Origin of the sequence: Enterobacter sp. GD03975 (genome assembly GCF_029838645.1) — a bacterium.
Lineage (GTDB): Bacteria > Pseudomonadota > Gammaproteobacteria > Enterobacterales > Enterobacteriaceae > Enterobacter > Enterobacter quasihormaechei.
In genome coordinates this window covers 230,686-345,394 of sequence record NZ_JAOBZC010000004.1, presented here as the reverse complement: position 1 = coordinate 345,394, position 114,709 = coordinate 230,686, and the positions used below count along the sequence as shown (strand labels likewise).

Annotated in this window: 107 protein-coding genes and 7 tRNA genes (1 of these 114 cut by a window edge); 69 read left to right on the top strand and 45 right to left on the bottom strand. The window is 55.9% G+C overall.

Annotation, left to right across the window (positions count from 1 at the left end; translation table 11 throughout):
* The 3 genes in view from N5C09_RS10295 to N5C09_RS10285 are tightly spaced (at most 24 nt apart) and all read right to left on the bottom strand, a layout consistent with a single transcriptional unit that may run on beyond the window.
* A protein-coding gene (locus N5C09_RS10295) for a YpfN family protein (RefSeq protein ID WP_000383991.1) crosses the window boundary here: on the bottom strand, positions 1-116 show its 5' portion. 82 nt of this gene lie to the left of the window's left edge; the window shows 116 of its 198 coding nt (coding positions 1-116); the start codon lies at positions 114-116; its stop codon lies off the left edge, out of view.
* A 24-nt stretch (positions 117-140) separates the two neighbouring features.
* Positions 141-1,268, bottom strand: coding sequence for a succinyl-diaminopimelate desuccinylase (dapE, locus tag N5C09_RS10290; protein WP_063450476.1), 1,128 nt, complete (start codon positions 1,266-1,268; stop codon positions 141-143).
* Between the two features lie 3 nt (positions 1,269-1,271).
* On the bottom strand, positions 1,272-1,628 hold the full coding sequence (locus tag N5C09_RS10285) for an ArsC family reductase (protein WP_063868068.1): 357 nt from the start codon (positions 1,626-1,628) through the stop codon (positions 1,272-1,274).
* A gap of 387 nt (positions 1,629-2,015) precedes the next feature.
* Between N5C09_RS10285 and ypfM the strand changes: the two genes are divergently transcribed.
* On the top strand, positions 2,016-2,075 hold the full coding sequence (gene ypfM / locus N5C09_RS10280; protein ID WP_102751470.1) for a protein YpfM: 60 nt from the start codon (positions 2,016-2,018) through the stop codon (positions 2,073-2,075).
* 108 nt (positions 2,076-2,183) lie between these two features.
* Here the strand turns inward: ypfM and acrD are convergent, their stop codons facing one another.
* A complete protein-coding gene (gene acrD, locus N5C09_RS10275) occupies positions 2,184-5,297 on the bottom strand; it encodes a multidrug efflux RND transporter permease AcrD (RefSeq protein ID WP_063868071.1) in 3,114 nt (1,037 codons plus the stop codon).
* A 141-nt stretch (positions 5,298-5,438) separates the two neighbouring features.
* Positions 5,439-7,133 carry a nitrate/nitrite two-component system sensor histidine kinase NarQ gene (gene narQ / locus N5C09_RS10270; protein WP_279748986.1) on the bottom strand — a complete coding sequence of 565 codons (1,695 nt, stop codon included), beginning with the start codon at positions 7,131-7,133 and terminating at the stop codon, positions 5,439-5,441.
* Positions 7,134-7,285: 152 nt separating this feature from the next.
* Between narQ and aegA the strand changes: the two genes are divergently transcribed.
* The 3 genes from aegA (at position 7,286) to N5C09_RS10255 (ending at position 11,074) form a co-directional block, all read left to right on the top strand.
* On the top strand, positions 7,286-9,262 hold the full coding sequence (aegA, locus tag N5C09_RS10265) for a formate-dependent uric acid utilization protein AegA (protein ID WP_279748985.1): 1,977 nt from the start codon (positions 7,286-7,288) through the stop codon (positions 9,260-9,262).
* A gap of 67 nt (positions 9,263-9,329) precedes the next feature.
* Positions 9,330-9,920, top strand: coding sequence for a GDP-mannose pyrophosphatase NudK (gene nudK / locus N5C09_RS10260; RefSeq protein WP_107533464.1), 591 nt, complete (start codon positions 9,330-9,332; stop codon positions 9,918-9,920).
* Between the two features lie 110 nt (positions 9,921-10,030).
* Positions 10,031-11,074 (top strand): DUF1176 domain-containing protein, encoded by a 1,044-nt coding sequence (locus tag N5C09_RS10255; RefSeq protein WP_279748984.1) that lies wholly within the window; start codon positions 10,031-10,033, stop codon positions 11,072-11,074.
* 94 nt (positions 11,075-11,168) lie between these two features.
* On the opposite strand, the gene tkt is transcribed toward N5C09_RS10255, so the two are convergent.
* Complete coding sequence (tkt, locus tag N5C09_RS10250) at positions 11,169-13,157, bottom strand: transketolase (RefSeq protein ID WP_063868084.1); 1,989 nt, start codon at positions 13,155-13,157, stop codon at positions 11,169-11,171.
* A gap of 19 nt (positions 13,158-13,176) precedes the next feature.
* On the bottom strand, positions 13,177-14,127 hold the full coding sequence (tal, locus tag N5C09_RS10245) for a transaldolase (RefSeq protein WP_279748983.1): 951 nt from the start codon (positions 14,125-14,127) through the stop codon (positions 13,177-13,179).
* A gap of 286 nt (positions 14,128-14,413) precedes the next feature.
* Between tal and maeB the strand changes: the two genes are divergently transcribed.
* Entirely contained in the window at positions 14,414-16,693 is a 2,280-nt protein-coding gene (maeB, locus tag N5C09_RS10240) for an NADP-dependent oxaloacetate-decarboxylating malate dehydrogenase (protein ID WP_102751463.1), read from the top strand.
* Positions 16,694-16,757: 64 nt separating this feature from the next.
* Here the strand turns inward: maeB and hemF are convergent, their stop codons facing one another.
* Positions 16,758-17,657: an oxygen-dependent coproporphyrinogen oxidase gene (gene hemF / locus N5C09_RS10235; protein ID WP_063868087.1), complete on the bottom strand. Its 900-nt coding sequence runs from the start codon at positions 17,655-17,657 to the stop codon at positions 16,758-16,760.
* The gene (amiA, locus tag N5C09_RS10230; RefSeq protein ID WP_023314619.1) at positions 17,657-18,532 is read right to left on the bottom strand and encodes an N-acetylmuramoyl-L-alanine amidase AmiA; all 876 of its coding nucleotides are present in this window, start codon (positions 18,530-18,532) and stop codon (positions 17,657-17,659) included. The genes hemF and amiA overlap by 1 nt, the downstream gene beginning before the upstream one ends.
* 212 nt (positions 18,533-18,744) lie before the next feature.
* Between amiA and N5C09_RS10225 the strand changes: the two genes are divergently transcribed.
* From N5C09_RS10225 to pdxK, 10 genes are all read left to right on the top strand, one after another.
* Positions 18,745-19,170 (top strand): GNAT family acetyltransferase, encoded by a 426-nt coding sequence (locus N5C09_RS10225; protein ID WP_003861292.1) that lies wholly within the window; start codon positions 18,745-18,747, stop codon positions 19,168-19,170.
* Positions 19,157-19,606, top strand: a complete 450-nt coding sequence (locus N5C09_RS10220; protein WP_107533460.1) for a DUF2919 domain-containing protein — start codon at positions 19,157-19,159, stop codon at positions 19,604-19,606. Before N5C09_RS10225 ends, N5C09_RS10220 begins: the two co-directional genes overlap by 14 nt.
* Before the next feature lie 63 nt (positions 19,607-19,669).
* Complete coding sequence (locus N5C09_RS10215) at positions 19,670-20,245, top strand: RpoE-regulated lipoprotein (protein WP_063868091.1); 576 nt, start codon at positions 19,670-19,672, stop codon at positions 20,243-20,245.
* 92 nt (positions 20,246-20,337) lie between these two features.
* Positions 20,338-21,237 carry a Dyp-type peroxidase gene (locus tag N5C09_RS10210; RefSeq protein ID WP_279748982.1) on the top strand — a complete coding sequence of 300 codons (900 nt, stop codon included), beginning with the start codon at positions 20,338-20,340 and terminating at the stop codon, positions 21,235-21,237.
* Between the two features lie 176 nt (positions 21,238-21,413).
* A complete protein-coding gene (locus N5C09_RS10205; RefSeq protein WP_279748981.1) occupies positions 21,414-22,427 on the top strand; it encodes a sulfate ABC transporter substrate-binding protein in 1,014 nt (337 codons plus the stop codon).
* Positions 22,427-23,260, top strand: a complete 834-nt coding sequence (gene cysT, locus N5C09_RS10200) for a sulfate/thiosulfate ABC transporter permease CysT (protein WP_107533459.1) — start codon at positions 22,427-22,429, stop codon at positions 23,258-23,260. Before N5C09_RS10205 ends, cysT begins: the two co-directional genes overlap by 1 nt.
* On the top strand, positions 23,260-24,135 hold the full coding sequence (gene cysW / locus N5C09_RS10195; RefSeq protein WP_063868095.1) for a sulfate/thiosulfate ABC transporter permease CysW: 876 nt from the start codon (positions 23,260-23,262) through the stop codon (positions 24,133-24,135). Before cysT ends, cysW begins: the two co-directional genes overlap by 1 nt.
* Entirely contained in the window at positions 24,125-25,219 is a 1,095-nt protein-coding gene (gene cysA, locus N5C09_RS10190) for a sulfate/thiosulfate ABC transporter ATP-binding protein CysA (protein ID WP_063868097.1), read from the top strand. The genes cysW and cysA overlap by 11 nt, the downstream gene beginning before the upstream one ends.
* 113 nt (positions 25,220-25,332) lie before the next feature.
* A complete protein-coding gene (cysM, locus tag N5C09_RS10185) occupies positions 25,333-26,244 on the top strand; it encodes a cysteine synthase CysM (protein ID WP_279748980.1) in 912 nt (303 codons plus the stop codon).
* A gap of 5 nt (positions 26,245-26,249) precedes the next feature.
* Positions 26,250-27,086 (top strand): pyridoxine/pyridoxal/pyridoxamine kinase, encoded by an 837-nt coding sequence (pdxK, locus tag N5C09_RS10180; RefSeq protein ID WP_063868102.1) that lies wholly within the window; start codon positions 26,250-26,252, stop codon positions 27,084-27,086.
* Positions 27,087-27,130: 44 nt separating this feature from the next.
* Here the strand turns inward: pdxK and crr are convergent, their stop codons facing one another.
* The 5 genes from crr to cysZ form a co-directional block, all read right to left on the bottom strand.
* Positions 27,131-27,634, bottom strand: coding sequence for a PTS glucose transporter subunit IIA (gene crr / locus N5C09_RS10175; protein WP_022648946.1), 504 nt, complete (start codon positions 27,632-27,634; stop codon positions 27,131-27,133).
* 43 nt (positions 27,635-27,677) lie between these two features.
* A complete protein-coding gene (gene ptsI, locus N5C09_RS10170) occupies positions 27,678-29,405 on the bottom strand; it encodes a phosphoenolpyruvate-protein phosphotransferase PtsI (protein ID WP_006811455.1) in 1,728 nt (575 codons plus the stop codon).
* Positions 29,406-29,450: 45 nt separating this feature from the next.
* Positions 29,451-29,708 carry a phosphocarrier protein Hpr gene (ptsH, locus tag N5C09_RS10165; RefSeq protein WP_000487600.1) on the bottom strand — a complete coding sequence of 86 codons (258 nt, stop codon included), beginning with the start codon at positions 29,706-29,708 and terminating at the stop codon, positions 29,451-29,453.
* 317 nt (positions 29,709-30,025) lie between these two features.
* Positions 30,026-30,997, bottom strand: coding sequence for a cysteine synthase A (cysK, locus tag N5C09_RS10160; protein ID WP_006811453.1), 972 nt, complete (start codon positions 30,995-30,997; stop codon positions 30,026-30,028).
* A gap of 163 nt (positions 30,998-31,160) precedes the next feature.
* On the bottom strand, positions 31,161-31,922 hold the full coding sequence (cysZ, locus tag N5C09_RS10155) for a sulfate transporter CysZ (protein ID WP_063868105.1): 762 nt from the start codon (positions 31,920-31,922) through the stop codon (positions 31,161-31,163).
* Positions 31,923-32,151: 229 nt separating this feature from the next.
* On the opposite strand from cysZ, the gene zipA reads away from it, so the two are divergent.
* From zipA to N5C09_RS10140, 3 genes are all read left to right on the top strand, one after another.
* Positions 32,152-33,165 (top strand): cell division protein ZipA, encoded by a 1,014-nt coding sequence (gene zipA / locus N5C09_RS10150; protein ID WP_279748979.1) that lies wholly within the window; start codon positions 32,152-32,154, stop codon positions 33,163-33,165.
* Positions 33,166-33,233: 68 nt separating this feature from the next.
* Positions 33,234-35,249 carry an NAD-dependent DNA ligase LigA gene (ligA, locus tag N5C09_RS10145; protein ID WP_107533453.1) on the top strand — a complete coding sequence of 672 codons (2,016 nt, stop codon included), beginning with the start codon at positions 33,234-33,236 and terminating at the stop codon, positions 35,247-35,249.
* A 1-nt stretch (position 35,250) separates the two neighbouring features.
* Positions 35,251-35,466 (top strand): DUF3820 family protein, encoded by a 216-nt coding sequence (locus N5C09_RS10140; protein WP_063868110.1) that lies wholly within the window; start codon positions 35,251-35,253, stop codon positions 35,464-35,466.
* Here the strand turns inward: N5C09_RS10140 and N5C09_RS10135 are convergent.
* On the bottom strand, positions 35,463-36,458 hold the full coding sequence (locus N5C09_RS10135) for a bile acid:sodium symporter (protein ID WP_279748978.1): 996 nt from the start codon (positions 36,456-36,458) through the stop codon (positions 35,463-35,465). The two genes, N5C09_RS10140 and N5C09_RS10135, sit on opposite strands and share 4 nt — an antisense overlap.
* Positions 36,459-36,547: 89 nt before the next feature.
* On the opposite strand from N5C09_RS10135, the gene N5C09_RS10130 reads away from it, so the two are divergent.
* On the top strand, positions 36,548-37,489 hold the full coding sequence (locus tag N5C09_RS10130) for a LysR family transcriptional regulator (protein WP_279748977.1): 942 nt from the start codon (positions 36,548-36,550) through the stop codon (positions 37,487-37,489).
* Here N5C09_RS10130 and N5C09_RS10125 read toward each other — a convergent pair.
* From N5C09_RS10125 to N5C09_RS10105, 5 genes are all read right to left on the bottom strand, one after another.
* Entirely contained in the window at positions 37,480-37,821 is a 342-nt protein-coding gene (locus N5C09_RS10125; protein WP_193033413.1) for a FlxA-like family protein, read from the bottom strand. The genes N5C09_RS10130 and N5C09_RS10125 overlap by 10 nt on opposite strands.
* A 137-nt stretch (positions 37,822-37,958) precedes the next feature.
* Positions 37,959-38,034 (bottom strand) — tRNA-Lys (locus tag N5C09_RS10120).
* Between the two features lie 4 nt (positions 38,035-38,038).
* A tRNA-Val gene (locus N5C09_RS10115) sits at positions 38,039-38,114 on the bottom strand.
* A 29-nt stretch (positions 38,115-38,143) separates the two neighbouring features.
* Positions 38,144-38,219, bottom strand: a tRNA-Val gene (locus N5C09_RS10110).
* Between the two features lie 41 nt (positions 38,220-38,260).
* Positions 38,261-38,336 (bottom strand) — tRNA-Val (locus N5C09_RS10105).
* Positions 38,337-38,594: 258 nt separating this feature from the next.
* Between N5C09_RS10105 and gltX the strand changes: the two genes are divergently transcribed.
* On the top strand, positions 38,595-40,010 hold the full coding sequence (gltX, locus tag N5C09_RS10100) for a glutamate--tRNA ligase (RefSeq protein WP_063868117.1): 1,416 nt from the start codon (positions 38,595-38,597) through the stop codon (positions 40,008-40,010).
* A gap of 51 nt (positions 40,011-40,061) precedes the next feature.
* On the opposite strand, the gene N5C09_RS10095 is transcribed toward gltX, so the two are convergent.
* Both N5C09_RS10095 and N5C09_RS10090 read right to left on the bottom strand, forming a co-directional pair.
* A complete protein-coding gene (locus tag N5C09_RS10095; protein ID WP_279748976.1) occupies positions 40,062-40,448 on the bottom strand; it encodes a YfeC-like transcriptional regulator in 387 nt (128 codons plus the stop codon).
* A 1-nt stretch (position 40,449) separates the two neighbouring features.
* A complete protein-coding gene (locus tag N5C09_RS10090; protein ID WP_063868121.1) occupies positions 40,450-40,812 on the bottom strand; it encodes a YfeC-like transcriptional regulator in 363 nt (120 codons plus the stop codon).
* A 217-nt stretch (positions 40,813-41,029) separates the two neighbouring features.
* Here N5C09_RS10090 and N5C09_RS10085 point away from each other — a divergent pair.
* The 3 genes from N5C09_RS10085 (at position 41,030) to N5C09_RS10075 (ending at position 43,623) form a co-directional block, all read left to right on the top strand.
* Positions 41,030-41,105 (top strand) — tRNA-Ala (locus N5C09_RS10085).
* Positions 41,106-41,146: 41 nt separating this feature from the next.
* Positions 41,147-41,222 (top strand) — tRNA-Ala (locus tag N5C09_RS10080).
* Positions 41,223-41,433: 211 nt separating this feature from the next.
* On the top strand, positions 41,434-43,623 hold the full coding sequence (locus tag N5C09_RS10075) for an EAL domain-containing protein (RefSeq protein ID WP_279748975.1): 2,190 nt from the start codon (positions 41,434-41,436) through the stop codon (positions 43,621-43,623).
* A gap of 45 nt (positions 43,624-43,668) precedes the next feature.
* Here the strand turns inward: N5C09_RS10075 and nupC are convergent, their stop codons facing one another.
* Complete coding sequence (gene nupC, locus N5C09_RS10070; RefSeq protein WP_063450445.1) at positions 43,669-44,856, bottom strand: nucleoside permease NupC; 1,188 nt, start codon at positions 44,854-44,856, stop codon at positions 43,669-43,671.
* Positions 44,857-45,201: 345 nt separating this feature from the next.
* Between nupC and N5C09_RS10065 the strand changes: the two genes are divergently transcribed.
* Positions 45,202-46,440: an Nramp family divalent metal transporter gene (locus tag N5C09_RS10065; RefSeq protein WP_064910292.1), complete on the top strand. Its 1,239-nt coding sequence runs from the start codon at positions 45,202-45,204 to the stop codon at positions 46,438-46,440.
* Between the two features lie 33 nt (positions 46,441-46,473).
* Here the strand turns inward: N5C09_RS10065 and ypeC are convergent, their stop codons facing one another.
* Positions 46,474-46,821 carry a DUF2502 domain-containing protein YpeC gene (gene ypeC / locus N5C09_RS10060; RefSeq protein ID WP_063450443.1) on the bottom strand — a complete coding sequence of 116 codons (348 nt, stop codon included), beginning with the start codon at positions 46,819-46,821 and terminating at the stop codon, positions 46,474-46,476.
* A 126-nt stretch (positions 46,822-46,947) separates the two neighbouring features.
* A complete protein-coding gene (mgrA, locus tag N5C09_RS10055) occupies positions 46,948-47,946 on the bottom strand; it encodes an L-glyceraldehyde 3-phosphate reductase (RefSeq protein ID WP_107533449.1) in 999 nt (332 codons plus the stop codon).
* Positions 47,947-48,132: 186 nt separating this feature from the next.
* Here mgrA and ipdC point away from each other — a divergent pair, with 186 nt between their 5' ends.
* The gene (gene ipdC, locus N5C09_RS10050; protein ID WP_279748974.1) at positions 48,133-49,791 is read left to right on the top strand and encodes an indolepyruvate decarboxylase; all 1,659 of its coding nucleotides are present in this window, start codon (positions 48,133-48,135) and stop codon (positions 49,789-49,791) included.
* Here ipdC and N5C09_RS10045 read toward each other — a convergent pair whose 3' ends face one another.
* Positions 49,792-51,027, bottom strand: a complete 1,236-nt coding sequence (locus tag N5C09_RS10045; RefSeq protein ID WP_279748973.1) for an ion channel protein — start codon at positions 51,025-51,027, stop codon at positions 49,792-49,794.
* A 205-nt stretch (positions 51,028-51,232) separates the two neighbouring features.
* Between N5C09_RS10045 and glk the strand changes: the two genes are divergently transcribed.
* Positions 51,233-52,198 (top strand): glucokinase, encoded by a 966-nt coding sequence (gene glk, locus N5C09_RS10040; protein WP_063868132.1) that lies wholly within the window; start codon positions 51,233-51,235, stop codon positions 52,196-52,198.
* A 35-nt stretch (positions 52,199-52,233) separates the two neighbouring features.
* Here the strand turns inward: glk and N5C09_RS10035 are convergent, their stop codons facing one another.
* A complete protein-coding gene (locus N5C09_RS10035) occupies positions 52,234-52,965 on the bottom strand; it encodes a LytTR family DNA-binding domain-containing protein (RefSeq protein ID WP_063450438.1) in 732 nt (243 codons plus the stop codon).
* A 13-nt stretch (positions 52,966-52,978) separates the two neighbouring features.
* A complete protein-coding gene (locus N5C09_RS10030; RefSeq protein WP_107533445.1) occupies positions 52,979-54,676 on the bottom strand; it encodes a sensor histidine kinase in 1,698 nt (565 codons plus the stop codon).
* 386 nt (positions 54,677-55,062) lie between these two features.
* Here N5C09_RS10030 and alaC point away from each other — a divergent pair, with 386 nt between their 5' ends.
* Entirely contained in the window at positions 55,063-56,298 is a 1,236-nt protein-coding gene (alaC, locus tag N5C09_RS10025; RefSeq protein WP_107533444.1) for an alanine transaminase, read from the top strand.
* 58 nt (positions 56,299-56,356) lie between these two features.
* Here the strand turns inward: alaC and ypdK are convergent, their stop codons facing one another.
* Together ypdK and lpxP are read right to left on the bottom strand one after the other, a co-directional pair.
* Positions 56,357-56,428 (bottom strand): membrane protein YpdK, encoded by a 72-nt coding sequence (gene ypdK, locus N5C09_RS10020; RefSeq protein ID WP_099458937.1) that lies wholly within the window; start codon positions 56,426-56,428, stop codon positions 56,357-56,359.
* Positions 56,429-56,787: 359 nt separating this feature from the next.
* A complete protein-coding gene (lpxP, locus tag N5C09_RS10015; RefSeq protein WP_167349523.1) occupies positions 56,788-57,708 on the bottom strand; it encodes a kdo(2)-lipid IV(A) palmitoleoyltransferase in 921 nt (306 codons plus the stop codon).
* Positions 57,709-57,976: 268 nt separating this feature from the next.
* Between lpxP and N5C09_RS10010 the strand changes: the two genes are divergently transcribed.
* The gene (locus N5C09_RS10010; protein ID WP_107533443.1) at positions 57,977-59,356 is read left to right on the top strand and encodes a diguanylate cyclase; all 1,380 of its coding nucleotides are present in this window, start codon (positions 57,977-57,979) and stop codon (positions 59,354-59,356) included.
* Positions 59,357-59,369: 13 nt separating this feature from the next.
* Here the strand turns inward: N5C09_RS10010 and N5C09_RS10005 are convergent.
* Together N5C09_RS10005 and N5C09_RS10000 are read right to left on the bottom strand one after the other, a co-directional pair.
* Positions 59,370-59,441 (bottom strand) — tRNA-Arg (locus N5C09_RS10005).
* Positions 59,442-59,516: 75 nt separating this feature from the next.
* The gene (locus tag N5C09_RS10000; RefSeq protein ID WP_063868143.1) at positions 59,517-60,446 is read right to left on the bottom strand and encodes a formate/nitrite transporter family protein; all 930 of its coding nucleotides are present in this window, start codon (positions 60,444-60,446) and stop codon (positions 59,517-59,519) included.
* A gap of 314 nt (positions 60,447-60,760) precedes the next feature.
* On the opposite strand from N5C09_RS10000, the gene mlaA reads away from it, so the two are divergent.
* The gene (mlaA, locus tag N5C09_RS09995; RefSeq protein ID WP_003861365.1) at positions 60,761-61,513 is read left to right on the top strand and encodes a phospholipid-binding lipoprotein MlaA; all 753 of its coding nucleotides are present in this window, start codon (positions 60,761-60,763) and stop codon (positions 61,511-61,513) included.
* A gap of 44 nt (positions 61,514-61,557) precedes the next feature.
* Here mlaA and fadL read toward each other — a convergent pair whose 3' ends face one another.
* Positions 61,558-62,841, bottom strand: coding sequence for a long-chain fatty acid transporter FadL (gene fadL / locus N5C09_RS09990; protein ID WP_063868145.1), 1,284 nt, complete (start codon positions 62,839-62,841; stop codon positions 61,558-61,560).
* 372 nt (positions 62,842-63,213) lie between these two features.
* Between fadL and N5C09_RS09985 the strand changes: the two genes are divergently transcribed.
* From N5C09_RS09985 to sixA, 4 genes are all read left to right on the top strand, one after another.
* Positions 63,214-63,498 (top strand): YfcZ/YiiS family protein, encoded by a 285-nt coding sequence (locus tag N5C09_RS09985; protein WP_063868147.1) that lies wholly within the window; start codon positions 63,214-63,216, stop codon positions 63,496-63,498.
* Between the two features lie 238 nt (positions 63,499-63,736).
* A complete protein-coding gene (gene fadI / locus N5C09_RS09980) occupies positions 63,737-65,047 on the top strand; it encodes an acetyl-CoA C-acyltransferase FadI (protein WP_279748972.1) in 1,311 nt (436 codons plus the stop codon).
* Positions 65,047-67,194 (top strand): fatty acid oxidation complex subunit alpha FadJ, encoded by a 2,148-nt coding sequence (fadJ, locus tag N5C09_RS09975; protein WP_279748971.1) that lies wholly within the window; start codon positions 65,047-65,049, stop codon positions 67,192-67,194. Before fadI ends, fadJ begins: the two co-directional genes overlap by 1 nt.
* 209 nt (positions 67,195-67,403) lie before the next feature.
* Positions 67,404-67,889: a phosphohistidine phosphatase SixA gene (gene sixA, locus N5C09_RS09970; RefSeq protein WP_063868153.1), complete on the top strand. Its 486-nt coding sequence runs from the start codon at positions 67,404-67,406 to the stop codon at positions 67,887-67,889.
* Between the two features lie 45 nt (positions 67,890-67,934).
* Here sixA and smrB read toward each other — a convergent pair whose 3' ends face one another.
* Entirely contained in the window at positions 67,935-68,486 is a 552-nt protein-coding gene (smrB, locus tag N5C09_RS09965; RefSeq protein WP_279748970.1) for an endonuclease SmrB, read from the bottom strand.
* 145 nt (positions 68,487-68,631) lie between these two features.
* Here smrB and prmB point away from each other — a divergent pair, with 145 nt between their 5' ends.
* Genes prmB through N5C09_RS09935 form a run of 6 tightly spaced genes read left to right on the top strand, consistent with a single transcriptional unit; the run spans position 68,632 to position 73,180 of the window.
* On the top strand, positions 68,632-69,564 hold the full coding sequence (prmB, locus tag N5C09_RS09960) for a 50S ribosomal protein L3 N(5)-glutamine methyltransferase (protein ID WP_063450426.1): 933 nt from the start codon (positions 68,632-68,634) through the stop codon (positions 69,562-69,564).
* Between the two features lie 60 nt (positions 69,565-69,624).
* Positions 69,625-70,710, top strand: coding sequence for a chorismate synthase (gene aroC / locus N5C09_RS09955; RefSeq protein WP_063450425.1), 1,086 nt, complete (start codon positions 69,625-69,627; stop codon positions 70,708-70,710).
* Between the two features lie 2 nt (positions 70,711-70,712).
* Positions 70,713-71,537 carry a penicillin-insensitive murein endopeptidase gene (mepA, locus tag N5C09_RS09950; protein ID WP_003861385.1) on the top strand — a complete coding sequence of 275 codons (825 nt, stop codon included), beginning with the start codon at positions 70,713-70,715 and terminating at the stop codon, positions 71,535-71,537.
* A complete protein-coding gene (locus N5C09_RS09945) occupies positions 71,537-72,346 on the top strand; it encodes a sulfite exporter TauE/SafE family protein (RefSeq protein ID WP_022648863.1) in 810 nt (269 codons plus the stop codon). Before mepA ends, N5C09_RS09945 begins: the two co-directional genes overlap by 1 nt.
* Positions 72,346-72,891 carry an elongation factor P hydroxylase gene (locus N5C09_RS09940; RefSeq protein ID WP_203464988.1) on the top strand — a complete coding sequence of 182 codons (546 nt, stop codon included), beginning with the start codon at positions 72,346-72,348 and terminating at the stop codon, positions 72,889-72,891. The genes N5C09_RS09945 and N5C09_RS09940 overlap by 1 nt, the downstream gene beginning before the upstream one ends.
* 13 nt (positions 72,892-72,904) lie before the next feature.
* Positions 72,905-73,180, top strand: a complete 276-nt coding sequence (locus N5C09_RS09935) for a YfcL family protein (protein WP_028013966.1) — start codon at positions 72,905-72,907, stop codon at positions 73,178-73,180.
* A gap of 62 nt (positions 73,181-73,242) precedes the next feature.
* Here N5C09_RS09935 and mnmC read toward each other — a convergent pair whose 3' ends face one another.
* On the bottom strand, positions 73,243-75,240 hold the full coding sequence (gene mnmC / locus N5C09_RS09930) for a bifunctional tRNA (5-methylaminomethyl-2-thiouridine)(34)-methyltransferase MnmD/FAD-dependent 5-carboxymethylaminomethyl-2-thiouridine(34) oxidoreductase MnmC (RefSeq protein ID WP_279748969.1): 1,998 nt from the start codon (positions 75,238-75,240) through the stop codon (positions 73,243-73,245).
* A 158-nt stretch (positions 75,241-75,398) separates the two neighbouring features.
* Between mnmC and fabB the strand changes: the two genes are divergently transcribed.
* Together fabB and N5C09_RS09920 are read left to right on the top strand one after the other, a co-directional pair.
* A complete protein-coding gene (fabB, locus tag N5C09_RS09925) occupies positions 75,399-76,616 on the top strand; it encodes a beta-ketoacyl-ACP synthase I (protein ID WP_022648859.1) in 1,218 nt (405 codons plus the stop codon).
* 67 nt (positions 76,617-76,683) lie between these two features.
* Complete coding sequence (locus tag N5C09_RS09920) at positions 76,684-77,862, top strand: MFS transporter (RefSeq protein WP_279748968.1); 1,179 nt, start codon at positions 76,684-76,686, stop codon at positions 77,860-77,862.
* A gap of 87 nt (positions 77,863-77,949) precedes the next feature.
* Here N5C09_RS09920 and flk read toward each other — a convergent pair whose 3' ends face one another.
* Positions 77,950-78,954, bottom strand: a complete 1,005-nt coding sequence (gene flk, locus N5C09_RS09915) for a flagella biosynthesis regulator Flk (RefSeq protein ID WP_279748967.1) — start codon at positions 78,952-78,954, stop codon at positions 77,950-77,952.
* A gap of 111 nt (positions 78,955-79,065) precedes the next feature.
* Here flk and pdxB point away from each other — a divergent pair, with 111 nt between their 5' ends.
* The 15 genes from pdxB (at position 79,066) to hisP (ending at position 93,132) form a co-directional block, all read left to right on the top strand.
* A complete protein-coding gene (pdxB, locus tag N5C09_RS09910) occupies positions 79,066-80,202 on the top strand; it encodes a 4-phosphoerythronate dehydrogenase PdxB (protein WP_279748966.1) in 1,137 nt (378 codons plus the stop codon).
* 64 nt (positions 80,203-80,266) lie between these two features.
* A complete protein-coding gene (locus N5C09_RS09905; protein ID WP_063450416.1) occupies positions 80,267-81,280 on the top strand; it encodes an aspartate-semialdehyde dehydrogenase in 1,014 nt (337 codons plus the stop codon).
* The gene (gene truA / locus N5C09_RS09900) at positions 81,280-82,092 is read left to right on the top strand and encodes a tRNA pseudouridine(38-40) synthase TruA (RefSeq protein ID WP_063450415.1); all 813 of its coding nucleotides are present in this window, start codon (positions 81,280-81,282) and stop codon (positions 82,090-82,092) included. Before N5C09_RS09905 ends, truA begins: the two co-directional genes overlap by 1 nt.
* A gap of 28 nt (positions 82,093-82,120) precedes the next feature.
* Entirely contained in the window at positions 82,121-82,780 is a 660-nt protein-coding gene (locus N5C09_RS09895; protein ID WP_063450414.1) for a DedA family protein, read from the top strand.
* Positions 82,781-82,934: 154 nt separating this feature from the next.
* On the top strand, positions 82,935-83,840 hold the full coding sequence (gene accD / locus N5C09_RS09890; RefSeq protein WP_003861408.1) for an acetyl-CoA carboxylase, carboxyltransferase subunit beta: 906 nt from the start codon (positions 82,935-82,937) through the stop codon (positions 83,838-83,840).
* Between the two features lie 70 nt (positions 83,841-83,910).
* Positions 83,911-85,179: a bifunctional tetrahydrofolate synthase/dihydrofolate synthase gene (gene folC, locus N5C09_RS09885; RefSeq protein WP_279748965.1), complete on the top strand. Its 1,269-nt coding sequence runs from the start codon at positions 83,911-83,913 to the stop codon at positions 85,177-85,179.
* The gene (gene dedD, locus N5C09_RS09880; protein WP_063868170.1) at positions 85,169-85,864 is read left to right on the top strand and encodes a cell division protein DedD; all 696 of its coding nucleotides are present in this window, start codon (positions 85,169-85,171) and stop codon (positions 85,862-85,864) included. The genes folC and dedD overlap by 11 nt, the downstream gene beginning before the upstream one ends.
* A gap of 221 nt (positions 85,865-86,085) precedes the next feature.
* Complete coding sequence (cvpA, locus tag N5C09_RS09875) at positions 86,086-86,574, top strand: colicin V production protein (protein WP_063868171.1); 489 nt, start codon at positions 86,086-86,088, stop codon at positions 86,572-86,574.
* A gap of 33 nt (positions 86,575-86,607) precedes the next feature.
* Positions 86,608-88,125, top strand: coding sequence for an amidophosphoribosyltransferase (purF, locus tag N5C09_RS09870; RefSeq protein WP_008502595.1), 1,518 nt, complete (start codon positions 86,608-86,610; stop codon positions 88,123-88,125).
* Positions 88,126-88,214: 89 nt separating this feature from the next.
* Positions 88,215-88,784, top strand: a complete 570-nt coding sequence (locus N5C09_RS09865; RefSeq protein ID WP_063450410.1) for a UbiX family flavin prenyltransferase — start codon at positions 88,215-88,217, stop codon at positions 88,782-88,784.
* Positions 88,785-89,074: 290 nt separating this feature from the next.
* Positions 89,075-89,857 carry a lysine/arginine/ornithine ABC transporter substrate-binding protein ArgT gene (gene argT / locus N5C09_RS09860; protein ID WP_279748964.1) on the top strand — a complete coding sequence of 261 codons (783 nt, stop codon included), beginning with the start codon at positions 89,075-89,077 and terminating at the stop codon, positions 89,855-89,857.
* A 224-nt stretch (positions 89,858-90,081) separates the two neighbouring features.
* Positions 90,082-90,864, top strand: coding sequence for a histidine ABC transporter substrate-binding protein HisJ (gene hisJ, locus N5C09_RS09855; RefSeq protein WP_003861421.1), 783 nt, complete (start codon positions 90,082-90,084; stop codon positions 90,862-90,864).
* Positions 90,865-90,952: 88 nt separating this feature from the next.
* Positions 90,953-91,639, top strand: a complete 687-nt coding sequence (locus N5C09_RS09850) for a histidine ABC transporter permease HisQ (protein WP_006811404.1) — start codon at positions 90,953-90,955, stop codon at positions 91,637-91,639.
* Positions 91,636-92,349, top strand: coding sequence for an ABC transporter permease (locus N5C09_RS09845; RefSeq protein WP_003861424.1), 714 nt, complete (start codon positions 91,636-91,638; stop codon positions 92,347-92,349). The genes N5C09_RS09850 and N5C09_RS09845 overlap by 4 nt, the downstream gene beginning before the upstream one ends.
* A 9-nt stretch (positions 92,350-92,358) precedes the next feature.
* Entirely contained in the window at positions 92,359-93,132 is a 774-nt protein-coding gene (gene hisP / locus N5C09_RS09840; RefSeq protein ID WP_003861426.1) for a histidine ABC transporter ATP-binding protein HisP, read from the top strand.
* Between the two features lie 87 nt (positions 93,133-93,219).
* Here the strand turns inward: hisP and N5C09_RS09835 are convergent, their stop codons facing one another.
* The 4 genes from N5C09_RS09835 to yfcG form a co-directional block, all read right to left on the bottom strand.
* Positions 93,220-93,729 carry a GNAT family N-acetyltransferase gene (locus N5C09_RS09835; RefSeq protein WP_279748963.1) on the bottom strand — a complete coding sequence of 170 codons (510 nt, stop codon included), beginning with the start codon at positions 93,727-93,729 and terminating at the stop codon, positions 93,220-93,222.
* A gap of 44 nt (positions 93,730-93,773) precedes the next feature.
* Entirely contained in the window at positions 93,774-94,667 is an 894-nt protein-coding gene (locus N5C09_RS09830) for a TIGR01777 family oxidoreductase (RefSeq protein WP_107533430.1), read from the bottom strand.
* A gap of 13 nt (positions 94,668-94,680) precedes the next feature.
* Entirely contained in the window at positions 94,681-95,049 is a 369-nt protein-coding gene (gene folX / locus N5C09_RS09825) for a dihydroneopterin triphosphate 2'-epimerase (protein WP_279748961.1), read from the bottom strand.
* A 75-nt stretch (positions 95,050-95,124) separates the two neighbouring features.
* Positions 95,125-95,754: a GSH-dependent disulfide bond oxidoreductase gene (gene yfcG / locus N5C09_RS09820; protein WP_063450405.1), complete on the bottom strand. Its 630-nt coding sequence runs from the start codon at positions 95,752-95,754 to the stop codon at positions 95,125-95,127.
* A 140-nt stretch (positions 95,755-95,894) separates the two neighbouring features.
* Between yfcG and yfcF the strand changes: the two genes are divergently transcribed.
* From yfcF to yfcD, 3 genes are read left to right on the top strand one after another with little or no spacing between them, the layout of a single operon-like run.
* Positions 95,895-96,539 carry a glutathione transferase gene (gene yfcF, locus N5C09_RS09815; protein ID WP_279748960.1) on the top strand — a complete coding sequence of 215 codons (645 nt, stop codon included), beginning with the start codon at positions 95,895-95,897 and terminating at the stop codon, positions 96,537-96,539.
* A gap of 56 nt (positions 96,540-96,595) precedes the next feature.
* The gene (gene yfcE, locus N5C09_RS09810) at positions 96,596-97,147 is read left to right on the top strand and encodes a phosphodiesterase (protein ID WP_279748959.1); all 552 of its coding nucleotides are present in this window, start codon (positions 96,596-96,598) and stop codon (positions 97,145-97,147) included.
* 55 nt (positions 97,148-97,202) lie between these two features.
* Positions 97,203-97,769: an NUDIX hydrolase YfcD gene (yfcD, locus tag N5C09_RS09805; protein ID WP_063450402.1), complete on the top strand. Its 567-nt coding sequence runs from the start codon at positions 97,203-97,205 to the stop codon at positions 97,767-97,769.
* A 3-nt stretch (positions 97,770-97,772) separates the two neighbouring features.
* Here the strand turns inward: yfcD and N5C09_RS09800 are convergent, their stop codons facing one another.
* On the bottom strand, positions 97,773-98,792 hold the full coding sequence (locus tag N5C09_RS09800) for a LacI family DNA-binding transcriptional regulator (RefSeq protein ID WP_063450401.1): 1,020 nt from the start codon (positions 98,790-98,792) through the stop codon (positions 97,773-97,775).
* A gap of 235 nt (positions 98,793-99,027) precedes the next feature.
* Between N5C09_RS09800 and N5C09_RS09795 the strand changes: the two genes are divergently transcribed.
* From N5C09_RS09795 to N5C09_RS09775, 5 genes are all read left to right on the top strand, one after another.
* Complete coding sequence (locus N5C09_RS09795; protein ID WP_279748958.1) at positions 99,028-99,471, top strand: PTS sugar transporter subunit IIA; 444 nt, start codon at positions 99,028-99,030, stop codon at positions 99,469-99,471.
* 79 nt (positions 99,472-99,550) lie between these two features.
* On the top strand, positions 99,551-99,823 hold the full coding sequence (locus N5C09_RS09790) for a PTS sugar transporter subunit IIB (protein WP_003861447.1): 273 nt from the start codon (positions 99,551-99,553) through the stop codon (positions 99,821-99,823).
* 21 nt (positions 99,824-99,844) lie between these two features.
* Positions 99,845-101,236 (top strand): PTS ascorbate transporter subunit IIC, encoded by a 1,392-nt coding sequence (locus tag N5C09_RS09785; protein WP_063450398.1) that lies wholly within the window; start codon positions 99,845-99,847, stop codon positions 101,234-101,236.
* Positions 101,233-102,063, top strand: coding sequence for a transketolase (locus N5C09_RS09780; RefSeq protein WP_279748957.1), 831 nt, complete (start codon positions 101,233-101,235; stop codon positions 102,061-102,063). The genes N5C09_RS09785 and N5C09_RS09780 overlap by 4 nt, the downstream gene beginning before the upstream one ends.
* Complete coding sequence (locus tag N5C09_RS09775) at positions 102,056-103,009, top strand: transketolase family protein (RefSeq protein ID WP_279748956.1); 954 nt, start codon at positions 102,056-102,058, stop codon at positions 103,007-103,009. Before N5C09_RS09780 ends, N5C09_RS09775 begins: the two co-directional genes overlap by 8 nt.
* A 111-nt stretch (positions 103,010-103,120) precedes the next feature.
* Here N5C09_RS09775 and pta read toward each other — a convergent pair whose 3' ends face one another.
* Together pta and ackA are read right to left on the bottom strand one after the other, a co-directional pair.
* Positions 103,121-105,265 (bottom strand): phosphate acetyltransferase, encoded by a 2,145-nt coding sequence (gene pta, locus N5C09_RS09770; protein ID WP_102750750.1) that lies wholly within the window; start codon positions 105,263-105,265, stop codon positions 103,121-103,123.
* Between the two features lie 75 nt (positions 105,266-105,340).
* Complete coding sequence (gene ackA / locus N5C09_RS09765) at positions 105,341-106,543, bottom strand: acetate kinase (protein ID WP_041908924.1); 1,203 nt, start codon at positions 106,541-106,543, stop codon at positions 105,341-105,343.
* 337 nt (positions 106,544-106,880) lie between these two features.
* Here ackA and yfbV point away from each other — a divergent pair, with 337 nt between their 5' ends.
* From yfbV to N5C09_RS09745, 4 genes are all read left to right on the top strand, one after another.
* On the top strand, positions 106,881-107,336 hold the full coding sequence (gene yfbV / locus N5C09_RS09760; protein WP_059312846.1) for a terminus macrodomain insulation protein YfbV: 456 nt from the start codon (positions 106,881-106,883) through the stop codon (positions 107,334-107,336).
* Between the two features lie 92 nt (positions 107,337-107,428).
* Positions 107,429-107,923 (top strand): YfbU family protein, encoded by a 495-nt coding sequence (locus N5C09_RS09755; RefSeq protein ID WP_023617380.1) that lies wholly within the window; start codon positions 107,429-107,431, stop codon positions 107,921-107,923.
* An 11-nt stretch (positions 107,924-107,934) separates the two neighbouring features.
* Positions 107,935-108,594, top strand: a complete 660-nt coding sequence (locus N5C09_RS09750; protein ID WP_279748955.1) for a sugar phosphatase — start codon at positions 107,935-107,937, stop codon at positions 108,592-108,594.
* Positions 108,595-108,670: 76 nt separating this feature from the next.
* Positions 108,671-110,503: an SLC13 family permease gene (locus N5C09_RS09745; RefSeq protein ID WP_063868193.1), complete on the top strand. Its 1,833-nt coding sequence runs from the start codon at positions 108,671-108,673 to the stop codon at positions 110,501-110,503.
* Positions 110,504-110,575: 72 nt separating this feature from the next.
* On the opposite strand, the gene yfbR is transcribed toward N5C09_RS09745, so the two are convergent.
* Positions 110,576-111,175, bottom strand: a complete 600-nt coding sequence (gene yfbR, locus N5C09_RS09740) for a 5'-deoxynucleotidase (protein ID WP_279748954.1) — start codon at positions 111,173-111,175, stop codon at positions 110,576-110,578.
* A gap of 116 nt (positions 111,176-111,291) precedes the next feature.
* Entirely contained in the window at positions 111,292-112,506 is a 1,215-nt protein-coding gene (alaA, locus tag N5C09_RS09735) for an alanine transaminase AlaA (RefSeq protein ID WP_003861471.1), read from the bottom strand.
* A gap of 936 nt (positions 112,507-113,442) precedes the next feature.
* Here alaA and lrhA point away from each other — a divergent pair.
* Positions 113,443-114,381 carry a transcriptional regulator LrhA gene (lrhA, locus tag N5C09_RS09730; protein ID WP_102750747.1) on the top strand — a complete coding sequence of 313 codons (939 nt, stop codon included), beginning with the start codon at positions 113,443-113,445 and terminating at the stop codon, positions 114,379-114,381.
* Positions 114,382-114,709 lie beyond the last annotated feature (328 nt).

The window sequence follows — 114,709 nt, the reverse complement described above, 5'->3', positions numbered from 1 at the left end:
TTGTTGGCAAGGAACTTTTTATGGTCAACGCGCTTAAGATCTTTAATCACGTTAAGCAGCACGCCTACCAGAAACACCAACACCAGAATCCACCAGTACTTTGAAAGCCAGTCCATTCGCTAATCCTCTGTAAGCACCCGTCAGGCGACGAGCTGCTCCATAATACGTTGATACATGCGGGCCAGCAGTTGTAAATCCGCTGCGTTCACACACTCGTTGATTTTGTGAATCGTCGCGTTAACCGGACCCAGTTCGACAACCTGTGCGCCCATGCGGGCGATAAAGCGTCCGTCAGACGTGCCGCCCGTTGTCAGCAGCTGTGGCTTAATCTCATTATAGTGCGCAATGGCGTTCACCACCGCATCCACCAGTTTACCGCGCTGCGTCAGGAACGGCTGCCCGGAAAGCCACCAGTCAATGGTATAGCGCAGCTGATATTTCTCCAGCAGCGCAACCACGCGTGCTTTGATCGTTTCGTCGGTCAGCTCGGTGCTGAAGCGGAAGTTAAACTGAACGAAGAGATCGCCGGGAATGACGTTGTTGCTGCCGGTGCCGGCCTTGATGTTGGCAATCTGCATGCTGGTGGGCGGGAAGAATTCGTTACCTTTGTCCCACTCAATGCCCACCAGCTCGTTCAGCATCGGCGCTGCGCGGTGTACCGGGTTATCCGCCAGGTGAGGATAGGCAACGTGGCCCTGCACGCCATGTAGGGTCAAATTACAGGTCAGGGAGCCACGGCGGCCATTTTTCACTACGTCGCCCACCACTTCGGTGCTGGATGGTTCGCCCACCAGGCAGTAGTCCAGGCGTTCGTTGCGCGCCATCAGCGCCTCAACGACCTTCACGGTGCCGTTGTGGGCGCTGGCTTCTTCATCAGAGGTGATGAGAAACGCAAGACGGTTTTTATGATTTGGATGCTGGGCAACGAAGCGCTCTGCCGCCACAACCATCGCGGCCAGGGAACCTTTCATGTCCGCCGCGCCGCGTCCAAACAGCATACCGTCGCGGATGGTCGGCTCAAAAGGCGGGTTGATCCAGCGGTCTGCGTCACCCGCAGGAACCACGTCGGTATGTCCGGCAAACGCCAGCGTCTCCCCCTGACCGCGCCAGGCCCAGAAGTTCTGCGTATCGCCAAAATCCATGGGTTCCACGGTAAAACCGATGGCACGCAGGCGCTCAATCATTAGTGCCTGACAACCTGCGTCGTCCGGGCTAAGGGAAGGACGGCGAATAAGCTGCTGAGTCAGCTCAATGACCGGGCATGACATAGACTACACCTCAACGAAAAAATCTGAATAAAGGGTTTCACTGAAACCCAGCAGCATAGGCTGACCTGGCTTGCAGAGCAATGGGCGTTTGATGATTGCCGGCATTTCAAGCATCAGTTTGGCAGCGCTGTCGGCGTTGTCGATCGTGGCCCGGAGAGATTCATCCAGCTTACGCCAGGTGGTTCCGCGCGTATTCAGCAGCGCTTCCCAACCCAGCTCGTTGATGGCGGAATGGAGAAACGCCGGGTCAAGCCCGTCGGCACGGTAATCGTGGAAGCGATAGTCAATGCTGTGGGCTTCCAGCCAGCGGCGGGCTTTTTTGATCGTGTCGCAATTCTTAATGCCGTACATCACAACCATGGTGAATCCTTTTGTTCTTTTGTGGATTAAATGTTCAATATTTTCGAAGATATATCCTTAAGTGGAATATACCACATTCGGAATTTTTCGTGATTTACAATTCTCCATAATTCAACGAACAGCTGTAAGCTGAATAGTCTTTCATCTTTTAAGCATAGTTGTCCATCCTGTTTAAATAACCAATAAACTCAGAGGGAAATTTAAAATGCTGTCATTTTTCTGACTATTTCAAAATATTGCTGTAGGTCACATAAAATTTATCCGGCAACGCTCATAGTGATCTTAAACCCACCCACATAGCGGGGCGCAATCACAGCAATCGGATAAAGTGGCTTCACAATGATGATACGTTTTCGTAGAATGCGCATAATAATAAGAGAGGTTGTTATGATTGAACGTGAAATGGGGAACTGGAAAGATTTTATCGAAGGCATGCTTCGTAAATAAATTCCGGTCAGAATTGCAAGAGCACTTAATTAACTAAAATAACCATAGTGTGAAAACATCACACAATAAAAAGGCGGCCGATAAAGCCGCCTTTTTTATTTCAACGGATTATTCCGGCTTATCCTTCAGCGGGAAACGACGGCGTACCAGCACGAAGAACAGCGGGACGAAATAGATCGCCAGAATCGTCGCGGAAATCATTCCCCCCATGACGCCCGTTCCCACCGCGTGCTGGCTGCTGGAGCCTGCGCCGGAGCTGGTGGCCATCGGCAGGACGCCGAACACAAACGCCAGAGACGTCATCAGGATCGGGCGCAGGCGCTGGCGGCAGGCGTGCAGCGTGGCGGCCATCAGCTCGTGGCCTTTGGCGTTCATCTCGTTGGCAAATTCGACGATCAGAATGGCGTTTTTCGCCGACAATCCGATAACGGTGAGGAGCCCGACCTGGAAATAGACATCGTTTTCCAGGCCGCGCATCCAGGTGGCCAGCAGCGCGCCGATAACCCCGAGCGGCACCACCAGCATCACCGAGAACGGCACTGACCAGCTCTCATACAGTGCCGCCAGGCAGAGGAAGACCACCAGCAGCGAAAGAGCATAGAGGGCAGGCGCCTGCGCACCGGAAAGCCGTTCCTGGTAGGACATCGCCGTCCACTCCAGGCCAAAGCCGGTCGGCAATTGCTGGACCAGCTTTTCCATAATGTCCATTGCAGTACCGGTACTGACGCCCGGCGCGGCTTCCCCGACAATCTCCAGCGCCGAATAGCCGTTATAGCGCTCCAGACGCGGCGATCCGGTCTCCCAGCGCGACGTTGCGAACGCCGAGAACGGCACCATACCGCCGGTGTTATTGCGCACATACCAGCGGTTAATATCGTCCGGCAGCATGCGGTATTTGGCGGCGGACTGAACGTAGACCTTCTTCACGCGGCCACGATCCATAAAGTCATTTACGTAGCTTGAGCCCCATGCCGTTTGCAGGGTGTCGTTAATGTCGTCGATGGAAACGCCCAGCGCCTGCGCTTTACGCTGGTCAATATCCACCTGTAGCTGAGGGCTGTCATCCAGACCGTTATGACGAACGCGCGTAAGCTGCGGATCGTTCCCGGCCAGCTCCAGCAGTTTATCGCGAGCCGCCATTAACGCATCGTGCCCGGCTCCCGCGTGGTCCTGAAGCTCCATATCAAACCCGGCTGAACTGCCCAGACCGCTGATGGCGGGCGGGCTGCTGGCGAAAACGCGCGCTTCCTTGATTTTGTTGAACGCTTTGGTGGCGCGCTCAATGATGGCAAAGGAGGAGCCGGTTTCGCTGTCGCGCTGATCCCAGTCTTTTAGGCGCACAAACATGCGCGCCACGTTTTGCCCGTTACCGCCAGGGCCAGAGCCGACGGTAGAGAAAACGGAGACCACGTTATCTTTTTCCTGGGTATGGAAGTAGTTCTCAACCTTTTCCACCACCTTCAGGGTTTGCTGTTGGGTCGAGCCGCTCGGTAACTGCACGGAGGTGATAAACATGCCGCGATCTTCCAGCGGCAGGAAGGAGGTGGGCAGCCGCAGGAATAAGAAGACCATGCCGCCAAGCAGCAGGACATAAACCACCATCCAGCGCATGCTGCGGTGCAGCACCTTGCCCACGCCCGCTTCATAGCGCGCCGCATTACGGTTGAACATGCGGTTAAACCAGCCGAAAAAGCCTTTTTGACCGTGATGCTCACCCTTGTGCAGCGGCTTGAGCAGCGTCGCGCAAAGGGCAGGGGTGAGGATCATCGCCACCAGCACCGAGAGCACCATCGCGGAGACGATGGTGATCGAGAACTGGCGATAAATCGCGCCCGTGGTGCCGCCAAAAAAAGCCATCGGGATAAATACCGCCGACAGCACCATGGCGATACCGACCAGCGCACCCTGAATTTGCCCCATCGACTTGCGCGTGGCCTCGCGGGGCGAAAGCCCTTCCTCGCTCATAATGCGCTCGACGTTTTCCACCACCACGATGGCATCATCCACCAGCAGGCCGATGGCCAGCACCATGGCGAACATGGTCAGGGTGTTGATGCTGTAGCCAAAGGCATACAGCACCGCAAAGGTTCCCAGCAGCACCACCGGCACCGCAATGGTGGGGATCAGCGTGGCGCGGAAGTTTTGCAGGAACAGGTACATCACGAGGAACACCAGCGCGATGGCTTCGAGCAGGGTTTTCACCACGTCTTCGATAGAGGCCTTAACGAACGAGGTGGTTTCGTAGGCGACTTTATACTCCAGGCCGTGCGGGAAATAGTGCGATAGCTCGTCCAGACGATCTAATACCAGCTGCGCGGTCGCCATTTCGTTGGCACCGGAGGCCAGCTTCACCCCTAGTCCGGACGCGGCATTGCCGTTAAAGCGGCTCAGGTAATCATATTTTTCCGCCCCCATTTCCACGGTGGCGACATCCCCCAGACGCACTTCCGACCCGTCCTGATTCACGCGCAGCGTGATATTGCGGAACTGTTCGGGCGTCTGGAGCAGCGACTGGGAGTTGATGGTGGCGTTAAGCGCCTGGTTATCCACGGACGGCGTACCGCCCAGCTGCCCCACGGCAATCTGTGCGTTCTGCGATTCGATAGCGTCGGTGACATCCTTGGCGGTCATCTGCACGCTGTTCAGCTTGTTGGGATCCAGCCAGATGCGCATGGAATACTGCGAGCCGTAGGCGTCGATATCGCCCACGCCGTTGATGCGGCTGAGCGGATCCTGGATATTACTGGCGACGTAGTCCGCGATGTCCTGTTTATCCATCGAGCCGTCGGTTGAGACGAACGCGATGGTCAAAATATTGGTGTCACCGGTTTTACGCACGGTAACCCCCTGGTTCTGCACCGCCTGAGGCAGTTTGCGCAGGGCGGATTGCAGCTGGTTTTGCACCTGCTGCACCGCTTCATCCGGATCCGTGCCCGCCGTAAAGCTCAGGGTGACCGTCGCCTGGCCCGTGGCGCTGCTCTGCGAGGACATGTACATCAGGTTATCGAGACCCGTCATGTTCTGCTCGATAACCTGCGTGACGGTATTTTCCAGCGTCTGCGCCGAGGCGCCAGGGTAGTTCGCCGTGATACGCACGTTGGGGGGCGCGAGGTCGGGGTATTGCTCAACGGGAAGTGATGTAATCGCCAGGACACCCGTCAGACACAACAGGATTGCAAGCACCCAGGCAAAAATGGGGCGATCGATGAAAAAATTCGCCATGAAAAAGTGACCTCGTTATGCAGCACGTCATTATTGTATATTGCCCGCAACACTGTAGCGGGAAGGCGCAGGCCAAACGTGGAGAAATAAAGGAGATAATGTAAATTATCATGCGCTTTTTTCAGCGCGCCTGCTTTCTCGCTATTTTTCAGCCCGATCCGCAGGCGTCCGGAACGTTACGCTGACCTGCGTACCGCCCTGCGGCGGCTGGGAAAAGCCTAGCGTCCCGCCGAGCCGTCCCGCGCGTTCGCGCATGATGTTCAGCCCGTAGTGCCCCGGCGGTTCACTGGCATCACCGATGCCAATACCGTTGTCGCGGATAGTGACCGTGTGCGTGCCGTCCGCAGCGGTGATGCAGCTGACGACGATCTCGCTCGCGTCGGCATGTTTAATTGCATTCAGCACCGCCTCACGCACAATCTGTAAGAGGTGCACCTGTTTTTGCGCGTCCAGCGCCAGGGACGAGAGGCGGCAGTCAAGCACCAGCTTCGCCCTGGTCTGGCTTTGCAGCCCGTCAAGAGACTCCTGTAGCGCGGCAGGAAGATTGGCGTGATTGAGCGTCAGACGGAAGGTGGTGAGCAGTTCGCGTAGCTGATGCCAGGCGTTATTCAGCTCGCGGGAGAAATCCGTAATGATGGTCTGTGCGGGGGCATTGTCGCCCGGCACGGCATGCTTCAGCAGCGTAAGCTGAATACGCAAATAAGAGAGCACCTGCGCCAGCGAATCGTGCAGCTCGCGGGCGATGGTGGCGCGCTCCTCCATCAGCAGCAGTTGCTGATAGTGCTTCTGCGCCTGATTGAAATAGAGCCCCCGACCCAGCATCGTCGCCACGCTTTCCATTAGCGGCAGGGGCACATCGCCCGTCGTGCTTTGCCAGCGCAGTTCGCCATACAGAGTATCCTGCATTAACACTGGTAACGTGTGCATCTTCTCGCCCGGTGTTTCCTGCCCTTCGCACAGCCGCCAGTCGTCGCTGGTGCGCAATTGCAGATAATTCATCTGCGTATATTCATGCACAATCTGCAACATATGCCGGAAGCAGTGGCTGTCTATCTGCCCGGTATTCAGCGCCTGCGAGCATTTGAACAGCATGTCGAGTTGCTGATGCGCTTCATTCAGATGGCGGGTTTTCTCGGCAACGGACTGCTCAAGGGAACGATACAGGGTGTGCAGTTCCGCCGACATATGGTTAAAGGCGCGGGAAAGCTGGCCCAGTTCGTTGGGCAGCGCGGTATCCGGCGCGGGGGTATCGAATTGCCCCTGTTCGATACGCTCGCTCGCCGCCACCAGATTATTCAGCGGCAGCACCACCTGACGCCGGATCCGCCGCAGGGTTAATAGCGCCAGCAGCAAAATGCCCAGCCCGCCGGTCAGCGACATGAAAATGACCAGCTGAATTTTATGTTCGGTGTAGTGCTGAAGCGCCAGCACAAAGGCATCTATCCGGCCAACGAAATCCTCAATGTGGTTCTGATACCACCCGGTGTCGCCGCTGGCGATGCGCTTATCCATCTCCTGCCAGGCAAGGTGGAGCTGCCGGTAACGCTGCTTGACGTCCTCCGGCACATACCAGCGGTTTAACTTCTGCAACGCAGGTGCGCTCAGGGTTTTCTGCCAGACCGCACGGTGTTCTGCCAGCGACGGGCTGGCGCGCTGCATCTCGTAACCCAGGCGGTAGCTCTGCATGCGCAGCGATCCGGCGATGTTAATCGCCTCGGCGTCGCGCTGGCTGCTGGCGAGCGTGACCAGCGCAATGGCGCTGATTAACACGGACAATACAATCATCGAAAAGAAAGCCCGAGCCAGGCTTCCCGAAACGGGGCGTTTAACGGTCACTCATCAGCTTCCTGAATAAAATTGATCTGCCACAGGTTCACTGGAAATAGTTCGGCTTCCTGGGCATTTGAACATTGCGTCGCCATGCCGCTGTGGGTAAATACGATAACAATAGAAAGAATAAGGTTATTGAACCAAAAACAGGTGTAGTTATGAATCGTTTTATTATGGCCAACGGTCAGGAGTGTATCGGTTGTCGCGCCTGCGAAGTCGCCTGTGTGATGGCGCACAACGGGGAACAGCACGTACTGGGCGAGCGCCATTTTCATCCCCGCATTACGGTCCTTACCTCCGCTACCCGCAATAGCCCCGTCACCTGCCACCACTGCGAAAACGCGCCTTGCACGCAAAGCTGCCCGAACGGCGCCATCACGCAACACAGCGACAGCGTACAGGTGAATCAACAAAAATGCATTGGCTGTAAAGCCTGCGTGGTGGCCTGTCCGTTTGGCACGATGGACTTGCTGGTCACCCCGCTGGAGAACGACCGCGTGAAGGCCTCGGCGCATAAATGCGACCTCTGCCTGGAAAGGCCGCAGGGTCCGGCCTGCGTCGAAAACTGCCCGGCAAACGTGCTCACGCTGGCTACCCCGGCGGTGCTGGAGAACCTGGCGAAGTCGCGGCGCGAGCGCAGTGCAAGGCTGGACGCGCAGCCGTGGCACAGCGAAGCGGTTCATGCAGAACGCCCGCAAACCAAACGGCAGCAGAGGCAAAATACCCCGGCGCGCGGTGAACCGGACAAGCTCAGCCCCGACGCGCGCGCCCGCCATTTTAACGAGATCTCCCTGCCGTTTCGCCCGGAACAGGCGCACCGCGAGGCATCCCGGTGCCTGAAATGCGGCGAGCACAGCATTTGTGAGTGGACCTGCCCGCTGCATAACCACATTCCGCAGTGGATTGAACGGGTCAGGGCGGGGGACATCGTCGGCGCGGCCGAGCTTTCTCATCAGACCAACTGTTTACCGGAAATTACCGGGCGCGTCTGTCCCCAGGATCGATTATGTGAAGGCGCCTGCACCCTGCGGGATGCGTCGGGTGCGGTGACCATTGGCAATATCGAACGGTATATCTCGGATCGGGCGCTGGCGACGGGCTGGATGCCGGACGTCAGTCACGTTATGCCGGTCGGTCAGCGCGTCGCCATCATCGGTGCCGGTCCGGCAGGGCTGGCCTGCGCCGACGTACTGGTGCGCAGCGGCGTTGAGGTCACGGTCTACGATCGTCATCCGGAAATCGGCGGCTTACTCACCTTCGGTATTCCGGCCTTCAAGCTGGATAAATCCCTGTTAGCGCGGCGCAGAGAGATATTCAGCGCGATGGGTATCCGCTTCGAGCTGAACTGCGAAGTGGGGAAAGACGTGTCGATGGCACAGCTGCAAAACGACTACGATGCCATTTTCCTCGGCGTCGGCACCTACCGCTCCATGAAAGCCGGTATTCCCCATGAGGACGCGCCGGGCGTGTATGACGCGCTGCCGTTTTTAGTGGCGAACACGCGGAACGTAATGGGTCTTGAGCCCGTCGCTGACGCGCCGTTTATCGACACCCAGGGATTGAACGTGGTGGTGCTGGGCGGGGGCGATACGGCGATGGACTGCGTGCGTACCGCGCTTCGACACGGCGCGGCGAAGGTGACTTGCGCCTATCGGCGGGACGAGGCCAACATGCCGGGCTCCAAAAAAGAGGTCAAAAACGCGAAAGAAGAGGGCGCGGCGTTTGAATTTAACGTTCAGCCGGTTGAGCTTACGCTGGATGCCGACGGCAAGGTCAACGGCGTTCGAATGCTGCGCACCGCGCTGGGCGAGCCGGACGCGCAGGGGCGGCGGCGGCCTGTCCCGGTGGCGGGCAGCGAGTTTGTGATGCCCGCTGATGCGGTGATCATGGCGTTCGGGTTTACTCCGCACGCCATGCCATGGCTTCAGGCACAGGGCGTCGACACCGACGATCGGGGGCGTATCAGGGCGTCCGTTGAGAGCCGTTATCGCTACCAGACCTCGAATCCGCAGATTTTTGCCGGCGGCGATGCGGTGCGCGGTGCGGATCTGGTGGTCACCGCGATGGCGGAAGGGCGCCACGCCGCGCAGGGGATCATGGACTGGCTTGGCGTGCCGCCGCGCAGCATGCATTAACGCCGACGGGCGACAAAGCGGGCTTCACGGCGTAGTATAAACAGACTCATTTTGCCGTGGAGCCCGTATGTCCCTGAACATTAGCGTTATTAAAGACAAAATCCTTTCTGAAAATTACTTTGTCCTGCGTAACATCACTTACGATCTGACCCGCAAGAACGGGGACGTTATTCGCCACAAACGCGAAGTCTACGACCGGGGCAACGGGGCAACCATTCTGCTGTATAACCGTGAAAAGCAGAGCGTGGTGCTGATCCGCCAGTTTCGCATCGCCACGTGGGTCAATGGCAACGCGGACGGACGTCTGATTGAAACCTGCGCAGGCCTGCTTGATGACGATGAGCCGGAAGTGTGTATCCGCAAAGAGGCTATCGAGGAGACGGGTTTTGAAGTGGGTGCGGTGCAAAAAGTCTTTGAGCTTTTTATGTCCCCTGGCGGCGTCACCGAGCTGGTCCACTTCTTCATTGCGGAATACACCGATGCCCAGCGTACTCATCGGGGCGGCGGGGTGGATGACGAAGACATTGAAGTCCTGGAGATGCCTTTTGCTCAGGCTGTCGACATGGTGAAACGCGGCGAGATCCGCGACGGTAAAGCGGTGATCCTGTTGCAGTATCTGCAAACCAGCGGGCTGATGAGCGCTGCGCCGCAAGCGTGATAAGTTGTATTTCAGATAAATCTATCCGATAAATCCGATTGAGCCAGCCCGTCCAGGGCACGAAGATACGCCCCAGATTGACCTTTTCGTTTTCCGGGGCTGTGCCATTCATGCGCTACTGCGTTTTTCTTCTCTTCTTCATTTGCGTGCTTCCTGCGTCTCTGGCGTGGGCTGCACCTGCGCAGCAGTCTTTTTCTGACTGGCAGGTTACCTGCAACAACCAGAATTTCTGCGTGGCGCGAAACACCGGCGAGCATCGCGGTCTGGTCATGACGCTGAGCCGCAGCGCGGGAGCCAAAACGGACGCCAGCCTGCGCATCGATCTCGGCGGGCTTTCTGCGCCTCCGGTGAAAGAGCCTGACATCGCCCCGCGCCTGCTGCTCGACAATGTTCCGCTTATGTTCACGTCGAAGCACTGGCAGTTAACCTCCTGGCACCTTAAAACAGACGATACGGGTACCATCACCACGTTTCTGAAAACCATTCAGGAAGGACAGGCGCTGACCCTGCGCGGCGGGAAGCAGACGATCTCCCTGGCCGGTCTGAAAGCGGCGCTCCTCTTTATCGACGCCCAGCAAAAACGCGTCGGCAGCGAAACGGCATGGATTAAAAAAGGGGACAGTCCACCGCTGAGCGTGCCGCCTGCACCCGCCTTAAAAAAGGTGGCCGTGGTGAACCCGACGCCAACGCCGCTGACCCATCGCGAACTGAACGATCTGCTGGATTACGGTACCTGGCGCATGAACCACAGCCAGTGCTCCCTCGATCCGAACCGACGCGAAGTGCGCGTTACCGCGTTGACCGATGACAAAGCGCTGATGATCATCAGCTGTGAGGCGGGGGCGTACAATACCGTCGATCTGGCGTGGCTGGTGTCGCGTAAAAAACCCTTTGCGGCCAGGAGCGTGAAATTGCGCCTGCCGTTTACCCCGTCCAGCCAGAGTAGCGACATGGAGCTGATGAATGCCAGCTTCGATGAAAAAACGCGCGAGCTGACGACGCTGGCGCTGGGACGCGGGATTGGCGACTGTGGGATCCAGACCCGCTGGCGTTTTAACGGCCAGCGTTTCCGCCTGGTGCGCTACGCGGAAGAGCCAAGCTGTGATAACTGGAATGGGCCAGATGCCTGGCCCACGCTGTGGATCACGAGGTAGTTTTGCCGGGTGGCGGCTGCGCCTGACCCGGCCTATAAAATCGCCAAAACGTAGGCCGGGTAAGCGACAGCGCCACCCGGCAACGCAGATCGCACTACAGCACGCTCAGCGCTTTCTCCACTACGTTCTCAACGGTAAAGCCGAAGTACGGGAACAGCTTATCGGCAGGGGCGGACTCGCCGTAGCCCCGCATGCCCACAATCGCCCCTTTCAGCCCCACGTACTTATACCAGTAGTCGGCAATACCCGCCTCCACCGCCACGCGCGCTGCAACGTTCGAAGGCAGCACCGATTCCCGGTACGCCTCATCCTGCGCATCAAAGATATCCGTTGAAGGCAGAGAAACGACGCGCACCGCGTGACCTTCGGCGGTCAGCTTCTCCGCCGCTTTCACGGTGATTTCCACTTCGGAACCGGTGGCAATCAGGATCACGTCCGGCTTGCCGCCGCTGTCTTTCAGAATGTATCCACCGCGGGCGATATTTTTCACCTGCTCTGGCGTGCGCTCAATCTGCGCCAGGTTCTGGCGCGACAGGATCAGCGCCGTAGGGCCGTTATGGCGCTCAACGGCCAGCTTCCAGCCCACTGCCGCCTCAACCTGATCGCACGGACGCCAGGTGCTGAAGTTTGGCGTTAACCGCAGGCTCGCCAGCTGCTCTACCGCCTGGTGCGTCGGGCCATCTTCACCCAGTCCGATGGAGTCGTGGGTATACACCATGATCTGCCGTGCTTTCATCAGTGCCGCCATACGCGCCGCGTTACGGGCATATTCGACAAACATCAGGAAGGTGGCGGTGTACGGCACGAAGCCGCCATGGTGGGCGATGCCGTTGGCAATGGCGGTCATCCCGAACTCGCGCACGCCATAGTGGATGTAGTTCCCGGCAATGTCTTCCTTCAGAGATTTAGAGCCGGACCAGATGGTGAGGTTGCTTGGCGCCAGGTCCGCCGAGCCGCCCAGCAGTTCGGGCAGGATCGGGCCAATGGCGTTCAGGGTATTCTGCGACGCCTTACGGGTGGCGATTTTCGCCGGGTTGGATTGCAGGTTCTCAATCAGGGCCTGGGTTTTTTCTTCCCAGTCCTCCGGCAGGCCGCCGCTCATGCGGCGGGTAAACTCGGCGGCCAGCTCCGGGTGTGCTTTTTTGTAGGCGGCAAATTTTTCATTCCACGCGTGCTGCGCTTTCTCACCGTCCTCGCGCGCATCCCAGGCTCTGTAGATCTCTTTTGGGATCTCAAAGGCCGGGTGTTTCCAGCCGAGTTTCTGACGGGTCAGCGCCACTTCCTCTTCACCCAGCGCCGCGCCGTGCGCCTCTTCTTTGCCCGCCTTGTTCGGCGAGCCGAAGCCGATGGTGGTGCGGCAAATAATCAGGGACGGTTTATCCTTGACGCTCTGCGCTTCCTGAATCGCTTTTTTCACCGCTTCCGGATCGTGGCCGTCGATCTCGTGCACCACGTGCCAGTGATAGGCCTCGAAGCGCTTCGCCGTATCGTCGGTAAACCAGCCCTCGGTTTCTCCGTCAATGGAGATGCCGTTGTGATCGTAGAAGCCAATCAGCTTGCCCAGCCCCAGCGTGCCCGCCAGAGAGCAGACCTCGTGGGAGATCCCCTCCATCAGACAGCCGTCGCCCATAAAGACGTAGGTGTAGTGATCGACAATCTCATGGTCGGGCTGGTTGAACTGCGCGGCCAGCGTACGCTCGGCAATTGCCAGGCCGACGGCGTTCGCCAGCCCCTGGCCCAGCGGGCCGGTGGTCGTTTCAACGCCCGGCGTGTAGCCAATTTCCGGGTGGCCCGGCGTTTTGGAGTGCAGCTGGCGGAAGTTTTTTAACTCCTCAAGCGGCAGGTCGTAGCCGGAAAGGTGCAGCAGGCTGTAGAGCAGCATTGAGGCGTGACCGTTGGAGAGAATAAAACGGTCCCGGTCATACCAGGTCGGGTCAGTGGGGTTGTGCTTCAGAAAGTCGTTCCACAGCACTTCAGCGATATCAGCCATCCCCATGGGGGCGCCAGGGTGGCCGGAATTGGCTTTTTGTACGGCATCCATGCTGAGGGCGCGAATGGCGTTGGCGAGCTCTTTACGGGACATAGTTCACTCCGTGGCAAGGTTAAAGTTTGGCGGCAAGAAGATCTTCGAGTTTGCGCTGGTCGACGGCGAACTGACGGATGCCGTCCGCCAGTTTTTCCACGGCCATTGGATCCTGATTGTGCTCCCAGCGGAATTCCGCTTCGGTCATGGCTTTCGGTTTTGGCAGCACGGTAGAGGTCGGCACCAGCTTGCGGATCACCGTTTCATCGCTCTCCTGTAGCTTTTTCAGCAGGTCAGGGGAGATGGTCAGGCGGTCGCAGCCCGCGAGCGCGAGGATCTGCTCGGTGCGGCGGAAGCTGGCCCCCATCACGATGGTTTCATAGCGGTGCTGCTTGTAATAGTCGTAGATATTACGCACCGATTTCACGCCCGGATCTTCGTCCACCACGTACGGATCCATCGGCTGTTTCGCCTGATACCAGTCGTAGATACGTCCGACAAACGGGGAGATCAGGAACACGCCCGCTTCGGCACAGGCACGCGCCTGGGCAAACGAGAACAGCAGCGTCAGGTTGCAGTGGATCCCCTCTTTTTCCAGCACTTCTGCCGCGCGGATACCTTCCCAGGTGGACGCGAGCTTAATCAGAATGCGCGACTTATCGATTCCCTGCTCATGGTAGAGCTCCACCAGGCGGCGAGCCTTGTTAATGCTCTTTTCCTGGTCGAATGAGAGCCGGGCGTCCACTTCGGTGGAGACGCGTCCCGGAATGCTTTTAAGAATTTCCGCACCGATATTGACCGCCAGCTTGTCGCTGGCTTCGGCGACCTGCTGCTCCTGCGTTTTCCCGCGCTGTTTGCCGTAGGCAAGGGCGTCATCAATCAGATGACTAAAGTGCGCAAGCCCCGCCGCCTTGAGCAGCAGCGAGGGGTTGGTGGTCGCGTCTTCCGGCTGATAGTGACGAATCGACTCGATGTCGCCGCTGTCTGCAACCACGGTGGTAAATTGTTTGATGCCGTCTAGCTGGTTCATAATTACTCCTTGGAAATAAAAGAGTTAGTCGAGTGCGTTAGTTCACACTTCTGAGAAAATCATGATGGACTTAACAAAAAAGCATAGCAGACGGGGGAGGCATTGCCCTCTGAGACGGGTAACATGGCTGTTATAAATTGATAACAATTTTTATTCTGCAATGGTGAGAGTTTGGCAGCCTTCAAAGTTTAGGAGCCTGCCTGCGGCGATACTATGCGGCACACCAGGGTGTGCACAGGACCGTCGACATCACCCTTTTTGACCGAAACGTGAAAGGAATAACAAGATGGATGATCAGTTAAAACAAAGCGCTCTCGATTTTCACGAGTTTCCTGTTCCGGGTAAAATCCAGGTTTCCCCTACCAAACCGCTGGCGACCCAGCGCGATCTGGCGCTGGCCTACTCGCCGGGCGTGGCTGCCCCGTGCCTGGAAATCGAAAAAGATCCGCTGGCAGCCTACAAATACACCGCGCGCGGCAACCTGGTGGCGGTGATCTCTAACGGTACGGCGGTGCTGGGGTTAGGGAATATCGGCGCGCTGGCCGGTAAGCCGGTGATGGAAGGCAAGGGCGTGCTGTTTAAGAAATTTGCCGGTATTGACGTATTCGATATTGAAGTTGACGAGCTGGATCCGGATAAATTTATCAACGTGGTGGCGGCGCTGGAGCCGACCTTCGGCGGCATCAACCTGGAAGATATCAAAGCGCCGGAATGTTTCTATATCGAGCAGAAGCTGCGCGAGCGTATGAACATTCCCGTGTTCCATGACGACCAACACGGCACGGCGATTATCAGTACCGCCGCCATTCTCAACGGCCTGCGCGTGGTGGAGAAAAATCTCTCCGACGTGCGCATGGTGGTCTCCGGCGCGGGCGCCGCGGCTATCGCCTGTATGAACCTGCTGGTGGCGCTGGGGATGCAGAAACACAATATCGTGGTCTGCGACTCCAAGGGCGTGATCTACAAAGACCGCGAGCCGAACATGGCGGAAACCAAGGCGGCGTACGCGGTTGAAGACGACGGCAAGCGCACGCTTGAGGAGGTGATTGACGGCGCGGATATTTTCCTCGGCTGTTCAGGCCCGAAAGTGCTGACCCAGGAGATGGTGCAGAAGATGGCGCGTGCGCCAATGATCCTGGCGCTGGCGAACCCGGAACCGGAAATTCTGCCGCCGCTGGCGAAGGCGGTGCGTGAAGACGCCATCATCTGCACCGGCCGTTCGGACTATCCGAACCAGGTGAACAACGTGCTCTGCTTCCCGTTCATCTTCCGCGGCGCGCTGGACGTGGGCGCCACGGCAATCAACGAAGAGATGAAGCTGGCCGCCGTTCACGCCATCGCGGAGCTGGCGCACGCCGAACAGAGCGAAGTGGTCGCCTCCGCCTATGGCGATCAGGATCTGAGCTTCGGCCCGGACTACATCATTCCAAAACCGTTTGACCCGCGTCTGATCGTGAAGATTGCGCCAGCGGTGGCCAAAGCGGCGATGGACTCCGGCGTAGCGACGCGTCCTATTGACGATTTCGATGCCTACGTCGATAAGCTCACCGAGTTCGTCTACAAAACCAACCTGTTTATGAAGCCGATCTTCTCCCAGGCGCGCGCCGACGCGAAGCGCGTGGTGCTGGCGGAAGGGGAGGAGGCGCGCGTGCTGCACGCCACGCAGGAGCTCATCACCTTAGGGCTGGCGAAGCCAATCCTGATTGGTCGTCCGAGCGTGATCGAGATGCGTATTCAGAAGCTGGGCCTGCAAATTAAACCGGGCGTGGACTTTGAGATCGTTAACAACGAATCCGATCCGCGCTTCAAAGAGTACTGGAACGAATACTATTCGATCATGAAGCGTCGTGGGATCACCCAGGAGCAGGCGCAGCGGGCGGTGATCAGCAATACCACGGTGATCGGCGCGATCATGGTTCACCGCGGTGAGGCGGATGCGCTGATCTGCGGTACCATCGGTGAATATCACGAGCATTTCAGCGTGGTGCAGGAGATCTTCGGCTATCGCGAGGGCGTCCATACTGCCGGAGCTATGAACGCGCTGCTGCTGCCGAGCGGTAACACCTTTATCGCCGATACCTACGTTAACGACGATCCAACCCCGGACGAACTGGCGGAGATCACCGTGATGGCGGCGGAAACCGTGCGCCGCTTTGGTATCGAACCAAAAGTGGCGCTGCTGTCGCACTCTAACTTCGGATCATCCAAATCCGCTGCGGCGTGCAAGATGCGCCAGACGCTGGAGCTGGTGCGCGAACGCGCGCCGGAGCTGATGATTGACGGCGAGATGCACGGCGATGCCGCGCTGGTGGAGAGCATTCGTAACGAGCGCATGCCGGACAGCCCGCTGAAAGGCTCGGCGAACGTGCTGATCATGCCGAACGTGGAAGCGGCGCGTATCAGCTACAACCTGCTGCGCGTATCGAGTTCTGAAGGGGTGACCGTAGGGCCGGTACTGATGGGGGTGTCAAAACCGGTGCATGTGTTAACGCCGATTGCCTCCGTGCGTCGTATCGTGAACATGGTGGCGCTGGCGGTGGTTGAGGCGCAGACGCAGCCGCTGTAAGGGCGCGTTTGCTTACCCGACCTACGGTTTGTGTAGGCCGGATAAGCGCAGCGCCATCCGGCAGTTAAATCCAGTCGCGTACTTTAAGGAACTCACTCAAGGCAGCCTCCGGGCTGCCTTCTTTTGGCGCGTAGCTGTATTCCCAGCGTACCAGCGGCGGCATCGACATCAGAATGGACTCCGTGCGTCCACCGGTTTGCAGGCCAAACAGCGTCCCGCGATCCCACACCAGGTTGAACTCTACGTAGCGCCCGCGGCGGTAAAGCTGGAACTCTCGTTCGCGCACCCCGTAATCGGTATTTTTTCGGCGTTCGACAATCGGCAGATAGGCGTCGGTAAAGCCTTCACCTACCGCGCGCATAAAGCTGAACGCGGTATCAAAATCCGGGGTATTCAGATCGTCAAAGAACAGCCCGCCGATGCCGCGCTGCTCGTCGCGGTGCTTCAGATAGAAATAGTCATCGCACCACTTTTTGTATTTCGGGTAAACGTCTTCGCCAAACGGCAGGCAGAGGTCGCGCGCGGTGGTGTGCCAGTGCACGGCATCCTCTTCAAAGCCGTAATAGGGAGTCATGTCAAAACCCCCGCCAAACCACCAGACCGGATCGGCTCCCGGTTTTTCCGCGATGAAAAAACGCACGTTGGCGTGACTGGTCGGCACAAACGGGTTATGCGGATGCACCACCAGCGAGACGCCCATCGCCTCGAAGCTGCGCCCCGCCAGCTCGGGCCGATGCGCCGTAGCGGATGCCGGCATTGCCTCGCCATGTACATGGGAGAAGTTGACGCCGGCCTGTTCAAAAATGCCGCCGTTACGCAGCACGCGGCTGCGCCCGCCGCCGCCCGCGTCGCGCTGCCAGGCGTCTTCCTGAAATTCACCGCCGTCTGCGGCGGTCAGTTTCTGGCAAATTTCATCCTGCAACTGCATCAGGAAGGTTTTGACCAGCTGTGCATTGGGTTTCATCAACGTTTCCTGGAGTGCGCTTTTTGGTTATCGAACCAGTTGAAATAACTGATCACCCCGGAGGCGATGGCGTTCGCGATCTTCTGACGAAACGCCTTAGTGCCGAGCAGGCGCTCTTCTTCCGGGTTGGTAATGAACGAGGTCTCAACCAGCACGGACGGAATGGACGGGGATTTCAGCACCACAAACGCGGCCTGCTCGGTGCTTTTACTGTGCAGACGGTGCACGGGCTTGATCCGCTTGAGGATATGCGAGCCGAGCGTCAGGCTGTTTTTGATGGTGTCCGTCTGCACAAGGTCGAACAGCACCTGCTGCAACAGATGATCTTTGTCGGTCGCTTTTTTCCCGGCCACTTCATCCGCGCGGTTTTCGCGGTCGGAAAGGTATTTCGCCATGGCGCTACTGGCGCCGCGGTTGGAGAGCGCAAACACCGACGCGCCGGCAGCGGAAGGGTTTGTGAAGCCATCCGCGTGAATGGACATAAACAGGTCGGCGCCGTGCTTGTGGGCGATTTCCACGCGGTCGTACAGCGGAATAAACGTGTCGCCCGTGCGCGTCAGGCGGGCGTCAATACCGTTGCTGCGTAAAATTGCGCGCACATTTTTTGCAATTGCCAGCACGACGTGTTTTTCTTTCGAACCGTTTCGGCCAATGGCGCCGGTGTCGATCCCGCCGTGGCCCGGATCGAGCATGACCAGACGCTTTGCGCCGGCTTTTTTGGTTTTCGGCTTGCTGTGTCCGTTACTGGTTTTAAGCGTGCTCTCTTCTTTTGCCTGAGCCTGCTTTGCGATGCCCGTTAACGTTAAGGCCGCCAGCCCCGCTTTGAGAACCTGACGACGCGATGTGAGTGCTTTTAATGGTTTGAATGTGCTCATGCGGCCTGAATACTAAAAAATGAGGTCCTGGTGTTATATCGTATCGTGTTTACCGTTACGACAGTCCTTATTGAGAATTGTTTTACTTTTCATTTCAATACGTGACAAAGTGACATTATGCCAAATTTTTAGACGATTTTCGCTGGTTATTGGCTAAACGCGGCGTTCACGCCATAATCACTGTTTTTAAACCCGAAAAGGCGGTTAATACCATGGAGATACGCGTTTTTCGCCAGGAAGATTTCGAAGAGGTGATCACCCTTTGGGAGCGCTGCGATTTGCTGCGTCCGTGGAACGATCCGGAAATGGATATCGAACGTAAGGTGAATCACGACGTTAGCCTGTTTCTGGTCGCGGAGGTCAACGGCGAGGTGGTCGGGACGGTGATGGGCGGATATGACGGCCACCGCGGGTCGGCCTACTATCTGGGCGTACACCCGGAATATCGCGCGCGCGGCATCGCCAACGCGCTGCTTAACCGTCTGGAAAAGAAGCTGATCGCCCGTGGCTGCCCGAAAATCCAGATTATGGTCCGGGAAGATAACGACGTGGTGCTGGGCATGTATGAACGTCTGGGCTACGAGCACGCGGACGTGCTGACGCTGGGTAAGCGCCTGATCGAAGATGAAGAGTACTGAGTTCCACCCCGGCGACTATGATGTTCACGGTCGTCTGCGTCTGCCTTTTTTGTTCTGGTGCGTTCTGCTGTTGCAGGCCAGAACCTGGGTGCTGTTCGTGATGGCTGGCGCGTCGCGCGGGCAGGGCGATACGTTACTGAATCTCTTTTATCCCGATCACGATGCGTTCTGGCTGGGGTTGCTGCCCGGCGTACCGGCGGTCCTGGCATTTCTGTGCAGCGGACGGCGGCAGGCCATTCCTCGGGTCTGGCGCGCGCTTCGCTGGCTGCTGATCCTGGCGCAGGTTGTGCTCCTGGTCTGGCAACCCGTGCTCTGGCTGTACGGCGAGCCGCTTTCCGGTATCGGAATTGCGCTGGTGGTAGCGGATATTGTCGCGCTGCTGTGGTTACTCACTAACCCCCGTTTACGCGCCTGTTTTACGCAAGAGTCAGATTAACACGGCACTTTTTGCCGATACCGCACTCCAACAAGCGTTGATTTACTACGTAAGGACGTCTCAATGAAATCGCTGCGTTTACTTTTATGCGCTCTCCCGCTGGCGTTAACCGGCTGTTCCACGCTCTCCTCCATCAACTGGTCTGCGGCCTATCCGTGGAACTGGTTTGGCTCCTCAATGGAAGTGACCGAGCAGGGCGTGGGCAACATCACCGCCTCGACGGCACTGGATCAGGACGCCATTCAGGATGCCATCGGCGGTGATTATCGCCTGCGCAGCGGCATGAAAACCGAGAACGGCAACATCGTGCGTTATTTCGAAGCGTTGAAAGACGACAAGGTGGCGATGGTCATTAACGGCGATAAAGGCACGGTAAACCGCATCGCGGTGATGGATGAAGCTATTCCAGCCTCGGGTGGCGTGAAGGTGGGAACGCCGTTTGGCGAACTCTATCAGAAAGCGTTTGGCCACTGCGCCAGCGCGCCGTCGGACGACAGCGTCGCGGTTGAGTGTAAGGCCGAAGGCAGCCAGCACATCAGCTACGTTTTCAGCGGCACCTGGAACGGTCCGGAAGGGTTAATGCCGTCTGACGACACCCTGAAAAAGTGGAAAGTGAGCAAAATTATCTGGAAGCAGTAATTTGCGCCTGAGCAAACCGCCTCGCTGAAATCCGGGTATAATAGCCGCCATCAATGCCACGCTGTCGTGGCATCTTTTTTTCAGGAGGAGCGATGTCTCAGGTTCAGAGTGGCATTTTGCCAGAACATTGCCGCGCGGCGATTTGGATTGAAGCCAACGTCAACGGGGACGTGGATGCCCTGCGCGGGGCCAGCAAAATTTTCGTTGATAAACTGGCCACCTTCCAGGCCAAATTCCAGGAAGCCCATCTGGGCGCGGTAGTGGCCTTTGGCAACACCGTCTGGCGTCAGCTGAGCGGCGGCGAAGGCGCGGAAGAGCTGAAGGACTTCATGCCTTATGGTAAAGGTCTCGCGCCAGCCACCCAGTACGACGTGCTGATCCACATTCTCTCCCTGCGCCACGACGTGAACTTCTCCGTCGCTCAGGCAGCAATTGAGGCTTTTGGTGACAGCATTAACGTGCAGGAAGAAATCCACGGTTTCCGCTGGGTGGAAGAGCGCGATTTAAGCGGCTTCGTCGACGGTACCGAAAACCCGGCCGGGGAAGAGACGCGTCGTGACGTGGCTGTTATCAAGGACGGCGTGGACGCGGGCGGCAGCTATGTGTTTGTCCAGCGCTGGGAGCACAACCTCAAGCAGCTTAACCGCATGAGCGTGCATGACCAGGAGATGATGATTGGCCGCACCAAAGATGCCAATGAAGAGATTGATGGCGATGCGCGTCCGGTGACGTCCCACCTGACCCGCGTTGATCTTAAAGAAGACGGTAAGGGGCTGAAGATTGTTCGCCAGAGCCTGCCGTACGGCACCGCAAGCGGTACGCATGGCCTGTACTTCTGCGCCTACTGCGCGCGCCTCTATAACATTGAACAGCAGCTGCTGAGCATGTTTGGCGATACCGACGGCAAGCGCGACGCCATGCTGCGCTTCACCCGCCCGGTCACCGGCGGCTACTACTTTGCGCCGTCCGTGGAGCGCCTGCTGGCGCTGTAAAACGCACTCCACATAGAGGCCGGGTAAGCGTTAGCGCCACCCGGCAATTTCTCCCGCACCCCTTATTCCCTTTTCTGCTTCCAAATCACCAAACGGTATATAAAACCGTTACTCCTTTAGACTCCGTTATAAATATTATGACTATAAGATAGTCATCACATTTATAAGGGCGCGCAATGGCCGTTACTGTACTGAAAAAAGGATCGCTGGCACTGGCAGGCTTACTGCTGGTGGCGCAGGCGCAGGCAACTGAGTTACTGAACAGTTCTTATGATGTTTCGCGCGAGCTGTTTGCCGCCCTTAATCCCGCCTTCGAACAGCAGTGGGCGAAAGAGAACAACGGCGACAAGCTGACCATCAAACAGTCTCACGCCGGCTCGTCCAAGCAGGCGCTGGCCATTTTGCAGGGGCTGAAGGCGGATGTGGTGACCTATAACCAGGTGACGGACGTGCAGATCCTGCACGACAGAGGCAAGCTGATCCCGGCGGACTGGCAAAGCCGCCTGCCGAACAACAGCTCACCGTTCTACTCCACCATGGGCTTCCTGGTGCGCAAGGGCAACCCGAAAAACATTCACGACTGGAACGACCTGGTGCGTTCTGACGTAAAGCTGATCTTCCCGAACCCGAAAACTTCCGGCAACGCGCGTTATACCTACCTGGCGGCGTGGGGGGCGGCGGACAAAGCTGACGGTAACGATAAAGCGAAAACCGAACAGTTTATGACCCAGTTCCTGAAAAACGTCGAGGTGTTTGATACCGGCGGCCGTGGCGCAACCACCACCTTCGCCGAGCGCGGGCTGGGCGACGTGCTGATCAGCTTCGAATCCGAAGTGAACAACATCCGCAAGCAGTATGAAGCGCAGGGGTTTGAGGTCATTATCCCAAAAACTAATATTCTGGCCGAGTTCCCGGTGGCGTGGGTAGATAAAAACGTTAAGGCTAACGGCACCGAAAAGGCCGCAAAAGCCTATCTCAACTATCTGTACAGCCCGCAGGCGCAGACGGTGATTACTGACTATTACTACCGCGTCAACAATCCGGACGTAACGAACAAGCTGAAGGATAAATTCCCGCAGACCGCGCTGTTCCGCGTGGAAGACCATTTCGGCGCCTGGCCTGAGGTGATGAAAACCCATTTTGCCAGCGGCGGTGAGTTAGACAAACTGCTGGCGGCGGGGCGTAAGTAATGTTTGCAGTCTCCTCCAGACGCGTGCTGCCGGGCTTTACCTTAAGCCTCGGGACCAGCCTGCTGTTCGTCTGTCTGATTTTGCTGTTGCCGCTCAGCGCGCTGGTGGTGCAGCTCTCTGAGATGAGCTGGTCCCAGTACTGGGAAGTGGTCACTAACCCGCAGGTGGTGGCGGCCTACAAGGTCACGCTGCTGTCGGCGTTCGTGGCCTCGATTTTCAACGGCGTGTTTGGCCTGCTGATGGCGTGGATCTTAACCCGCTATCGCTTCCCGGGCCGTACGCTGCTCGACGCGCTGATGGATCTGCCCTTTGCGCTGCCGACGGCGGTGGCCGGCTTGACGCTGGCGTCGCTGTTCTCCGTAAACGGCTTCTACGGCGAATGGCTGGCGAAGTTTGATATCAAAGTGACCTATACCTGGCTCGGTATCGCGGTGGCGATGGCCTTTACCAGCATCCCATTTGTGGTGCGTACCGTGCAGCCGGTGCTGGAAGAATTAGGCCCTGAATATGAAGAGGCCGCGGAAACGCTGGGGGCCACGCGCTGGCAGAGTTTCCGTAAGGTTGTGCTGCCAGAACTTTCTCCGGCCCTGCTGGCGGGTGTTGCGCTCTCGTTTACCCGCAGCCTCGGTGAATTTGGCGCGGTCATTTTTATCGCCGGGAACATCGCGTGGAAAACCGAAGTGACCTCGCTGATGATTTTTGTCCGTTTGCAGGAGTTTGATTATCCGGCCGCGAGCGCGATTGCCTCGGTGATCCTTGCCGCGTCGCTGCTGCTGCTGTTCTCGATTAACACTCTGCAAAGTCGCTTTGGTCGACGTGTGGTAGGTCACTGATGGCGGAAGTTACGCAATTGAAGCGCTATGACGCGCCCCGCATCAACTGGGGCAAATGGTTTCTGATTGGTACGGGTGTGCTGGTCTCTGCCTTCATTCTCGTTGTGCCGATGGTGTACATCTTCGTTCAGGCCTTCAGCAAAGGGATTATGCCCGCGCTGCAAAACCTGGCCGATCCGGACATGCTCAACGCCATCTGGCTGACGGTGATGATTGCCCTGATCACCGTTCCGGTGAATCTGGTGTTTGGCGTATTGCTGGCCTGGCTGGTGACCCGCTTTAACTTCCCGGGGCGTCAGCTGCTGCTGACCCTGCTGGATATCCCGTTTGCGGTGTCGCCGGTGGTGGCCGGTCTGGTCTATCTGCTGTTTTACGGCTCTAACGGCCCACTGGGCGGCTGGCTGGATGAACACGACCTGCAAATTATGTTCGCCTGGCCGGGCATGGTGCTGGTGACGGTCTTTGTGACCTGTCCGTTCGTGGTGCGCGAGCTGGTGCCGGTGATGTTAAGCCAGGGCAGCCATGAAGATGAAGCGGCCGTGCTGCTGGGCGCCTCCGGCTGGCAGATGTTCCGCCGCGTGACGCTGCCGAATATCCGCTGGGCGCTGCTTTACGGCGTGGTGCTGACCAACGCCCGTGCGATTGGAGAGTTTGGCGCGGTGTCGGTGGTATCCGGCTCGATTCGCGGCGAAACCCTGTCGCTGCCGCTACAGATTGAATTACTGGAACAGGACTACAACACCGTCGGTTCCTTTACTGCCGCAGCGTTGCTGACGCTGATGGCGATTTTGACCCTGTTTTTGAAGAGTGTGGTGCAGTGGCGTTTAGAGAATCAGGAAAAACGTCAGCATCAGGAGGGAAATCATGAGCATTGAGATTGCCAATATTAAGAAGTCTTTTGGTCGCACCCAGGTGCTGAATGATATCTCGCTGGATATCCCTTCCGGACAAATGGTGGCGCTGCTGGGGCCGTCTGGCTCCGGTAAAACCACGCTGCTGCGTATTATCGCCGGGCTTGAACATCAGACCAGCGGACATATCCGCTTCCACGGTACGGACGTTAGCCGCCTGCATGCCCGCGACCGTAAGGTGGGCTTTGTGTTCCAGCATTACGCCCTGTTCCGCCACATGACGGTATTCGACAACATCGCGTTTGGCCTGACCGTACTGCCGCGTCGTGAGCGTCCGAATGCGGCCACCATCAAAGCGAAAGTGACCAAACTGCTGGAGATGGTGCAGCTGGCTCACCTGGCGGACCGTTTCCCGGCCCAGCTTTCAGGTGGACAGAAGCAGCGCGTGGCGCTGGCGCGCGCGTTGGCCGTTGAGCCGCAAATTTTGCTGCTGGATGAACCGTTCGGCGCGCTGGATGCGCAGGTGCGAAAAGAGCTGCGCCGCTGGCTGCGTCAGCTGCATGAAGAGCTCCAGTTCACCAGCGTTTTCGTGACCCACGATCAGGAAGAGGCGATGGAAGTGGCCGACCGCGTGGTGGTGATGAGTCAGGGCAACATTGAGCAGGTTGACGAGCCAGAGCAGCTCTGGCGTGAACCGGCGACCCGCTTCGTGCTGGAGTTTATGGGCGAGGTGAACCGTCTTCAGGGCACCATACGCGGCGGTCAGTTCCACGTTGGCGCGCACCGCTGGCCGCTGGGCTACACCCCGGCGCATCAGGGGCCGGTCGATCTGTTCCTGCGTCCGTGGGAAGTGGACGTCAGCCGCCGTACCAGCCTGGATTCACCGCTCCCGGTGCAGGTGCTGGAAGCGAGCCCTAAAGGTCACTACACCCAGTTGGTCGTTCAGCCGCTGGGCTGGTATACCGAGCCGCTGACCGTGGTTATGCGTGACGACGAGCCGCCACACCGGGGGGAACGCCTGTTTGTGGGGCTGCAACACGCGCGCATTTATCACGGCAACGAGCGCATCGAGACGCGCGAGGATATTGCTCTGGCGGAGTCAGCCTGATAGGTTAGGATTACGTAGTTTTGCCGGGTGGCGCTGCGCTTACCCGGCCTACAATATGACGTCTGTAGGCCCGGATCGCTGCGCGCCACCGGGCTTTTTATTGGACAGCGATCATGAATACATTAGAAAACACCATCGGCAACACCCCTCTGGTCAAACTTCAGCGCATGGTGCCGGACAACGGCAGCGAAATCTGGGTCAAACTCGAAGGCAATAACCCGGCAGGCTCGGTAAAAGACCGGGCGGCGCTGTCGATGATTGTCCAGGCCGAAAAGCGCGGCGAGATAATGCCCGGAGACGTGTTAATTGAAGCCACCAGCGGTAATACCGGTATCGCACTGGCGATGATTGCCGCGCTGAAGGGCTATCGCATGAAGCTGCTGATGCCGGACAACATGAGCCAGGAGCGCCGGGCCGCCATGCGCGCCTACGGGGCCGAGCTGATTCTGGTGAGCAAAGAGCAGGGGATGGAAGGGGCGCGCGACCTGGCGCTGGCGATGGCCGGGCGCGGGGAAGGCAAGCTGCTCGACCAGTTCAATAACCCGGACAACCCGTACGCGCACTACACCACCACCGGCCCGGAAATCTGGCAGCAAACCGACGGGCGTATCACCCACTTTGTCTCCAGCATGGGCACCACGGGCACGATCACCGGTGTGTCACGCTTTCTGCGCGAGCAGGCAAGCCCGGTGACGATTGTCGGCCTGCAACCGGAAGAGGGAAGCAGTATTCCGGGCATTCGCCGCTGGCCCGCGGAGTATATGCCGGGCATCTTTAATGCGCAGCTTGTGGACCAGGTGCTGGATATTCATCAGCGCGAGGCGGAAAATACCATGCGTGAGCTGGCCGTGTGTGAAGGCATCTTCTGCGGCGTCAGCTCTGGCGGTGCCGTAGCGGGTGCGATCCGGGTGGCCAATTCCACGCCGGGAGCGGTGGTGGTTGCGATTATTTGCGATCGCGGCGATCGTTACCTGTCTACCGGCGTCTTTGGTGAAGAGAGTTATTCGCAGGGGGCGGGGATCTAAGCGTCATGGAGATGATTTTATTCCGGGATAATACCCGGGCGCAGCAAACCGATATTGTCGCCGTACAGTCGCAGGTGGTGTACGGCAGCGTAGGCAACAGCATCGCGGTGCCGAATATTCGCACCCACCGGCTGAACGTTACCGCCGTGCCAACGGTGCTGTTCAGCAATACGCCGCACTACGATACCTTCTACGGCGGTGTCATCCCGGATGAGTGGTTTAGCGGCTACCTTAAGGCGCTGGAAGAGCGCGAGATCCTGCGCGAACTAAAAGCGGTCACGACCGGCTATATGGGCAGCGCCAGCCAGATCGTGCTGTTGGCGCAGTGGCTAAAGGCGATAAAGGTACAGCATCCCGATCTGCTGGTGCTGGTTGACCCGGTAATCGGGGACGTCGACAGCGGGATGTACGTGAAACCTGAAATTCCTGAAGCCTACCGTGAGCACCTGCTGCCGCTGGCCCAGGGCATTACGCCCAACGTGTTTGAACTGGAAGTGTTGAGCGGTAAATCGTGCCGTACGCCAGAGAGCGCCATCGCCGCCGCGCAGGGGCTGCTCTCCGACACGCTGAAGTGGGTGGCCATTACCAGCGCGCCAGTGGCTGACGATCCGCAGAATATCCACGTGGTGCTGGTCAGCGAAGAGGGCGTTACCGTAAGCGCGCACCCGCGCGTAGAGACGGACCTGAAAGGGACGGGCGATCTGTTTTGTTCGGAGCTGGTGAGCGGTATCGTCGGGGGGAAAACCGTGGCTGACGCCATTCGCATGGCGGGTGACAGAGTGACTGACGTGATGATCTACACGCAGTCGAAAGGCTACGACGAGCTTATTCTGCCTGCATAAACAAAAATGGCGCCCGAAGGCGCCATTTTACCGTGCGGCAAGAATTACTTCTTGATGCGGATAACCGGGGTTTCACCCACGGTAACGCTGCCAGACAGTTTGATCAGCTCTTTGATTTCGTCCATGTTGGAGATAACAACCGGAGTCAGGGTAGACTTCGCTTTTTCTTCCAGCAGTGGCAGATCGAATTCAATCACCGGGTCGCCAACTTTCACACGCTGGCCTTCTTCCGCGATACGTTTGAAGCCTTCGCCTTTCAGTTCAACGGTGTCGATACCGAAGTGAACAAACAGTTCGATACCGCTATCAGATTCGATAGAGAACGCATGGTTGGTTTCAAAAATCTTACCAATGGTACCGTCAACTGGAGCAACCATTTTGTTGCCAGTTGGTTTGATAGCAATGCCATCACCAACGATTTTCTCAGCAAACACTACATCCGGCACGTCTTCGATGTTGACGATCTCGCCGGAGAGCGGAGCAACAATCTCAATAGTTCCGGAGTCGCTATTGCTTTTGTCACCGAACAGTTTACTAAATAAACCCATTAGACTTATCTCCTAAGCAGTAATTTGGGCCGCATCTCGTGGATTAGCAGATTGTTTTTTCTTCAATGAACTTGTTAACCAGCGTCATTAACTCGTCCGTTGTCGGTTGAGCAAGAGCCTGCTCTGCTAATACCTTCGCATCTTCGAAGTTCGTGTTACGGATAATCTTCTTGATGCGCGGGATGGAAATGGCGCTCATAGAGAATTCGTCCAGACCCATACCCAGCAACAGAAGTGTAGCACGTTCGTCGCCTGCAAGCTCACCACACATGCCAGTCCATTTACCTTCTGCATGAGAAGCATCAATAACTTGCTTGATCAAATTCAGTACAGACGGCGACATTGGCTGGTAGAGATGTGAAATCATATCATTACCACGGTCAACTGCCAGGGTGTACTGCGTTAAATCATTGGTACCGATACTAAAGAAATCAACTTCTTTGGCTAAATGACGCGCAATGGTCGCGGCTGCCGGTGTTTCCACCATTACGCCGATCTCGATTGACTCGTCAAACGCTTTACCTTCGTCACGCAGTTCCTGCTTGTAGATTTCGATCTCTTTCTTCAGTGCACGCACTTCTTCAACAGAGATGATCATCGGGAACATGATGCGCAGTTTACCGAAAGCGGAAGCACGCAGGATAGCGCGAACCTGGTCACGCAGGATCTCTTTGCGATCCATGGCGATACGCACGGCACGCCAGCCCAGGAACGGGTTCTCTTCTTTCGGGAAGTTCATGTACGGCAGCTCTTTGTCGCCGCCGATGTCCATGGTGCGAACGATTACGGCCTGTGAGCCACACGCTTCGGCAACCGCTTTGTACGCGGCAAACTGCTCTTCTTCAGTTGGCAGTGCGTCGCGGTCCATGAACAGGAATTCAGTACGATACAGACCAACACCTTCCGCACCGTTGCGCTCAGCGCCGTCAACGTCGCGTACGGTACCGATGTTAGCGCACACTTCAACCTGATGTCCGTCCAGCGTGATGGCCGGCAGGTCTTTCAGTTTAGCGAGTTCCGCTTTCTCGGTGGCAACCTGCTCCTGAACGGAACGCAGCTGCTCGATCACATCGTTAGTTGGGTTGACGTAAACCACGTTGTTTACGGCATCCAGAATCAGATAGTCGTCGTTTTTCACCTGCGAGGTGACGCTACCGGTACCCACGATAGCTGGCAGTTCCAGAGAACGCGCCATGATTGAGGTGTGGGAAGTACGGCCACCTGCATCGGTAATGAAACCCAGCACCTTGTTCAGGTTCAGCTGTGCGGTTTCAGACGGGGTCAGGTCAGCGGCAACCAGGATCACTTCGTCCTGAATCGCGCTCAGATCGATGATGGCCAGACCCAGGATGTTGCGCAGCAGGCGCTTACCGATGTCACGTACGTCAGCCGCACGCTCTTTCAGGTATTCATCGTCCAGCTCTTCCAGGGCAGAAGCCTGACCTTCGATAACTTCATGCGCAGCCGCGTCGGCCGTCATGCCTTTATCTTTAATCAGGGCTATGATTTCCTGCTCCAGCTCCTCATCTTCGAGCAGCATAATGTGCCCTTCGAAGATGGCTTCTTTTTCTTCACCGAAAGTTTCACCAGCTTTAGTTTTAATCGCTTCCAGTTGCGCAGATGCCTTGGCACGACCGCTCAGAAAACGTTCAACTTCCTGATCAACCTTGTCGGCAGAAATTTTTTTCCGGTCAATGACGATTTCGTCTTCTTTCAGCAGCAGTGCTTTGCCGAAAGCGATACCCGGGGATGCTAAAATGCCTGAAATCATAACCCTACCTTACTTGTGACTGATATTGAAAAGAACCCGGTAAACTTACTCGAGTTCAGCCATCAGCTTAACCAGATGCTCAACTGCTTTCTGCTCGTCTTCACCTTCAGCAGAAATGGTAACAACGGTACCCTGAGTCAGGCCCAGAGTTTGCAGTTTGAACAGGCTTTTTGCGCTAGCGCTTTTGCCGTTGGAAGTCACAGTGATTTCAGAAGTGAAGCCTTTCGCTTCTTTAACAAACTGAGCAGCAGGGCGGGTGTGCAGACCGTTCGGAGCGGTAATGGTAACTTCTTGCTGGAACATTGTATTTCCCCAACTTATAGGTTTAGTGTTGTGGAACTAAAGTCTAGCCTGGCGACTTAACTTTAGCCTGTATTGTTAGCGCTGACGTTTCAATCGTCATTAAACATTATGCAGTGAAAGCAAGACTTGAACCAAATCATAAAATCGATTCAGCAGCGCTATTTCGTTCACTGATTAATTTCGCGCATCAAAATAATTGCTGGTTTAAATACCAGACCCAACGGGGTGAAGCAATGCCAGGAGGGGTAAAAGTTTGAAGCAGGCCACAAAAAAGCACCTGAAAAGGTGCTTTTTTACGCGTTTTTAACATGCTGGCATCACTGTTGCAGTTCTTTCTCCGTGAAGAGATCGGCAAACAGGGCGGTGCTCAAGTAACGCTCACCCGAAGAAGGCAGGATAACCACAATATTCTTATTGGTAAAGGTTTCATCTTCCAGAAGTTTGAGGGCAGCTGCAACCGCCGCACCGGAAGATATACCCGCCAGAATGCCTTCCTCGTCCATCAGGCGACGCGCCGTGGAGATGGCTTCTTCATTGGTAATGGCAACCACTTTGTCGATCAGCTTCAGATCCAGGTTGCCTGGAATAAAGCCTGCGCCGATACCCTGAATTTTGTGTGGGCCTGGCTTAATCTCTTCTCCCGCCAGCGCCTGAGCGATAACCGGTGAGTCGGTTGGCTCAACGGCAACGGTAATCAGATCTTTTTTACCTTTCGTGCCTTTAATATAGCGAGACACGCCGGTCAGCGTACCGCCGGTACCTACGCCGGAGATAAAGACATCAACCTGGCCGTCGGTATCTTCCCAGATTTCCGGACCGGTGGTTTTTTCATGAATTTCCGGGTTGGCCGGATTGCTGAACTGCTGAAGCAGCAGATATTTTGCCGGATCGCTGGCGACGATTTCTTCCGCTTTCTGAATCGCACCCTTCATGCCTTTCGCGCCTTCGGTCAGGACCAGATTCGCACCCAGCGCTTTCAGCAGCTTGCGACGCTCAATGCTCATGGTTTCAGGCATGGTCAGCGTCAGCTTATAGCCGCGCGCCGCCGCAACGTAGGCCAGGGCAATACCGGTGTTACCGCTGGTCGGTTCCACCAACTCAACGCCGGGCTTCAGCACGCCACGTTTTTCAGCATCCCAAATCATATTTGCACCGATACGGCATTTCACGCTGAAGCTTGGGTTACGAGATTCGACCTTCGCCAGAATGCGTCCATTACCGATACGGTTCAGTCGAACCAGGGGCGTATGACCGATAGTCAGCGAGTTGTCTTCATAAATCTTACTCATGGCCTGTCCTTAACTGTATGAAATTGGGATACCGACCCAGCATACCTGTTGAATAAGTATGGGGAAGTAAGGAAATCGCATATCTATATGCTGCAAGGAAATAATGGGGATCAGTATGGAATAAGGGGCGGCATAAGCCACCCCTCTTTTACACATTTTTGCATTATTTCCATAACGCGTGCTTAGCACGGTAGCAGTCCACCCACATCGCCGTCGCGCCGCAAACGGCAACGGGCATAATGAACAGATTCAGGAATGGAATCATGGTGAACAGGCTGGTGAGCGCGCCGAACTGCATATTGGCAACCTTCTGAGTGCGCAGGGCGGTGCGCATCTCTTTAAACGGCACCTTATGGTTATCGAACGGGTAGTCGCAGTACTGGATAGCGAGCATCCAGGCGCTGAACAGGAACCACAGTACGGGTGCCACCGTCTGGCCGATACCAGGGATGAAATAAAGGATAAGCAGCACAATCGCGCGCGGCAGGTACCAGGCAAATTTCTGCCATTCGCGCTTCATGATGCGCGGGATATCCTTCATGATCCCCAGTACGCCCGTGTCAGGCGGGGTCGCACCGGTCAGGCGCGCTTCCAGCTGTTCGGCCAGCAGACCGTTGAACGGCGCGGCTATCCAGTTTGCTATCGTCGAAAAGAAATAGCCGAAAACCAGCAACACGGAAATGACCGCTATCGGCCAGAGCAGGTAGTCAAGCCACTGTAACCAGTCCGGCACATAGCTCATCAGGGAAGGGATCCAGCTTTCCAGCCTGGTGAACAGCCACCAAAACGCGCCCCCCATCAGAAGAATGTTGATCAGCAGCGGCAAAATAACGAAGCGTCGAATGCCCGGCAGGGAGACCAGTTTCCAGCCCTGTGAAAAATACCAGACCCCGCTACGTGGGGCAGAAGAAGATGTTGAAACCATACCAGGCTGTACTCCTTTTTACACAACCAGTGGAATTGCCCGCCTATATTATCCAGTTACGGGCCAATGACCAGTTCGGAAATGTTCGAAAAACCAGCAAAAAGCACGATTTAGTTCATCTTTATGCTGTGAATGCTCTGCATACACTTGCACTTGACGTAAACGGCAAATACTCTTAGTGAGTAAATGTTTGCCGTGGTGGCAAGGTGTTAGAACAACAGAGAATATAATGATGCAGGATTTGCGTCTGATATTAATCATTGTTGGCGCGATCGCCATAATCGCTTTACTGGTACATGGTTTCTGGACCAGCCGTAAAGAGCGTTCCTCTATGTTTCGCGATCGTCCACTGAAGCGCATGAAGTCCAGTCGTGACGACGATGACGTTGAAGACGACGTCGACGGCCTTGACGACGACGGCGTGGGTGAAGTCCGTGTTCATCGGGTCAATACTGCGCCCGGCGCAGCGCATGGAGAGCATGAAGCTCCCCGCGCTCCGCAGCACCAGTATCAACCACCGTATGCCTCTGCCCAGCCGCGCCAGCCAGCGCCGCAGCCAGTGGAAGAACCTGTGCGTCATCCGCCGCAGCAGCCTGTGCAACCGCAGCCCGTTGCGCCACAGCCTGTACAGCCGCAACCTGTGCATCAGCCTGCTCAGCCAGTGCAACAGCCACAGCCGGCTCAGCAGCCACAGCCGGTACAGCAGCCGCAGCCAGTGCAGCAACCGCAGCCTGAACCCGTACCGCCTGCGGCACAGCCCGCTCCGCGCGTTGAGCCAGAGCCGGTAGCAGCGCCAGAACCGGTTGTTGAAAAGCCGCAGCGTAAAGAAGCAGTGATCATCATGAACGTGGCTGCCCATCACGGCACCCATCTGAACGGTGACGTGCTGCTTAACAGCATCCAGCAGGCAGGCTTCAAGTTCGGCGACATGAATATTTTCCATCGCCACCTGAGTCCTGACGGCAGCGGCCCGGCACTGTTTAGCCTGGCCAATATGGTGAATCCAGGCACGTTTGACCCGGAAATGACCGGTGATTTCGTCACGCCAGGCGTAACGATCTTTATGCAGGTGCCGTCCTACGGTGACGAACTGCAAAACTTTAAGCTGATGCTACAGTCCGCTCAGCACATCGCCGACGAAGTGGGCGGTGTGGTGCTCGACGATCAGCGTCGAATGATGACGCCGCAGAAACTGCGCGAATATCAGGACCGCATCCGCGAAGTTAAGGAAGCGAACGCGTAATCGTCGCGTTAACGTCAACCCCTCCTCAACCCCCGCTTGTCGGGGGTTTTTCTCATTGATGGTGCGATATGGACTCAATCGAACAACAACTTACTGAACTGCGAACCACGCTTCGCCATCATGAATATCTCTATCATGTTATGGATGCACCGGAAGTGCCGGATGCGGAATATGACCGCCTGATGCGTGAACTGCGCGAGCTGGAAGCGCAGCATCCGGAGCTGATCACGCCAGACTCCCCGACGCAGCGCGTCGGCGCCGAGCCGCTGGGCGCTTTCAGCCAGGTGCGTCACGAAGTGCCGATGCTGTCGCTGGATAACGTTTTTGATGAAGAGAGTTTTCTGGCTTTCAACAAGCGCGTACAGGATCGCCTGAAGAGTGTCGACAATCTGAGCTGGTGCTGCGAGCTGAAGCTGGACGGTCTGGCCGTCAGCATTCTTTATGAGAACGGCGTGATGGTGCGTGCCGCAACGCGCGGCGATGGCACCACCGGGGAAGATATCACCACCAACGTGCGCACCATACGTGCGATCCCGCTGAAGCTGCGTGGCGAGAACATTCCAGCCCGGCTGGAAGTGCGCGGGGAGGTGTTCCTTCCGCAGGCGGGCTTTGAAAAGATCAATGAAGAAGCGCGTCGTACCGGGGGAAAAGTGTTTGCTAACCCGCGTAACGCGGCGGCAGGTTCTCTGCGTCAGCTCGATCCGCGCATCACCGCGAAGCGACCGCTTACTTTCTTCTGCTATGGCGTCGGGATCCTGGAGGGCGGCGAGCTGCCAGATACCCATCTCGGGCGCTTATTGCAGTTCAAAGAGTGGGGGTTACCGGTAAGCAACCGCGTGCAGCTCTGCGACTCTCCGGAGGCGGTGCTGGCGTTCTACCGTAAGGTTGAAGAGGATCGCCCCACTCTCGGGTTTGATATTGATGGCGTGGTGATCAAGGTTAACTCCCTGGCGTTGCAGGAACAGTTAGGGTTTGTGGCCCGTGCGCCGCGCTGGGCGGTGGCCTTTAAGTTCCCGGCGCAGGAGCAGATGACCTTCGTTCGCGACGTGGAGTTTCAGGTAGGGCGTACGGGGGCGATTACGCCGGTAGCGCGTCTGGAGCCTGTACAGGTGGCCGGCGTGCTGGTGAGCAACGCCACGCTGCATAACGCCGATGAAATTGCCCGCCTGGGCCTGCGCATCGGTGACAAAGTGGTGATTCGCCGCGCGGGCGACGTGATCCCGCAGGTGGTCAACGTTGTGGAGTCAGAGCGTCCTGCCGACACCCGCGCCATTGAGTTTCCGGCCCACTGTCCGGTATGCGGTTCTGACGTAGAGCGCGTGGAAGGCGAAGCGGTAACGCGCTGTACGGGCGGGTTAATCTGCGGCGCGCAGCGTAAAGAGTCCCTGAAGCACTTTGTCTCACGCCGGGCGATGGACGTGGACGGAATGGGTGACAAGATCATCGACCAGTTAGTTGAGAAAGAGTATGTCCATACGCCAGCGGACCTCTTTACGCTGACGGCAGGCAAGCTGACCGGCCTCGATCGTATGGGACCGAAATCCGCCCAGAACGTCGTCAACGCGCTTGAGGCAGCCAAAAACACCACCTTTGCCCGATTCCTCTACGCGCTCGGCATTCGTGAAGTCGGGGAGGCGACGGCGGCGGGGCTGGCGGCGTATTTCGGCACGCTGGAGGCGCTGGAGAAAGCCAGCATCGACGAGCTTCAGAAAGTCCCGGATGTCGGCATCGTGGTCGCCACCCACGTCTTTAACTTCTTCGCCGAAGAGAGCAACCGTGAGGTGATCGGTAAATTACTGGAGCAGGGGATTCACTGGCCCGCCCCGGTAGTGGTGAATGCCGACGAGATCGACAGCCCGTTTGCCGGTAAAACGGTGGTGCTGACCGGTAGCCTGAGTCAGCTTTCGCGCGATGACGCGAAGGCCCGACTGGTGGCGCTGGGGGCGAAAGTGGCGGGCAGCGTGTCGAAGAAAACCGATCTGGTGATTGCCGGGGAAGCGGCCGGCTCGAAGCTGGCCAAAGCGCAGGAGCTCGGCATCGAGGTGATCGACGAAGACGAAATGATGCGCCTGTTAGGAGAATAACGTGGAAAAAGAGCAGCTCGTTGAGATCGCCAATACGGAGATGCCGTTCGGTAAATATAAGGGCCGCAGGCTGATTGATTTACCGGAAGAGTATCTGCTGTGGTTTGCCCGTAAGGATGCGTTCCCCGCCGGGCGTCTGGGCGAGCTGATGGCTATCACGTTAGTGATCAAAACTGAGGGGCTGACCCAGCTGGTTCAGCCCCTGAAGCGTCCTTAAGCTTTCGCGGCGCGGGTCGCTTCCTGCGCCAGCTTTTCCGTCTGCGCCTTGTAGCGCCGCGCCAGTACCGCACACACCATCAGCTGGATCTGATGGAAAATCATCAGCGGCAGCACCATCATCCCAATGACCGATGTCGGGAACAGGATATTGGCCATCGGGATCCCGTTAGCCAGGCTCTTTTTCGACCCGCAGAAGACGATGGTGATTTCATCGGCCTTATTGAAGCCGCACCTGCGGGCCACAAAGACGTTGACCGCGATGACAATGGCCAGCAGAACAATGCTCACCACTACAATAAACAGCAGCGATCCGGCGCCCACCTTGTGCCAGATGCCGTTCACAACGGCTTCGCTAAAGGCCGTGTAAACCACCAGCAGAATGGAGCTTTGATCCGTTTTGCCGATCCATTTTTTGTGTTTCGCCACAAACTCCCCAATCCAGGGTCGGGATAAGTGTCCGAGCACAAACGGCAGCAGCAGTTGCAGACAAATTTTACCCACCTGTTCCAGGTTGCCCTCCGCACCGTGCATGTTCATCAGCAGACCGACCAGCAGCGGTGAAACGAAGATCCCCAGCAGGCTGGAAGCGGAAGCAGAGCAAACCGCCGCCGCGACGTTGCCGCCCGCCAGCGAGGTAAAAGCAATAGCGGACTGCACCGTGGCCGGCAAAATGCACAGATAGAGGAAGCCGGAATACAGTGCGGGGTCGACATTCACCGGCGCCCACCAGGCAAACAGCACGCCCAGTACCGGGAAGAGGATAAAGGTGCTGCACATTACCCAGAGGTGCAGTCGCCAGTGGCTACCGCCTGCAATAATGGCCTCCCGGGAAAGCTTGGCGCCATGCATAAAGAACAGCAGGGCAATGGCTGCCGTGGTCACGCCTTCAATAATGGGCACAAAACTGCCTCGCGCCGGGAAAAACGAGGCCAGCAAGACGACACCAATCAGGGTCAGCGTGAACGGATCAAGGATACGAAAAAGTTTCATAATCACTCCTGAAAACAGATGTCGCTATTGTGCTTTCTTCCCTTTGAGAAATAAAATTGATTTATTGCATCCATTCATGAATTAAACAGATGAATTATTCGTTACGTCAGCTTCGCGTTTTCGTCACCGTCGCGCAGGCCCGCAGCTTTAGCCGGGCAGGGGAGATGATCGGCCTCAGCCAGTCGGCGGTGAGCCATAGCGTTAAGGAGCTTGAAACGCAAACCGGGGTGAAGCTGCTCGACCGTACGACGCGGGAAGTGGTGCTCACCGAAGCGGGACAGCAGCTGGCAACGCGTCTGGAGAGGCTGCTGGATGAACTGAACAGTATGCTGCGGGATGTCGGGCGGCTCGGGCAACAGCTTTCCGGCACCGTGAGAGTCGCGGCGAGCCAGACGATTTCGGCGCATCTTATTCCTCAGTGCATTGCGGAAAGTAATCACCGCTATCCGGATATCGATTTTGTTTTGCACGACAGGCCGCAGCAGTGGGTGCTGGAGAGTATTCGTCAGGGAGACGTGGATTTCGGGATTGTCATTGACCCCGGAGCGGTAAGCGACCTGGAATGTGAAGTGGTGCTCTCGGAGCCCTTTTTATTGCTCTGCCGCGATGATGACCCCCTGGCATCGCTGCCGCAGGTGACCTGGCAAGCCTTGCAGGGGGCAAACCTGGTGCTACAGGATTATGCTTCAGGCAGCCGTCCGCTGATAGATGCCGCAATGACCGCGCAGGGCGTTAAGGCAACCATTGTGCAGGAAATTGGGCATCCTGCCACGCTGTTCCCCATGGTCGAAGCGGGGATTGGCATCAGCGTTCTGCCGGCGCTGGCACTGCCACTGCCGCAGGGGAGTCGTTTAACGGTAAAGCGTTTCTTGCCCTGTATTGAACGCCAGCTGATGCTGGTACGCCGTAAAAACAGGTCTCTTTCTGGAGCGGCGCACGCCTGCTGGGATGTGGTGCGCATGCAGGCCGGGCGTTTGATGGAGGCCCGCACGCGCGATCCGCTCTTTAACGAAAACAGCGATCAGATGTAGATATCAACCTTATGGTCTGCGGAGGGCTTATTGATGCCTTCCGCCACGGCCTGACCGTTTTCCTGTTTTGGCATTGCCTCTTCTGCCTGCTGACGCAGCAATTGCGCCAGCTGTGCCTGCAACATAGCCAGCTGAGATTCGAGTAATTCCTGCTGCTTTTGCTTCTCTTCTGCCGTGGCATCACCCATGGCGACTTCTTTGAGCTGCTGAGTGACTTTCGTTATCTGTTTGGTCAGACGGGAAATCCTGGAAGCAATGTCGTTTCCGCCGGAGCTGTTGTCTACGCTGCCGATGTCCATCGCCGACAGAGAAACGGGCTTAAGAGTTGTCATATTGAGATCCTTTTCGCCATAAAATAGAGGTATCGGCAAAGAAGGCGTGAGCTTGAGTAAAACAAGCGGTCTGGCTGCAATGGGGATGTGCTATATCGCAGATAGCAAAAAAGCGCCTTTAGGGCGCTTTTTTACATTGGTGGGTCGTGCAGGATTCGAACCTGCGACCAATTGATTAAAAGTCAACTGCTCTACCAACTGAGCTAACGACCCGAAATGGTGGGCGATGACGGGCTCGAACCGCCGACCCCCTCCGTGTAAAGGAGATGCTCTACCAACTGAGCTAATCGCCCATTTCGGAACTGCTGCGATAAGGTGAGAATGGTGGGCGATGACGGGCTCGAACCGCCGACCCCCTCCGTGTAAAGGAGATGCTCTACCAACTGAGCTAATCGCCCAATCTCAATTCTTATCTACACTGCGAGTCTACCGAAGTAGATGGTGGGTGATGACGGGCTCGAACCGCCGACCCCCTCCGTGTAAAGGAGATGCTCTACCAACTGAGCTAATCACCCCCGCTGTGTGGAGTCGCATTATAGGGAGAGTTGAAAATGAGTCAACGCATTTTCTAAAGTTTTTATTCGTTCGTCGTAAAATTAGTCAAAACGATCGCAAAACGGACTGTGACGCATGATTTCTAAACAAAAACAGCAATCTCGAACCGGATAAAGTGATCGACATTGAGGAATCGGCCCACAGTGATAGAATATTGCCCATTGTTTTCTTCCCAGGATTTGCCGATTACCGGCATCTTTATAACGTAAGGCCATTTCATGAAAATCAAAACTCGCTTCGCGCCGAGCCCGACAGGCTATCTGCATGTCGGTGGTGCACGTACCGCTCTCTATTCCTGGCTTTTCGCACGCCACAACAAAGGTGAGTTTGTGCTGCGTATTGAAGACACCGATCTTGAGCGCTCAACGCCGGAAGCAATTGAAGCCATTATGGATGGGATGAACTGGCTGAATCTGGAGTGGGACGAAGGCCCGTACTTCCAGACCAAACGTTTTGACCGCTATAACGACGTCATTGACGAGATGCTGGTCGCGGGCACGGCCTATAAGTGCTACTGCTCCAGAGAGCGTCTGGATGCGCTGCGCGAAGAGCAAATGGCAAAAGGCGAAAAACCGCGTTATGACGGTCGTTGCCGTCACGACCACAGCGAGCATGCTGCCGATGAGCCGTGCGTTGTGCGTTTTGCTAACCCGCAGGAAGGCTCTGTCATCTTTGATGACCAGATCCGTGGCCCGATCGAATTCAGCAACCAGGAACTGGATGATCTGATTATTCGTCGTACTGACGGATCGCCAACCTATAACTTCTGCGTAGTGGTGGACGACTGGGATATGGAAATCACGCACGTGATCCGTGGTGAAGACCATATCAATAACACCCCGCGTCAGATCAACATCCTGAAAGCGCTGAACGCGCCGGTACCGGTGTACGCGCACGTATCGATGATCAACGGTGACGACGGCAAAAAACTGTCCAAACGCCACGGCGCGGTGAGCGTAATGCAGTACCGTGATGACGGCTATCTGCCGGAAGCGCTGCTGAACTACCTGGTGCGTCTGGGCTGGGCCCATGGCGACCAGGAGATCTTCAGCCGCGAAGAGATGATCAACCTGTTCTCTCTGAACTCGGTGAGCAAATCCGCCAGCGCGTTCAACACCGACAAGCTGCTGTGGCTGAACCATCACTACATCAATACCATGCAGCCAGAATATGTGGCGACTTATCTGCAATGGCACATTGAGCAGGCAAACATCGATACCCGTACTGGCCCGGAACTGGCGGATCTGGTGAAACTGCTTGGCGAGCGTTGCAAAACGCTGAAAGAGATTGCCGAAAGCTGCCGCTATTTCTATGAAGAGTTTGACGCGTTCGACGCGGACGCAGCCAAGAAACACCTGCGTCCGGTTGCGCGTCAGCCGCTGGAAGTGGTGCGAGACAAGCTCGAAGCCATTACCGAATGGACAGCGGAAAATGTGCACCACGCGATTCAGGCTACTGCTGATGAGCTGGAAATTGGCATGGGTAAAGTCGGTATGCCGCTGCGCGTTGCGGTAACGGGGGCAGGCCAGTCTCCGGCGCTGGACGTGACCGTACATGCAATTGGTAAATCGCGTAGCGTTGCGCGCATCAACAAGGCGCTAGGCTTTATCGCTGAGCGCGAAAGCCAGCAGTAATGCCCGCGTAATACACATAACGGCAGGGTGACCTGCCGTTTTTTTTGCCTGTTATTCAGCAATACCAAGACGCGTAAGGAAACCCTGCAAACCTTCACGCGCGAGCAGTGCGCGCAAACGTTCCTGTTCCACTGCCGTCATGTTTTCCAGCGAGTCGATGATTTGTGGAAGCAGGCTGGGTGAGGTCGCCACGCCATAGAGGGAAGGGCTTTCCGCAACGTGGTAAACAGCCCGACGGTTACGTATGGCGGGAAGGCTTATGATGTGCTCCTTCACGTGCGCATCAATGCATATCACCCGCGCTCTTCCGCCTTTAACACCATTAATCCCCTCCGTTTTCCATCCTTTTTGTCGTATCCAGCGATTAACGGTCTGTCGGGCTACGCCCAGACTGTCCGCCAGCTCTTCCGTGGTCATTTTGCTGCGTAATCTTTTCATATTAGCGTTGGTCGCGAATCCCTAAGCGTTGTAACAATCCGGTAATCCCTTCCCGCAGTAACAGCGATGTCATCTGCTTTTGCTCATCCGGCGTCATTTCATTCGCCAGTGTCATGAGCAGGGCGTGAAGTGAACCGTCGTGGTACGCCTTATCTGGCATTTCCGGCGACTCTGTCACCCTGCGTGCGCTGCGAATAAAGTCGCGCACTTTTTCATTGACGTGTACCAGACGCGCCTTGCCACCCTGAACGCCTGGTTTTGGCGATGTAATCCAACCCTCTTTACGTACCCATTTATTGATGGTCTGTCGGCTATAGCCAGTCAGCAGGGCTAACTCTTCTGGCGTCATTCGTTCCTTGATCATACAATTTCCTGAATATCTGTGGGGTTAATTAGTGGTTCATTTTATAGCACCGTTTTACGTGAAAACGTGACAAGCTTAACTCCTGGCTGCGAGCAGGCTCGCAAAGTGATTCATTTGCATGATTTTTCGACGGTTGAAAGGCGGAGGCTGAATTTGCCGTTGACACGTTGCGGCGGAATTCATATTATGCCGCCCGTCAACATGACAGCTTTACGATGGGGCTATAGCTCAGCTGGGAGAGCGCCTGCATGGCATGCAGGAGGTCAGCGGTTCGATCCCGCTTAGCTCCACCAAACTCTGAACCCAACAGAGTGCGGTAGGTAAAGTAACATGTGGGGCTATAGCTCAGCTGGGAGAGCGCTTGCATGGCATGCAAGAGGTCAGCGGTTCGATCCCGCTTAGCTCCACCAAAATTTAAACCCTCGTCGCAAGACGGGGGTTTTTTTATATCTTGTAAAATGTTTAGACTCTTTTTGTTGCCAGCAATGTCGTTTTCTATACATCACCTCAATCCAAATCAATAAACAAGTCTATAAATAGACCTGAACTTGATTCGTGTAATTAATAAACCTATTATCCATCCGGTCAATAAGACGATGGTTAAATAGATCACACGGATTAATGAATAGAAAAATTTACAATAATGTAAAAATATTTATGATTGCCCTGGCGCTAAGCCTGATTGCGATCCCCTTTTCCCGTTATATCTCCCCGCGCGCTATCGTCAACGAAAATGATGTTTATTTAGCGTGGTTGCCCTTGAGCGCCATGCTCGCCATCGTGTTGTTATTTGGACGTCGGGCAATCATTCCTTTACTGATTAGTTTTAGTGTTACTAACATTTATTACTTTGATTTAGCATTACTACAATCTTCCGTGTTATTACTTTGTCAGACGTTTGCTGTCTTTGCGGCCTGTGGCGTTATCCGCCTGATGCTGGGCAAGCGCTGGCGACACAGCATGCCTAATAAGTACATCGGTATACGTATTTTCTGGCTCGGATTTATGGTTCCTGTAGGCATCAAATTATCGATGTATCTGGCTGGATATTTATTTGATTTCCCGGTGACAATCTCCTCCTATTTCGGCGAAGGCTCTGCAATTTATAACGTTATCGATATTCAAAGCCTGATTTGTGCCGCCCTGATTTTCACCATGATGTTCTATTACCCGTTAAGAATGATAATTAATCCCCGGTATGCCCGAACATTCTGGCGGCGAAGCGTGAAGCCTCTCTTTTGTCACAAAAAAGCGTTATTTATCGTTGTGTGGCTGATGCTGTTGGTCTCGATGATCGCTATTTTGTGCGCGCCTTTCGAGTCACAGTTTATAGCTGGTTATTTGATGCCAATCGTTTTTATTCTTTTTACCCTGGGGATTGGTCGTCTGAGCTATTCGCTCATCTCTTTGCTCTGGGCGGCTTCGGCGCTCATGCTGTTGACCTACAATTATAATTTTCTCAATGGCGTTGAATCGGGTCACTCACTTTCCTTTATCCTGTCGGTGCTCATCTCTTTCGCCATCTGCCTGCTTTACATGTCACGGATCTTCCAGAAAAGTGAATGGCTGAAACAGGGATGGCAGGAGAGGGCGCTTACCGATCCGCTCACCGGTCTGCCTAACATTCGTGCGCTGGAAGTATTTCTTCAGCACCATCCTGAGGCTAAAGTCTGCTGCCTGCGCCTGGATAATCTGGAATTCCTGAGCCGTCATTACGGCATCCTCATGCGCGTGCACTGTAAAAAGATGATCACCGCGTCGCTGCAACCGCTATTGCAAAAAGACGAGAAGCTCTTCCAGCTGCCGGGCAGCGAGCTGGTGGTGGTCTTGCTGGGGCCGGGCACGGCTGAGCGCCTGCAATATATGGTTGACCAACTGAACAGCCGTAAGATCACCTGGAACAAGACCGAGCTCGACATTGAGTTTGGTGCCTCCTGGGGGGAAGTGCCGGATGGGGAAAGCCTGCACCACACTCTGGGTCAGCTGAGCTGGCTGTCCGAGCAATCCTGTGGCGGACATAACGTTCTGGCGTTAACCAACAGTCTGGATGATGTCTCTGGTCAGACGACGGACAGGGTGCTAATGCTGGCCCGCATAAAACGCGCCCTTGATATCGGCGGTCTTCACCTTTACGCCCAGCCAATCCACAACGCGCGCGGGGAAGGGTATTTTGAAATCCTCTCCAGGCTGGAAAGCGATGGTGAGATCATCACCCCTGACCGCTTTATTCCGCTGATTGCTCAGTTCAACCTGAGCCACCGGTTTGACCTGAACGTACTGGAAAAATTGCTGATGTGGATGCGCAGCCATCCGTCCGGACGTGCAGGAACGCGCTTCTCCGTCAATCTGATGCCGCTGACGCTGATGCAAAATGAGATTGCGGCTGAGATCATTGCCCTTTTTGAACGCTACGCTATTGCGCCGCAAGATATCATCATTGAGATCACCGAGGAACAGGCTTTCTCTGACTCGGGAAGCAGCATCAAAAATATCCAGCAGCTGCGTGATTACGGCTTCCGCATTGCTATAGACGACTTTGGTACCGGCTATGCCAACTTTGAGCGCCTGAAGCGGCTGGAGGCCGATATCATTAAGATCGATGGCAGCTTCGTGAAAGATATCTGCACCGACAGCATGGATGCGATGATCGTACAGTCCATTTGCAACATGGCAAAAACGAAATCGCTGTGTGTGGTGGCTGAATATGTGGAAACGGCTGAACAACGCGAAATGTTGCTGAAATTTGGCGTAGATTATTTGCAGGGCTATTTGATTGGCAAACCCCAGCCTCTGACGGCGCTGGAAGCATAAAAAAACCGGGAGCGATGGCTCCCGGTTTTCGTTCAGCGGTATGAATTACAGAACCAGTGCTGCGATAGAAGCAGACAGGACGCTCACCAGCGTTGAACCGTAAACCAGCTTCAGGCCAAAGCGAGACACCACGTTACCCTGCTCTTCGTTCAGGCCTTTAATCGCGCCAGCGATGATACCGATGGAAGAGAAGTTCGCGAAGGATACCAGGAAGACGGACAGGATCCCTTCCGCACGCGGGGAGAGCGTGCTGGCAATCTTCTGGAGATCCATCATTGCCACGAATTCGTTGGATACCAGTTTCGTTGCCATGATGCTGCCCACCTGCAACGCTTCGTGAGCCGGTACACCCATCACCCAGGCAACCGGGTAGAAGATATAGCCCAGAATGCCCTGGAAGGAGATACCCAGTACGGCCGCAAACAGGGCGTTCAGCGCAGCTATCAGCGCGATAAAGCCAATCAGCATCGCGGCAACGATAACCGCAACCTTGAAACCAGCCAGAATGTATTCACCCAGCATTTCGAAGAAGCTCTGTCCCTCGTGCAGGTTTGACATCTGAATGTTCTCTTCGCTGGCATCCACACGGTACGGGTTAATCAGCGAAAGGACGATAAAGGTGCTGAACATGTTCAGAACCAGCGCCGCAACCACGTATTTAGGTTCCAGCATGGTCATATACGCGCCCACGATAGACATGGAAACGGTAGACATTGCGGTCGCCGCCATGGTGTACATGCGGTTACGGGACATCTTGCCGAGGATATCTTTATACGCAATGAAGTTCTCAGACTGACCGAGGATCAGCGAGCTGACTGCGTTAAAGGACTCCAGCTTGCCCATGCCGTTAACTTTAGATAACAGGAAGCCGATCGCACGGATAACCACCGGCAGAACACGGATGTGCTGGAGGATACCGATCAGGGCAGAGATGAAGACGATAGGGCAGAGCACTTTCAGGAAGAAGAAGGCCAGACCCTGATCGTTCATGTTGCCAAAGACAAAGTTTGTCCCTTCGTTGGCAAATCCGAGCAGTTTTTCGAACATTTCGGAGAAGCCTTTCACGAAGCCGAGGCCTACGTTGGAGTTCAGGAAGAACCACGCAAGTAAAACTTCAATGACCAGCAGCTGGACAACATAGCGAATACGAATATTTTTGCGGTCTGTGCTGACCAGCAATGCGAGTGCAGTAACGACAACGAGTGCCAGGACAAAATGAAGGACGCGGTCCATATTTGCTCCAAATATGAGGCAGGTTTAATTTCCGTGCACATTCTATGTAACAAGCACAAAGAAAACGAGATCAAGCCCACACTATAGTTACATCCTGTGACGAGTCTCAAAAATAGTGATCAACAATACATTTTTGTTATGTTAGGTAAATGAGTGAAAAGTTAAGTTTGTGTGCTACGCTTCACAAATGTCTGCGCATTTTCACATTCTGTGACCTTGCTCCACCTGCCTGTCTATTGTTCCTGACTATCAGAGAAATCATGTTAACCATTACAAATGAACTTGATAATCATTCTCATTTTGATAGCATAAAACATAGCAAAGGCTATATTTCCAGAGGCAGAAATGACGAATAGTCGCGTAGAGAGTAGCAGCGGCAGAGCGGCACGCAAGCTGCGGTTCGCATTAATGGGACCGGCATTCATTGCCGCGATTGGCTACATCGATCCGGGTAATTTTGCGACCAATATTCAGGCCGGGGCCAGTTTCGGCTATAAGCTGCTGTGGGTTGTGGTTTGGGCCAATCTGATGGCGATGCTGATTCAGATGCTTTCAGCGAAGCTGGGTATTGCCACCGGGAAAAACCTGGCGGAGCAAATCCGCGATCACTATCCGCGTCCGGCGGTATGGTTTTACTGGGTCCAGGCGGAAATTATTGCCATGGCCACCGATCTCGCCGAATTTATCGGGGCGGCGATCGGCTTTAAGCTTATTCTGGGCGTCTCCCTGCTACAGGGCGCCGTGCTGACCGGTATCGCCACGTTCCTTATTCTGATGCTCCAGCGGCGGGGACAAAAACCGCTGGAGAAAGTCATCGGCGGCCTGCTGCTGTTCGTCGCTGCCGCCTATATCGTTGAGCTGGTTTTTTCCCAGCCGAATCTGGTGCAGCTGACGAAAGGGATGGTGATCCCTTCGTTACCCACCTCTGAAGCCGTTTTTCTCGCGGCTGGGGTGCTGGGGGCGACCATCATGCCGCACGTGATTTATCTGCACTCTTCTTTAACCCAGAATCTGCACGGCGGAACGAGCAAAGAGCGTTACTCCGCCTCGAAATGGGATGTGGCGATCGCGATGACCATTGCCGGATTTGTGAACCTGGCGATGATGGCGACCGCCGCCGCCGCGTTCCACTTTAACGGGCATACCGGGGTTGCCGATCTCGACCAGGCTTACCTGACGCTGGAGCCGTTGCTGAGCCATGCCGCGGCCACTATTTTCGGTTTAAGCCTGGTTGCTGCGGGTCTCTCGTCTACGGTTGTGGGAACGCTGGCCGGGCAGGTGGTGATGCAGGGGTTTGTACGTTTCCACATTCCGCTGTGGGTTCGCCGCTCGGTAACGATGCTGCCTTCCTTTATTGTCATTCTGATGGGGCTGGATCCGACCCGCATTCTGGTGATGAGTCAGGTGCTGCTGAGTTTCGGTATTGCGCTGGCGCTGGTGCCGCTGCTGATCTTCACCAGCAACAAATCGCTGATGGGCGATCTGGTAAATTCAACGTGGGTGAAACGCGCCGGCTGGGCCATTGTGGTGGTGGTGGTGGCGTTAAACCTCTGGTTGTTAATAGGCACGGCGGCAGGGCTGTAAAAGAAAAAGGAGCCGTGAGGCTCCTTTTTGCTGTTAATGATGATGGCCGTGACCGTGGCCCCTGCCTTTACCATGGCCTCTGCCGCCGCGGTGGTCGTCACGATCGTGCCAGCCTTCGCGGTAGCCGCGTTCGTAGGCCTTACGCTTATCCCAGCCACGGTGATAGCCGTTATCGTGTTTCCACCAGCGGTTTTTACGCCACTCATAATGGCGGTGCCAGTAGTCACGGTCGCGCCAGCCGCCGCCGTCCCAGTAGTTACCGTAATTGTCGCGATCGCCAATTTGTAATTTTATCGATGGCAACAGGGTGATTTCGCCAGCGTTGGCGACCAGCGGGGCCGAAGCCAGTAATACCGCTGCAAGAATCAGTGACCTGAACATACTCTTCTCCTTCACGATCGGGGCCGCTGTGCGACCTGTTAAAGCAATTTTACGAGTTGGTAAACATTCGTTTCATCGCCTCAACTCCTAAATCATGAAGGAGAGCACTTTTTGCTAAAAGTAATGTTAATCGGAACTGGACAGGATCGCTTCTATCGTCTTCAGCTCGTCTGCGGAGAAATGACAATTTTCAAGCATGCCTGCTGCATCATCAATTTGCCCGGTTTTGCTTGCGCCGATGAGCACTGACGTCACCGCATCGTGGCGCAGTATCCAGGCCAGCGCCATTTGCGACAGCTTTTGCCCCCGGCTTTGCGCCAGCGCGTTCAGCTTACGCACTTTTTCCAGCTTATTGTCGGTGATTTGCTCCGGATTAAGGAACTTACTGCCGCTTGCCGCGCGAGAATCTGCCGGGATGCCGTTCAGATAGCGATCGGTCAACTGTCCACCGGCCAGCGGAGAGAAGGGGATACATCCCACCCCTTTTTGCTGCAATACCTCCAGCAAACCCGCTTCAGGCGCACGTTCAAACATGGAGTACTTCGGCTGGTGGATGAGACACGGCGTGCCCAGATCCTCCAGTATTTCAATCGCCTGTCGTGCCAGTTCTGCCGGGTAGTTGGACAGACCAATGTACAGCGCCTTGCCCTGACGCACCACGTGGTCAAGCGCTTTCATGGTTTCACGCAGCGGCGTTTGGGGATCGGGACGATGGTGATAGAAAATATCAACGTACTCAAGCCCCATACGCCTGAGGCTTTGATCCAGGCTGGCGATCAGGTATTTACGCGAGCCCCAGTCGCCGTAAGGCCCGTCCCACATGGTGTAGCCCGCTTTGGTGGAGATAATCAGCTCATCGCGCCAGGGCAGGAAATCCTCCTGCAAAATGCGACCAAAATTACGTTCGGCCGACCCGGGAGGCGGGCCGTAATTATTGGCAAGGTCAAAATGCGTAATACCCAAATCGAACGCGCGCTGTAAAAGTTGACGGCTGTTTTCGAGCAGCGTCGCGTCGCCAAAATTATGCCACAGCCCCAGCGAGATAGCGGGAAGCTTGAGGCCGCTTTGTCCACAGCGGCGATACTGCATTGTCTGATAACGATTTTTGTCAGGTTGATAACCCATTGGCGAGACCTCTGGCGCTGAAAAGAAAAATCAGTGTATACGTTTACACTCACCCGAAGAAAATGAGCATAGCTCAGCTTTTTTCGTAAAGCATTCTTTCCATTCTCGACTTCTCGCCATTTCTGGACAGGCTTCACGCTTATTTAATACTCAGAGTGAGGTCAACGTCAGAAGGACACCTATAATATGCGTACCCCCTATTGCGTCGCCGATTACCTGCTGGACCGACTAACAGATTGCGGTGCCGATCATCTGTTTGGCGTGCCGGGCGACTATAACCTGCAATTTCTCGACCATGTGATAGACAGCCCGGACATCTGCTGGGTGGGCTGTGCCAACGAACTGAACGCGTCTTACGCTGCTGACGGCTATGCCCGCTGTAAGGGCTTTGCCGCGCTGCTGACGACATTCGGCGTTGGGGAATTAAGCGCCATGAACGGTGTGGCGGGCAGCTTTGCCGAACATGTTCCCGTGCTCCATATTGTGGGGGCCCCGGGTATGGCGGCACAGCAACGAGGAGAGTTATTGCACCATACGTTAGGCGACGGCGAGTTCCGCCACTTCTATCATATGAGCGAACCCATCACCGTCGCACAGGCGGTGCTCACCGAACAAAACGCCTGCTATGAAATTGACCGGGTGCTTACCACCATGTTGCGGGAGCGCCGTCCGGGCTATCTGATGCTGCCTGCCGATGTGGCGAAAAAAGCCGCTACGCCCCCTGTAAGCGCTCTCACTTTGCATCCCGCACCCGCTGATTCAGCCTGTTTACAGGCGTTCCGTGAGGCTGCCGAAAAGCGTCTGTCCATGAGCAAACGCACCGCGCTGCTAGCGGATTTCCTGGTGTTGCGCCACGGCCTGAGAGACGCCGTCCAGAAGTGGGTCAAAGAGGTGCCAATGGCCCACGCAACGATGCTGATGGGTAAGGGCATTTTTGATGAACGTCAGAGCGGCTTTTACGGCACCTATAGCGGGTCGGCAAGCGCCGAACAGGTTAAAGAGGCGATCGAGGGTGCCGATACGGTGCTGTGCATTGGCACGCGTTTTACCGATACGCTCACCGCCGGATTTACCCATCAGCTGACGCCAGCCCAGACGATAGAGGTTCAGCCCCACGCTGCCCGCGTCGGTGACGTCTGGTTTACGGGCATCCCGATGAGAGAGGCGATTGAAACGCTAACGGCCCTGTGTAAAACGCATGTACGTGATACGCGAACGTCATCGGATAACAGCGGCTTTTCGTTCCCTACTATCGAAGGGTCTCTGACGCAGGAGAGTTTCTGGCGTACCCTGCAAGCGTTTATTCGTCCCGGCGATATCATTCTGGCTGACCAGGGAACATCTGCTTTTGGCGCTATCGATCTGCGTTTACCGGCAGACGTCAACTTTATCGTCCAGCCGCTGTGGGGCTCGATTGGCTACACGCTGGCGGCGGCTTTTGGCGCGCAAACGGCGTGTCCGGACCGACGCGTAATTGTCCTGACGGGCGACGGCGCCGCGCAGCTGACCATTCAGGAGCTGGGGTCAATGCTGCGCGACAAGCAGCGCCCGATTATTCTGGTGCTTAACAACGAAGGGTACACGGTCGAGAGGGCTATCCACGGGCCGGAGCAGCGCTATAACGATATCGCCCTCTGGAACTGGACGCAGATCCCGCAGGCGCTGAGCCTGGCGCCTCAGGCAGAGTGCTGGCAGGTCAGCGAAGCGGAAGCGCTGGCAGAAGTGCTGGATAAAGTGGCACACCACGAGCGGCTGTCGCTGATCGAGGTTATGCTGCCGAAAGCCGATATTCCGCCGCTGTTGAGCGCGCTGATCAAAGCGCTGGAGGCGCGCAATAACGCCTGATTACCTGTCGTTTCGCCATGCCATCAGCATCGGTTTGCCCGCCAGCAGGAGCCAGGCGGGCAACATCACGATACAGAGCAGCGGCAGAAGCGTGGTATCCGGCACGACAACGGCCGCCATAAACAGGCTTAGCCACGCATCGCGCGTGACCACCAGTACCAGCCCCAGAATGGAGCAGGAGACGGTAATCGCCGCAGGGACTGCGTCGACGTGCTCATGCAGCATCAGCCCCAGCGCGACCCCTACACAGACCGCCGGGAAGATACGACCTCCCCGGAAACCACAGGCCGCAGCGACCACGAGCGCCGCCAGTTTCACCAGCGCGAACAGCAGATAATCTGAAACGCTAAAGACCTGGCTGAAGGCCAGCTGCTGCATCTCGTCCAGCCCCTTAAACAGCGTAACCGTCCCGCCGATGGCGCCTAAAACGCCCAGAATAAAGCCGCCCATACCCAGAATCAGCACCGGATGCTTCAGCCTGTGCATCAGGCGATGCAGGCGCGGAAGACACCATACTGCGACCATCCCCAGCGCAATGGCTATCGCGACGACGACGGCACCGCTGAAAATATCGGCGAGCTGCATCTGACCGTAGTGGGGGATGGGCAGCGAAAAATGAGGATGGAAAAACAGGCTGGTGGTGAGCGTCCCCGCAGCGGCGGCCATCAGCGGCGCGAAGAGTTTGTCCCACAGCGGCACGTCATTGTCCCTGCTCAGGGTTTGAGAAAAGATAAGCGCGGCGGCTACTGGCGTGCCAAACAGCGCCCCGATGGTGCCGGCGGAGGCCAGAATCGTCCAGTCCAGCGCGCCAACGCGCGGGAAAAGACGCGCCCCCAGGAAGACCGCCAGCGCGATGTTGACCGCCATAATGGGGTGTTCAGGCCCGAGGCTCACGCCGCCAGCGAGGCCGATAATCAGCGCGATGATAAGCCCCGGCAGGGCAGAAGGCGAAACGGGCGCGCCAATCAGTGGTTCCAGCGCCGGGTCCGGCCCGGCGTGTCCCGGGCTATAGCGGATCACCAGGCCTACGGCAATCCCGGTCAGGGTCAACATCATCATGATCCAACCCGGCGAGTCAATGCTGATGCCGAGCTTTACCGGTAGCGCAGACCACAACAATGATTGCAGCACCGATGCCACCTTCATGACGACGATGAGCACCAGGCTCGACGCCACGCCAATAATCAGCGCCGGGACGGCCAATAACAGCATGGTTCTGGCTCGCGGATGGAGCATGATGATTTCCTTGTACAAAACGGCTTAACGTTACTTTGCACAATCAGCATTGTGGCAATAGTGCAAAAGGTGCTGAAACGGTAAAGTTATTATGTGACGAAGATCGATAATCCATGGGCAGTCACCTTCTGGTCGTTGTTGTTATCACGCCTTGAATTTACAGTGTCCCAAAGATTTATTCTGACTTTAGCGGAGCAGTAGAAGAATGACAAAGTATGCTTTGGTAGGTGATGTGGGCGGCACCAACGCTCGCCTTGCCCTGTGCGATGTGAACAGCGGTGAAATTTCTCAGGCGAAAACCTATTCAGGGCTGGATTACCCAAGCCTGGAAGCGGTGGTACGCGTCTATCTGGAAGAGCATAAAGTGAGCGTTGAGGACGGTTGTATCGCCATCGCCTGTCCGATCACCGGCGACTGGGTCGCGATGACCAACCACACCTGGGCCTTCTCAATTGCCGAAATGCAGAAGAACCTCGGCTTCTCGCACCTTGAAATCATTAACGACTTCACCGCGGTTTCCATGGCTATTCCGATGCTTAAGCAAGAGCATCTGATTCAGTTCGGCGGTACGGCCCCGGTTGAAGGTAAACCGATTGCCGTTTACGGCGCGGGCACCGGTCTGGGGGTGGCGCACCTGGTTCACGTCGACAAACGCTGGGTGAGCCTGCCGGGCGAGGGCGGTCACGTGGATTTTGCGCCGAACAGCGAAGAAGAGGGCATTATTCTTGAGGAGCTACGCGCCGAGATTGGTCACGTGTCGGCCGAGCGCGTGCTTTCTGGCCCGGGACTGGTGAACCTGTATCGGGCGATTGTGAAATCAGATGGCCGTCTGCCGGAAAATCTGCGGCCTAAAGACGTGACCGAACGCGCGCTGGCCGACAGCTGTACTGACTGTCGCCGTGCGCTGTCGCTGTTCTGCGTCATTATGGGGCGTTTCGGCGGCAACCTGGCGTTGAATCTTGGCACCTTTGGCGGGGTCTATATTGCGGGTGGGATCGTGCCGCGCTTCCTCGATTTCTTTACCGCCTCCGGCTTCCGCGGCGGCTTCGAAGACAAAGGCCGCTTCAGGAGCTACGTGCAGGACATTCCGGTTTACCTGATTGTCCACGACAATCCAGGCTTGCTTGGCTCCGGTGCGCATCTGCGCCAGGTGCTTGGCCAGATCCTCTGACGCCCGTCCCCCTCTCCTGCGGGAGAGGGAACGCACTACAGGTGCATGAGCTGGCGGAACTCTTTCACCCTGCTGCGGCTTACCGGCACCTGAAAATCCAGATCCTTCAGACGCAAAATATAGGTGTTATTAAACCAGGGCTCGATTTCGCGGATCTTGTTCAGGTTGACGCAGAACGAACGGTGGCAGCGGAAGAAGCGGGCGGCCGGGAGTTTATTGCAAAATTCGGTGATGTTCATCGCCATGACGTAGGATTCACGCCGCGTATAGACAAACGTCATTTTTTCATGCGCTTCGGCATAGTAAATATCGTCGACAGGCGTGACGATGATCCGTTCGTCTTTCACCAGGTTAATGGTGTCGTTTTCCCGCGCTGCCGGGCTGGTGCTGGCGGGCAGCGTCTGCTGCTGCCATGCGGCTTCCAGCTTGTGCAGCATACTGATAATACGCGATTCCTGGTAAGGCTTGAGAATATAGTCAAACGCCTCGAGCTCGAAGGCTTCCACGGCATGCTCTTTCCACGCGGTAACAAACACAATAAACGGCTTATGGGCGAACTGATTGATATTTTGCGCCAGCAGGACGCCGTCCAGCGACGGAATATTAATATCGAGAAAAATCGCGTCGACCCGGTTATGCTGCAAAAATTTCAGCACGTCCAGACCGTCCTCAAAGCAACCAACAATCTCCATCTGGCTGTGGGTTTTGATAAGCCAGCTCAACTCCTGCTGAGCCAGAATTTCATCTTCTACAATGATGACTTTCATCTGTTACTCCGGCCTACGGCAACAAGGAAATGGGGGCATTAACGGGCGTTCGTTCATTCGGAACATAAAAAGCAATCTCGGTGCCCGGCTCAAGACGGTGAATGTGCAGCCCGTCACCGAACAGCAGCTTGACCCGGTGGTGCACGTTCAGCAGCCCGATCTTGTTGCCCGGCATTTCATTTGCTTCGACGCGCTCGATGACTTTCGGATCGATGCCGTGTCCGGTATCTCGCACGGCGATGCGCACGCGGTTACCGCTTTCCGTCACGCTAATCGTGACCACGCCTTTGCCTTTACACGGCTGAATACCGTGAACAATGGCATTTTCCACCAGCGGCTGGATCAACAGGCTTGGGATCACGCAGTTGACCTCCTCATCAATATCGTAAATGACCGTGAGCTTATCGCCAAAGCGTGCCTGCTCGATCGCGATGTAATCCTTAATTTGATACAGCTCTTTTTTGATGTCGATCTGCTCGTCGTCTTTTAGCTCAATGTTGTAGCGCAGATAGCGTGACAGATTAAAAATCAGCTGCCGCGCGGTGTCCGGATTAAGACGGATGGAGGAGGAGATCGCATTCAGCGCGTTAAACAGAAAATGGGGATTGATCTTGCTTTGCAGGGCACGGAGTTCTGCCTTATTTGCCATCTCGCGAAGCTGCTCCGCACGCGACACTTCAAGTTGGGTAGAGATAATTTGCGACAGGCCAATCGCCATTTCCTGAAGCGAGGAGGTGATTTGGTGCGCATGACAGTAGTAAATTTTCAGCGTCCCCGTGACGACCCCTTTTTCCCACAGCGGGATCACCAGCATCGAGTGGATCTCTGGCGTTCGGTGGGCTTCATCATTATTTTTAATGATGATTTTTCCGTAATTAATTGCCTGTCTGGTGGTCGGGCTGATGGTATCGTCGCTGTCGCGGTAGTTGTGCTCACCAACGCCAACGTAAGCCAGCACGTGGTCAATATTGGTGATAGCGACCGCATCCGCATGAATGTCCCGGCGGATGATATCGCAAACCTGACGTAAAGAGTCGGCGTTAACGTGTCGGAAAAGCGGCAGCGTTTTGTTGGCAATATCCAGCGCCAGCTTGGCCTGACGCGCGGCGCTGGCCTCTTTTTCGCCTTCCACGCTTTGCACCAGCAGCACGATAAAACCGATACAGACGCTCCCGAGGATCATCGGAATCCCGATCTTCGAGACGATATCCAGCCCCAGCGCAACGGTGGGCGCCCAGACGACGACCAGAATCATGGTCAGCGTTTCGCAAACCATCCCTGCGATAATCCCCGCACGCCAGTGCTGCTTTTTCGGGATTTTGCGGTTAATCCAGCCGGAGAGTATCCCGGCAATAATGCTGGTGATAAAACAGGGGACGGCCGTCACGCCGCCAATATCAATCAGGTATCGGTGGGTCCCGGCGATAATGCCCGTAATAATCCCGACCCAGGGGCCAAAGAGGATCCCGCCTGACATCACGGCGATGATGCGCACGTTTACCAGCGATCCTTCTACCGGCACGCCGGACCAGGTGCTGAACAGGGCAAACATCGAAAAGATAAACGTGACGGCCAGCAGCTCTTTTGGTGAGTGGGCTGATTTATGCAAAAGCTCGCGAAACAAGCGAATGCGGATGAGGAAAAAGAGACAGATCAGCATTAATGCCGCGCGGTCGAACACCGCCAGGAGCATATTGAAGATTTCGTGCACGGTCAGGCCTGGGAAAACGGGAAAAATCTATGATAGAAAACATGGGGCCTGATGACCAGCTATCCGTCAGATTTATCAAATGAGGAAAAACCATAATTCCCAAAGGGGATTGTTCGCTTTTGACTGAAAGACGGTGCGTTTACGTTTGAGGTAAAAAGTACGGTAACAATACTGATAACAACGTGTTAAATCGTAGCGCTTAAAACTGCCTGCTCGCGAAAAGAGTTCCGCTTTTCACTGCTATCGCGTTCCCGTTTTAGCGCAAAATATTATTTTGTCATTACCCTCTCGACAGCGTCTTTTTCTTCAGGTTATTTTCTAAACATGCCACACGGGTGGCAGCGTCGCTCGGACGGTCCGGGCGCTAACGTGACTCTGAGGAATCTATGGCTGAATTCAGTCCTGAACGCCGTTTTACGCGTATCGATCGTCTCCCCCCTTATGTTTTCAACATCACTGCTGAACTGAAAATGGCTGCGCGTCGGCGCGGCGAAGACATTATCGATTTCAGTATGGGTAACCCTGACGGCCCAACGCCGCCGCATATCGTTGAGAAACTCTGCACCGTTGCCCAGCGTCCTGATACCCACGGGTACTCGACCTCACGCGGTATTCCCCGGTTACGTCGGGCGATCTCTCGCTGGTATCAGGATCGTTATCAGGTGGATATCGATCCCGAAAGTGAAGCGATCGTGACCATTGGCTCGAAAGAGGGGCTGGCCCACCTGATGCTGGCGACGCTGGATCACGGCGATACCGTCCTGGTGCCGAACCCGAGCTACCCTATTCATATTTATGGGGCGGTGATTGCCGGCGCGCAGGTTCGTTCTGTTCCGCTGGTGGAAGGCGTCGACTTCTTTAACGAGCTGGAACGGGCGATTCGTGAAAGCTATCCAAAGCCGAAAATGATGATCCTCGGCTTCCCGTCTAACCCAACGGCACAATGCGTTGAACTCGAATTTTTTGAGAAAGTGGTTGCACTGGCTAAGCGTTACGACGTGCTGGTGGTACACGATCTCGCCTATGCCGATATCGTTTATGATGGCTGGAAAGCGCCGTCCATTATGCAGGTACCGGGTGCCCGTGATGTGGCGGTTGAGTTTTTCACGCTCTCGAAAAGCTACAACATGGCGGGCTGGCGAATTGGATTTATGGTCGGGAACAAAACGCTGGTGAGCGCCCTGGCACGTATTAAAAGCTACCATGACTATGGCACCTTTACGCCATTACAGGTCGCGGCCATCGCGGCGCTGGAAGGGGATCAGCAGTGCGTACTTGATATTGCCGCCCAGTACAAACGCCGCCGTGATGTGCTGGTCAAAGGGCTTCACGAAGCGGGCTGGATGGTGGAAATGCCTAAAGCTTCCATGTACGTCTGGGCGAAAATCCCCGAGCCGTATGCGGCGATGGGATCGCTGGAATTTGCCAAAAAACTGCTTCAGGACGCGAAGGTGTGCGTCTCTCCGGGCATAGGCTTTGGTGACTACGGTGATACGCACGTGCGTTTCGCGCTGATCGAAAACAGCGACCGTATCCGTCAGGCAGTGCGGGGGATCAAAAGCATGTTCCGCGCGGATGGTTTGCTCGCAGCGAAGAGCGTTACGGAACAAGCTGAGTCTTAACGGACACCAAAAAAAACAGGCGCCAACGGCGCCTGTTTTTTTGACTGCATTTTCTTAACTAGATCATCAGAGCAAACGTTCCGGCCCAAACTAAAACAATAACCGAAATGCCCATAAAGAAATATTTCACGTTTCATCGCTCCGCGTATCTTCCGGTACGCATTAAAAAAACAGAGTCCAACTGAGTATAGAGAGTTGAAATCATGCGAAAGGGGAAATCGGATTTATCCCGTTCCGTCGCTAACTTCAACCCTGAATTCTGTGCTTTCCTGTCGCCAGACGGCGCTAATGTACGCCTAAAATTCAGGAGTGACAAGAGTCATTTTTTTAAATAATTTCCTATACTTACGAGTGTCGTGTAACGGCGACAGTTTGATTTCAGTACGCAATAAATGCGTATTGAGCGACGGTTGAACGAAACCGTTACGCACGGCGATGACAGGTGTTTGAAAAGGTTAGTTTCTTAGCGAAACTAACCTTCGGAAGGGTTCAGATATAGAGTGAGGCTTCGCCCAGTGGGCGGGTTTTGAAGCGGCGGTGCATCCACAAATACTGCTCAGGTGCACGCATAATCTCGAATTCAATCACCTTATTGATAAAGGTAGCGGCTTCACTTTCGTCTTCAGGATAGTTCGCCATTTCTGGGGAAATGTGCAGACGATAGCCTGACTTATCGGCTTTTCGGACCATGGTAACCGTTAACATCGCGGCGCCTGACAGACGTGAAATCACAAAGGTACCGTTTGTCGTAGCGACATCTTTAACAGCGAAGAAGGGGGCAAAGCTACTGCCTTTAGGACCGTAATCCTGATCCGGGGCAAACCAGACGGCTTCACCTTTTTTCAGGGCGCCCACCATACCGCGCAGATTGTTACGGCTGATCATCGCCTTGTTGGAGCGCATGCGTCCCCGCGTTTGTACCCATTCCATCAGCGCACTGTTATGCGGGCGATAGGTTGCCATCATCGGCTGACAGAGACCCATAACGCGGCCGCCCAGCTCAAGGGACATAAAATGTACGCCAACAACCATCACGCCGCGCTTTTGCAGCTGGGCACGTTTCAGGTTATCCAGACCTTCCACGTCGAACCATTTACGGACGCGTTCGTCTGACCAGAACCAGGCCATACCGGTTTCAAGCAGCGCCATACCGATAGATTTGAAATTTTCCGCAATCAGCGTTTCGCGCTGCTGCGCATTGTAATGCGGAAAGCAAAGTTCGAGATTTTTACGTGCAATGGACTCACGACGTTTGAGGAAGTGACGTGACGCGCTGCCGAGCTTCGAACCCAGAAAACGAATCACAGGATAAGGGAGTTGGACCAGTAGCCAAAGTACGCCAAGGCCGAACCATGTAAACCAGTAGCGCGGGTGCAGAAACGCCCGCTGAAATTTGGATTGAGACAAAATAGTGGAACCTTTTTAAAGCCTGTGAAGGTAGCGCAGACTTCGCGATACCACGTGCCATTAAGACCGTAGGACGAGGTCATGGTTGCAGGCTTTACCGTTCTTTACGACGTTGCCTGGCCATTGCTGACTTGGGTGGGCGGCATAATGTAGCACCGTTATACAATATGAGCTATCACTCGTTTTTGCTTAAAAAAGCGACAATTGCGGAGTGGGTTGATTTTGCTATTGTTAAATCTGCGTTCCCGCATGACTCCTTAAGGAGCAGATCATGGAAACCTACCTGCAAACGGTGAAAGAAGAGTGGGTGAAGCTGATTAATGAGACCGATCCCGACGTGCATCGCCTTGCGACTGAGCTTGCCAGGGACAACGCATCGCCGCTGGTTGCTGAATTTTATCGTGTGGTGCTGGCGGACCCTTCGGTGGCTGAATTCCTGACGACCGAACAGGTGGAAAGGCAGCTTCAGGAGGCGCTTCGTCGCTGGCTTATTGATGTGCTCTCATGCCGGGTGGAGCAGGTTGAAGAGCAGATGCGGGCGCAGCAGCGCGCTGCGGATGTTCATGCACGTATTGGTATCTCGGTTGATTTGGTCGAAATGGGCTTTCGTGTGCTGAAAAAGCTGCTGTTACCCGTCATTACTACCAGCGCCCATACGCCCGAGGTGAAGCTGCATATTTATCATTACGCGATAAACAGTATCGATCTGGCCATGGAAGTGATGTCGCGGGCCTATGTTTTTAGCGAGAACAATGCGGCGAAGGAAGATGAGAATTACCGCATCTTTTCCTTAATGGAGAACGCAGAAGAGGAGAAGGAAAGACAGACCGCGGCGTTACTGTCATGGGAAATGGTGCTGCTGTATAAAATCACCCTTAATTCCAGTATCGGCAACAGTCTTCCGCTGGGTCAGTCTGAATTTGGACTGTGGTTTAGCCATAAAGGTCGTCACTATTTCAGCGGGATCGCTGAGGCCGGGCATATCTCTCGTCTGATTCAGGAATTTGATGACCTTTTTAACGAGGTCCGTCTGTCAGGGCAGGACCTGAATGATAAAGTGCACCGGGATAAATTCTTGCAGCGAATGCGGAATACCCTCTCGCAAATCATCACCCTGCTGCGCGAGCTATTTGATGAAGTTTCGCGGCACGAGGTGGGGGTGGATGTCCTGACCCGTCTGTTGAACCGCCGTTTCCTGCCAACCATCTTCAAACGCGAAATCCTGCACGCCACCCGGGCCGGGACAATGCTCTCAACGCTGCTGATTGATGTCGACAAATTTAAACAAATCAATGATACCTGGGGACACAATACCGGGGACGAGATCCTGCGAAAAGTTTCCGGCGCGTTCTACGACAACGTGCGAACCTGCGATTACGTTTTTCGCTACGGCGGGGATGAGTTTCTGATTGTGCTGACGGAAATCTCGGAAGTGGATACGCTGCGTATTGCCGAGCGCATTCGCAAACGGGTGGAAAAAATCAAGGTTAACTCCCCAACCGGCGAGATTATCCCGCTCTCACTCTCGATTGGCGCTGCGATGTTTAACGGTCATCCTGATTACGAACGGTTGATTCAGGCTGCGGATGAAGCCTTATACGGCGCGAAACGGCGTGGCCGGAACTGCGTGGAGCTTTGGAAGGGGGCATAAGGAAAAACAGAAGTGTCCCCTGCAGGAATCGAACCTGCAACTAGCCCTTAGGAGGGGCTCGTTATATCCATTTAACTAAGGGGACGAAGCGGCAAGAGTATAACGTTATTTACACTTTTCGTTAAGCGCATTGCCGCCTGACTGGTCAAAGAGTCACCGTTCACGCCGATTTTTCGGCTGTTTTATCCTTTTTTTCCTGAGCCTTAAGCTCGGCCTTACGCTTGTTGGACATGTCGTTACGGATTTGCGCATGGCTCAGCAGCGCAAAGATAAAGGTTCCGCCACAAATGTTGCCTGCGAGGGTAGGCAGGGCGAACGGCCAGAAAAAGTCGCTCCAGTGGAGGGTGCCGTTAAACACCAGATAAAGGATTTCTACGGTCCCGACAACGATGTGCGTGGTATCCGCGAGTGCGATAAGCCAGGTCATCAGGATAATCACGACGATTTTCGCGCTGCCCGCTGACGGGAACATCCAGACCATAGTGGCGATGATCCAGCCGGAGATAATGGCATTAGAGAACATTTCAACCGGCGTGTTTTTCATCACATCCATCCCAATCTTCACGAATGCGTCACGGGTCGGTTCATCAAATATGGGCATATACTCGAAGGCCCAGGCGGCTACGCCCGTACCGATGAGGTTCCCCAGCAGCACAACGCTCCACAGGCGCATCAGTAAGCCAAAATTTCCGAGGGTGGGGTTTTGCATGACCGGCAGTACGGCGGTAACGGTGTTCTCGGTAAAAAGCTGCTGCCGCGCCATAATGACGATGATAAAGCCGAACGTGTAGCCTAAATTTTCGAGCAAAAACCCGCCCGGCACGCCTTCCAGCTGCACGTGAAATATCCCTTTGGCAAGCAGCGATGCGCCCATCGACAGACCGGCTGCGATGGCTGACCACAGCAGGGCCATCGCGTCACGCTCCATCTCCTTTTCGCCATCCTGGCGAATATGTTCATGAATGGCCATGGCGCGCGACGGCAGGCGATCCTCATCGACTTCTATCTCTTCGCCCCGGTCTTTCTCCTCGCTCTCAATCTCAGGTTCTTCATTGTTCTCGCCAATTTTTTCTTCGTTAATGTCTTTCATAACTGCTCCTTCGGGGTTATCGCTCATTTAAGCGTAGCGGCTTTTAGCGCCTTGCCCGTGGGGAAGCTCTTAAATTGCAGAAAATGGCAATAAAGGTGAGACATCTCTTTCAAAGCCAATATAAAATTGCCGGCGAAACGAATTCTTAAAGACAGGCTATGCTGAAATTAGCGTGATGACGCGAGCGGGTCGTCATTGTCCTCGTAGACATCGGTAAGCGTGCTGTTACAATCACTTGCACGTTTCAGGCGGAGCGTCACCTGCTCCGTTACAGATGGCATTCAACGATAGCCATATTGAACAGGGAGAAATGTATGAAACTTCGGCTGTCGGCGCTTGCGCTGGGCGTGACGATGCTTGTGGGCTGCGCCAGCTCTGGCGAGCAAACCGGACGCTCCGATCCTCTCGAAGGATTTAACCGTTCAATGTACAGCTTTAACTATAATGTGCTGGATCCGTACCTGGTTCGTCCGGTTGCCGTGGCATGGCGTGACTACGTTCCGCAGCCGGCGCGAAACGGGCTGAGCAACTTTACCAGTAACCTCGAAGAGCCAGCGGTGATGGTGAACTATTTCCTCCAGGGAGATCCATATCAGGGGATGGTGCATTTCACCCGCTTCTTCCTGAACTCCCTGCTGGGCATGGGCGGCTTAATTGATGTCGCAGGCATGGCTAACCCGAAACTACAGCGTGAACAGCCGCACCGTTTCGGCAGTACGCTGGGGCATTATGGCGTAGGTTATGGTCCGTATGTGCACCTGCCGTTCTACGGCAGCTTCACCGTGCGTGACGATGGCGGCGACATGGTGGATACGCTGTATCCGGTGCTGTCATGGCTCACCTGGCCGCTGTCGATTGGTAAATGGACCGTGGAAGGGATTGAAACACGTGCGCAACTGCTGGACTCTGACGGTCTGCTGCGTCAGTCTTCTGATCCGTACATCATGGTGCGTGAGGCCTATTTCCAGAACCACGACTTTATTGCCAACGGCGGTAAGCTGAAGCCGGAAGATAATCCGAACGCGAAAGCCATTGAGAACGAATTAAAAGATATTGATTCGGAATAAATAAAAAAGGTGAGCGATGCTCACCTTTTTTAATCGTGTTGGGATTAGAACGCGTAGTTAAAGTTGGTACCGAACAGCCACGCTTTACCTTCAGAGGTAAACTCGTAAGGGCCTTCCTGGAAGGTGACTTTCTGACCGTGCATATAAGAGACGCCCGCGTCGATGGACGCATTCTCGTTAAATGCGTAGGTTGCACCCGCACTCAGCCAGAAGCGGTCCTGATCCGGAATGGAGATAGAACGTTTATCAGCCGGGACCGGGCTGTCATCAAACGCGATACCGGTACGGAACGTCCAGTTGTCATCCATATAGTAGGTCGTACCGAGCGCCAGACGGTATGCGTCGTGGAAGCTCTCGTCCTTATAGAACAGCGTCTGGCCGTTGCTGCCGGTGGCTTTCAGCTCCTGGAACTGGCTCCAGCTGGTATACGCGAGGCTATAGTGAATCGCCCACTGCGGTGCAACGCGGTTGTAACCAGACACTTCCCACATTTCAGGCAGGTGCAGCGACAGTGAACCCGGTACGGTTTGATTCGAGGTACCCCATGGAATGGTGGTGCCTGCGCCCGGAACCATACCGTTGACTGGGCTCAGGATGCCGCTTTTGTAATCGCCATCGAAATCGATTTTCACTTCTGAGCGATAGGTCAGACCCCAGCGGTTGTTTTTATCCAGTTCATACAGGATCCCGGCGTTCCAGCCGTAGCCCCATTCATCACCTTTCAGGCTCGCGATTTTGTTGCTGTTTTTCGGCAGCGCAGCGGTTTGCTCGCCGGTGTAACGCTCGATTTTTGCGTCGGCGTAAACGGCATTAAAGCCCAAACCGAAGCTCCAGCTATCGTTCAGACGATAAGCGCCGCTCAGGTTGAGGTTCAGGGTGGTCAGGTCGGTTTTACCGCCGTATTCCCCGGCCGGATAGTCGTTGTTGAATTCCGTCGCCAGGCCATAGTTAGAGGTAACAGAAGCCCCCCAACCAAACTGTTCGTTAATCGGGGCAACAAAGTGCAGGTTAGGCACCCACGCCGTTGGCGCAATGTTATCCGCCTTCAGATCCGCGCCGGTAAACTGTGATTTGCCAGAAATGTTGACATCAGGATCGATGTAAACCGCACCGGCAGAGAAGGTAGGGCGATCGAACATCATGATCAGCGCCGGGTTACGGCTTGCGTTGCCTGCGTCATCGGCAATCGCACCTTCCCCGGAATACGCACGGCCAAGGCCAGAGGAAGAAAATTCGTTTAACTGGAAGCCCGCTGACCAGGCGGACGTTGAGACGATTGCCACTGCAACTGCTAAAGCAGTTTGTTTGAACAGGGTTTTCTGGCTCATGACCATAACCTCATTGAGTTATTTTTATTCAATAATTGTTACATACCGTAACAGGAGCGCGAAGTGTAGGGTCTGAGGTATGACTTACAAATCAGACCAGTGGCGAGAGTATAGGTCTGACCAGCTGGGATGTTGCAAGTTTGTTTATTAATATTTTCAGATATGTTTCTTGAAACGAGATCTGGTTGGCAAAATTGTGACCAGTGCGAATCATCTGAAAAGGTGAATTTTGTTTTAGATCATTTTTTAGTGTGATATTGCTCACTTATCCGATTTTGCGCCATTAACGGCTGGAGGGGGCTCGTCCGGGGGCGTAAAATAGTCGCATCGTGTTTATCTCGCGCGTTGCGCGAATACAGAGGAAATTGAGCTATGAGTAAATGCAGTGCTGATGAAACCCCGGTTTGCTGCTGTATGGATGTTGGCACCATCATGGACAACACCGATTGCACCGCCTCTTACAGCCGCGTCTTCAGCAATCGCGCTGAAGCGGAAGAAACGCTGGCGGCGCTGACCCAGCGCGCGCGCGAAGTGGAATCCGATCCGTGCGAAATCAAATCTACCTTCACGGAAGTGGACGGCGGCGTGCAGCTGGATATCGACTTCGTGTTCGCCTGCGAAGCTGAAACGCTGATTTTCCAGCTGGGCCTGCGCTAATTCCTGCGGTCTGGTGCCCTCACCCCCAACCCTCTCCCACGGGAGAGGGCGCAAACACTAAAAACGGTAACCCACGGGTTACCGTTTTGCTTTTACCCTGGGCATTTTCTTTTTCTTCTCTGTGCCTTAGCTCGCAATTTTTCGCTTCCCCGATTGGCTCAATGTAAAAAAATAGTTAACACTATTATCAGGTCAGACCACTTAATGTGCGCGCAAAATTTTTTTACAGGGGAGTGTTATGAGTCAGGCATTACCGCTTATCACCCGACACGGTGACCGCATTGCCATTGTCAGCGGGTTACGTACGCCGTTTGCGCGTCAGGCAACCGCGTTTCACGGTATACCGGCTGTCGATCTGGGAAAAATGGTCGTGGGGGAGATGCTGGCTCGCAGCGAGATCCCGCCAGAGGTTATTGAGCAGCTCGTTTTCGGCCAGGTCGTGCAAATGCCGGAAGCGCCCAATATCGCGCGTGAAATCGTCCTGGGCACCGGCATGAACGTTCACACCGACGCCTACAGCGTCAGCCGCGCCTGCGCCACCAGTTTTCAGGCGGTGGCGAACGTGGCTGAAAGCCTGATGGCGGGAACCATCCGCGCAGGGATCGCCGGAGGCGCGGATTCCTCCTCCGTGCTGCCCATCGGCGTCAGCAAACGGCTGGCCCGCATCCTGGTGGATGCCAACAAAGCCCGGACCACCGGTGCGAAGCTCAAACTCTTCTCGCGTTTACGTCTGCGCGACCTCATGCCCGTGCCCCCTGCCGTTGCGGAATACTCTACCGGCCTGCGTATGGGCGACACTGCCGAGCAGATGGCCAAAAGCTACGGCATTACCCGGGAGCAGCAGGACGCGCTGGCGCATCGCTCGCATCAGTTGGCAGCGAAAGCCTGGTCAGAAGGCAAACTGGCCGACGAAGTAATGACCGCCTACGTGCCGCCTTACCGCGAACCGCTTTCAGAAGATAACAACATCCGCGGCACCTCCACGCTGGCGGATTACGCCAAACTGCGCCCGGCGTTTGACCGTAAGCACGGTACGGTCACCGCAGCTAACAGTACGCCTCTGACGGACGGCGCCGCCGCCGTGATCCTGATGACGGAATCCCGGGCGAAAGAGCTGGGCATTACGCCGCTGGGCTATTTGCGCAGCTACGCCTTCACCGCTATCGATGTCTGGCAGGACATGCTGCTCGGTCCGGCCTGGTCCACGCCGCTGGCGCTGGAGCGCGCAGGGCTGACGCTCTCCGATCTCACGCTGATTGATATGCACGAAGCCTTTGCCGCCCAAACGCTGGCAAACGTGCAGCTTATGGCGAGCGAGCGCTTTGCCCGCGACGTGCTGGGCCGCGCGCATGCCACAGGCGAAGTCGATCAGAGTAAATTTAACGTGCTGGGTGGCTCCATCGCCTACGGTCATCCGTTTGCGGCGACAGGGGCGCGAATGATAACCCAGACGTTGCACGAGCTGCGTCGACGTGGCGGCGGTTTTGGTCTCGTCACCGCCTGTGCGGCGGGCGGCCTGGGTGCAGCAATGGTTCTGGAGGCTGAATAATGGAAACGACATCTGCATTTAACCTGGCCGTTCGCCTCGATAACGTGGCCGTTATTACCATTGATGGGCCCGACGAAAAGATGAATACCCTGAAGGCCGAGTTTGGCGTTCAGGTGCGCGCGATGCTCAGACAGATCCGCGAAAACAAAGCGATACGCGGACTGGTATTTATCTCGGCAAAGCCGGATAACTTCATCGCCGGGGCCGATATCAATATGATTGCCCGCGCTGCAAGCGCACAGGAGGCAGAAGATCTGGCGCGTCAGGGTCAGCAGGTGATGGCGGAGATCCATGCGCTGTCGATACCCGTTGTCGCCGCGATTCATGGGGCCTGCCTGGGCGGTGGGCTTGAGCTGGCGCTGGCCTGCCACAGCCGCATTTGTACCGACGATGCGAAAACCGTACTCGGCCTGCCGGAGGTACAGCTTGGGTTGCTGCCCGGCTCGGGTGGAACGCAGCGCCTGCCGCGTCTGGTGGGCGTCAGCACGGCGCTGGAGATGATCTTAACCGGTAAACAACTGCGCGCCCGTCAGGCCCTGAAGGCGGGTCTGGTTGATGAGGTCGTTCCGCACGCCATCCTGCTTGACGCTGCCGTTGAACGGGCGCTGAAGGGGCGTCAGGCGAAACGCCCCTTGCCGGTGCGCGAGCGCATCCTTGCCGGACCGCTGGGACGCGCGCTGCTGTTCAGGATGGTGGATAAAAAAACCGAGCAAAAAACCAGAGGAAACTATCCGGCAACGAAGCGCATTCTGGAGGTGATTGAAACAGGTTTATCGCAGGGCAGCAGCAGCGGATACGCCGCAGAAGCGAAGGCGTTTGGCGAGCTGGCGATGATGCCGCAGTCGCAGGCGCTGCGCAGCATTTTCTTTGCCAGCACGGAGGTAAAAAAAGATCCGGGCAGCGAAGCTGAACCGGCTCCGTTGCGCGCCATTGGCGTTCTGGGCGGCGGGCTGATGGGTGGCGGCATCGCGTTTGTCACCGCCAGCAAAGGTAAATTGCCCGTACGTATTAAAGATATCAACCCTAAGGGCATCAACCACGCGTTGCAGTACAGCTGGCAAAACCTCGATCGCAAAGTGAAACGCCGCCATATTAAGGCCAGCGAGCGTGATAAAACCCTCGCGACGATCACGGGCACCACCGACTACAGCGGGTTCGCACACCGCGATCTGGTGATTGAAGCCGTGTTCGAAGATCTGGCCCTTAAGCAACAGATGGTGGCGGACGTTGAGCAGCATTGCGCGCCGCACACCATTTTTGCTTCAAACACCTCCTCTTTGCCGATTGGCGACATCGCGGCGAAAGCCGCGCGCCCGGAGCAGGTGATAGGGCTGCACTTTTTTAGCCCGGTCGAAAAAATGCCGCTGGTGGAGGTGATCCCGCATGCCACCACCAGCCCGCAAACTATTGCCACCGTGGTGAAGCTGGCGAAAAAACAGGGCAAAACCCCCGTTGTGGTCGCGGACAAAGCGGGCTTCTACGTCAACCGTATTCTGGCGCCGTACATTAACGAAGCGATGCGGCTGCTGACGGAAGGGGAGAAAATTGAGCACGTCGATGATGCCCTGGTGAAGTTTGGTTTTCCCGTTGGCCCAATTCAGCTTTTGGATGAGGTAGGAATTGATACGGGGACTAAAATTATCCCTGTGCTGGAAGCGGCTTATGGCGATCGTTTTGCGCCGCCTGCAAACTTTGTTTCTGCAATTTTGAAGGACGATCGCAAAGGCAGAAAAAATGAACGCGGTTTCTATCTTTACGCCGCGAAAGGGCGTAAAAGCAAGAAACAGGTCGACCCTTCGGTTTATGCGCTTATTCCCGTCACGGGGCAGGGAAAACTGTCGGCGGTTCAGTGCGCTGAGCGCTGCGTTATGATGATGCTCAATGAAGCGGCGCGCTGCTTTGGCGAGCAGGTGATCAAAAGCGCGCGCGACGGCGACATCGGCGCCGTGTTTGGCATCGGTTTCCCGCCATTCCTTGGCGGCCCGTTCCGGTACATGGATACCCTCGGGGTGGGTGAAGTGGTTGCGATTCTGCAACGTCTGGCCTCGCAATACGGTCCACGGTTTACACCTTGTGACGAATTATTGCAGATGGCGGAACGGGGCCAGACATTCTGGTCCGCAAGGGAAACTGATTGCGTAAACTGAAGTCAAAGAAGGGTAAATCCTGAGGTAATGGAACCTGTTCTGGCGAAATTGTAAACAGAGATTGACTATACTTACGCCATTGAGGTAAAAAACAGCGTTTCATTCACCGAATGGATCAGGCACAATGCCCGGCCATCGGGTTTTCTACCTCAGAGCATTAATCGCGGGTAGTTAACGCCGGTGATTCTGGTTAACAAAAGCGGTGCAATATGCAAGTTTTTATCATGCGTCACGGCGACGCGGCACTTGATGCCGCCAGTGACTCAGTACGTCCTTTAACCGTCTGTGGCTGCGACGAATCCCGTCAGATGGCAACATGGCTTAAAGGTCAAAAAGTGGACATTGAACGCGTTCTGGTGAGTCCGTTCCTGCGGGCAGAGCAGACGCTGGATGTGGTAGGGGAGTGTATGAACCTGCCGGCCAGCGTGGACGTTCTTCCTGAACTCACGCCGTGCGGCGATGTTGGCCTTGTCAGCGCTTACCTTCAGGCGCTGTGCAATGAAGGTGTTGCTTCCGCACTGGTCATTTCCCACCTGCCGCTGGTCGGCTATCTGGTATCTGAGCTGTGCCCGGGCGAAACGCCACCAATGTTCACAACGTCCGCCATTGCCAACGTCACCCTCGACGAAACCGGCAAAGGGGTCTTCAACTGGCAAATGAGTCCGTGCAACCTGAAGATGGCAAAAGCCATCTGACGTGACGTGCGATATGGCGGGGGCATAGCGCTTCCCGCCATCCTGTCAGGGCAATTCTGGCGGCTGCCACTCCTCAACTTCAATCAACACCAGCAATGCGGCATCTCCGCCGTACTCTTTTGGTGCCTGATGAAAAGCCATTACGTGTGGATGCTGGGCCAACCACAGCGGCGTCTGTTGTTTGAGAATATGTTTGCCGTGACCGTGCATCACGCAGGCACAAAAAACATGCTCGCGTCGGCACGCCGCGATCAACGCCCCCAGCTCCTGCTTCGCCTGCATCTGCGTCAGCCCGTGCAGATCGAGAAACAGCTCCGGCGAATAATCGCCCCGGCGCAGCTTCTTCAGCTCAAAATGGCTGACGTCTTCGCGCACGTATTTCACGGCCCCCTGCGTATTGAGCAGCGGCTGGAATTCATCTGAAAAATAGTGGCTGTTATCGGCCTGCTCCTGGAGCAGACGTTTGACCGGAACCTCGCTGATTTTCTTACGCTGCGGGCGATGGACAATGGTGTCCTGCGTGATTTTACGCGTCCCGGTCATCAGTTGACGGAAGAGAGCCTGATCCTCCTCGCTGAGCTGTGTTTTCTTTTTCATTCGTCATTCTCATCTCGTATTTCCGATAGTGTACCCGACTAAACGCATTTTTTAACCTCAAGCGGTACGCGTCATTGCTGATTTATCCCCGTCTTCATGGCAAACTAGCCGCCGAAAATTATGCGAGCATGCCCTGGAGGAAAGAGTGGATAAAATTTTTGTCGATGAAGCAGTAAACGAGCTGCATACCATACAGGACATGTTGCGCTGGTCGGTTAGCCGCTTCAGCGCCGCCAATATCTGGTACGGTCACGGCACCGATAACCCGTGGGATGAGGCCGTCCAGCTGGTGCTGCCGTCACTCTATCTGCCGCTGGATATTCCGGAAGACATGCGTACCGCGCGCCTGACCTCCAGCGAAAAACACCGCATCGTTGAGCGCGTGATCCGCCGCGTGAACGAGCGCATTCCGGTGGCTTACCTGACCAACAAAGCCTGGTTCTGCGGCCACGAGTTCTACGTTGACGAGCGTGTGCTGGTGCCGCGCTCGCCGATTGGTGAGCTGATCAACAACCATTTTGACGGCTTGATCGCGCACCAGCCGCAGCACATTCTCGATATGTGCACCGGCAGCGGCTGCATCGCCATTGCCTGCGCCTACGCTTTCCCTGAAGCGGAAGTGGACGCCGTCGATATCTCCACCGACGCGCTGGCCGTTACCGAACACAACATTGAAGAGCACGGCCTGATCCATCACGTCACGCCTATCCGCTCTGACCTGTTCCGCGACCTGCCGACGCTGCAATACGACCTGATCGTTACCAATCCGCCGTACGTGGATGCAGAAGACATGTCCGATCTGCCGAACGAGTACCGTCACGAGCCGGAGCTGGGCCTGGCGTCAGGCTCTGACGGCCTGAAGCTGACCCGCCGCATCCTGGCGTGTGCGCCGGATTATCTGACCGACGACGGCGTTCTGATTTGTGAAGTGGGCAACAGCATGGTACATCTGATAGAGCAGTACCCGGATGTACCGTTCACCTGGCTTGAGTTCGACAACGGCGGTGACGGCGTCTTTATGCTGACCAAAGCGCAGCTGCTTGATGCGCGCGAATACTTCAGCATTTACAAAGATTAATCCAGCGGGCTTCGGCCCGTTTCACAACGCTCAAACACAAACAACAACATCGGAGCCGTGATGGCAGGAAACAGTATTGGACAGGTATTCCGTGTGACCACCTTTGGCGAGTCGCACGGTCTGGCACTGGGTTGTATCGTTGATGGCGTCCCGCCAGGCATCGAACTGACCGAAGCCGATTTGCAGCATGACCTCGATCGTCGTCGTCCGGGTACCTCTCGCTACACCACGCAGCGTCGCGAGCCGGACCAGGTTAAAATTCTCTCCGGCGTATTTGAGGGCCGTACCACCGGCACCAGCATCGGACTGCTGATTGAAAACACCGATCAGCGCTCTCAGGACTACGGCGCAATCAAAGACGTTTTCCGTCCTGGCCATGCCGATTACACCTATGAGCAAAAATATGGCTTCCGCGACTATCGCGGCGGTGGCCGGTCTTCCGCACGTGAAACCGCGATGCGCGTAGCGGCAGGGGCGATTGCCAAAAAATATCTCCAGCAGAAATTCGGCATCGTTATCCGCGGCTGTCTGACCCAGATGGGCGACATTCCGCTGGCAATCAAAGACTGGGATCAGGTCGAGCTTAACCCGTTCTTCTGCGCCGATGCCGACAAGCTGGACGCGCTGGACGAACTGATGCGCGGCCTGAAAAAAGAAGGTGACTCTATTGGCGCGAAAGTCACCGTGGTAGCCGACGGCGTGCCGGCTGGCTGGGGCGAGCCGGTATTTGACCGCCTCGACGCCGACATCGCCCACGCGCTGATGAGCATTAACGCGGTGAAAGGCGTCGAAATCGGCGACGGTTTTGACGTGGTTCAGCTTCGCGGCAGCCAGAACCGTGATGAAATCACGAAAGACGGTTTCCAGAGCAACCATGCGGGCGGCATTCTGGGCGGCATCAGCAGCGGTCAGCAGATTACGGCCAATATCGCGTTGAAGCCAACGTCCAGTATTACCGTACCGGGCCACACGATTAACCGCGCTGGCGAAGACGTTGAGATGATCACCAAAGGGCGACACGATCCGTGCGTCGGGATCCGCGCCGTGCCGATCGCAGAAGCGATGCTGGCGATCGTGCTGATGGATCACTTCCTGCGTCAGCGCGCGCAGAATGCGGATGTGTCGACCACCATTCCACGCTGGTAACTATGAAAAAAACCGCAATCGCTCTGCTGGCGCTGCTTGCCAGTGGAGCCAGTCTGGCCGCCACGCCGTGGCAGAAAATCACCCACCCGGTGGCGGGTAGCGCGCAGTCTATCGGCGCGTTTTCCAACGGCTGTATCGTCGGCGCGCAGGAACTTCCGCTGCAATCGGATACCTATCAGGTGATGCGCACCGATCAGCGCCGTTATTTCGGCCATCCTGACCTGGTGCTGTTTATTCAGCGTCTTGGCAACCAGGTGCATAACCTGGGGCTGGGCACGATGCTGATTGGCGATATGGGGATGCCTGCCGGTGGCCGCTTTAACGGCGGACACGCCAGCCACCAGACCGGACTGGATGTGGATATTTTCCTGCAACTGCCGAAAACGCGCTGGAGTTCAGCGCAGCTGCTGAAGCCGCAGGCGCTGGATCTGGTGTCGGCCGACGGCAAACGGGTCGTTGCCTCGCGCTGGTCACCGGAAATTTCCAGCATGATCAAGCTGGCGGCAGAAGATAATGACGTCACGCGAATCTTTGTTAACCCGGCCATCAAGCAGCAGCTCTGCCTGGATGCGGGAACGGATCGCGACTGGCTGCGCAAAGTGCGCCCGTGGTTCCAGCACCGGGCGCATATGCATGTTCGTCTGCGCTGCCCGGCGAACAGCCTGGAATGTGAAGATCAGCCGCTCCCGCCGCCTGGCGATGGTTGCGGTTACGAACTGCAAAGCTGGTTTGAACCGGCCAAGCCTGGAACCTCTAAGCCTGAGAAGAAGACACCGCCTCCGTTGCCGCCTTCCTGCCAGGCGCTACTGGATGAGCATGTACTTTAATGGATAATTTCGTCGATCTGTTCATGGTGTCACCGCTGCTGCTGGCGGTGCTCTTTTTTGTTGCGATGTTAGCCGGGTTTATCGATGCCCTTGCGGGCGGTGGCGGCTTGCTCACCGTTCCGGCGCTGCTGGCGGCAGGCATGAGCCCTGCCCAGGCGCTCGCCACCAATAAACTCCAGGCGTGCGGCGGCTCTCTTTCCTCTTCGCTCTATTTTGTTCGCCGCAAGGTGGTGAATCTCGCCGATCAGAAGCTCAATATCCTGATGACGTTTATTGGCTCGACGGCGGGTGCCTTGCTGGTACAGCACGTGCAGTCCGACATTCTGCGCCAGATCCTGCCGATTCTGGTTATCTGCATCGGCCTGTATTTCCTGCTGATGCCTAAGCTCGGCGAGGAAGACCGGGCGCGGCGGCTGCACGGCCTGCCGTTTGCGCTGATTGCCGGTGGCTGCGTCGGCTTTTACGACGGCTTCTTTGGCCCGGGGGCAGGCTCGTTTTACGCGCTGGCGTTCGTGACGCTGGCCGGCTTTAACCTCGCCAAATCCACCGCCCACGCCAAAGTCCTCAACGCGACCTCCAACGTTGGCGGCCTGCTGCTGTTTATCATTGGCGGCAAGGTTATCTGGGCAACCGGGTTTGTGATGATGGCAGGGCAGTTTTTGGGCGCGCGCGCAGGCTCGCGTCTGGTATTAAGCAAAGGGCAAAAGTTGATCCGCCCGATGATTGTTGTCGTCTCGGCGGTGATGAGCGCCAAACTTCTTTATGACAGCCATGGACAGGAGATCCTCACCTGGTTGGGGATGAACTAATGAACAGTACGCATAAATACGAACAGCTGATTGAGATCTTCGATAGCTGTTTTGCTGATGATTTTAATACCCGTCTGATTAAAGGCGACGACGAACCGATCTATCTTCCTGCTGATGACGAGGTTCCGTACAACCGCATCGTCTTTGCCCACGGCTTTTACGCCAGCGGTTTGCACGAGATTTCGCACTGGTGCATCGCGGGGAAAGCGCGTCGCGAGCTGGTGGACTTCGGTTACTGGTACTGCCCGGACGGGCGCGACGCCGCCACCCAGGGGCAGTTCGAAGATGTGGAGGTGAAACCGCAGGCGCTGGAGTGGCTGTTCTGCGTGGCGGCGGGTTTCCCGTTCAACGTGAGCTGTGACAACCTTGAAGGCGACTTCGAGCCAGACCGTATCGTCTTCCAGCGCCGCGTGCATGCGCAGGTGATGGAGTATCTTGAGAAGGGCATCCCGGAACGTCCGGCGCGCCTGATCGAGGCTTTACAGAATTATTACCACACGCCGGAGATCACGGCGGAATGCTTCCCGTGGCCGGAAGATTTATAACAGAGGAAAGAAGATGATCGCAGAATTTGAATCACGCATTCTGGCGTTAATTGATGACATGGTGGAACACGCCAGTGATGATGAGCTGTTCGCCAGCGGTTATCTGCGTGGTCACCTGACGCTGGCGGTAGCCGAGCTGGAAGCAGGTGACGATCACTCTGCCGACGCCGTTCACGCTGAAGTCACGCGCAGCCTGGAAAAAGCCATTCTGGCCGGGGAGCTCTCTCCGCGCGACCAGTCTTTAGTGCTGGGCATGTGGGACAATTTATTCCAGCAGGCTAAACGCTAAGCCGCCTTCTCTTCCCTCTCCCCTTTGGGGAGAGGGTCAGGGTGAGGGGATTCGACCGCACCCTACTTAACCATTTTCCCCTTCAGCAGTTTCCTTACCCACAACCGGTTCGGATTCAGCCCCGCGAGCGTAACCCTGTCCAGCGGAACCGGCTCATCGCTCATTTGCGCAGCCAGCACCTCTGCCAGCAGCGGCGCGGAGCATAATCCCCGCGAGCCTAAGCCACCCAGCATAAACAGTTCAGGATAAACCGGCGCACTCACCGCCGTTTCTTTGTTGTCTGCCAGATCCTGATAGAGTTCAAGCGTGGCTTCATAGTCCGGCACGTTTCCCGCCATCGGCAGGTGATCGCGGGTCGCGCAGCGTACGCCGCAGCGCGCTTCGCCCTCGCTGACGTCAACCTCTTTCGCCCACGACGCATCCGGGAAACAGTCGATCAGGCGCTGGCGGTTTTGCTGCTGATCTGCTTCGCTGTACTGCATGTCCGTTTCACCGCGATGGTAGCTGGCGCCAATGCAGTGATGGCTGTTGGACGGATTTTGCGGCGTCAGGTAGCCGTCGTAACACAGCACCTGGCGCAGCTTGCTCAGCGCGGGCGCGGCAGGAATATGGCTCACCTGGCCGCCGACAGGATAAACCGGCAGCGTCTCGGTCTGGGTAAACTGATTGATGTTATGCCCGTTGGCCAGCACCACGCTGGCATGCTGCGCCTCGTTGCCGTCAGCAAAACGCACATTCCAGTGCGCTGTACGGCTAAGCGATTCAACCCTGTGGGCATAATGTACCGCCAAGCCGCGCGACTGCCCGAGAGCAATCGCCGCAGAAGTCAGTTCAGCCGGGCACAGCCAGCCGCCGCGTGGATACTGAATCCCGCCGCAGCCGGTGTCGACGCCCGCGGTCTCAGAAACCTGCTGCGCCGTCACGGCATGGGCGATGGCCTCCGGCAGACCCAGCGACAGCATTTGTGTGATTTTCTGCTGGCTTTTCTCGTCCCAGCCGAGCTGCGTCACGCCGCACCAGTCGTGGTCAAACGCAACCGGCAGGCTATCGTAGAGACGACGAGCAAACGTAAACGCCGCCGGGAAGAACTGGAACAGCGCCGGATCGTGTGAACTTAACAAAGGATAAAGTGCGCCCTGGCGGTTGCCTGATGCACCCGTCGCCGGCGCCTCGTCAGCGCAATAGAGCGTCACCTGCCAGCCTCGGTGCAGCAGCGCCAGCGAGAGCAGGGCGCTGGCAATACCGCCGCCCACAATGGCGACCTCACGCGACGCACTGGGGCGGCGAGCAAACCAGGGTGTCTGTGTCGGGATCGCCAGATCCTGCTCCATCACCCCGACCAGCATGTCGCGTTTGCGGCCAAAGCCTTTGGTTTTCCGCATGGTAAACCCCGCCTCCTGCAACCCACGGCGGACAAAGCCCGCCGAGGTGAAGGTGGCAAGCGTCGCGCCGGGACGTGCCAGCCGCGCCATGGCGTTGAACAGATGCTGGCTCCACATGTCCGGGTTTTTGGCGGGCGCAAAACCGTCCAGGAACCAGGCGTCCACCTTCTGATTCATCGAGTCGTCGAGCTTATCGGTCAGGTCGTTAATGTCGCCCAGCCACAGGTCGAGCGTGACCCGTCCATCGTCCAGAATCAGACGATGACAGCCACCGATGTGAGTCGGCCACTGTGCCTGAAGCTGTTCCGCCCAGCGGGCAAGCTCCGGCCAGTGCTGATGGGCAAGCCGCAGATCGTGCACGGTAAGCGGAAATTTTTCGAAACTGATGAAATGTAATCTTTGTAGGGTAGCCTCAGGGTGTGCAGCGCGAAAACAATCGAATGCCTGCCAGAGAGTCAGAAAATTCAGCCCGGTTCCGAAACCGCTCTCCGCCACAACGAACAGACTGCGCGGATGCTCAGGGAAGCGGGTGCCGAGATGATTTCCGTCGAGGAAAACATAGCGCGTCTCTTCCAGTCCGTTATCATTAGAAAAGTAGACGTCATCAAAATCTCGGGAAACAGGTGTACCCTCAGCGTTGAATTCGAGGTTGGCAGGTTGTATGGCGTTTTGTTTCACGTAAGTTACTCGTCCGACAGGCAGTGGCACGATCTTAACGATGTGAGCCTGTCGGTGCAAATTTCCACAGAAAATCGCTGATCGGACTTGTTCGGCGTACAAGTGTACGCTATTGTGCGACTCGAAACTTTTTATAGTGCGACTTACAGAGGTATTGAATGAAACGTGCAGTGATTACTGGCCTGGGCATCGTTTCCAGCATCGGTAATAACCAGCAGGAAGTCCTGGCATCTCTGCGTGAAGGACGCTCCGGGATCACTTTCTCTGAAGAGTTTAAAGATTCTGGAATGCGTAGCCACGTATGGGGTAACGTTAAACTGGATACCACCGGTTTAATTGACCGTAAAGTGGTTCGTTTCATGAACGATGCCTCTATCTATGCCTATCTTTCCATGCAGGAAGCGATCAAGGATTCTGGTCTGAGCGAAGACGCCTACCAGAACAACCCACGCGTGGGCCTGATTGCCGGTTCCGGCGGTTCCTCTAAGGCGCAGGTATTTGGTGCTGACGCCATGCGTAGCCCGCGCGGCCTGAAAGCGGTCGGTCCATACGTTGTGACCAAAGCGATGGGTTCTGCGGTATCTGCGTGCCTGGCAACGCCGTTCAAAATCCACGGCGTGAACTACTCCATCAGCTCCGCGTGTGCGACCTCCGCGCACTGTATCGGTAATGCGGTTGAGCAGATCCAGCTGGGCAAACAGGACATCGTCTTTGCTGGCGGCGGCGAAGAGCTGGGCTGGGAAATGGCCTGTGAGTTCGACGCAATGGGCGCACTGTCCACCAAATACAACGAAACGCCAGACAAAGCATCCCGTACCTATGACGCACACCGCGACGGTTTTGTTATCGCGGGCGGCGGCGGCATGGTCGTGGTTGAAGAGCTGGAACACGCGCTGGCGCGTGGCGCCCACATCTACGCTGAGATCGTGGGCTACGGCGCAACGTCTGACGGCGCTGACATGGTTGCTCCATCCGGCGAAGGCGCGGTGCGCTGTATGAAGATGGCGATGCACGGCGTTGATACCCCAATCGACTACCTGAACTCCCACGGTACCTCTACTCCGGTAGGCGACGTGAAAGAGCTGGGTGCGATCCGCGAAGTGTTCGGCGACAACAGCCCGGCTATCTCTGCCACCAAAGCCATGACCGGTCACTCTCTGGGTGCGGCGGGCGTGCAGGAAGCGATCTACTCTCTGCTGATGCTGGAAAACGGCTTTATCGCCCCGAGCATCAACATCGACGAAATGGACGAGCAGGCGGCTGGCCTGAACATCGTGACCGAAACCACCGAACGTGAGCTGACGACCGTTATGTCCAACAGCTTCGGCTTCGGCGGCACCAACGCCACGCTGGTGATGCGCAAGCTGAAAGCGTAAGCGTTTGAAGGTATAGTAGAAGGGAGCCGCGCGGCTCCCTTTTTTATGCCTGAACACGGAGTTATGCATGAAGGCTGTTACCCCTGGGAAGAACGCTCCTTCCGGGAACCTTTCCCTTTTCCGCATCGCCTTTGCGGTGTTTCTGACCTATATGACCGTTGGCCTTCCGCTGCCGGTGATCCCCTTGTTCGTTCACCATGAGCTGGGCTATGGCAACACCATGGTCGGCATTGCGGTGGGCATTCAGTTTTTAGCGACGGTGTTAACCCGGGGCTACGCCGGGCGTCTGGCGGACCAGCACGGCGCAAAACGCTCGGCATTGCAGGGCATGTTTGCCTGTGGGCTGGCGGGAGGCGCCTGGCTGCTGGCGGCGCTGTTGCCGATAGATGCAGCGTATAAATTCGCGCTGCTGGTAGTGGGGCGCCTGATCCTCGGCTTTGGCGAAAGCCAGCTGCTGACCGGCACCCTGACCTGGGGAATGGGGCTGGTGGGGCCTGCGCGTTCCGGTAAAGTGATGTCCTGGAACGGGATGGCGATTTACGGCGCGCTGGCGGCAGGCGCGCCGCTGGGTTTGCTGATCCACAGCCAGTTTGGTTTTGCGGCGCTGGCAGCAACCACCATGGTATTACCGCTGCTGGCGTGGGCGTTTAACGGTTCGGTATGCAAGGTGCCCGCCCATAAAGGCGAACGTCCTTCGCTGTGGAGCGTGGTGGGGCAAATCTGGCAGCCAGGGCTGGGGCTGGCGCTTCAGGGAGTAGGCTTCGCGGTGATTGGCACCTTCGTCTCTCTCTATTTTATGAGCCGCGGCTGGGCGATGGCGGGCTTTACGCTGACGGCCTTTGGTGGCGCGTTTGTATTGATGCGCGTGCTGTTTGGCTGGATGCCGGATCGCTTTGGCGGCGTGAAGGTGGCCGTAGCGTCACTGGTTATTGAGACGGTAGGTCTGGTGCTGCTGTGGCAGGCTCCGTCCGCCTACGTTGCGCTGCTGGGTGCGGCGTTAACCGGCTGCGGCTGCTCACTGATCTTCCCGGCGCTGGGCGTTGAGGTGGTAAAGCGCGTCGCACCGCAGGTGCGCGGCACGGCGCTGGGCGGCTATGCGGCGTTTCAGGATATCTCCTACGGGATAACCGGACCGCTGGCGGGCGTGCTGGCGACGTCGTTTGGCTATCCTTCCGTATTTCTCGCCGGCGCGGTTTCTGCGGTGGTGGGGATCGTGGTGACGCTGGTGGCGTTTCGGAAGCGGTAATATGTTGCCGGGTGGCGGCTGCGCCTTACCCGGCCTACGGTTCGAGCCGTTGTAGGCCCGGTAAGCGGAGTGCCACCGGGCAAAACCTCAGACAACCAGCCAGAAAAGCGCCAGCGCAATCATCAGCGCGATAAACATCAATCCCGGACGGGCAGATAGCGTTTTAAACGTGTCGACAACCGGGGCAAACAGCGGGCTGTAGATGGGCTGAACGTTACGCACTTCCGGTACGCCGCCTTCCCGCTCGGCGCGGCGAATAAAGATTTGATTCAGTAAATCCTGTACCTGCGCGGTGGTCAGCACCGTTTGCGGCGTGGCCTGCCAGGCCTGCTGGGCATATTCCCGAACAGCTTCAAACTCTTGCCGCTCAAGCGGCTGCTTAAGCGATGCCTGCACCGTATGCAGCGTCGGGGCGGTCTGGGCGCTGAGCGTCTGACGCGCCTGGAGCCAGGTGACCAGATGGGTAAACTGTTTTGCCGGGATCAGCTCGCCCGCTTTCACGCCGGAAAGTTCCAGCATGGATTGCCAGATGAGCTTTGTCGGTTCGCCGGTGGCGGCAGCCAGCTTTGTGACCATCTGCTTGAGCGTATTATGCTCCGCTGGCTGCAATGGCCGTTCTGTCGACGGGCGCTGTTGCGGCTGCGGGATCGAAAGCTGGTTGCTTTGCAGCAGAGTCAGCACGGTTTTCAGCTGTTCTGACGAAAGCTGGCTCAGGGCGGTATGGCCGTACTGTTGACGGATAAAATCACTCACCGCCTGGCGATTATTCCCCTGGCCCAACAGCTCGGTCAGCTGCGAGACAATCTGGCGGGTGGTATGTTGCTGCTGTGCGCTGGTAAGACGCTGGTTCAGGTTTTGTTCAGCGGCAGGGAAATGGCGCGACTGGAGCGGCGCATCGTTTCTGACGCCCAAATCGTGCTTAACGCCGGCCCATACCTCTGCGTTTTGCTGCGAGGTCAACGCAATTAGGCGCGTGATCAGACGCTCCAGCACGGTGCGCTGTTGCGTGGAGAGCGGCTGTTCGCCTGGCGTGTTGGGCGCTACGGGGCCCTCACCCGGAGGGCGCGGAGGCGTACCTGAAATGGGCTGCATCGTCAAAAATCCTTAAAGTCAAACTCTGCGTAACCGGGCGGAGATATATGCCCGGCGGCGAGATTATGGCACACTTGGCAGGTTTACTTCCTCTCAAACAGGTACTCAGACGTGAAAATCCTCGTTGATGAAAATATGCCTTACGCCCGTGAGCTATTCAGCCGCCTGGGCGAGGTTAAGGCTGTCCCTGGTCGCCCGATTCCGGTCAGCGAACTGGACGATGCAGACGCCCTGATGGTGCGCTCGGTGACCAAAGTAAATGAGGCACTGCTCACCGGCAAAGGGATCAAATTTGTCGGGACGGCAACGGCCGGGACCGATCATGTGGATGACCAGTGGCTTAAGCAGGCGGGGATTGGTTTTTCAGCGGCGCCAGGCTGTAATGCCATTGCCGTCGTGGAATATGTTTTTTCCGCATTATTGATGCTGGCCGAGCGCGATGGGTTTGCGCTGAAAGACCGCACCGTAGGTATTGTTGGCGTGGGCAACGTTGGCGGACGTCTGCAAAAGCGTCTGGAAGCCTGGGGCGTTCGCACTTTGCTGTGCGATCCGCCGCGCAAGGATAACGGCGATGAAGGCGATTTCCGCACGCTGGACGAGCTGGTCGACGAGTGCGACGTCATCACCTTCCACACGCCGCTTTTCAAAGAGGGGCCGTACCGGTCTCTGCACCTGGCCGACGAGACGCTAATCCGCCGTCTGAAGGCTGGCACTATTCTGATTAATGCCTGCCGCGGTCCGGTGGTGGATAACGCGGCGCTGCTGAAATGTCTCGACGAGGGACAAGATCTGAGCGTTGTGCTGGACGTCTGGGAGCCCGAGCCGGATCTTAACGTCGCATTGCTGAATAAGGTGGACGTGGGGACCGCGCATATTGCGGGCTATACCCTCGAAGGCAAGGCGCGCGGTACGACTCAGGTATTTGAGGCCTACAGCGCCTTTATCGGCCATCCGCAGCAGGTGGCGCTGGATACGCTGCTTCCGGCGCCGGAATTTGGCCGCATTACCCTTCATGGCCCGCTGGATGAGGCAACGCTAAAAAGACTGGTGCATTTGGTGTATGATGTGCGCCGCGATGACGCGCTGCTGCGTAAAGTGGCGGGTATTCCGGGTGAGTTTGATAAGCTGCGCAAAAATTACCTTGAGCGCCGCGAGTGGTCCTCCCTGTATGTGATGTGCGATGACGCCCCTGCGGCGGCGCTGCTGCATCAGCTGGGATTTAACGCCGTTCACCACCCGGCACGTTAATGTCTTTCTGCTCCCTGTTGGAAACGCCGACAGGGACGCGTTTTTATTTCTGGAGTAAACCACCATGTCTGAAGGCTGGAACATTGCCATTTTGGGCGCCACTGGCGCCGTGGGCGAAGCCCTGCTTGAAACCCTTGCTGAGCGCCAGTTCCCGGTGGGCGAAATTTACGCGCTGGCGCGTACCGACAGCGCGGGTGAACATCTGCGTTTCGGCGGAAAATCTGTGATGGTGCAGGATGCCGCCGCATTTGACTGGACCCAGGCTCAGCTGGCGTTTTTTGCCGCAGGTGCAGAGGCGACGGCGTCTTACATTGAAGAGGCGACCAATTCTGGCTGTCTGGTGATCGACCTGAGCGGCCTGTTCTCCCTCGAGCCGGATGTGCCGCTGGTGGTGCCGGACGTCAACCCGTTTGTGCTGGCTGACTACCGCAACCGCAACATCATTGCGGTACCAAACAGCCTCACCAGCCAGCTGCTGACCGCGCTGAAGCCGCTGATTGACGATGGTGGCCTGTCGCGCATTACCGTGACCAGCCTGCTGTCGGCTTCGGCTAATGGCAAAAAAGCCGTAGACGCGCTGGCAGGGCAGAGCGCGAAGCTGCTGAACGGTATCCCGATCGACGAAGATGATTTCTTTGGCCGCCAGCTGGCGTTCAACATGCTGCCGCTGCTGCCGGATCGTGAAGGTTCGGTGCGGGAAGAGCGTCGTATCGTCGATGAAGCGCGCAAAATTTTGCAGGATGACGGGCTGATGATCTCCGCGAACGTCGTACAGTCTCCGGTATTTTACGGCCATGCGCAGATGGTCGGCTTTGAAGCCCTGCGTCCATTGGCGGCTGAAGAAGCGCGCGATGCGTTTGGCCGCGGTGAGGACATTGTCCTTTCCGAAGAGAGCGAATTCCCGACGCAGGTGGGCGATGCCACCGGCAGCGCGCATCTCTCCGTGGCCTGCGTACGTAACGATTACGGTATGCCGGAGCAGGTGCAGTTCTGGTCCGTTGCCGACAACGTGCGTTTTGGCGGCGCGCTGATGGCGGTCAAAATCGCGGAAAAACTGGTGCAGGAGTATCTGTACTGATGTCAGACGTGGAGCAAAAGCCGGTCCACAGAATTGCCCTCGGCATTGAGTACGATGGCAGTAAATACTATGGCTGGCAGCGTCAGAATGAGGTGCGTAGCGTCCAGGAAAAACTGGAAAAAGCGCTCTCTCAGGTAGCGAACGAACCGATCAGCGTCTTCTGTGCGGGCCGCACCGATGCCGGGGTTCACGGCACGGGGCAGGTGGTACACTTTGAAACTTCTGCGGTACGCAAAGATGCGGCCTGGACGCTGGGTGTAAATGCGAATTTACCTGGTGACATTGCCGTGCGTTGGGTGAAAGCTGTGCCGGATGATTTTCACGCGCGCTTCAGCGCGACGGCGCGGCGCTACCGTTATGTCATCTACAACCAGCGCCTGCGCCCGGCCGTGTTAAGCCAGGGCGTGACGCATTTTTATGAACCGCTGGATGCAGAACGCATGCATCGCGCGGCGCAGTGCCTGATTGGAGAAAATGATTTTACGTCGTTTCGTGCGGTGCAGTGTCAGTCCCGTACGCCGTGGCGTAACGTCATGCACATTAACGTCAGTCGTTATGGCGCGTATGTGGTGGTGGATATCAAAGCCAATGCCTTTGTACATCATATGGTGCGGAATATCGTGGGCAGCCTGATGGAAGTGGGCGCCGGACACCAGCCGGAGAGCTGGATTGCAGAACTGCTGGCAGCGAAGGACAGAACGCTTGCGGCAGCAACGGCGAAAGCGGAAGGGCTGTATCTGGTTTCGGTGGATTATCCGGACCGGTTCGACCTGCCAAAACCGCCAATGGGCCCGCTGTTTTTAGCGGACTAAACAAAGGTGCAATTAAGGCTTAGACAATATGGACGTAATACGTTTTCTGATTGATTTCATCCTGCACATTGATGTTCACCTGGCGGAGCTGGTCGCGCAGTACGGCGTCTGGGTATACGCCATTCTGTTTCTCATTCTGTTCTGTGAAACCGGCCTTGTGGTTACGCCGTTCCTGCCGGGAGATTCGCTGCTGTTCGTGGCCGGTGCGTTATCTGCACTGCCAACCAATGACCTGAACGTCCATTTGATGGTCGTCCTGATGATCGTCGCGGCGATTGTTGGCGATGCGGTCAACTATACCATCGGGCGGGTGTTTGGCGAGCGGTTGTTCAGTAATCCGGACTCGAAGATTTTCCGCCGCAGTTATTTAGACAAGACCCATGCGTTCTATGAACGTCATGGCGGAAAAACCATTATCCTTGCCCGTTTTGTGCCTATTGTGCGCACATTTGCACCGTTTGTGGCGGGAATGGGCCACATGTCCTATCGTCATTTTGCAATGTACAACGTGGTGGGCGCACTGCTTTGGGTGTTGCTCTTTACCTATGCGGGCTACCTGTTTGGCGATCTGCCTGTGGTTCAGGAAAACCTTAAGTTACTGATTGTAGCGATTATTGTGCTTTCCGTTCTGCCGGGTGTTATCGAAATCATTCGTCACAAACGCGCGGCAGCGAAACAAGCGAAGTAAATGCACGCTGGCGGTTCGACCACTTTTTTATCCAAAGTTTCGGGCTGTTATGTTTTAATGTGCAACATTCATGGTCTGTTGGAGGCAAAAATGGCATTATTCGCCTCTTACAGCAAAACTGGCATACGACCAGGTTCAGGCAGAAAGGTTATCAATGAGCTGGATTGAACGAATTAAAAGCAACATTACCCCGACGCGTAAAGCGAGCATTCCTGAAGGGGTATGGACGAAGTGTGATAGCTGCGGCCAGGTTCTGTATCGTGCAGAGCTGGAACGCAATCTTGAGGTGTGTCCGAAGTGTGACCACCACATGCGTATGTCGGCGCGCAACCGCCTGCATAGCCTGCTGGACGAAGGTTCTCTGGTAGAACTGGGCAGCGAACTGGAGCCAAAAGATGTGCTCAAGTTCCGCGACTCCAAAAAATACAAAGATCGTCTGGCCTCTGCACAGAAAGAGACCGGCGAGAAAGACGCGCTGATCGTCATGAAGGGCACCCTGCATGAAATGCCTGTGGTTGCCGCTGCGTTTGAGTTCTCCTTTATGGGCGGCTCAATGGGCTCCGTGGTCGGCGCGCGTTTCGTGCGTGCCGTTGAGCAGGCGCTGGAAGACAACTGCCCGCTGATCTGCTTCTCCGCCTCCGGTGGTGCGCGTATGCAGGAAGCGCTGATGTCCCTGATGCAGATGGCGAAAACCTCCGCTGCGCTGGCGAAAATGCAGGAGCGCGGTCTGCCGTACATCTCGGTACTGACCGACCCAACCATGGGTGGCGTCTCTGCGAGCTTCGCAATGCTGGGCGACCTGAACATCGCCGAGCCAAAAGCGCTGATCGGCTTTGCCGGTCCTCGCGTTATCGAACAGACCGTACGTGAGAAACTGCCGCCGGGCTTCCAGCGCAGTGAGTTCCTCATTGAGAAAGGCGCTATCGATATGATCGTCCGCCGTCCGGAAATGCGCCTCAAGCTGGCCAGCATTCTGGCGAAGCTGATGAATCTGCCAGCGCCTAACCCGGACGAGCCGCGCGAAGGCGTGGTCGTACCGGATCAGGAACCCGAGGCCTGATAACTGAAAAGGGCAGGGCCGAATGGCGCTGCCCTTTTGCTTTCTAAACCGTTAATGACAACCGGGCATCATGGAAAATAAAAGCATTCCTCAAGCCACGTCGCCCTTGGCCGCGTGGCTTTCTTATCTGGAAAACCTGCACAGTAAAACCATCGACATGGGCCTTGAGCGCGTAAGCCAGGTTGCCGCGCGTCTCGACGTGCTGAAACCCGCGCCGTTCGTGTTTACCGTCGCCGGCACTAACGGGAAAGGCACCACCTGCCGCACGCTGGAATCTGTCCTGATGGCTGCCGGCTATAAGGTCGGCGTTTACAGCTCTCCGCATCTGGTGCGCTATACCGAGCGCGTGCGGGTGCAAAACGCCGAGCTGGCGGAATCTGCCCACACGGCATCGTTTGCCGCTATCGAAGCGGCGCGCGGCGAAACTTCACTGACCTATTTCGAATATGGCACCCTGTCGGCGCTGTGGCTGTTTAAGCAGGCGCAGCTGGACGTGGTGATCCTGGAAGTCGGGCTGGGTGGGCGACTGGACGCGACAAACATGGTGGATGCGGATGTCGCGGTCGTGACCAGCATCGCGCTGGATCACACCGACTGGCTGGGGCCAGATCGCGAAAGCATTGGCCGCGAGAAGGCCGGTATTTTCCGGGCGAATAAGCCCGCCGTGGTCGGCGAGCCGGACATGCCGCACACCATTGCTGACGTGGCGAAAGAGAAGGGCGCCCGGCTGCTGCATCGTGGCGTGGACTGGCAGTATGAGGTTCAGGGCCACGGCTGGCGCTTTAGCGATGCGCAGGGCGTGCTGGAGAATCTGCCGCTGCCGCAGGTGCCACAGCCTAACGCAGCGACCGCGCTGGCCGCACTGCGCGCCAGCGGGTTAACGGTGAACGAGCAGGCGATCCGCGACGGTATTCAGAACGCGCTGCTGCCAGGGCGTTTCCAGATTGTGAGCGAGTCACCGCGTCTGATTCTGGACGTGGCGCATAACCCGCACGCGGCGGCGTACCTCGCAGGACGTCTCAAATCGTTACCAAAAACCGGGCGCGTGCTGGCGGTTATCGGTATGCTTCATGATAAAGATATCGGCGGCACGCTGGCCTGCATGGAGAGTGTGGTCGATAGCTGGTATTGTGCTCCTCTGGAGGGGCCGCGTGGCGCGACTGCTGAGCAATTAATGGAACATCTCGGCAAAGGCGAAATCTACGACAGCGTGGTTTCGGCCTGGCGCGCCGCGATGGCGGAAGCTAAACCAGAAGATACCGTGCTGGTGTGTGGGTCATTCCACACGGTGGCACATGTCATGGAAGTGATGGAGGCGGGGAGAACCGGTGGCGAGTAAGTTTCAGAACCGTTTAACAGGAACCATTGTGCTGGTCGCGCTCGGGGTGATTATTCTCCCGGGGCTGCTCGACGGGCAGAAAAAGCATTACCAGGATGAATTTGCGGCTATTCCGCTGGTGCCGAAACCGGGCGACCGCGACGAGCCCGACATGCTGCCCGCGGCAACGCAGGCGCTACCTGCCCAGCCGCCTGAAGGCGCAGCGGAAGAGGTGCGTGCAGGCGATGCAGCCGCGCCGTCTCTTGACCCGTCGCGTCTGGCCGCAAATAACAATGTTGAAATCGATCCCGTACCGGTAGAGCAACCTAAACCGGTTGAAAAACCGAAGCCGGTAGAGAAAACGCAGCCTAAACCGCAGCGTGACAAAGCGGCCGAGCAGCTGGCGGCGGCAACGGAAACGCCGCCACCGGCCAGACAGGCCCAGCAGGAGGCTGCCCCGACGGGCAAAGCCTATGTCGTTCAGCTGGGTGCGTTGAAAAACGCTGATAAGGTCAATGAGATCGTGAGTAAACTGCGCGGCGCGGGATACCGTGTTTATACTTCACCCACCACGCCGGTGCAGGGTAAAATTACCCGTATCCTCGTGGGGCCGGATGCGTCTAAAGATAAGCTCAAAGGTTCGCTTGGCGAGCTGAAGCAGATCTCCGGCCTGAGCGGCGTGGTGATGAACTACAGCGCAAACTGATAAGTTTTCCCCCTCTCCCCGGCCCTCTCCCCAAAGGGGAGAAGGTTAGGGTGAGGGGGAATGGCAGACGTCCAAAGAGACGTAATAAGCCAACGGCGTTGAGCATTTTTTCAGCGCCTTTTTTATTTACGCATGGGAAGGAAATCCCTACGCAAACGTTTTCTTTTTCTGTTAGAATTCGCCCCGAACTGGATGACAGGGCGTTAAATCGTGGGACACATATGGTCTGGATTGATTACGCCATCATTGCGGTGATTGGTTTTTCCTGTCTGGTTAGCCTGATCCGCGGCTTTGTTCGTGAAGCGTTATCGCTGGTAACCTGGGGTTGTGCTTTCTTTGTTGCCAGTCATTACTACACTTACCTGTCTGTCTGGTTCACGGGCTTTGAAGATGAACTGGTCCGAAACGGAATCGCTATCGCGCTGCTGTTTATCGCGACGCTGATTGTCGGCGCTATCGTCAACTATGTGATAGGTCAGCTGGTCGAGAAAACCGGTCTGTCAGGGACGGACAGGGTGCTCGGCATCTGTTTCGGTGCGTTGCGAGGCGTGCTGATTGTGGCCGCGATCCTGTTCTTCCTGGATACCTTTACCGGGTTCTCCAAAAGTGAAGACTGGCAGAAATCGCAGCTCATTCCGGAGTTCAGCTTCATCATCAGATGGTTCTTTGACTATCTGCAAAGCTCGTCGAGTTTCTTGCCCAGGGCATAAACCCTGAGATGTGGCTTAACGAGGAAAAGACGAATGTGCGGTATTGTCGGTATCGCCGGTTTCATGCCGGTAAACCAGTCGATTTATGACGCGTTAACGGTGCTTCAGCACCGTGGGCAGGATGCTGCGGGTATCATCACCATTGATGCAAACAACTGCTTCCGTTTACGTAAGGCTAACGGCCTGGTAAACGATGTGTTTGAAGCCCGCCATATGCAGCGTCTGCAAGGTAATATGGGGATCGGTCACGTTCGTTATCCTACTGCTGGCAGTTCCAGCGCCTCTGAGGCTCAGCCTTTTTACGTTAACTCCCCGTATGGCATCACGCTTGCCCACAACGGCAACCTGACTAACGCCCACGAGCTGCGTAAAAAGCTGTTTGAAGAGAAACGTCGCCACATTAACACCACTTCTGATTCTGAAATCCTGCTCAATATCTTTGCCAGCGAGCTGGATAACTTCCGCCACTACCCGCTGGAAGCCGATAACATCTTTGCCGCCGTTGCCGCGACGAACCGCCAGATCCGCGGCGCGTACGCCTGCGTGGCGATGATTATCGGTCACGGCATGGTGGCCTTCCGCGATCCAAACGGGATCCGCCCGCTGGTGCTCGGCAAGCGCGACCTTGGCGATGGCCGTTCCGAGTACATGGTGGCCTCCGAAAGCGTGGCGCTGGACACGCTGGGCTTCGAGTTCCTGCGTGACGTTGCGCCGGGCGAAGCGGTTTACATCACCGAGAAGGGCCAGCTGTTTACCCGCCAGTGCGCCGACAACCCGGTGAGCAACCCGTGCCTGTTCGAATACGTCTACTTCGCTCGTCCGGACTCGTTCATCGACAAGATTTCCGTTTACAGCGCGCGCGTCAACATGGGCACGAAGCTGGGCGAGAAGATTGCCCGCGAGTGGGACGATCTCGACATCGACGTGGTTATTCCGATTCCGGAAACCTCCTGCGACATCGCGCTGGAGATCGCCCGCATTCTGGACAAGCCGTACCGTCAGGGCTTCGTGAAAAACCGCTACGTTGGCCGTACCTTCATTATGCCGGGCCAGCAGCTGCGCCGTAAGTCCGTACGTCGCAAGCTCAACGCTAACCGTGCCGAGTTCCGCGACAAGAACGTGCTGCTGGTGGATGACTCCATCGTGCGCGGTACGACGTCCGAGCAGATCATCGAGATGGCGCGCGAAGCCGGCGCGAAGAAAGTGTATCTCGCCTCTGCGGCGCCGGAAATTCGCTTCCCGAACGTGTACGGTATTGATATGCCAACCGCCAACGAGCTGATTGCTCACGGTCGTGAAGTGGACGAAATCCGTCAGATTATCGGGGCCGACGGCCTGATTTTCCAGGATCTGAACGACCTGATCGACGCGGTGCGCGCCGAGAACCCGGATATCCAGCAGTTCGAATGCTCGGTGTTCAATGGCATTTACGTGACGAAAGACGTTGACCAGCAGTATCTCGACTACCTTGATTCGCTGCGTAACGACGATGCGAAAGCCGTCCAGCTGCAAAACGATCTCGAAAGCTTAGAGATGCACAACGAAGGTTGATGCCTGTGCAGGTGAGGGCGCTCGCCCTCACTTGCAACTCCCCGTAAAATCCTGCACAGTCTGCCCTGAAATCAGCAAGGGCAAAAATCATGAAACGACTCATTGTAGGGATCAGCGGCGCCAGCGGCGCGATTTACGGCGTCCGGCTGTTACAGGTGCTGCGTGACGTTGCAGGCGTAGAAACCCATCTGGTCATGAGCCAGGCGGCGCGCCAGACCCTCTCTCTTGAAACCGATCTCTCTCTGCGCGACGTTCAGGCCCTGGCTGACGTTGTGCACGATGCCCGCGATATCGCCGCCAGCATCTCTTCAGGCTCGTTTAAAACGGCCGGCATGGTTATTTTGCCCTGTTCGATTAAAACCCTTTCCGGCATTGTAAACAGCTATACCGACACGCTGGTGACGCGTGCGGCAGACGTGGTGCTGAAAGAGCGTCGCCCTCTGGTGCTCTGCGTGCGCGAAACCCCGCTGCACCTGGGACATCTGCGCCTGATGACGCAGGCAGCCGAACTGGGCGCCGTGATTATGCCCCCGGTTCCTGCGTTCTATCATCGCCCGCAGACGCTGGACGATGTGATCAATCAGACCGTCAATCGCGTGCTGGATCAGTTCGATATTGACCTGCCAGAAGATCTCTTTGTCCGCTGGCAGGGTACGTGAAGCCGTGCACAACCAGGGTGCATGAAAAGGCAATTTGCCCTGTTTCAGGGCAAAACTGCAACCGCGATCATATCCTCGACATTTAATTCGCTTTTTCCCTTTTTCTCTTTCCGGTTCGTTCGGCAGACCTGCTATCTTTCACCATTAAGGCAGTATCGCAACGTTTTATTAACATATTTAACGTCGTAGTCTGAACCCGACGACAATGTGGCATAAGACCTGCAAGAGCAGCCTGCAACACAACACACAACATAAACCATAATAAAATCACGGTTCTTGAGGGTAAATGTATGAAGAAGACGGTTCTGGCTCTGTCTTTGCTCGTGGGCTTGAGTGCAGCAGCAGGCAGCTATGCAGCGCTTCCACAGACAGTTCGTATCGGTACAGACGCAACCTACGCGCCATTCTCATCCAAGGATGCGAAGGGCGATTTCGTGGGGTTTGATATCGATCTGGGAAATGAGATGTGCAAACGCATGGAAGTGAAATGCACATGGGTGGGCAGTGACTTTGACGCGCTGATCCCGTCGCTGAAAGCCAAGAAAATTGATGCCATTATCTCTTCTCTCTCCATCACGGAAAAACGTCAGCAGGAGATCGCCTTCTCTGAGAAGCTCTACTCTGCCGATTCACGTCTGATTGCCGCGAAAGGCTCCCCAATCCAGCCGACCATCGACTCGCTGAAAGGTAAGCATGTTGGCGTGCTTCAGGGCTCAACCCAGGAAGGCTACGCGAACGCCAACTGGCGCGAGAAGGGCGTCGATGTGGTCGCCTACCAGAACCAGGATCTGATCTACTCTGACCTGGCGGCGGGCCGTCTGGATGCCGCGTTCCAGGATGAAGTTGCCGCGAGCGAAGGCTTCCTGAAGCAGCCTGCGGGTAAAGAGTACGCCTTTGCTGGCCCGTCAGTTAAAGATAAAAAATACTTTGGCGACGGCACCGGTATTGGCCTGCGTAAGGATGATACCGAGCTGAAAGCCGCCTTCGACAAAGCGTTTAACGAGCTACGTAAAGACGGTACCTACGACAAACTGGCGAAGAAATACTTCGATTTCAACGTCTACGGTGATTAATGCCTGAACGGGATGCACTGATGTGGTGCATCCCACGGGGCAATGTTCCAGTATGGTGCATCTATTGCACCGTATTGGATCGCTGTGTGCATAGTTAAGCATTTAAAATGCAAAAATTCCCGTTCAGAGGCATTAATCTTTGCCTGAATGAGGGGATTAATGGCACATTAACGGCACCCCGTGGTCGTAAAATCTCGTATTAAGACAGTTTGTTGAGGACAGATATGAAAAAACTGGTGTTGTCACTTTCTCTGGTACTGGCCTTTTCCAGCGCCACCGCGGCATTCGCAGCAATTCCGCAGAAAATTCGTATTGGAACTGATCCAACCTACGCACCTTTCGAATCGAAGAATGCGAAGGGGGAACTGGTCGGTTTTGACATCGATCTGGCTAACGAGCTGTGCAAACGCATTAAAGCGCAATGTACCTACGTTGAAAACCCGCTGGATGCGCTGATCCCGTCCCTGAAAGCGAAAAAAATCGACGTGATCATGTCCTCCCTTTCCATCACTGAAAAACGTCAGCAGGAGATTGCCTTCACGGACAAACTCTACGCGGCAGATTCACGTCTGGTAGTGGCGAAATCCTCTGACATTCAGCCAACCCTTGAGTCTCTGAAAGGCAAACGCGTGGGCGTGTTGCAGGGGACCACGCAGGAAACCTACGGCAACGAGCACTGGGCGCCTAAGGGCATTGAAATTGTCTCTTACCAGGGCCAGGAAAATATCTACGCAGACCTGACGGCAGGCCGCATTGATGCCGCATTCCAGGATGAAGTGGCGGCAAGCGAAGGCTTCCTGAAGCAGCCTGTGGGTAAAGATTACAAGTTCGGCGGTCCGTCCATTAAGGATGAAAAACTCTTTGGCGTAGGCACCGGTATGGGCCTGCGTAAAGAAGACAATGAACTGCGTGAAGCCCTGAACAAAGCGTTCGCCGAGATGCGCGCGGACGGTACCTACGACAAGCTGGCGAAAAAGTACTTCGATTTTAACGTCTACGGCGGCTAATCGCCCCGTCTGATAACGTGCGGCCCCTCCCGTTACGGGAGGGGAAAAGACACGGTTCCACCACTCACGAGACGACAGGGCACGCGGTATGCTGTACGGATTTTCTGGCGTTATTTTACAGGGCGCGCTTGTCACCCTTGAGCTGGCCATCAGCTCCGTGGTGCTGGCGGTGCTGATAGGCCTGGCGGGCGCGGGGGCAAAGTTATCCGCCAACAGACCGCTGGCGCTGATATTTGAAGGCTATACCACGCTGATTCGCGGCGTGCCAGACCTTGTGCTGATGCTGCTGATCTTTTACGGCCTGCAAATCGCACTCAACGGCGTGACGGACGCCATCGGCATGGATCAGATCGATATCGATCCGATGGTGGCCGGTATCATTACCCTTGGTTTTATCTACGGCGCCTACTTCACCGAGACCTTTCGCGGCGCGTACATGGCCGTGCCGAAGGGACACATTGAAGCGGCGACTGCCTACGGTTTTACCTCCTCACAAACGTTTCGCCGGATCATGTTCCCGGCCATGATGCGTTACGCGCTGCCGGGTATCGGCAACAACTGGCAGGTTATTCTCAAGGCGACGGCGCTGGTCTCCCTGCTGGGTCTGGAAGACGTGGTGAAGGCCACGCAGCTGGCGGGTAAGAGCACCTGGGAACCGTTCTACTTTGCGGTGGTCTGCGGCGTGATTTATCTGGTCTTTACGACCGTCTCCAATGGTGTGCTGCTTCTGCTCGAACGTCGCTACTCCGTGGGTGTGAAGAGGGCTGACCTGTGATTGAGATTATTCAGGAGTACTGGAAATCCCTGCTGTGGACGGACGGCTACCGCTTCACGGGCGTGGCGATCACGCTGTGGCTGCTGATTTCCTCGGTAGTAATGGGCGGCATTCTGGCGGTGTTTTTGGCCATTGGCCGCGTGTCGAACAATAAATTTATTCAGTTCCCGATCTGGCTGTTTACCTACGTGTTTCGCGGTACGCCGCTGTACGTACAGCTGCTGGTGTTCTATTCGGGGATGTACACGCTTGAGATCGTGAAAGGCACCGAGATGCTGAACGCGTTCTTCCGCAGCGGCCTGAACTGTACGGTGCTGGCGCTGACGCTCAACACCTGCGCCTATACCACCGAGATCTTCGCCGGTGCCATTCGTTCCGTGCCGCACGGAGAGATCGAGGCGGCGCGCGCGTACGGCTTCTCCTCCGTGAAGCTTTACCGCTGTATTATTCTGCCTTCAGCGCTGCGTATTGCGCTGCCGGCGTACAGCAACGAAGTGATTTTAATGCTGCATTCAACGGCACTGGCCTTTACCGCCACGGTACCGGATCTGTTAAAGATTGCGCGCGATATTAACTCTGCGACCTATCAGCCGTTTACGGCGTTTGGCATTGCGGCAGTGCTCTATTTGATCATTTCTTACGTCCTGATCAGCCTGTTCCGTAAGGCTGAAAAACGCTGGTTGCAGCATATAAAACCGTCGACGCACTGAGAATTTATGATGGCTGAGAACAAATTAAACGTAATTGATTTGCACAAGCGCTACGGCGAACATGAAGTGCTGAAAGGGGTGTCGCTGGAAGCTAACGCGGGCGACGTGATCAGTATTATCGGTTCATCAGGTTCGGGTAAAAGTACCTTCCTGCGCTGCATCAACTTCCTCGAAAAACCGAGCGAAGGTTCGATTGTGGTGAGTGGACAGAACATTAATATGGTCCGTGATAAAGACGGCCAGCTTAAAGTGGCGGATAAAAACCAGCTGCGCCTGCTGCGTACGCGCCTGACGATGGTGTTCCAGCACTTCAACCTCTGGAGCCACATGACGGTGCTGGAGAACGTGATGGAAGCGCCGGTTCAGGTGCTCGGCTTAAGCAAGCAGGAGGCCCGCGAGCGTGCGGTGAAATACCTGGCGAAAGTGGGTATCGACGAGCGTCAGCAGATCAAGTACCCGGTGCACCTGTCAGGTGGTCAGCAGCAGCGCGTCTCCATCGCCCGCGCGCTGGCGATGGAGCCGGAAGTTCTGCTGTTTGACGAACCGACCTCCGCGCTGGACCCGGAACTTGTTGGCGAAGTGCTGCGCATCATGCAAAAGCTGGCTGAAGAGGGCAAAACGATGGTGGTGGTGACGCATGAGATGGGCTTCGCCCGTAACGTTTCTAACCACGTTATTTTCCTGCATCAGGGCAAGATTGAGGAGCAGGGGCATCCTGATGAGGTGCTGGCGAACCCGCAAAGCCCGCGCTTGCAGCAGTTCCTGAAGGGATCTCTGAAATAAAGAGGGCATTAGACGGCGGTGCAGCTTAATCGCCCGGTGGCGCTTCGCTTACCGGGCCTATAAAAACCGTAGGCCGCCGCCACGCATTCAGGGCGCAACACGCTCCAGCCGATACACCCAGTCGTCATACCGCACCCCGTTAATCTCGTATGCTTTCTCCAGCACCTGCGTGCGCACAAAACCGGCTTTCTCCAGCACGCGTACCGAACCGCCGTTATCCGCCAGTACATACGCATTAATCGCCTTCACGCCGATCGGGTTAAAGGCGTAATCACATACCGCGCGCAGCGCCTCGCTGGCAATACCTTTTCCCTGCGCGGCAGGCACCACGGTATAGCCAATATCCGCCTCTTCACGGTTCGCCGCGCTGATTTGCAGCCCGATATCTCCGAGCGGCGTATCGTCATTATGCAGACGGATCACGAAGACATGCTCCGCCATCAGGCGTGCGGCAAATACGCGGCGCGTCTCTTTTTCCGGCGTGATAGCAGCCATGTAGCGCATGACGGTGGGATCTTCACGCAGCGAGCGGAAGAACGCCCAGTCAGAGGGTTCGAAAGGAGAGAGGTGAAGCCGGGTTGTGGTGAGGGTTGCCATAGTTACGCCATATCATCCAGACATGGCGTATGACTGTAACATATTCACCGCACTACATCCCCCAGCGCCTCTTCTAAATCATACCAGCGGAACGTAAATCCGGCCGCTTCCAGCCGTTTTGGCAGCGCGCGCTGGCCGCCCAGCACCAGCACCGACGATTCACCCATCAGCAGCCGAATCGCCGTTGCAGGCACGCGCAGCACCGCCGGGCGATGCAGGGCATGGCCCAGGGCATGAGCAAACTGCTCATTACGTACCGGATACGGAGACACCATGTTAAACGGCCCGCGCAGGTCGTTATCCAGCAGCCAGAGAATGCCGTTGACCATATCGTCAATATGGATCCACGCCAGATACTGCCGTCCGTTACCGATAGGACCGCCAAGCCCCATTTTAAACGGCGGCAGCATTTTACCGAGGATACCGCCCTTCGGGGCAAGCACCACGCCGGTGCGCAGCAGGCAGACGCGTGTCTTATCGCTCTGCGCCGCGCAGGCGATACGCTCCCACTGGGCGCAGAGTTTATGGGTAAACTCGTTGTGCGGTGGCTCCTCTTCGGTCACCACCACTTCACCGAGATCGCCATAGTAGCCTGTAGCAGAACCGGAAATCAGCACCGAAGGCGGCGTCTCGCTGTTGCGAATCAGCTCAACCAGCTTTTCGGTCATGTTCCAGCGGCTGCTGCATAAACGCTGCTTTTGCTCTTCGGTCCAGCGTTTATCGGCAATAGGTTCACCCGCGAGGTTAATGACGGCGTCAAAGCCGTCCAGATCCTGCCGTTCCGCCAGACCTTTCCAGATCTCAACGCCAGCACCCAGCACCTGACGGGCTTTCTCCGGGCTGCGCGTGACCACGGTGATGTCGTGATGCAACGCCTGCAAGCGTGGAATGAGATGGCGACCAATCAGGCCCGTACCGCCGGTGAGCAGAATCTTCATACAACCTCCAGGTTTACGCCCGGCGCTGCCAGCTTAACGTCATCGAGACGGAGTCGGCGTAGCGCAGGGCGTGAAGTTTATCGATCTCTACTTCAGCATAAGTGACCCAGTGGTGTTCGCGTGCGATATCGAGCACATCCTGAGTTAATTTTTCCAGTAGCGCAAAACGGTTGTTCTCAACGTACTGGATGATGCTTTTGGTGATCGTGCGATAGTTCAGCGCGTCGTTGATATCCTCGCTGGCGCGCGCCTTGTCTGCCGGGTAATGGATCACCACATTCACCACGATATCCTGGCGATTAGCGATCTCCTCCTCTTTAATACCGATGAACGTGCGTAAGCGTAAGTTTTTTATACGAATAATAGCGTCATGCTGGGACATTGCAGGTCTTCTCCGTGTCAGTATTTCTGCCTCATCATACATGAGGAGAACACCTGTACCCAACGGGGCGCAGGCTCAAATCTGATGGATTTTTTGCATCGCGCGTTCGGTGGCCGGGCGGGTCCTGATGCGCTCAAACCAGTTGTTCACCGCCGGATAAGAGGCCAGGTCGATCCGGTGGCGTTCATGGGTGTTGATCCACGGCCAGCAGGCGATATCGGCAATGCTGTAATGCTCACCACCGAGCCACGGTGATTTTTCCAGCCGACGGTTCAGAACACCGTACAGGCGCTGGGTTTCGACCTGGTATCGCTCAATGGCGTAAGGGATAGTCTGCGGCGCATACGCGGTAAAGTGGTGGTTCTGCCCCAGCATGGGCCCCAGGCCGCTTGACTGCCAGAACAGCCACTGAAGGGTCTGGTGACGCTCGCGCAGTTCACCGCTCAGGAGCTTGCCGGTTTTCTCCGCCAGATAGAGCAAAATCTCTCCGGACTCAAACAGGCTTAACGGTTTGCCGCCGTCAGAGGGCAGGTTATCAATAATGGCCGGAATTTTATTGTTGGGCGATATGGCCAAAAAAACGGGGCGGAACTGGTCCCCTTTACTGATATCCACGCGAACGATCCGGTACTCCACTTCGGCTTCTTCGAGAAAGAGGGTGATCTTATGGCCATTCGGGGTGGGGGCATAATAGAGATCGATCATTCTCAACTCCTGTCAGTGTGAAGAGTGTTGCCATGAAAAAACAGTATAGGTGCTGGCAGAAAATCGTGAGTTTTCATCAGGTGACAGCGAGGCAAAGAGATTATATGTTGAGTGAAAACCAATCAGTTAATGAGGATGTCATGAGCCAGCCTGTAATAACGTTGTGGTCCGATGCGAACTTCTTTTCTCCTTATGTAATGAGCGTTTACGTGGCGCTGGCTGAAAAGGGGCTCTCCGTGAATCTGAAAACTATTGACCTGGACAGCGGCGAACATCTGAAGCCCCAGTGGCAGGGCTACGCGCTTACCCGACGGGTTCCCGTGCTGGAGATTGACGGCTTTGAGCTGAGCGAATCCTCGGCGATTGACGAGTATCTGGAAGATCGCTTTGCTCCGCCAGAGTGGGAACGCATCTATCCTCACGATCTGCAAAAGCGCGCCCGCGCCCGTCAGATCCAGGCGTGGCTGCGCAGCGATCTGGTGCCGATTCGCGTCGAGCGCTCCACGGACGTGGTCTTCGCCGGCGTCAAAAAGCCGGCGCTCAGCGCGGAGGGAGCAGCCAGCGCGCAAAAGCTGATTGAGACGGCCTCCTCGCTGCTGGCTCACGGCAGTCCGAACCTGTTTGGCGAGTGGTGTATTGCCGACGCCGATCTGGCGTTGATGCTCAATCGCCTGATCCTCAACGGGGATGCCGTCCCGCAGCTGCTGGTGGATTATGCCGGGTTCCAGTGGCAACGCGCGTCGGTGCAGCGCTATGTGGCACTCTCCGCTAAGCGCGCGGGCTGATCGGACGAGGCGCTTGAGGTATGATAGGGGCAGTCTGATTGTCGGAGGAGTAACTGATGAAACTGATGTTTGCGTCGGATATCCATGGATCGCTGCCCGTGACCGAACGCGTGCTTTCGCTGTTTGCCCAAAGCGGGCCGCAATGGCTGGTCATCCTGGGTGATGTATTAAACCATGGCCCGCGCAATGCGCTGCCGGAAGGCTATGCCCCGGCGCAGGTGGCGGAAAAATTAAATCAGCACGCTTCGCGCATCATTGCCGTGCGCGGCAACTGTGACAGCGAAGTTGACCAGATGCTGCTGCACTTTCCCATCACCGCTCCCTGGCAACAGGTGCTGATGGAAAACAGCCGTTTGTTCCTGACCCATGGGCACCTGTTCGGCCCGGATAACCTGCCGTCACTCGCCGCTGGCGATGTCCTGGTTTCTGGCCATACTCATATTCCGGTGGCGGAAAAACGTGAAAGCATTTATTACTTCAACCCCGGGTCCGTCAGCATTCCAAAGGGCGGTTACCCGGCAAGCTATGGCATGTACGAAGACGGTACATTAAGCGTTATAGCACTTAATGATCAGCAAGTTATTGCACAGATAGCGATTAATCCGTAAGTTACACCTCAACTGCAAACGCGCCGAAAGAGCGCTTAGACGAGAAGGTTTCCCGATGGTGGAGCAGAATCATTTGGCAAGTACTGAATGGGTTGACATTGTCAGCGAAGAAAATGAAGTGATCGCGCAGGCCAGCCGCGAACAAATGCGTGCGGAGCGTCTGCGTCACCGCGCGACGTACATCGTTGTTCATGACGGCATGGGCAAGATTCTGGTCCAGCGTCGCACCGACACCAAAGATTTTCTTCCTGGTATGCTGGATGCCACAGCGGGTGGCGTCGTGCAGGCCGATGAAGTGCTGCTGGATTCCGCGCGTCGTGAAGCGGAAGAAGAGTTAGGTATCGCTGGCGTGCCGTTTGCCGAGCACGGCCAGTTTTATTTTGAAGATGAGCATTGCCGCGTCTGGGGCGGGCTGTTTAGCTGCGTTTCCCATGGGCCTTTCGCCTTGCAGGAAGAGGAAGTGAGCGAAGTCAGCTGGATGACGCCGGAAGAGATCACCGCGCGTTGCGACGAGTTCACCCCGGATTCCTTAAAAGCACTGGCGCTGTGGATGACCCGCAACGCCAAAAACGAATCCGCTAAACCGGAAAATAGAGCGGAGAAAGAGGAAGAGGCTGAGTAAGCCTTAACAGCTTTCCCGCAGGCACAGGCTGGACGCGATGGGCTTATGGTCGCGCCAGCCCCCGTCGTTCAGTCGTTCCAGTAACGCTTTCCCGGCTTCAATACCAATCTTGCGATGCGGCACCGCCATCGTCGTCAGCGGCGGCTGACAGACGCGGCTGACGTCGCTATCGCCAAAGCCCACCACCGCTAAATCGTCCGGCACTTTGATGCGCCGACGCTGGCACTCATACAGCGCGCCGCAGGCGAGCTCATCGGATACGCACACCAGTGCGTCCAGCTCCGGCCACGCCAGCAGGAACTCGGGCAGTTGCGCCGCGCCGGTAGAGAAGTTTGGCGGCATGGCGGCATTAATCACCCTGTTCGGCGACATGTGGTGGCGCAGCATCGCCTTGTACCAGCCCTGCAAATGCTGCTGAAAAATCCACTGTTCCTGGTTGGCACACAGCAGGCCGATATTCTGGTAGCCGCGCTGGATCACCATTTCTGTGAGTTCATACATGGCGGCGACATTATCAATCCCGATATTCATATCAATCGGATCGGCACGCATTGCACCCATTTCCATCACCGGGATAGAAGCGTTTTTAAGCCAGTGCCGCACCGTATCGGAGTGTTCAACGCTAAGCAATATTGCCGCGGCGATATTCGATGCCAGCAGCGTTTCTAGCAGTTTCTCTTCCTGTTCAAGACGGTGCTGAGATTCCGCCAGCATGATCTGGTAGCCCGCAGGCTGAAGCACCTGCTGTAGCCCGGCGAACATCTCGGAACATCCAGCTTCGGAAAGATTGGGAACAACCATCGCAATCGTCCATGACGACGCTGATGCCAGCGCGCTGGCGGCAAGATTGGGCATGTAACCCAGCTCCTGCACCGCAGCTTCAATTTTTTCACGCAGTTTATCGGAAACCTGTTCGGGCGTGCGGAGAGCACGGGAAACGGTCATCGTGCCTACGCCGGCAAGCTGCGCGACATCCGCGAGCGTTACTTTTCCGGTACTGCGGCGTTTTCGGGTTAAAGACATACATCTTCCTGCTGACAGGACGTGAGTCAGTTTCATCCTTATTTTACGTGACAGGCAGTATACGCCTTAAATCCCTTTTTTTGCTGTGTTTTCACACCATGATAGCAATTTGATAGCGCTATCACAGTTCTGCATGTTAGTCATTGGTAGCGCTATCTTTGTGATCGCGATCGCAGTCATTGATTGACGGGTTGAATAGAGTTTTCCCATGTCTGGGCTTTAGCGGGAGTGAAAAGTGCTCAAAAAGTGGATATATGATACAACCATAACGCTACAGGATAGCGTTGAAAACTGGCCGCAGGCGCTGGAGCTGTGCGCGAAACCGCTGCTGGATTTGCAGGTGGTTGCGCCGGAATACGTCACGGCGATCATCGAGCAGCACCACGCGCTAGGACCCTACTATGTACTGGCTCCCGGCCTGGCAATGCCGCATGCAAGGCCGGAAGAGGGGGCGAAAGGTCTCGGTCTGTCATTATTAAAACTGAAACAGGGCGTCTCTTTTGGTGCCGGTGAGTTTGACCCCGTCGATGTGATTGTAATGCTGGCGGCGCCGGACAAACATAGCCATATCGAAATGATTTCGGCGTTAGCGGAATTATTTTCCAGCGACGAGGATATGGCTGAATTACACCGGGCGAACACGCTGGGGGAGATAAAAACCATCATCGACCGCTTCTGATTTAATTCTTTAATCCGTTTCATCTCAACATTACGCGTCAGCGTGATGGGGCGTACTCTACTCAAAAAAGGGGATAACAATGAAAATTATGGCTATTTGCGGCTCCGGCCTGGGCAGCAGTTTTATGGTCGAAATGAATATTAAAAAGGTGCTCAAAAAACTGGAGATTGAGGCCGAGGTGGAACACTCCGACCTCTCCTCGGCCACGCCGGGCGCGGCGGACCTGTTTGTGATGGCGAAAGACATTGCGGCCAGCGCCAGCGTGCCGGAAAGTCAGCTGGTGGTCATCAACAATATTATCGATATCAACGAACTCGAAGCGCAGCTGCGCGCCTGGTTCGAAAGACAATAATCCTGATTAGGCGAGGTGGATATGTTTATCCTTGAAACGCTGAATTTCGTTGTTGATATTTTAAAAGTCCCTTCAGTCCTTGTAGGGTTAATTGCCTTAATTGGTCTTGTCGCGCAGAAAAAAGCTTTTTCTGATGTGGTAAAAGGCACGATTAAAACCATTCTTGGCTTTATTGTTCTGGGCGGTGGCGCCACCGTGCTGGTAGGCTCTTTAAATCCGTTAGGCGGTATGTTTGAGCACGCTTTTAATATTCAGGGCATTATTCCCAACAATGAAGCGATTGTATCCATTGCCCTGGAAAAATACGGTGCCTCGACTGCGCTAATTATGGCCTTTGGGATGGTGGCGAATATTATCGTCGCGCGCTTTACCCGCCTGAAGTATATCTTCCTGACCGGGCACCACACCTTCTACATGGCGTGCATGATCGGCGTGATCCTGACGGTCGCAGGCTTCGAGGGAGTAGGGCTGGTCTTTACCGGTTCGCTGATCCTCGGCCTGATTATGGCCTTCTTCCCGGCCATTGCGCAGCGCTATATGAAGCGTATTACCGGCAACGATGAGATCGCCTTCGGGCATTTCGGTACGCTGGGCTACGTGCTGTCCGGCTGGATTGGCAGCAGGGTTGGCAAAGGCTCCCGCTCAACCGAAGAGATGAACCTGCCGAAGAACCTCAGCTTCCTGCGTGACAGCTCGATCTCAATTTCCCTGACCATGATGATTATCTACCTGATCATGGCGGTGAGCGCCGGGCGCGAGTACGTGGAGTCCACCTTCAGCGGCGGGCAAAACTACCTGGTGTACGCCATTATCATGGCGATCACCTTCGCAGCAGGCGTCTTCATCATCCTGCAAGGCGTGCGCCTGATTCTGGCGGAAATCGTCCCGGCCTTTACCGGCTTCTCTGAAAAACTGGTGCCAAACGCGCGGCCTGCGCTGGACTGCCCGGTGGTCTACCCGTATGCGCCAAACGCGGTGCTGATTGGCTTCCTGTTCAGCTTCCTCGGTGGGATTGTGGGCTTGCTGATCTGCGGTCAGTTTAGCTGGGTGCTGATCCTCCCGGGCGTGGTGCCGCATTTCTTCACCGGTGCGACGGCGGGCGTGTTTGGAAACGCCACCGGCGGACGTCGCGGGGCGATGATTGGCGCGTTTGCCAACGGCCTGCTGATCACCTTCCTGCCGGTCCTCCTGCTGCCTGTTCTGGGCGCGATTGGCTTTGCGAATACCACCTTCTCGGACGCTGATTTTGGTGCGGTCGGGATTGTGCTCGGCAATCTTGCGCGCTTCCTGTCGCCGCTTGCCATCACCGGACTGGTTGTTGTGTTGTTCGCGCTGCTGGTGGCTTACAACATCTTCGCTAAAAACAAACCTGCGGGCGGTAACGCGCAGGAAAACCCCGGAGCCAAATCATGAATGAGAATGAGATAACCGAACTGGCGCGTCAGATCCGTCTTGAGACCCTGAAATCCCTGACGCAGCTGGGCTTTGGCCACTACGGCGGCAGCATGTCAGTCGTTGAAACGCTGGCGGTGCTGTACGGCGCGGTGATGAAAATAGACCCGGCCGACCCGGACTGGCCAGAGCGCGATTACTTTGTGCTGTCGAAAGGCCATGCGGGCCCGGCGCTCTACAGCACGCTGGCGATTAAGGGCTACTTCCCGGTTGAAGAGCTGAGCACGCTGAACCAGAACGGAACGCGTCTGCCCAGCCACCCGGATCGCCTGAAAACCCGCGGCGTGGATGCCACCACCGGTTCGCTGGGGCAGGGGATCTCGATTGCGGGCGGCATGGCGCTGTCGCACAAGCTGGCAGGAAGGCCTAACCGCGTGTTCTGCATCGTCGGTGACGGGGAGCTAAACGAAGGCCAGTGCTGGGAAGCCTTCCAGTTTATCGCTCACCATCGACTGAACAACCTGACCGTGTTCGTGGACTGGAACAAACAGCAGCTCGACGGTGAACTGGACGAAATCATCTGTGCCTTCGACCTGGAGGGCAAATTCCGCGCCTTTGGCTTTGACGTGGTGACGGTCAAAGGGGACGACATTCCGGCACTGCTGAAGGTGATTTCACCGATCCCTGAGGCCGATGCGCGTCCGCGGGTGGTGATCCTCGACAGCATCAAAGGGCAGGGGGTGCCGTATCTGGAACAGCTCAGTAATTCGCATCACCTGCGATTAACCGAGGAGAGCAAAGCGGCGCTCAACGAGACGATTCGCCAACTGGAGGCTTCACATGATTAAGGTTGCACCGGCAGGACAGAAAGATTCGGTTGAGATGCGTAAGGTCTACGCGGGCTTTGTGGCCAGGCAGATTGAGGCCGGGAGCGAGATCGTTGCGCTCGAGGCGGACCTGATGAGTTCGATGGCGATGGACGGCGTAGCGCGGGATTATCCACAGCACGTCATCAACTGCGGCATTATGGAGGCCAATGTGATCGGAACGGCCGCCGGGCTGTCGCTCACCGGACGTAAGCCCTTCGTCCATACCTTTACCGCCTTCGCCAGCCGTCGCTGCTTCGACCAGCTGTTTATGTCCCTGGACTACCAGCGCAATAACGTGAAGGTGATTGCCTCGGATGCGGGCGTGACGGCCTGCCACAACGGCGGGACGCATATGTCGTTCGAGGATATGGGCATCGTGCGCGGTCTGGCGCATTCTGTGGTGCTGGAGGTGACCGATGCGGTGATGTTCGAGGACGTGCTGCGTCAGCTTATCGACCTGGAAGGCTTCTACTGGGTGCGTACCATCCGCAAGCAGGCGCCGAGCGTCTATGCGCCGGGCTCAACCTTCACCATCGGCAAGGGCAACGTGTTGCGCGAGGGAAGCGATATCACGCTAATTGCTAACGGCATTATGGTGGCGGAAGCGCTGGAGGCGGCGCGCCAGCTTGAACAGGAGGGGGTAAGCGCAGCGGTCATCGACATGTTTACCCTGAAGCCCATCGATCGAATGCTGGTGAAAAACTACGCCGAGAAAACCGGGCGTATTGTGACCTGCGAAAACCACAGCATTCACAACGGGCTGGGATCGGCGGTGGCGGAAGTGCTGGTGGAAACCTGTCCGGTGCCTATGCGTCGGGTAGGTGTGAAGGAACGTTATGGCCAGGTGGGCACGCAGGACTTCCTGCAAAAAGAGTATGGCCTGACGGCGCATGACATTGTGTCGGCGGCGCGGGAGCTGCTGTAATAAAAAAAGCGACCGGTTAAGTGGTCGCCTTTCTTGCCGGATGGCGCTTCGCTTATCCGGCCTACAAAACCGCAGGCCCGGTAAGCGCTAGCGCCACCGGGCTTTTTAACATTACTGCTGCTGCTGCGAAGACTGGATCGCCGTCAGCGCGATGGTGTAGACGATATCGTCAACCAGCGCACCACGGGACAGATCGTTCACAGGTTTGCGCATACCTTGCAGCATTGGCCCGATGGAGATCAGGTCTGCTGAACGCTGTACCGCTTTATAGGTGGTGTTACCGGTGTTCAGATCCGGGAAAATGAACACGGTAGCGCGACCTGCAACCGGCGAGTTTGGCGCTTTAGATTTCGCCACGTCAGCCATGACGGCAGCATCGTACTGGAGCGGGCCGTCGATCATCAGATCGGGGCGTTTTTCCTGCGCAATGCGGGTTGCTTCACGGACTTTCTCTACGTCGCTGCCTGCACCAGAGGTACCGGTGGAGTAGGAGAGCATCGCTACGCGCGGTTCAATACCGAAGGCAGTCGCGGAGTCCGCAGACTGGATAGCGATTTCTGCCAGCTGCTCTGCGGTTGGATCCGGGTTGATCGCGCAGTCGCCGTAAACGTAAACCTGTTCAGGCAGCAGCATGAAGAACACGGAGGAGACCAGAGAACTGCCCGGTGCGGTTTTGATCAGCTGCAACGGTGGGCGGATGGTGTTCGCGGTGGTGTGAACCGCACCGGAAACCAGACCGTCAACTTCGTCCTGCTCCAGCATCAGAGTGCCCAGCACCACGTTGTCTTCCAGCTGCTCGCGCGCAACGGCTTCGGTCATGCCTTTGTTCTTACGCAGCTCAACCAGACGGGCAACATAGCTTTCGCGCACCACCTCTGGGTCAACGATTTCGATGCCAGCGCCCAGCTCAACGCCCTGAGACGCCGCAACGCGGTTGATCTCATCCGGATTACCCAGCAGCACACAGGTCGCGATACCGCGCTCAGCACAGATGGCCGCCGCTTTAACGGTACGTGGTTCGTCGCCTTCTGGCAGAACCACGCGTTTGCCCGCTTTACGCGCCAGCTCGGTCAGCTGGTAGCGGAAGGCTGGAGGAGACAGACGGCGGCTGCGCTCGGAGGTCGCGGTCAGGGATTCAATCCAGTCTGCGTCGATGTAGCCCGCAACGTATTCCTGAACCTTCTCGATACGCTCGTGGTCATCAACCGGCACTTCCAGGTTGAAGCTTTGCAGGCTCAGGGAGGTCTGCCAGGTGTTGGTGTTCACCATGAAGACCGGCAGGCCGGTCGCGAACGCACGTTCGCACAGCTTGCTGATACGCGCGTCCATTTCGTAGCCGCCGGTCAGCAGAATTGCACCGATTTCCACGCCGTTCATCGCCGCCAGGCAGGCAGCAACCAGCACGTCCGGACGGTCTGCGGAGGTCACCAGCAGGGAACCTGCGCGGAAGTGCTCAAGCATGTGCGGAATGCTGCGCGCACAGAAGGTCACGGACTTCACGCGGCGGGTGTTGATATCGCCTTCGTTGATCACGGTGGCGTTCAGGTGACGCGCCATATCGATTGCGCGGGTGGCAATCAGATCGAAGCTCCATGGCACCGCGCCCAGAACAGGCAGTGGGCTGGAATCTTGCAGCTTAGCCGGGTCAACCTTGATAACTTTCGCTTTGGATGAGTCGTCGAAGATTTCTGACAGGTCAGGACGCGTACGGCCCTGTTCATCAACCGGTGCGTTCAGTTTGTTAACGATAACGCCGGTGATGCTGGTGTTTTTCGCACCGCCGAAGCTGCTGCGCGTCAGTTCGATACGCTCTTTCAGCTGCTCTGGGGTATCAGTACCCTGGGACATCACGAAAACGATCTCTGCGTTCAGGGTTTTCGCGATTTCAAAGTTCAGGGACTGGGCAAACTGGTGTTTACGGGTCGGGACCAGGCCTTCAACCAGCACCACTTCCGCGTCTTGCGCGTTAGCGTGGTAGTTGGCAATGATCTCTTCCATCAGCACGTCTTTCTGGTTGCTGGAGAGCAGAGACTCAACGTGGCTCATCTTCAGCGGTTCAGCCGCAGGAAGATTGGAATTCTTACGCACGATGGTGGTGGTCTGGTCTGGCGCATCGCCACCGGCACGAGGCTGGGCGATAGGCTTAAAGACGCTCAGACGAACGCCTTTGCGTTCCATAGCGCGGATCACGCCGAGGCTGACGCTGGTCAGGCCGACGCTGGTTCCGGTAGGGATCAGCATAATAGTACGGGACACGGTTTATCCTCTTTCGTTACCGCCGCGTTGGGCGGGCTACAAAACAGCACCGCCAGCATTGCTGGCGGTGTGGAATCAGGCAGTCAGGCGGCACGCGTCTTGCGCGATGACCAGCTCTTCGTTAGTTGGGATAACGATAGCCGGGCGGGTGCCTTCTTTGTTGATGAAGCCAGACTTGCCGAAACGGGCAGCCAGGTTACGCTCGTGATCGACTTCGAAGCCCAGTACGCCCAGTTTGCCCAGGGACAGCTCACGTACCATTGCCGCGTTCTCACCGATGCCGCCAGTGAAGATAACCGCGTCCAGACGACCGTCCATCAGCGCGGTGTAAGAACCGATGTACTTCGCCAGACGGTGGCAGTAAACGTCCATTGCACGCTTAGCATCTTCTTTGCTGTCGTAGTTGTCTTCAACGTAACGGCAGTCGCTGGTAACTTCGGTCAGACCCAGCAGGCCAGACTCTTTGGTCAGCATTTTGTTGATGTCGTCAACGCTCATGCCCAGGGTGTCGTGCAGGTGGAAGATAATCGCCGGGTCGATATCACCGGAACGGGTACCCATCACCAGACCTTCCAGCGGGGTCAGACCCATAGAGGTGTCAACACACTTGCCGTTGCGGATAGCAGAAACAGAACCACCGTTGCCCAGGTGGCAGGTGATGATGTTGACTTCTTCAACCGGCTTGTTCAGTACTTTTGCGGCTTCCTGAGTCACATAGAAGTGGCTGGTGCCGTGTGCGCCGTAACGACGTACGCCGTGCTCTTTGTACAGGCTGTACGGCAGGGCATAGAGGTAAGACTCTTCCGGCATGGTCTGATGGAACGCGGTGTCAAACACGGCCACGTTTTTGTCTTTCAGATTCGGGAAGGATTTCAGTGCTTCAGCGATACCGATCAGGTGAGCCGGGTTATGCAGCGGTGCGAAAGACGCAGAGTCTTTGATGCCCTGGATCACAGAGTCGTCAATCACCACGGAACTGGTGTATTTTTCGCCGCCGTGGACGATACGGTGACCAATTGCAGTCAGCTGAGCAGACAGTTCTGGTTTTTGTGCCAGAATAGTGTTAACGATAAAGTTCAGCGCTTCACTGTGAGCGGCGCCTGCACCTAAAGCCGCTTCTTGTTTGCTGCCGTCCATCTTCCACTTGATACGTGCTTCAGGCAGATGGAAACATTCGGCCAAACCAGAGAGGTACTCGTCACCGTTGAGCGCATCGATGATGGCGAATTTCAGTGAAGAGCTACCGCAGTTCAGAACCAGTACTAACTTACTCGACATGGAAGTACCTATAATTGATACGTGGCTAAAAAAACGTCAATGAGCCTAAAAGCGTAACGCAAGCTGACCCAGACGTTTATGATTAACATCATGCCAAACGAACATTTTGGCAGGATGGAAGAAATACCTATGATTTTAAGCCATTTTGAACATTTTTCAGACAATGGCATAATATGCGATAATTTGACGAGTTAACGCTTCTCGTCTACGGCCCTATCAGGCTGGCACAGGATACCCGATACGGGGTAGCGATGACAAAATATTTTGAACGTTGTCATAGCCTGTTGTGGTTTTGCACGAAAATTTTAATTTTTATATGTGAAGTTGAGGTACAGCCATGTCGACACCCGAAATCCCGTCCGTAAATTTTTTTAGTCTGTTTCGTCGGGGACAGCATTACGCTAAGACGTGGCCGATGGAAAAGCGCCTGGCACCGATGTTTATTGAGAACCGTACCATCCGCGCCACGCGCTATGCGATCCGCTTTATGCCTCCTGTTGCCGTCTTTACCCTGTGCTGGCAGATCGCATTAGGTGGACAGCTTGGGCCTGCCGTCGCGACAGCGCTCTTTGCGTTAAGCCTGCCGATGCAGGGGTTGTGGTGGTTAGGTAAACGCTCCGTCACGCCACTTCCGCCTTCTATTTTACACTGGTTTTATGAAGTGCGTGGAAAACTGGAGGAGGCCGGGCAGGCGCTCGCTCCGGTTGAAGGCAAGCCGGACTATCAGGCGCTGGCGGACACGTTAAAGCGCGCGTTTAAACAGCTTGATAAAACATTCCTCGATGACTTGTGATTGATCATCGAAACGACGACCAAAAGAAGGCACAGTAACAGTCAGTTACCGTGTCTTTTTTTTACAGTGCAATGCGCTACAGGAGTCGAAAGATGGAAATGACCCATGCTCAACGTCTGATTTTGTCTAACCAGTACAAGATGATGACTATGCTTGATCCCGATAACGCTGCGCGCTACAGCCGCCTGCAAACCATTGTCGAACGTGGCTTTGGCTTGCAAATGCGCGAACTGGATCGTGAATTTGGCGAGCTGAAAGAGGAAACTTGCCGTATCGTTATCGACATCATGGAGATGTACCACGCGCTGCATGTGTCCTGGACCAACCTGAAAGATCGGCAATCCATTGACGAGCGCCGCGTGACGTTCCTGGGCTTTGATGCCGCGACGGAAGCGCGCTATCTGAGCTATGTGCGCTTTATGGTGAATACCGAAGGGCGCTACACCCATTTTGATGCGGGTACGCACGGCTTCAACGCCCAAACCCCCATGTGGGATAAATATCAACGTATGCTGAGCGCGTGGCACGCCTGTCCGCGTCAGTACCATTTAAGCAGCAACGAAATTCAACAAATCATTAATGCCTGACGGAGGTGCGTGTGCAGTGTAAAGGTTTTCTGTTTGATCTGGACGGTACGCTGGTGGATTCGCTGCCGGTGGTGGAACGCTCGTGGTGCCACTGGGCCGACCGGCACGGCATCGACCATCAGGACGTACTGAATTTTATCCATGGCAAACAGGCCATTACCTCATTGCGGCACTTCCTGGCGGGACGTTCTGAGGAAGAAATTCAGGCGGAGTTCAGCTATCTGGAGCAGATAGAAACCACCGACACCGACGGCATTACCGCGCTGCCCGGTGCGCGCGAACTGCTTGAGCACCTGAATGAAGCGCAGATCCCGTGGGCTATCGTCACCTCCGGCTCGATTCCCGTCGCGCATGCCCGTCATAAGGCGGCCGGTTTACCGACGCCGGACGTGTTCATTACCGCTGAGCGCGTGAAGCGCGGCAAGCCTGAACCGGATGCGTTTCTGCTCGGCGCTGAACTGCTGGGCCTTGCCCCTGCGGAGTGCGTGGTGGTGGAAGACGCGGCGGCAGGCGTTCTGGCCGGTCTGAATGCCGGGAGCCACGTCATTGCCGTTAACGTACCGGCGGGTTCCCCCCGGCTGGAGGAGGCGGATTTTGTGATTAACACCCTGACCGCCATCGACGTCTCGAAGGCCTCTGACGGGATCGTAACCGTCTCGCTAAAAATGTAATCCCATGATTTAGCCCCGCATTACCGGGGCTTTTTTTATGGCAGAATGGCTTCTCCTCCACTGACAAGGACATGTTGTGAACGGTGAACTGATTTGGGTCCTGAGCCTGCTGTTAATCGCCATCATTCTGTTTGCCACGGGCAAGGTGCGCATGGATGCCGTCGCCCTGTTTGTGATTGTTGCGTTTGTTCTGAGCGGTACGCTTTCCCTGCCGGAAGCCTTTTCCGGGTTTAGCGACCCCAACGTCATTTTGATTGCCGCCCTGTTTATTATCGGCGACGGGCTGGTCCGCACCGGCGTGGCGACGATGATGGGATCGTGGCTGGTTAAGGTGGCGGGCAGCAGCGAAACCAAAATGCTGATTTACCTGATGCTGACGGTTGCCGGGCTGGGCGCGTTTATGAGCTCAACGGGGGTCGTGGCCATCTTTATTCCGGTGGTGCTGAGCGTCTGCATGAGAATGCAGATCTCTCCGTCGCGGCTGATGATGCCGTTAAGCTTCGCCGGGCTCATCAGCGGCATGATGACGCTGGTCGCGACGCCGCCGAACCTCGTCGTGAACAGCGAGCTGATCCGTGAGGGGCTTGAGGGGTTTAGCTTTTTCAGCGTCACGCCGATCGGCCTGGTGGTGCTGGTAATGGGCATTATCTATATGCTACTGACCCGTTTCGCGCTGAAAGGGGAGAAGCAGGACAAAGCCAAAGAGGGCTGGAAGCGGCGCTCTTTCCGCGATCTGATTAAAGAGTACCGTCTGACCGGGCGCGCCCGGCGTCTGGCCATCCGCCCGGGTTCGCCGATGGTGGGGCAGCGGCTGGATGACCTTAAGCTACGCGAACGCTATGGCGCGAACGTCATCGGGGTTGAGCGCTGGCGTCGTTTTCGTCGGGTGATCGTTAACGTGAATGGGGTATCAGAGTTCCGCGCGCGTGACGTCCTGCTGATCGATATGTCCACGGCGGACGTAGATCTGCGAGAGTTCTGTAGCGAGCAGCTGCTGGAGCCGATGGTGCTGCGCGGCGAGTATTTCTCCGACCAGGCGCTGGATGTGGGGATGGCCGAGGTCTCCCTGATCCCCGAATCAGAATTATTGGGCAAAACCGTGCGCGAAATCGGCTTTCGTACCCGCTACGGGCTGAACGTGGTGGGCCTGAAGCGCGATGGCGTGGCCCTTGAAGGGGCGGTTGTGGATGAGCCGATCCTGCTGGGGGATATTTTCCTCGTGGTCGGCAACTGGAAGCTGATTAGCCAGCTCGGGCAGAAAGGCCGCGACTTTGTGGTGCTGAATATGCCGATTGAAGAGAGCGATGCATCCCCGGCGCACAGCCAGGCGCCCCACGCGATTTTTTGTCTGGTGCTGATGGTCGCGCTGATGCTGACCGACGAGATCCCTAACCCGGTGGCGGCAATAATCGCCTGTCTGCTGATGGGCAAATTCCGCTGTATCGATGCCGAAAGCGCTTACAAGGCGATTCACTGGCCGAGCATTATTCTTATTGTCGGGATGATGCCGTTTGCCCTGGCGCTTCAGAAAACCGGCGGGGTCGATCTGATCGTTAAAGGCTTGATGGATGCGGGCGGGGGGTATGGCCCGTACCTGATGATGATTTGCCTGTTCGTCATGTGTGCCACCATTGGTTTGTTCATCTCCAATACCGCCACGGCGGTGCTGATGGCGCCCATTGCGCTGGCGATGGCGAAATCCATGGGCGTTTCGCCGTATCCGTTTGCGATGATGGTGGCGATGGCGGCGTCCGCGGCGTTTATGACGCCAGTTTCTTCTCCGGTCAATACGCTGGTGCTGGGGCCGGGGAACTATAAGTTCAGCGATTTCGTGAAGATTGGCGTGCCGTTCACCGTGCTGGTGATGCTGGTATGCGTAGTGCTGATTCCGGTGTTATTCCCGTTCTGAGAACATCGCCGGGTGGCGGCTACGCCTTACCCGGCCGTAGGCTCTGCAAGCGCAGCGCCGCTGAGCAATAAATTACAGCGGCGAATCCTGACTGATCTCATCCAGCGACAGATGGAAGCTTGGCACAAACACGCGCATAAAGTAGTCCATCTCCTCGCTGCGGCGGGATGCCAGCGTTTTCTCCAGGCGCGATTTCGCCAGCAGGAATTCGTTATTCCCGGCGGACAGCTCTTCCAGACATTTCAGGTAGGCGCACAGCGCATCGGCCTGCTTGACCAGGGATTTTTCCTCATCCGTGTACTGATACTCGTCGATCAGCGGCTCGAAGATATCGCGCAGCTCTTCGGGCACCATGTCGATCAGTTTCTGCTGGGCAATCTTCTCGATGGCCTTATATTCCTGTGCAATCTGCGAATTGAAGTATTTTACCGGCGTGGGCAGATCCCCGGTCAGCACTTCCGAAGCGTCGTGGTACATCGCCAGCAGGGCAATACGCTCGGCATTCACCTGTCCGTTGAATTTGCGGTTTTTAATCGCGGCCAGCGCGTGCGCGACCATGGCAACCTGCAAACTGTGCTCTGACACGTTTTCAGTGCGTACGTTGCGCATCAGCGGCCAGCGGTTGATGAGTTTCAGGCGGGAGAGGTGGGCAAAAAAATGACTCTGACTCATAGGTTACCTTATGTCTTCACTGCGACAGACTTCATTGTGCGGGGAGGGGAGGGAAGATGCAAATTTGCGGATGGTGCAGGCCGGGCAGACGCAGCGCCACCCGGCAGAAAGGCCAGTTACTGATGATACCCGGAGAGGAAGCGCCCGAAGCGGCTGATGGCCATCTCAAGATCGTCTTCGCGCGGCAGGGTCACGATACGCACATGATCCGGCCACGGCCAGTTAAACGCCGTACCCTGAACCAGCAGCACTTTTTCCTGCAACAGGAAGTCGAGCACCATTTTCTGGTCGTCGTGAATATTAAAGCGCTTCGCGTCGATTTTCGGGAACATATACAGCGCGCCGTTAGGCTTCACGCAGGAAACCCCCGGAATATCATTAATCAGTTCCCATGCGCGGTTGCGCTGTTCATACAGACGGCCGCCCGGGACGATGAACTCGCTGATGCTTTGATAGCCCCCGAGCGCCGTCTGGATCGCATGCTGTGCCGGTACGTTGGCGCACAGACGCATGGATGCCAGCATCTCCAGCCCTTCAATGTAGCCTTTCGCATGTTTTTTCGGACCGTTCAGCACCATCCAGCCCTGACGGAAACCGGCCACGCGGTAGGTTTTAGACAGGCCGTTAAAAGTGACGGTCAGCAGGTCGGGCGCCAGCGCGGCGATAGAGTGGTGCTGCGCCGCGTCGTACAGGATCTTGTCGTAAATCTCGTCGGCAAAGATGATCAGGTTGTGCTGGCGGGCGATCTCGACGATCTCCATCAGCAGCTCTTTTGAATAGACCGCGCCCGTCGGGTTGTTCGGGTTGATGATCACAATCCCACGCGTGCGAGGCGTAATTTTCGCGCGAATGTCGTCCAGATCCGGGAACCAGTCAGAGGATTCGTCGCAAAGATAATGTACCGCTTTACCGCTGGAGAGCGATACGGCAGCGGTCCACAGCGGATAGTCCGGCGCGGGAACCAGCATTTCGTCACCGCTGTTCAGCAGCGCCTGCATCGCCTGAACGATCAGTTCCGAGACGCCGTTGCCAATGTAGATATCTTCAACGGTGACGTCGCGCATTCCGCGAGCCTGATAGTGCTGCATAATGGCTTTACGGGCGGAGTAAAGGCCTTTTGAATCACAATAGCCTTGTGCCGTTGGCAGGTTACGGATCACATCCACCAGGATCTCATCCGGCGCTTCAAAACCAAATGGCGCGGGGTTGCCGATGTTGAGTTTCAGAACCTTATTGCCTTCCTCTTCAAGGCGTTTTGCCTCTTTGAGTACCGGGCCACGGATGTCGTAACAGACGTTGTCGAGCTTGCTGGATTTTTCGATAGGGGACATGAACCTTTAACCTTTTCGCTATTATTGCAACTTCCTGCCGTGGAAGCAGCACGGAACAATGTACTCCCACCGCGCCTCGTTTTGAAGGGCGCACAGAAGAAGATTTTGTCCAGTCGGGCAGTGCCGCTGTGATCGCTTAATCTAATGACGGAGTGATTTTGTGCCTGAAATCACCGTGATTACGCTTATTGCTGGGTTTTTTATGCTGAAAATAGCATATAAGTATTAATATTATTCTGAGGTAAATAAAAAGACGATCCGGGCTGAGGCAGTAGTCCCTCTGAGTGACCATTCGTAAAACCTGAATGCTCAGATACAGATTGCCATATTAGCAAAGCCAGGTTAAAAGTTACTCATGTGAAATTAATGTTAAGGGTTATTAATGATTGGCCTGAATCTAAATTAAACTTTATTTATTATTAACGACGAAAATGCAACTTTCGTTAATTTTAATAAAAAGAGTGTAGTTGCTTATCATTGGCGTTAAATCCGTATTAGTGCAATAAGACTTATAAATATAGTGGATTTGGGTTAAGATGTGTTTCGGGAATGCAGCAGAGCGATAGGCCTGTTACGTATATCGGATTCTGCTTTCCTGTATTAATCGATTGTTATTGTTAAAGTTATCTCTGGCCGATTGGGTAAGTCACATCTTGCGACGTTGGCAACGCTGCGATATAGATGGCAGAAAACATGTCTTACTCTTTATGGAATTTACATCTACCTGCACACAACGAAATAACCTGAACGCAAGAGAATAAAAATAACGTCATGAAACGTGATTTCTGACTGTTGATATACCACAGTACAATAACTATCTGTCAGGCAGTCTGCCGGGCCGGGATGCGAGGGAAACACTTCAGAAGGAATTGCTTAACCGTTACACACAGCTTCAACCCGGGCAGCTCCGCACGAGCAACCTGAAAGTGAAAAGATATGATAAATGCAAATCGTCCGATAATGAATCTCGACCTCGATCTGCTGAGAACGTTTGTTGCGGTCGCCGATCTCAACACTTTTGCAGCAGCTGCTGCCGCAGTATGCCGTACCCAGTCCGCCGTAAGTCAGCAAATGCAGCGACTGGAACAACTGGTTGGTAAAGAGCTTTTTGCGCGCCATGGACGTAATAAGCTTTTAACAGAACATGGTATTCAGCTTCTGGGTTATGCCAGAAAGATACTGCGCTTTAATGATGAAGCCTGTATGTCATTAATGTTTAGCAATCTTCAGGGAGTGTTAACATTAGGGGCGTCAGATGAATCAGCAGATACCATTTTACCTTTCCTTCTCAATCGAATTAGCTCGGTTTATCCGAAGCTTGCCCTGGACGTTAGCGTTAAACGCAATGCCTTCATGGTTGAGATGCTGAAAGAGAACGAGGTTGACCTGGTGGTCACCACGCATCGACCCGGCCAGTTTGACTGCCTGACGCTGCGTACTTCTCCAACGCACTGGTACTGTGCCGCGGAGTACGTATTGCAACAAGGTGAGCCAATACCCCTGGTTCTGCTGGACGATCCCAGTCCGTTCCGCGATATGGTGCTGGCTGCGCTCAACGAGGCCAGTATCCCCTGGCGTCTGGCGTACGTGGCGTCCACGTTGCCCGCAGTGCGAGCGGCGGTGAAGGCCGGGCTTGGCGTAACGGCCCGTCCGGTTGAGATGATGAGCCCCGACCTGCGCGTGCTGGGCAAATCAGAGGGGCTTCCCTCGCTGCCGGATACGGAGTACATGCTGTGCCATAACGCCGGCAGCAACAACGAGCTGGCAAAGGTGGTATTCGAAGCAATGCAAAACTACCACAATCCATGGCAGTACGCGCATGCTACTCCTGAAGGAGGGGATGACTCGCTGATCGTGGAAGGGGATTTTGAGTGATCGTTTCCTCAAAATTCTCGTAACAAAATGTAAGTGTAAAAAAGAGCCACTCGCATGATTTTTTCATGCGAGTGGTTTTTTTTGCTATTCATAACCGCATGAGGTGTGTGGATAAGTGAATTAGCGCTTAATTATCAATAAGACAAATGCATTTGATTAATATGTGAACAATACCTGTTCTATCTTCCCTCATACCCTGCCGATGTTAAAAAAACAGGAAATATGTTGCTGTTTTTTTGATTGAATTAACAAAAGCGTGTCTCAGATCAAGAAAATACTCCTATTTAGGGGGAGGAATCGTTGGCAAATCCTGTCAAAATAGGAGGGT

Bases quoted from the DNA above. Each gene is read 5' to 3' on its own strand.
- fadI (WP_279748972.1), top strand. From the start codon at position 63,737: ATGAGTCAGGCATTACCGCTTATCACCCGACACGGTGACCGCATTGCC.
- truA (WP_063450415.1), top strand. From the start codon at position 81,280: ATGTCAGACGTGGAGCAAAAGCCGGTCCACAGAATTGCCCTCGGCATT.
- flk (WP_279748967.1), bottom strand. From the start codon at position 78,954: ATGCAGCCCATTTCAGGTACGCCTCCGCGCCCTCCGGGTGAGGGCCCC.
- lrhA (WP_102750747.1), top strand. From the start codon at position 113,443: ATGATAAATGCAAATCGTCCGATAATGAATCTCGACCTCGATCTGCTG.
- folX (WP_279748961.1), bottom strand. From the start codon at position 95,049: ATGTCCCAGCATGACGCTATTATTCGTATAAAAAACTTACGCTTACGC.
- cysM (WP_279748980.1), top strand. From the start codon at position 25,333: ATGAATACATTAGAAAACACCATCGGCAACACCCCTCTGGTCAAACTT.
- gltX (WP_063868117.1), top strand. From the start codon at position 38,595: ATGAAAATCAAAACTCGCTTCGCGCCGAGCCCGACAGGCTATCTGCAT.
- cysA (WP_063868097.1), top strand. From the start codon at position 24,125: ATGAGCATTGAGATTGCCAATATTAAGAAGTCTTTTGGTCGCACCCAG.
- crr (WP_022648946.1), bottom strand. From the start codon at position 27,634: ATGGGTTTATTTAGTAAACTGTTCGGTGACAAAAGCAATAGCGACTCC.
- N5C09_RS09865 (WP_063450410.1), top strand. From the start codon at position 88,215: ATGAAACGACTCATTGTAGGGATCAGCGGCGCCAGCGGCGCGATTTAC.
- hisP (WP_003861426.1), top strand. From the start codon at position 92,359: ATGGCTGAGAACAAATTAAACGTAATTGATTTGCACAAGCGCTACGGC.
- acrD (WP_063868071.1), bottom strand. From the start codon at position 5,297: ATGGCGAATTTTTTCATCGATCGCCCCATTTTTGCCTGGGTGCTTGCA.
- tkt (WP_063868084.1), bottom strand. From the start codon at position 13,157: ATGTCCCGTAAAGAGCTCGCCAACGCCATTCGCGCCCTCAGCATGGAT.
- ligA (WP_107533453.1), top strand. From the start codon at position 33,234: ATGGACTCAATCGAACAACAACTTACTGAACTGCGAACCACGCTTCGC.
- cysW (WP_063868095.1), top strand. From the start codon at position 23,260: ATGGCGGAAGTTACGCAATTGAAGCGCTATGACGCGCCCCGCATCAAC.
- N5C09_RS10210 (WP_279748982.1), top strand. From the start codon at position 20,338: ATGTCTCAGGTTCAGAGTGGCATTTTGCCAGAACATTGCCGCGCGGCG.
- N5C09_RS10010 (WP_107533443.1), top strand. From the start codon at position 57,977: ATGGAAACCTACCTGCAAACGGTGAAAGAAGAGTGGGTGAAGCTGATT.
- maeB (WP_102751463.1), top strand. From the start codon at position 14,414: ATGGATGATCAGTTAAAACAAAGCGCTCTCGATTTTCACGAGTTTCCT.
- yfbR (WP_279748954.1), bottom strand. From the start codon at position 111,175: ATGAGTCAGAGTCATTTTTTTGCCCACCTCTCCCGCCTGAAACTCATC.
- fadL (WP_063868145.1), bottom strand. From the start codon at position 62,841: ATGAGCCAGAAAACCCTGTTCAAACAAACTGCTTTAGCAGTTGCAGTG.
- yfcD (WP_063450402.1), top strand. From the start codon at position 97,203: ATGGTGGAGCAGAATCATTTGGCAAGTACTGAATGGGTTGACATTGTC.
- N5C09_RS10285 (WP_063868068.1), bottom strand. From the start codon at position 1,628: ATGGTTGTGATGTACGGCATTAAGAATTGCGACACGATCAAAAAAGCC.
- N5C09_RS09945 (WP_022648863.1), top strand. From the start codon at position 71,537: ATGGATAATTTCGTCGATCTGTTCATGGTGTCACCGCTGCTGCTGGCG.
- hisJ (WP_003861421.1), top strand. From the start codon at position 90,082: ATGAAAAAACTGGTGTTGTCACTTTCTCTGGTACTGGCCTTTTCCAGC.
- N5C09_RS09985 (WP_063868147.1), top strand. From the start codon at position 63,214: ATGAGTAAATGCAGTGCTGATGAAACCCCGGTTTGCTGCTGTATGGAT.
- N5C09_RS09940 (WP_203464988.1), top strand. From the start codon at position 72,346: ATGAACAGTACGCATAAATACGAACAGCTGATTGAGATCTTCGATAGC.
- folC (WP_279748965.1), top strand. From the start codon at position 83,911: ATGGAAAATAAAAGCATTCCTCAAGCCACGTCGCCCTTGGCCGCGTGG.
- N5C09_RS09830 (WP_107533430.1), bottom strand. From the start codon at position 94,667: ATGAAGATTCTGCTCACCGGCGGTACGGGCCTGATTGGTCGCCATCTC.
- N5C09_RS10220 (WP_107533460.1), top strand. From the start codon at position 19,157: ATGAAGAGTACTGAGTTCCACCCCGGCGACTATGATGTTCACGGTCGT.
- mlaA (WP_003861365.1), top strand. From the start codon at position 60,761: ATGAAACTTCGGCTGTCGGCGCTTGCGCTGGGCGTGACGATGCTTGTG.
- N5C09_RS09935 (WP_028013966.1), top strand. From the start codon at position 72,905: ATGATCGCAGAATTTGAATCACGCATTCTGGCGTTAATTGATGACATG.
- N5C09_RS09790 (WP_003861447.1), top strand. From the start codon at position 99,551: ATGAAAATTATGGCTATTTGCGGCTCCGGCCTGGGCAGCAGTTTTATG.
- alaC (WP_107533444.1), top strand. From the start codon at position 55,063: ATGGCTGAATTCAGTCCTGAACGCCGTTTTACGCGTATCGATCGTCTC.
- N5C09_RS09850 (WP_006811404.1), top strand. From the start codon at position 90,953: ATGCTGTACGGATTTTCTGGCGTTATTTTACAGGGCGCGCTTGTCACC.
- aegA (WP_279748985.1), top strand. From the start codon at position 7,286: ATGAATCGTTTTATTATGGCCAACGGTCAGGAGTGTATCGGTTGTCGC.
- mepA (WP_003861385.1), top strand. From the start codon at position 70,713: ATGAAAAAAACCGCAATCGCTCTGCTGGCGCTGCTTGCCAGTGGAGCC.
- N5C09_RS09920 (WP_279748968.1), top strand. From the start codon at position 76,684: ATGAAGGCTGTTACCCCTGGGAAGAACGCTCCTTCCGGGAACCTTTCC.
- N5C09_RS10125 (WP_193033413.1), bottom strand. From the start codon at position 37,821: ATGACAACTCTTAAGCCCGTTTCTCTGTCGGCGATGGACATCGGCAGC.
- cvpA (WP_063868171.1), top strand. From the start codon at position 86,086: ATGGTCTGGATTGATTACGCCATCATTGCGGTGATTGGTTTTTCCTGT.
- yfbV (WP_059312846.1), top strand. From the start codon at position 106,881: ATGTCGACACCCGAAATCCCGTCCGTAAATTTTTTTAGTCTGTTTCGT.
- ackA (WP_041908924.1), bottom strand. From the start codon at position 106,543: ATGTCGAGTAAGTTAGTACTGGTTCTGAACTGCGGTAGCTCTTCACTG.
- yfcF (WP_279748960.1), top strand. From the start codon at position 95,895: ATGAGCCAGCCTGTAATAACGTTGTGGTCCGATGCGAACTTCTTTTCT.
- ptsH (WP_000487600.1), bottom strand. From the start codon at position 29,708: ATGTTCCAGCAAGAAGTTACCATTACCGCTCCGAACGGTCTGCACACC.
- aroC (WP_063450425.1), top strand. From the start codon at position 69,625: ATGGCAGGAAACAGTATTGGACAGGTATTCCGTGTGACCACCTTTGGC.
- yfcG (WP_063450405.1), bottom strand. From the start codon at position 95,754: ATGATCGATCTCTATTATGCCCCCACCCCGAATGGCCATAAGATCACC.
- glk (WP_063868132.1), top strand. From the start codon at position 51,233: ATGACAAAGTATGCTTTGGTAGGTGATGTGGGCGGCACCAACGCTCGC.
- N5C09_RS10095 (WP_279748976.1), bottom strand. From the start codon at position 40,448: ATGAAAAGATTACGCAGCAAAATGACCACGGAAGAGCTGGCGGACAGT.
- N5C09_RS09905 (WP_063450416.1), top strand. From the start codon at position 80,267: ATGTCTGAAGGCTGGAACATTGCCATTTTGGGCGCCACTGGCGCCGTG.
- pdxK (WP_063868102.1), top strand. From the start codon at position 26,250: ATGGAGATGATTTTATTCCGGGATAATACCCGGGCGCAGCAAACCGAT.
- purF (WP_008502595.1), top strand. From the start codon at position 86,608: ATGTGCGGTATTGTCGGTATCGCCGGTTTCATGCCGGTAAACCAGTCG.
- amiA (WP_023314619.1), bottom strand. From the start codon at position 18,532: ATGAGCACATTCAAACCATTAAAAGCACTCACATCGCGTCGTCAGGTT.
- N5C09_RS10130 (WP_279748977.1), top strand. From the start codon at position 36,548: ATGAATTATTCGTTACGTCAGCTTCGCGTTTTCGTCACCGTCGCGCAG.
- N5C09_RS09895 (WP_063450414.1), top strand. From the start codon at position 82,121: ATGGACGTAATACGTTTTCTGATTGATTTCATCCTGCACATTGATGTT.
- N5C09_RS09755 (WP_023617380.1), top strand. From the start codon at position 107,429: ATGGAAATGACCCATGCTCAACGTCTGATTTTGTCTAACCAGTACAAG.
- N5C09_RS10035 (WP_063450438.1), bottom strand. From the start codon at position 52,965: ATGAAAGTCATCATTGTAGAAGATGAAATTCTGGCTCAGCAGGAGTTG.
- N5C09_RS10075 (WP_279748975.1), top strand. From the start codon at position 41,434: ATGAATAGAAAAATTTACAATAATGTAAAAATATTTATGATTGCCCTG.
- yfcE (WP_279748959.1), top strand. From the start codon at position 96,596: ATGAAACTGATGTTTGCGTCGGATATCCATGGATCGCTGCCCGTGACC.
- ipdC (WP_279748974.1), top strand. From the start codon at position 48,133: ATGCGTACCCCCTATTGCGTCGCCGATTACCTGCTGGACCGACTAACA.
- N5C09_RS10135 (WP_279748978.1), bottom strand. From the start codon at position 36,458: ATGAAACTTTTTCGTATCCTTGATCCGTTCACGCTGACCCTGATTGGT.
- N5C09_RS10000 (WP_063868143.1), bottom strand. From the start codon at position 60,446: ATGAAAGACATTAACGAAGAAAAAATTGGCGAGAACAATGAAGAACCT.
- accD (WP_003861408.1), top strand. From the start codon at position 82,935: ATGAGCTGGATTGAACGAATTAAAAGCAACATTACCCCGACGCGTAAA.
- fadJ (WP_279748971.1), top strand. From the start codon at position 65,047: ATGGAAACGACATCTGCATTTAACCTGGCCGTTCGCCTCGATAACGTG.
- argT (WP_279748964.1), top strand. From the start codon at position 89,075: ATGAAGAAGACGGTTCTGGCTCTGTCTTTGCTCGTGGGCTTGAGTGCA.
- N5C09_RS10090 (WP_063868121.1), bottom strand. From the start codon at position 40,812: ATGATCAAGGAACGAATGACGCCAGAAGAGTTAGCCCTGCTGACTGGC.
- N5C09_RS10225 (WP_003861292.1), top strand. From the start codon at position 18,745: ATGGAGATACGCGTTTTTCGCCAGGAAGATTTCGAAGAGGTGATCACC.
- N5C09_RS10045 (WP_279748973.1), bottom strand. From the start codon at position 51,027: ATGCTCCATCCGCGAGCCAGAACCATGCTGTTATTGGCCGTCCCGGCG.
- ypeC (WP_063450443.1), bottom strand. From the start codon at position 46,821: ATGTTCAGGTCACTGATTCTTGCAGCGGTATTACTGGCTTCGGCCCCG.
- fabB (WP_022648859.1), top strand. From the start codon at position 75,399: ATGAAACGTGCAGTGATTACTGGCCTGGGCATCGTTTCCAGCATCGGT.
- smrB (WP_279748970.1), bottom strand. From the start codon at position 68,486: ATGAAAAAGAAAACACAGCTCAGCGAGGAGGATCAGGCTCTCTTCCGT.
- nupC (WP_063450445.1), bottom strand. From the start codon at position 44,856: ATGGACCGCGTCCTTCATTTTGTCCTGGCACTCGTTGTCGTTACTGCA.
- N5C09_RS10065 (WP_064910292.1), top strand. From the start codon at position 45,202: ATGACGAATAGTCGCGTAGAGAGTAGCAGCGGCAGAGCGGCACGCAAG.
- N5C09_RS10255 (WP_279748984.1), top strand. From the start codon at position 10,031: ATGCGCTACTGCGTTTTTCTTCTCTTCTTCATTTGCGTGCTTCCTGCG.
- N5C09_RS09780 (WP_279748957.1), top strand. From the start codon at position 101,233: ATGAATGAGAATGAGATAACCGAACTGGCGCGTCAGATCCGTCTTGAG.
- cysT (WP_107533459.1), top strand. From the start codon at position 22,427: ATGTTTGCAGTCTCCTCCAGACGCGTGCTGCCGGGCTTTACCTTAAGC.
- N5C09_RS09800 (WP_063450401.1), bottom strand. From the start codon at position 98,792: ATGTCTTTAACCCGAAAACGCCGCAGTACCGGAAAAGTAACGCTCGCG.
- N5C09_RS10215 (WP_063868091.1), top strand. From the start codon at position 19,670: ATGAAATCGCTGCGTTTACTTTTATGCGCTCTCCCGCTGGCGTTAACC.
- N5C09_RS09775 (WP_279748956.1), top strand. From the start codon at position 102,056: ATGATTAAGGTTGCACCGGCAGGACAGAAAGATTCGGTTGAGATGCGT.
- dapE (WP_063450476.1), bottom strand. From the start codon at position 1,268: ATGTCATGCCCGGTCATTGAGCTGACTCAGCAGCTTATTCGCCGTCCT.
- cysZ (WP_063868105.1), bottom strand. From the start codon at position 31,922: ATGGTTTCAACATCTTCTTCTGCCCCACGTAGCGGGGTCTGGTATTTT.
- sixA (WP_063868153.1), top strand. From the start codon at position 67,404: ATGCAAGTTTTTATCATGCGTCACGGCGACGCGGCACTTGATGCCGCC.
- alaA (WP_003861471.1), bottom strand. From the start codon at position 112,506: ATGTCCCCTATCGAAAAATCCAGCAAGCTCGACAACGTCTGTTACGAC.
- cysK (WP_006811453.1), bottom strand. From the start codon at position 30,997: ATGAGTAAGATTTATGAAGACAACTCGCTGACTATCGGTCATACGCCC.
- N5C09_RS09835 (WP_279748963.1), bottom strand. From the start codon at position 93,729: ATGGCAACCCTCACCACAACCCGGCTTCACCTCTCTCCTTTCGAACCC.
- hemF (WP_063868087.1), bottom strand. From the start codon at position 17,657: ATGAAACCCAATGCACAGCTGGTCAAAACCTTCCTGATGCAGTTGCAG.
- ptsI (WP_006811455.1), bottom strand. From the start codon at position 29,405: ATGATTTCAGGCATTTTAGCATCCCCGGGTATCGCTTTCGGCAAAGCA.
- tal (WP_279748983.1), bottom strand. From the start codon at position 14,127: ATGAACCAGCTAGACGGCATCAAACAATTTACCACCGTGGTTGCAGAC.
- nudK (WP_107533464.1), top strand. From the start codon at position 9,330: ATGTCCCTGAACATTAGCGTTATTAAAGACAAAATCCTTTCTGAAAAT.
- N5C09_RS09785 (WP_063450398.1), top strand. From the start codon at position 99,845: ATGTTTATCCTTGAAACGCTGAATTTCGTTGTTGATATTTTAAAAGTC.
- mgrA (WP_107533449.1), bottom strand. From the start codon at position 47,946: ATGGGTTATCAACCTGACAAAAATCGTTATCAGACAATGCAGTATCGC.
- N5C09_RS10205 (WP_279748981.1), top strand. From the start codon at position 21,414: ATGGCCGTTACTGTACTGAAAAAAGGATCGCTGGCACTGGCAGGCTTA.
- zipA (WP_279748979.1), top strand. From the start codon at position 32,152: ATGATGCAGGATTTGCGTCTGATATTAATCATTGTTGGCGCGATCGCC.